Source organism: Sorangium sp. So ce385 (genome assembly GCF_051474135.1).
Taxonomy (GTDB): domain Bacteria; phylum Myxococcota_A; class Polyangia; order Polyangiales; family Polyangiaceae; genus Sorangium; species Sorangium cellulosum_D.
Window position 1 is genome coordinate 9,863,138 of record NZ_CP150337.1, and the last position, 115,343, is coordinate 9,978,480.

Annotated in this window: 94 protein-coding genes (2 of these 94 running past the window's edge); 42 read left to right on the forward strand and 52 right to left on the reverse strand. The window is 73.0% G+C overall.

Annotation, left to right across the window (positions count from 1 at the left end; genetic code table 11):
- From WME83_RS35920 to WME83_RS35940, 5 genes are all read left to right on the forward strand, one after another.
- On the forward strand, positions 1-811 hold the end of the coding sequence (locus WME83_RS35920; RefSeq protein WP_437314218.1) for a hypothetical protein. The gene continues 1,670 nt to the left of window position 1, outside the view; 811 of the gene's 2,481 nt are visible here — the last part of the coding sequence; its start codon lies beyond the left edge, outside the window; it ends in the stop codon at positions 809-811.
- Between the two features lie 33 nt (positions 812-844).
- Entirely contained in the window at positions 845-1,228 is a 384-nt protein-coding gene (locus WME83_RS35925; RefSeq protein ID WP_437314219.1) for a TerB family tellurite resistance protein, read from the forward strand.
- Positions 1,229-1,580: 352 nt separating this feature from the next.
- Positions 1,581-3,224 carry a delta-60 repeat domain-containing protein gene (locus WME83_RS35930; protein WP_437314220.1) on the forward strand — a complete coding sequence of 548 codons (1,644 nt, stop codon included), beginning with the start codon at positions 1,581-1,583 and terminating at the stop codon, positions 3,222-3,224.
- Positions 3,225-3,400: 176 nt separating this feature from the next.
- Positions 3,401-4,828, forward strand: coding sequence for an imelysin family protein (locus WME83_RS35935; protein ID WP_437314221.1), 1,428 nt, complete (start codon positions 3,401-3,403; stop codon positions 4,826-4,828).
- A complete protein-coding gene (locus WME83_RS35940; protein WP_437314222.1) occupies positions 4,815-6,296 on the forward strand; it encodes an HTTM domain-containing protein in 1,482 nt (493 codons plus the stop codon). Before WME83_RS35935 ends, WME83_RS35940 begins: the two co-directional genes overlap by 14 nt.
- 54 nt (positions 6,297-6,350) lie before the next feature.
- On the opposite strand, the gene WME83_RS35945 is transcribed toward WME83_RS35940, so the two are convergent.
- Positions 6,351-8,810: a TonB-dependent receptor domain-containing protein gene (locus WME83_RS35945; RefSeq protein ID WP_437314223.1), complete on the reverse strand. Its 2,460-nt coding sequence runs from the start codon at positions 8,808-8,810 to the stop codon at positions 6,351-6,353.
- Between the two features lie 257 nt (positions 8,811-9,067).
- Here WME83_RS35945 and WME83_RS35950 point away from each other — a divergent pair, with 257 nt between their 5' ends.
- On the forward strand, positions 9,068-9,271 hold the full coding sequence (locus WME83_RS35950) for a hypothetical protein (protein ID WP_437314224.1): 204 nt from the start codon (positions 9,068-9,070) through the stop codon (positions 9,269-9,271).
- On the opposite strand, the gene WME83_RS35955 is transcribed toward WME83_RS35950, so the two are convergent.
- The 5 genes from WME83_RS35955 to WME83_RS35975 form a co-directional block, all read right to left on the reverse strand.
- Complete coding sequence (locus WME83_RS35955) at positions 9,272-10,201, reverse strand: FAD binding domain-containing protein (RefSeq protein WP_437314225.1); 930 nt, start codon at positions 10,199-10,201, stop codon at positions 9,272-9,274. It lies immediately after the preceding gene.
- On the reverse strand, positions 10,198-10,680 hold the full coding sequence (locus WME83_RS35960; RefSeq protein ID WP_044989132.1) for a (2Fe-2S)-binding protein: 483 nt from the start codon (positions 10,678-10,680) through the stop codon (positions 10,198-10,200). The genes WME83_RS35955 and WME83_RS35960 overlap by 4 nt, the downstream gene beginning before the upstream one ends.
- Entirely contained in the window at positions 10,677-13,010 is a 2,334-nt protein-coding gene (locus WME83_RS35965; protein WP_437314226.1) for a xanthine dehydrogenase family protein molybdopterin-binding subunit, read from the reverse strand. The genes WME83_RS35960 and WME83_RS35965 overlap by 4 nt, the downstream gene beginning before the upstream one ends.
- Before the next feature lie 114 nt (positions 13,011-13,124).
- Positions 13,125-13,763, reverse strand: coding sequence for a nucleotidyltransferase family protein (locus WME83_RS35970; protein ID WP_437314227.1), 639 nt, complete (start codon positions 13,761-13,763; stop codon positions 13,125-13,127).
- Positions 13,760-14,731: an XdhC family protein gene (locus tag WME83_RS35975; RefSeq protein WP_437314228.1), complete on the reverse strand. Its 972-nt coding sequence runs from the start codon at positions 14,729-14,731 to the stop codon at positions 13,760-13,762. Before WME83_RS35975 ends, WME83_RS35970 begins: the two co-directional genes overlap by 4 nt.
- Positions 14,732-14,919: 188 nt before the next feature.
- Here WME83_RS35975 and WME83_RS35980 point away from each other — a divergent pair, with 188 nt between their 5' ends.
- Positions 14,920-16,821, forward strand: a complete 1,902-nt coding sequence (locus tag WME83_RS35980) for a HEAT repeat domain-containing protein (protein ID WP_437314229.1) — start codon at positions 14,920-14,922, stop codon at positions 16,819-16,821.
- A 1,745-nt stretch (positions 16,822-18,566) separates the two neighbouring features.
- On the opposite strand, the gene WME83_RS35985 is transcribed toward WME83_RS35980, so the two are convergent.
- From WME83_RS35985 to WME83_RS36035, 11 genes are all read right to left on the reverse strand, one after another.
- Positions 18,567-19,880 (reverse strand): hemolysin family protein, encoded by a 1,314-nt coding sequence (locus WME83_RS35985; protein ID WP_437314230.1) that lies wholly within the window; start codon positions 19,878-19,880, stop codon positions 18,567-18,569.
- A 63-nt stretch (positions 19,881-19,943) separates the two neighbouring features.
- Positions 19,944-21,275, reverse strand: coding sequence for a glutamate--cysteine ligase (locus WME83_RS35990; RefSeq protein ID WP_437314231.1), 1,332 nt, complete (start codon positions 21,273-21,275; stop codon positions 19,944-19,946).
- 71 nt (positions 21,276-21,346) lie between these two features.
- Positions 21,347-22,288: a homocysteine S-methyltransferase family protein gene (locus WME83_RS35995; RefSeq protein ID WP_437314232.1), complete on the reverse strand. Its 942-nt coding sequence runs from the start codon at positions 22,286-22,288 to the stop codon at positions 21,347-21,349.
- A 225-nt stretch (positions 22,289-22,513) separates the two neighbouring features.
- Entirely contained in the window at positions 22,514-25,336 is a 2,823-nt protein-coding gene (locus WME83_RS36000; RefSeq protein ID WP_437314233.1) for a VWA domain-containing protein, read from the reverse strand.
- Complete coding sequence (locus WME83_RS36005; protein WP_437314234.1) at positions 25,333-27,240, reverse strand: vWA domain-containing protein; 1,908 nt, start codon at positions 27,238-27,240, stop codon at positions 25,333-25,335. The genes WME83_RS36000 and WME83_RS36005 overlap by 4 nt, the downstream gene beginning before the upstream one ends.
- A 2-nt stretch (positions 27,241-27,242) precedes the next feature.
- On the reverse strand, positions 27,243-28,196 hold the full coding sequence (locus WME83_RS36010; protein ID WP_437314235.1) for a DUF58 domain-containing protein: 954 nt from the start codon (positions 28,194-28,196) through the stop codon (positions 27,243-27,245).
- Between the two features lie 18 nt (positions 28,197-28,214).
- A complete protein-coding gene (locus tag WME83_RS36015; RefSeq protein WP_437314236.1) occupies positions 28,215-29,219 on the reverse strand; it encodes an AAA family ATPase in 1,005 nt (334 codons plus the stop codon).
- Positions 29,220-29,291: 72 nt separating this feature from the next.
- Positions 29,292-31,226, reverse strand: a complete 1,935-nt coding sequence (locus tag WME83_RS36020) for a hypothetical protein (protein WP_437314237.1) — start codon at positions 31,224-31,226, stop codon at positions 29,292-29,294.
- Positions 31,227-31,569: 343 nt separating this feature from the next.
- Entirely contained in the window at positions 31,570-32,406 is an 837-nt protein-coding gene (locus WME83_RS36025) for a response regulator transcription factor (RefSeq protein ID WP_437314238.1), read from the reverse strand.
- A gap of 119 nt (positions 32,407-32,525) precedes the next feature.
- Positions 32,526-33,191 carry a hypothetical protein gene (locus WME83_RS36030; RefSeq protein ID WP_437314239.1) on the reverse strand — a complete coding sequence of 222 codons (666 nt, stop codon included), beginning with the start codon at positions 33,189-33,191 and terminating at the stop codon, positions 32,526-32,528.
- Positions 33,191-33,796: a hypothetical protein gene (locus WME83_RS36035; protein ID WP_437314240.1), complete on the reverse strand. Its 606-nt coding sequence runs from the start codon at positions 33,794-33,796 to the stop codon at positions 33,191-33,193. The genes WME83_RS36030 and WME83_RS36035 overlap by 1 nt, the downstream gene beginning before the upstream one ends.
- 453 nt (positions 33,797-34,249) lie before the next feature.
- Between WME83_RS36035 and groES the strand changes: the two genes are divergently transcribed.
- From groES to WME83_RS36050, 3 genes are all read left to right on the forward strand, one after another.
- Positions 34,250-34,540: a co-chaperone GroES gene (groES, locus tag WME83_RS36040; RefSeq protein WP_061609505.1), complete on the forward strand. Its 291-nt coding sequence runs from the start codon at positions 34,250-34,252 to the stop codon at positions 34,538-34,540.
- A gap of 33 nt (positions 34,541-34,573) precedes the next feature.
- Positions 34,574-36,202 (forward strand): chaperonin GroEL, encoded by a 1,629-nt coding sequence (gene groL / locus WME83_RS36045; protein ID WP_020738935.1) that lies wholly within the window; start codon positions 34,574-34,576, stop codon positions 36,200-36,202.
- Positions 36,203-36,322: 120 nt separating this feature from the next.
- Positions 36,323-36,856: a GNAT family N-acetyltransferase gene (locus WME83_RS36050; protein ID WP_437314241.1), complete on the forward strand. Its 534-nt coding sequence runs from the start codon at positions 36,323-36,325 to the stop codon at positions 36,854-36,856.
- Positions 36,857-36,952: 96 nt separating this feature from the next.
- Here WME83_RS36050 and WME83_RS36055 read toward each other — a convergent pair whose 3' ends face one another.
- Entirely contained in the window at positions 36,953-37,480 is a 528-nt protein-coding gene (locus WME83_RS36055) for a TrmH family RNA methyltransferase (RefSeq protein WP_437314242.1), read from the reverse strand.
- 15 nt (positions 37,481-37,495) lie between these two features.
- Complete coding sequence (locus WME83_RS36060) at positions 37,496-38,323, reverse strand: PDZ domain-containing protein (RefSeq protein ID WP_437314243.1); 828 nt, start codon at positions 38,321-38,323, stop codon at positions 37,496-37,498.
- 94 nt (positions 38,324-38,417) lie between these two features.
- Between WME83_RS36060 and asnS the strand changes: the two genes are divergently transcribed.
- The 4 genes from asnS to WME83_RS36080 all read left to right on the forward strand — a co-directional run bounded on the left by asnS (position 38,418) and on the right by WME83_RS36080 (position 42,908).
- Entirely contained in the window at positions 38,418-39,758 is a 1,341-nt protein-coding gene (gene asnS / locus WME83_RS36065; RefSeq protein ID WP_437314244.1) for an asparagine--tRNA ligase, read from the forward strand.
- Between the two features lie 729 nt (positions 39,759-40,487).
- The gene (locus WME83_RS36070) at positions 40,488-41,225 is read left to right on the forward strand and encodes a class II glutamine amidotransferase (protein ID WP_437314245.1); all 738 of its coding nucleotides are present in this window, start codon (positions 40,488-40,490) and stop codon (positions 41,223-41,225) included.
- Positions 41,200-41,952: a hypothetical protein gene (locus tag WME83_RS36075; RefSeq protein ID WP_437314246.1), complete on the forward strand. Its 753-nt coding sequence runs from the start codon at positions 41,200-41,202 to the stop codon at positions 41,950-41,952. Before WME83_RS36070 ends, WME83_RS36075 begins: the two co-directional genes overlap by 26 nt.
- A 41-nt stretch (positions 41,953-41,993) precedes the next feature.
- Positions 41,994-42,908, forward strand: a complete 915-nt coding sequence (locus WME83_RS36080) for a patatin-like phospholipase family protein (RefSeq protein WP_061627614.1) — start codon at positions 41,994-41,996, stop codon at positions 42,906-42,908.
- 36 nt (positions 42,909-42,944) lie between these two features.
- On the opposite strand, the gene WME83_RS36085 is transcribed toward WME83_RS36080, so the two are convergent.
- From WME83_RS36085 to WME83_RS36105, 5 genes are all read right to left on the reverse strand, one after another.
- Positions 42,945-43,388, reverse strand: a complete 444-nt coding sequence (locus tag WME83_RS36085) for a hypothetical protein (RefSeq protein WP_437314247.1) — start codon at positions 43,386-43,388, stop codon at positions 42,945-42,947.
- Positions 43,389-43,553: 165 nt separating this feature from the next.
- A complete protein-coding gene (locus WME83_RS36090; RefSeq protein WP_437314248.1) occupies positions 43,554-45,464 on the reverse strand; it encodes a beta-ketoacyl synthase N-terminal-like domain-containing protein in 1,911 nt (636 codons plus the stop codon).
- Positions 45,461-46,327 carry a hypothetical protein gene (locus WME83_RS36095; RefSeq protein WP_437314249.1) on the reverse strand — a complete coding sequence of 289 codons (867 nt, stop codon included), beginning with the start codon at positions 46,325-46,327 and terminating at the stop codon, positions 45,461-45,463. Before WME83_RS36095 ends, WME83_RS36090 begins: the two co-directional genes overlap by 4 nt.
- A 41-nt stretch (positions 46,328-46,368) precedes the next feature.
- The gene (locus WME83_RS36100; RefSeq protein WP_437314250.1) at positions 46,369-48,681 is read right to left on the reverse strand and encodes a beta-ketoacyl synthase N-terminal-like domain-containing protein; all 2,313 of its coding nucleotides are present in this window, start codon (positions 48,679-48,681) and stop codon (positions 46,369-46,371) included.
- Between the two features lie 25 nt (positions 48,682-48,706).
- Positions 48,707-48,973, reverse strand: coding sequence for a phosphopantetheine-binding protein (locus WME83_RS36105; protein ID WP_044989135.1), 267 nt, complete (start codon positions 48,971-48,973; stop codon positions 48,707-48,709).
- Between the two features lie 84 nt (positions 48,974-49,057).
- Between WME83_RS36105 and WME83_RS36110 the strand changes: the two genes are divergently transcribed.
- Positions 49,058-49,849, forward strand: a complete 792-nt coding sequence (locus WME83_RS36110; protein WP_437314251.1) for an enoyl-CoA hydratase/isomerase family protein — start codon at positions 49,058-49,060, stop codon at positions 49,847-49,849.
- The gene (locus WME83_RS36115; RefSeq protein ID WP_437314252.1) at positions 49,846-50,799 is read left to right on the forward strand and encodes an RNA polymerase sigma factor; all 954 of its coding nucleotides are present in this window, start codon (positions 49,846-49,848) and stop codon (positions 50,797-50,799) included. Before WME83_RS36110 ends, WME83_RS36115 begins: the two co-directional genes overlap by 4 nt.
- A gap of 58 nt (positions 50,800-50,857) precedes the next feature.
- Here WME83_RS36115 and WME83_RS36120 read toward each other — a convergent pair whose 3' ends face one another.
- A complete protein-coding gene (locus tag WME83_RS36120; protein ID WP_437314253.1) occupies positions 50,858-52,402 on the reverse strand; it encodes a flavohemoglobin expression-modulating QEGLA motif protein in 1,545 nt (514 codons plus the stop codon).
- A 128-nt stretch (positions 52,403-52,530) separates the two neighbouring features.
- Between WME83_RS36120 and WME83_RS36125 the strand changes: the two genes are divergently transcribed.
- Positions 52,531-53,565 (forward strand): AAA family ATPase, encoded by a 1,035-nt coding sequence (locus tag WME83_RS36125; RefSeq protein WP_437314254.1) that lies wholly within the window; start codon positions 52,531-52,533, stop codon positions 53,563-53,565.
- 24 nt (positions 53,566-53,589) lie between these two features.
- On the opposite strand, the gene sixA (WME83_RS36130) is transcribed toward WME83_RS36125, so the two are convergent.
- On the reverse strand, positions 53,590-54,111 hold the full coding sequence (gene sixA / locus WME83_RS36130) for a phosphohistidine phosphatase SixA (protein WP_437314255.1): 522 nt from the start codon (positions 54,109-54,111) through the stop codon (positions 53,590-53,592).
- Between the two features lie 80 nt (positions 54,112-54,191).
- On the reverse strand, positions 54,192-56,039 hold the full coding sequence (locus WME83_RS36135) for a MopE-related protein (protein WP_437314256.1): 1,848 nt from the start codon (positions 56,037-56,039) through the stop codon (positions 54,192-54,194).
- Between the two features lie 847 nt (positions 56,040-56,886).
- On the opposite strand from WME83_RS36135, the gene WME83_RS36140 reads away from it, so the two are divergent.
- On the forward strand, positions 56,887-57,447 hold the full coding sequence (locus tag WME83_RS36140; protein WP_129578364.1) for an SMI1/KNR4 family protein: 561 nt from the start codon (positions 56,887-56,889) through the stop codon (positions 57,445-57,447).
- A gap of 64 nt (positions 57,448-57,511) precedes the next feature.
- Positions 57,512-58,534 carry an RluA family pseudouridine synthase gene (locus tag WME83_RS36145; RefSeq protein ID WP_437314257.1) on the forward strand — a complete coding sequence of 341 codons (1,023 nt, stop codon included), beginning with the start codon at positions 57,512-57,514 and terminating at the stop codon, positions 58,532-58,534.
- Here the strand turns inward: WME83_RS36145 and WME83_RS36150 are convergent.
- The 3 genes from WME83_RS36150 to WME83_RS36160 form a co-directional block, all read right to left on the reverse strand.
- On the reverse strand, positions 58,515-58,778 hold the full coding sequence (locus tag WME83_RS36150; RefSeq protein WP_012238561.1) for a hypothetical protein: 264 nt from the start codon (positions 58,776-58,778) through the stop codon (positions 58,515-58,517). The genes WME83_RS36145 and WME83_RS36150 overlap by 20 nt on opposite strands.
- 84 nt (positions 58,779-58,862) lie before the next feature.
- Positions 58,863-60,395 carry a hypothetical protein gene (locus tag WME83_RS36155; protein ID WP_437314258.1) on the reverse strand — a complete coding sequence of 511 codons (1,533 nt, stop codon included), beginning with the start codon at positions 60,393-60,395 and terminating at the stop codon, positions 58,863-58,865.
- An 11-nt stretch (positions 60,396-60,406) separates the two neighbouring features.
- Positions 60,407-61,063: a Maf family protein gene (locus WME83_RS36160; RefSeq protein ID WP_437322084.1), complete on the reverse strand. Its 657-nt coding sequence runs from the start codon at positions 61,061-61,063 to the stop codon at positions 60,407-60,409.
- 167 nt (positions 61,064-61,230) lie between these two features.
- Between WME83_RS36160 and WME83_RS36165 the strand changes: the two genes are divergently transcribed.
- Positions 61,231-63,252 (forward strand): OmpA family protein, encoded by a 2,022-nt coding sequence (locus WME83_RS36165; RefSeq protein WP_437314259.1) that lies wholly within the window; start codon positions 61,231-61,233, stop codon positions 63,250-63,252.
- Complete coding sequence (locus WME83_RS36170) at positions 63,249-64,172, forward strand: PPC domain-containing DNA-binding protein (RefSeq protein WP_437314260.1); 924 nt, start codon at positions 63,249-63,251, stop codon at positions 64,170-64,172. The genes WME83_RS36165 and WME83_RS36170 overlap by 4 nt, the downstream gene beginning before the upstream one ends.
- Before the next feature lie 60 nt (positions 64,173-64,232).
- On the opposite strand, the gene WME83_RS36175 is transcribed toward WME83_RS36170, so the two are convergent.
- The 10 genes from WME83_RS36175 to WME83_RS36220 all read right to left on the reverse strand — a co-directional run bounded on the left by WME83_RS36175 (position 64,233) and on the right by WME83_RS36220 (position 78,707).
- On the reverse strand, positions 64,233-64,826 hold the full coding sequence (locus tag WME83_RS36175; RefSeq protein ID WP_061621867.1) for a polysaccharide biosynthesis/export family protein: 594 nt from the start codon (positions 64,824-64,826) through the stop codon (positions 64,233-64,235).
- Positions 64,826-66,220, reverse strand: a complete 1,395-nt coding sequence (locus WME83_RS36180; protein ID WP_437314261.1) for a hypothetical protein — start codon at positions 66,218-66,220, stop codon at positions 64,826-64,828. The genes WME83_RS36175 and WME83_RS36180 overlap by 1 nt, the downstream gene beginning before the upstream one ends.
- Positions 66,221-66,258: 38 nt before the next feature.
- The gene (locus WME83_RS36185) at positions 66,259-66,834 is read right to left on the reverse strand and encodes a hypothetical protein (protein WP_020738962.1); all 576 of its coding nucleotides are present in this window, start codon (positions 66,832-66,834) and stop codon (positions 66,259-66,261) included.
- Between the two features lie 211 nt (positions 66,835-67,045).
- Entirely contained in the window at positions 67,046-68,494 is a 1,449-nt protein-coding gene (locus WME83_RS36190; protein ID WP_437314262.1) for an AgmX/PglI C-terminal domain-containing protein, read from the reverse strand.
- Positions 68,495-68,684: 190 nt separating this feature from the next.
- On the reverse strand, positions 68,685-69,275 hold the full coding sequence (locus WME83_RS36195) for a hypothetical protein (protein WP_437314263.1): 591 nt from the start codon (positions 69,273-69,275) through the stop codon (positions 68,685-68,687).
- 61 nt (positions 69,276-69,336) lie between these two features.
- Positions 69,337-69,585 carry a hypothetical protein gene (locus WME83_RS36200; protein WP_020738965.1) on the reverse strand — a complete coding sequence of 83 codons (249 nt, stop codon included), beginning with the start codon at positions 69,583-69,585 and terminating at the stop codon, positions 69,337-69,339.
- A gap of 14 nt (positions 69,586-69,599) precedes the next feature.
- Positions 69,600-70,955, reverse strand: a complete 1,356-nt coding sequence (locus tag WME83_RS36205) for a tetratricopeptide repeat protein (protein WP_437314264.1) — start codon at positions 70,953-70,955, stop codon at positions 69,600-69,602.
- Complete coding sequence (locus WME83_RS36210; protein WP_437314265.1) at positions 70,952-75,352, reverse strand: tetratricopeptide repeat protein; 4,401 nt, start codon at positions 75,350-75,352, stop codon at positions 70,952-70,954. Before WME83_RS36210 ends, WME83_RS36205 begins: the two co-directional genes overlap by 4 nt.
- On the reverse strand, positions 75,349-77,757 hold the full coding sequence (locus WME83_RS36215; RefSeq protein ID WP_437314266.1) for a tetratricopeptide repeat protein: 2,409 nt from the start codon (positions 77,755-77,757) through the stop codon (positions 75,349-75,351). Before WME83_RS36215 ends, WME83_RS36210 begins: the two co-directional genes overlap by 4 nt.
- A 26-nt stretch (positions 77,758-77,783) precedes the next feature.
- Positions 77,784-78,707 carry a hypothetical protein gene (locus WME83_RS36220; protein WP_437314267.1) on the reverse strand — a complete coding sequence of 308 codons (924 nt, stop codon included), beginning with the start codon at positions 78,705-78,707 and terminating at the stop codon, positions 77,784-77,786.
- A 502-nt stretch (positions 78,708-79,209) separates the two neighbouring features.
- Between WME83_RS36220 and WME83_RS36225 the strand changes: the two genes are divergently transcribed.
- Both WME83_RS36225 and WME83_RS36230 read left to right on the forward strand, forming a co-directional pair.
- Positions 79,210-79,827 (forward strand): RNA polymerase sigma factor, encoded by a 618-nt coding sequence (locus WME83_RS36225; protein WP_129578376.1) that lies wholly within the window; start codon positions 79,210-79,212, stop codon positions 79,825-79,827.
- Between the two features lie 19 nt (positions 79,828-79,846).
- Positions 79,847-80,866 (forward strand): zf-HC2 domain-containing protein, encoded by a 1,020-nt coding sequence (locus tag WME83_RS36230; RefSeq protein WP_437314268.1) that lies wholly within the window; start codon positions 79,847-79,849, stop codon positions 80,864-80,866.
- A gap of 28 nt (positions 80,867-80,894) precedes the next feature.
- On the opposite strand, the gene WME83_RS36235 is transcribed toward WME83_RS36230, so the two are convergent.
- Together WME83_RS36235 and WME83_RS36240 are read right to left on the reverse strand one after the other, a co-directional pair.
- Entirely contained in the window at positions 80,895-81,392 is a 498-nt protein-coding gene (locus WME83_RS36235) for a TIGR02266 family protein (RefSeq protein ID WP_437314269.1), read from the reverse strand.
- A gap of 129 nt (positions 81,393-81,521) precedes the next feature.
- Positions 81,522-84,242, reverse strand: a complete 2,721-nt coding sequence (locus WME83_RS36240; protein ID WP_437314270.1) for an ArnT family glycosyltransferase — start codon at positions 84,240-84,242, stop codon at positions 81,522-81,524.
- 807 nt (positions 84,243-85,049) lie between these two features.
- On the opposite strand from WME83_RS36240, the gene era reads away from it, so the two are divergent.
- Together era and der are read left to right on the forward strand one after the other, a co-directional pair.
- A complete protein-coding gene (gene era, locus WME83_RS36245) occupies positions 85,050-85,982 on the forward strand; it encodes a GTPase Era (protein WP_437314271.1) in 933 nt (310 codons plus the stop codon).
- On the forward strand, positions 85,979-87,748 hold the full coding sequence (der, locus tag WME83_RS36250) for a ribosome biogenesis GTPase Der (protein WP_437314272.1): 1,770 nt from the start codon (positions 85,979-85,981) through the stop codon (positions 87,746-87,748). Before era ends, der begins: the two co-directional genes overlap by 4 nt.
- Before the next feature lie 488 nt (positions 87,749-88,236).
- On the opposite strand, the gene WME83_RS36255 is transcribed toward der, so the two are convergent.
- A complete protein-coding gene (locus WME83_RS36255; RefSeq protein ID WP_437314273.1) occupies positions 88,237-89,463 on the reverse strand; it encodes an ArsA family ATPase in 1,227 nt (408 codons plus the stop codon).
- Between the two features lie 166 nt (positions 89,464-89,629).
- Entirely contained in the window at positions 89,630-90,172 is a 543-nt protein-coding gene (locus WME83_RS36260) for a hypothetical protein (protein ID WP_437314274.1), read from the reverse strand.
- Between the two features lie 71 nt (positions 90,173-90,243).
- On the opposite strand from WME83_RS36260, the gene WME83_RS36265 reads away from it, so the two are divergent.
- Entirely contained in the window at positions 90,244-90,978 is a 735-nt protein-coding gene (locus WME83_RS36265) for a tyrosine-protein phosphatase (protein WP_437314275.1), read from the forward strand.
- 51 nt (positions 90,979-91,029) lie between these two features.
- Here WME83_RS36265 and WME83_RS36270 read toward each other — a convergent pair whose 3' ends face one another.
- Positions 91,030-92,313 carry a serine/threonine-protein kinase gene (locus tag WME83_RS36270; RefSeq protein ID WP_437314276.1) on the reverse strand — a complete coding sequence of 428 codons (1,284 nt, stop codon included), beginning with the start codon at positions 92,311-92,313 and terminating at the stop codon, positions 91,030-91,032.
- Positions 92,314-92,758: 445 nt separating this feature from the next.
- Here WME83_RS36270 and recA point away from each other — a divergent pair, with 445 nt between their 5' ends.
- From recA to WME83_RS36290, 4 genes are all read left to right on the forward strand, one after another.
- Positions 92,759-93,937 carry a recombinase RecA gene (gene recA, locus WME83_RS36275; protein WP_437314277.1) on the forward strand — a complete coding sequence of 393 codons (1,179 nt, stop codon included), beginning with the start codon at positions 92,759-92,761 and terminating at the stop codon, positions 93,935-93,937.
- A gap of 17 nt (positions 93,938-93,954) precedes the next feature.
- Positions 93,955-94,458 (forward strand): phosphohistidine phosphatase SixA, encoded by a 504-nt coding sequence (gene sixA / locus WME83_RS36280; RefSeq protein WP_437314278.1) that lies wholly within the window; start codon positions 93,955-93,957, stop codon positions 94,456-94,458.
- A gap of 317 nt (positions 94,459-94,775) precedes the next feature.
- A complete protein-coding gene (locus tag WME83_RS36285) occupies positions 94,776-95,636 on the forward strand; it encodes a hypothetical protein (protein ID WP_437314279.1) in 861 nt (286 codons plus the stop codon).
- Between the two features lie 193 nt (positions 95,637-95,829).
- Positions 95,830-96,801 carry an HDIG domain-containing metalloprotein gene (locus tag WME83_RS36290; protein WP_437314280.1) on the forward strand — a complete coding sequence of 324 codons (972 nt, stop codon included), beginning with the start codon at positions 95,830-95,832 and terminating at the stop codon, positions 96,799-96,801.
- Positions 96,802-96,856: 55 nt separating this feature from the next.
- Here the strand turns inward: WME83_RS36290 and WME83_RS36295 are convergent, their stop codons facing one another.
- The gene (locus tag WME83_RS36295) at positions 96,857-97,591 is read right to left on the reverse strand and encodes a hypothetical protein (protein ID WP_437314281.1); all 735 of its coding nucleotides are present in this window, start codon (positions 97,589-97,591) and stop codon (positions 96,857-96,859) included.
- Positions 97,592-97,723: 132 nt separating this feature from the next.
- On the opposite strand from WME83_RS36295, the gene WME83_RS36300 reads away from it, so the two are divergent.
- The 6 genes from WME83_RS36300 to WME83_RS36325 all read left to right on the forward strand — a co-directional run bounded on the left by WME83_RS36300 (position 97,724) and on the right by WME83_RS36325 (position 103,522).
- Positions 97,724-99,157: a hypothetical protein gene (locus WME83_RS36300; RefSeq protein WP_437314282.1), complete on the forward strand. Its 1,434-nt coding sequence runs from the start codon at positions 97,724-97,726 to the stop codon at positions 99,155-99,157.
- A 105-nt stretch (positions 99,158-99,262) separates the two neighbouring features.
- Positions 99,263-100,471, forward strand: a complete 1,209-nt coding sequence (locus WME83_RS36305; protein ID WP_437314283.1) for a serine/threonine protein kinase — start codon at positions 99,263-99,265, stop codon at positions 100,469-100,471.
- Between the two features lie 110 nt (positions 100,472-100,581).
- Positions 100,582-101,049: a peroxiredoxin gene (locus tag WME83_RS36310; RefSeq protein WP_437314284.1), complete on the forward strand. Its 468-nt coding sequence runs from the start codon at positions 100,582-100,584 to the stop codon at positions 101,047-101,049.
- Positions 101,050-101,155: 106 nt separating this feature from the next.
- Complete coding sequence (locus WME83_RS36315) at positions 101,156-101,701, forward strand: hypothetical protein (protein WP_437314285.1); 546 nt, start codon at positions 101,156-101,158, stop codon at positions 101,699-101,701.
- A 40-nt stretch (positions 101,702-101,741) separates the two neighbouring features.
- A complete protein-coding gene (locus WME83_RS36320) occupies positions 101,742-102,557 on the forward strand; it encodes a metallophosphoesterase family protein (RefSeq protein ID WP_437314286.1) in 816 nt (271 codons plus the stop codon).
- 128 nt (positions 102,558-102,685) lie between these two features.
- Positions 102,686-103,522: an alpha/beta hydrolase gene (locus WME83_RS36325; RefSeq protein WP_437314287.1), complete on the forward strand. Its 837-nt coding sequence runs from the start codon at positions 102,686-102,688 to the stop codon at positions 103,520-103,522.
- Here WME83_RS36325 and WME83_RS36330 read toward each other — a convergent pair.
- From WME83_RS36330 to WME83_RS36340, 3 genes are read right to left on the reverse strand one after another with little or no spacing between them, the layout of a single operon-like run.
- Complete coding sequence (locus tag WME83_RS36330) at positions 103,519-104,013, reverse strand: metallophosphoesterase family protein (protein ID WP_437314288.1); 495 nt, start codon at positions 104,011-104,013, stop codon at positions 103,519-103,521. The genes WME83_RS36325 and WME83_RS36330 overlap by 4 nt on opposite strands.
- Positions 104,014-104,049: 36 nt before the next feature.
- Positions 104,050-104,796 (reverse strand): metallophosphoesterase family protein, encoded by a 747-nt coding sequence (locus WME83_RS36335; protein ID WP_437314289.1) that lies wholly within the window; start codon positions 104,794-104,796, stop codon positions 104,050-104,052.
- A complete protein-coding gene (locus tag WME83_RS36340; protein WP_437314290.1) occupies positions 104,793-105,806 on the reverse strand; it encodes a hypothetical protein in 1,014 nt (337 codons plus the stop codon). Before WME83_RS36340 ends, WME83_RS36335 begins: the two co-directional genes overlap by 4 nt.
- 239 nt (positions 105,807-106,045) lie before the next feature.
- Here WME83_RS36340 and WME83_RS36345 point away from each other — a divergent pair, with 239 nt between their 5' ends.
- A complete protein-coding gene (locus tag WME83_RS36345; RefSeq protein ID WP_437314291.1) occupies positions 106,046-107,452 on the forward strand; it encodes an NAD-dependent succinate-semialdehyde dehydrogenase in 1,407 nt (468 codons plus the stop codon).
- Between the two features lie 21 nt (positions 107,453-107,473).
- Positions 107,474-107,845, forward strand: a complete 372-nt coding sequence (locus WME83_RS36350; RefSeq protein ID WP_437314292.1) for a DUF1801 domain-containing protein — start codon at positions 107,474-107,476, stop codon at positions 107,843-107,845.
- A 31-nt stretch (positions 107,846-107,876) separates the two neighbouring features.
- On the opposite strand, the gene WME83_RS36355 is transcribed toward WME83_RS36350, so the two are convergent.
- Positions 107,877-110,303: a substrate-binding domain-containing protein gene (locus tag WME83_RS36355; RefSeq protein WP_437314293.1), complete on the reverse strand. Its 2,427-nt coding sequence runs from the start codon at positions 110,301-110,303 to the stop codon at positions 107,877-107,879.
- Positions 110,304-110,440: 137 nt separating this feature from the next.
- Between WME83_RS36355 and WME83_RS36360 the strand changes: the two genes are divergently transcribed.
- From WME83_RS36360 to WME83_RS36375, 4 genes are read left to right on the forward strand one after another with little or no spacing between them, the layout of a single operon-like run.
- On the forward strand, positions 110,441-111,418 hold the full coding sequence (locus tag WME83_RS36360) for a fumarylacetoacetate hydrolase family protein (RefSeq protein ID WP_437314294.1): 978 nt from the start codon (positions 110,441-110,443) through the stop codon (positions 111,416-111,418).
- Positions 111,415-112,086: a maleylacetoacetate isomerase gene (gene maiA / locus WME83_RS36365; RefSeq protein WP_437314295.1), complete on the forward strand. Its 672-nt coding sequence runs from the start codon at positions 111,415-111,417 to the stop codon at positions 112,084-112,086. Before WME83_RS36360 ends, maiA begins: the two co-directional genes overlap by 4 nt.
- 39 nt (positions 112,087-112,125) lie before the next feature.
- Positions 112,126-113,277, forward strand: a complete 1,152-nt coding sequence (locus WME83_RS36370) for a 4-hydroxyphenylpyruvate dioxygenase family protein (protein ID WP_437314296.1) — start codon at positions 112,126-112,128, stop codon at positions 113,275-113,277.
- Positions 113,277-114,437 (forward strand): homogentisate 1,2-dioxygenase, encoded by a 1,161-nt coding sequence (locus WME83_RS36375; RefSeq protein ID WP_437314297.1) that lies wholly within the window; start codon positions 113,277-113,279, stop codon positions 114,435-114,437. Before WME83_RS36370 ends, WME83_RS36375 begins: the two co-directional genes overlap by 1 nt.
- A 12-nt stretch (positions 114,438-114,449) precedes the next feature.
- Here the strand turns inward: WME83_RS36375 and WME83_RS36380 are convergent, their stop codons facing one another.
- Together WME83_RS36380 and WME83_RS36385 are read right to left on the reverse strand one after the other, a co-directional pair.
- On the reverse strand, positions 114,450-114,995 hold the full coding sequence (locus WME83_RS36380) for a hypothetical protein (RefSeq protein ID WP_437314298.1): 546 nt from the start codon (positions 114,993-114,995) through the stop codon (positions 114,450-114,452).
- A gap of 14 nt (positions 114,996-115,009) precedes the next feature.
- A protein-coding gene (locus WME83_RS36385) for a deoxyhypusine synthase family protein (RefSeq protein ID WP_437314299.1) crosses the window boundary here: on the reverse strand, positions 115,010-115,343 show its final stretch. Its footprint extends 770 nt past the window's final position; 334 of the gene's 1,104 nt are visible here — the last part of the coding sequence; its start codon lies beyond the right edge, outside the window; it ends in the stop codon at positions 115,010-115,012.

Here is a 115,343-nt window from a genome sequence, read left to right on the forward strand (position 1 = left end):
GGCTCCTCCGGGGCCGGCCGAGGCCTCGCCTGCGGAGGAGGAGGTGGTCCCGGAGTCGGCGCTGGACGCCGTGCGGTCCGGGGATGCGGCAGCGGCCGAGCCGCCCGCGGACGCGGCTTCCTCCGACCCGCCCGCGGACGCGGCTTCCTCCGACCCGCCCGCGGACGCGGCTTCCTCCGACCCGCCCGCGGACGCGGCTCCCTCCGACCCGCCCGCGGACTCCGACCCGCCCGCGGACGCGGCACCGGCGGAGGAGCCGTGTCCGGCGGGCCTCGGTCCCATCGACGCCATCGTGTGGAGCGCCTCGCGGCGGTCCCCGAGCGCGCGCCCCCCGGCGGACGGCGCCGGCGCCGGCGCTTCCCGGGTCGACGAGCTCGTCGCGCGCTTCGTGGCGCAGTCGGAGCACAGCGCGCAGCGCCGCGCCGCGCGCAGCATGAAGGCGCTCGCGGGACTCGACCTCTCCCTCACGCCGCCGCCGGTCGCATCCCTCTCCGCGCGCTCCACGCTCGCCCTCCAGGGCGTGCGCCCGCCGCTCTCCGGGGCGAGCCGTCCCGTTCCGTCCGAGCGCGCCGCGCCCGAAGCCGAGCCGCTCGCGCTGGACGAGGACAGCAGGCCGCCTTCGCCCGTGGTGACCCCGCGCCGGCGAGGCCTGTCCTTGTGGCTCGCGCTCGTCGCGCTGGCCCTGCTCTTCGCCGGGCTCGCTGGGACGCTGCGGCCGGAGCTCTTCGCCTCGATCGCCGAGCCGCTCGCGCGCGGCGCCCTCCACGTCGTGCCGCACGCCGAGGCGAGGACGCCGCCCCCTCGCGATTGACGTTGCCCCGGAGGAGCGACGACACTCGTCGCCATGCAAGAGAAGAGCATGGCGATCGTGAAGTCGCTCGTGAGCGTGGCGTGGGCGGACGGCGAGTTCCACGACGCCGAGCGCGAGATGGTGGAGGGGCTGATCGCGGCCTTCGAGGCGAACGAGGATCAGGCCAAGGAGATCCGCGCCTACGCCGCCCAGCGAAGGACCCTGGACGACGTGCCCCTCGGCGAGCTCGGCGACGACGACCGCCGCGCGCTGCTCCAGCACGCGGTGCTGCTCACCTTCGTCGACGGCGAGCAGCACGAGGCGGAGAAGCAGTACATCGCCGCCCTGTGCAAGAAGCTCGAGATCCCCGAGCTCGAGTCCGAGCAGATCATCAAGTCGGCCGAGGCCCGCGCCCAGCGCCTCCTCACCTTGCTCTGACGCGCGCTTACGCGGCGGCGGCGCCCGCCGCCGCAGGCCACGCCGCTGCCCGCGCTCCTGCGCGCTCGCTCCGCCGCCCCCCGCTGCGGGGCTGGCCAGGCGATTCGCACCTCGAGAACGAGCGAGGCGACGCCGCTCTCCACGCGCCCGGTGAGCTCTCCGCGATCACAGTCCTCGACCGGATAGCGCCAGCGGAATCTGTTGACAGGACGGTCCCCCCGCACATACATAGCCGCCCCGGCTAGCGAATTTCATTATCATCTTCATGAAGGGACCGTCGATCATGCCTGCGAGGAGAACTTGGCCGTCCGCACCGCGGACAGTGTTCGCAACACTCGGACTTTCCTGGTGCATGCTGCTCGGCGGGGTGGCTGCCTGCGGTGACGACACCGACGCCCCTGCGAATGCTGGCGGCGGCGGAGCAGGCGGCGCGACGTCGACGAGCAGCAGCGGCGGCGGCGGCGCGGGCGAAGGCGGCGGCACCGGCGGCGCGGGCGAAGGCGGCGGCACCGGCGGCGCCGGCGAGGGCGGCGGCACCGGCGGCGCCGGCGAGGGCGGCGGCACCGGCGGCGCGGGCGAAGGCGGCGGCACCGGCGGCGCCGGCGAGGGCGGCGGCACCGGCGGCGCGGGTGAGGGCGGCGGCACCGGCGGCGCGGGTGAGGGCGGCGGCACCGGCGGCGCGGGCGAAGGCGGCGGCGCGGGCGAAGGCGGCGGCACCGGCGAGGAGCCCTGGGCGGGCGGCTTCGCGGGGGTCGTGGCGCTCGATGAGGCCGCCGACGACCGCTTCTGGGCGGTGGCGTTCGACGCCGAGTCGCGGGCCTACGCCGCAGGGCACGTGGCCGTGGCGGGCGACACCCACATGGCGGTGGCGCGCTTCAACACCGACGGCTCGTTCGATACGACCTTCGGCACGAACGGCATCGCGAAGATCAACGTGGTCGCGGGCGGGACCGCAGAGACCGCGCGCGGCATCGTCCTGCGGTCCGACGGGAAGGTCGTGCTCGCGGGCAACGTCGAGCACGACCCGAGCGCCACGCCGCCCGACGCGGATCTCGCGGTCGTGCGGTTCAACGCCGACGGCACGCTCGACACGACCTTCGGCACGAACGGCATCGCCATCCACGATCTCGGCGCCGGCGAGGGCAACACGGGCGACATGCTCTGGGGCGTCGACCGCGACATCGACGATCAGCTGGTCCTCTTCGCCAGCAAGAAGGCCGAAGGCCGCGCCGATCGGGACCGCGCGATCGTACGGCTCACCGTGGACGGGGATCTGGACACCACCTTCGCGACCGAGGGTGTTCACACGCTCGACGTCGACGGGCTGAACCTGGGCGACAACCCGCGCAACGGCGTCGTGCAGGCCGACGGCAAGATCTTCTCCTCCGGGTACACGAGCGTGGGCGGCAGGAATCAGATCGTGCTGCTGCGGCTGAACGAGGACGGGACGCCCGACACGACCTTCTCCTCGGACGGCGTCGTGAGGCTCTCGCCGTTCGCCCTCGGCATGGCCGAGGCCTACGCCGCAGCCCCCCAGTCGGACGGCAAGTACGTGACCACCGGCTACGGGCGCGCCGAGGAGAGCGGCGCTGTGGATCTCGTGTCCTTCCGCGTCACGGCCACCGGCGGATTCGACGTCTCCTGGGGCGTGAGCGGCGGTGTCCTGGTCGACGTGGCCGGCGACAACGACCGCGGGCGCAACCTCCTCGTCCTGCCCGACGATCGCGTCGTGATGGTCGGGAGCGCCACCCCCGCGACGGGGAACGTCGACGCGCTGATCGCCCTCTTCGATCGGAACGGCGCCCCGGACACCCGCTTCGATCCGAACGGACATCGGCTCTACAGCTTCGACCGCTCCGACGACTCGCTCTACGGCGTCGCGGTGTCGCCGAACGGCGCCTGGGTCGCGGCCGCCGGATACCGGTCCGACGGCAATGGGCCCGAGGACGACGACGCGACGCTGGTCCTGCTGCCCGTCCCGGGCCAGCGGGACTGACGCGACCGAGCCGACAGGCAGCGCCCCCCGCTCCGTGTTGACGGGCGGGGGGCGACCGACGATCTTCGCCCGAGCCGCCCCCGAGGCCGCCGCGGCGCCGCGGGTCCGGGCGAGCGCACGAATCCCAGAAAGGCTGCATGAACAGCGTGAGGCCGAGAATGAACCGCGCCCGGAACGTGAGGGCGGCCCGTCGCCTCCCGACAGCGCTCCTGCTCTCGCTCGCGGGCGTCGCCACGGTCGTCGCGTGCCGCAAGCCGCCGCCGAACGAGGTGGTCTACACCGGCCAGAGCGCGGGGCCCGGCGGCGCGCAGGCGGCCGGCAGCGGCGGGGCCGCGCCCACGCCTTCGACCGGGAGCGGCGCCGTGAGCGCCACGACGGGGAGCGCCGCGGCGGGGAGCGCCGCGGCGGGGAGCGCCACGGCGGGCGCCTCCACGAGCGCCGCGACCAGCGGCGCGGGGGGCGGCGAGCCGGGCGGCGGCGACGTGTGCGCCCCGGTCCCCGTCGCGGAAGGCCCCTTCAGCAAAGCCAAGCTGCTCTCGGCGGCCGCCGACTGCGCGCTGAACCGCGCCTGCGAGTTCGAGGCGCTGGCGCGCGCGCTGAGCGAGAGCGCGTCGGCCCTCGCCGGCGGCCCGGGCGAGCCGACCGCCTCCGCCGCGCGCGGCGCCTGGCTCGCCGCCATGACGGTCTGGCAGGAAGCAGAGATCTTCCGCTTCGGCCCCGCGGCGAGCTCCACGCAGCCCGGGGGGGAGAACCTCCGGGACCAGATCTACTCCTGGCCCCTCGTGAGCCGGTGCAAGATCGAGGAGCAGATCGTGAGCCGGGCCTACGCCCAGCCGAGCTTCTCCTCGTCGCTCATCAACGCCCGCGGCCTCGCGGCGTTCGAGTACCTCGTCTTTTACGGCGGGAGCGACAACGCCTGCTCGCAGTTCTCGACCATCAACGCGAGCGGCGCCTGGGCGGCGCTCGGCGCCGGGGAGCTCGCGCAGCGCAAGGCCGATTATGCCGCCGCGGTGGCCGCGGACGTGCTCGCCCGCGCGGGCGCGCTCGCCCGCGCCTGGGCGCCCGAGGCGGGGAGCTTCCGGGACAAGCTCGTCCAGGCCGGCCGCGGGAGCCCCGTCTTCGCGACCGAGCAGGACGCGCTCAACGCGGTGAGCGACGCGATGTTCTACATCGAGAAGGAGCTCAAGGACTGGAAGCTCGGGCGGCCGCTCGGCTTCACCGAGGACTGCACGACGCCCACCTGCCCGGAAGCGCTGGAGTCCCGCTTTGCGCTGGTCTCGACGGCGCACCTCCGGGCGAACCTGAGGGGCTTCCGGCGCCTGTTCCAGGGCTGCGGCGAGGGCGGCGAGGGCGTCGGGTTCGACGACTGGCTGCGCGAGGTCGGCTCAGGCGAGCTCGCCGATCGCATGCTGGCGGCGCTCTCCGGCGCCGAGGCGGCCGTGGACGCGCTCTCCCCGCCGGTGGAGCAGGCGCTCTCGACCGACCGGGCCAAGGTCGAGGCGGTCTACTACGCCGTCAAGGCCCTGACGGACCTGCTCAAGACGGAGCTCGTCAGCGCGCTCAACCTCGAGCTGCCCCAGTCGTCCGAAGGTGACAACGACTGAGCTCCCCGCCCCCCCGCGCGCCCGCGGGCTCGCGGCGGCGTGGTCGCGCGCGGCCGAGGCCCTGCTCCGTCCGATCGACATCGCCTGGCTCGCGGCGTTCCGCGCCCTGTTCGGCCTCACGATGTGCGTGAGCATGGCGCGCTTCATCGCGTACGGCTGGATCGACGAATTCTTCGTCAAGCCGAGCTTTCATTTCAAGTACTGGGGCCTCGCCTGGGTCGAGCCGCTGCCGCCCGCCGGCATGCACGCCCTGTTCTGGGCGCTCGCGGCGCTCGCCCTGGCGATCGCCCTCGGCCTCGCGTTCCGCGTCGCGGCGCCGCTCTTCGTCGTCGGCTTCACCTACCTGCAGGTCATCGATGTCACGACGTACCTCAACCACTACTACCTCGCGAGCCTGCTGGGCCTCCTGCTCGCGGCGTCGCCCGCGCACCGCGCCTTCTCCGTCGACGCGCTGATCGCGCGGCGAGACGAGCGCTCCGTCCCGGCCGCGTGGCTCTACCTCCTCCGCTTCCAGGTCGGCGTCGTCTACACGTTCGCGGGGCTCGCCAAGGCCCACGCCGACTGGCTCCTGCACGCGCAGCCGCTCAGGATCTGGCTCGGCTCGCGCACCGACATGCCGGTCCTCGGCCCGCTCTTCACGCACCCGTGGGCCGCGCCGCTCATGAGCTGGGCGGGGTTCCTGTTCGACACCAGCATCGTCTGGCTGCTCCTCGTCCGCAGGCTCCGCCCCTTCGCCTACGTCGCCGTGATCCTGTTCCACGCCGTCACGCGCGCGCTGTTCCCGATCGGGATGTTCCCGGTGATCATGGTCCTGTCCGCGCTCGTGTTCTTCTCCCCGTCCTGGCCCAGGCGGCTCCTCGCCCCGGCGCGCGCGCTGCTCGGCCGCGGCGGCGCCGGCGCGCGGCCCCCGGCCGCGGACGATCCCGCCGCGCGGCCCCCGGCGGCCGACGATCCCGCCGCCTCGCCGGCGGCGCCCCCCTCGCGGCGGACGCGCGCGCTCGGGCTCGCGCTCGGCGCCGCGTATTGCGCGGTTCAGCTCGCGCTGCCGCTCCGCTTCCTGGCGTACGGTGGCGACGTGCGCTGGCACGAGCAGGGGATGCGCTTCTCCTGGCGCGTGATGGTCCGCGAGAAGAACGGGAGCATCACCTTCATCGTCCGGAGCAGGCAGACCGGCCGCACGTGGCACGTGAGCCCGCGGGAGTACCTGACGCGCCTGCAGGAGCGCGAGATGGCAGGCCAGCCCGATCTCATCCTGCAGCTCTCTCGCCACATCCGCGAGGACTTCGAGCGCCGCGGCCGCGGGCCCGTGGAGGTGCGCGCCGACGCCCTCGTCTCGCTCAACGGCCGCCGCATCGCGCGCCTCATCGATCCCGACGTCGATCTCGCCTCGGTCCGCGACGGCATCGGCCCGGCGTCGTACATCCTCCCGGGCCCGAAGGAGCCTCCGCCCCACCTCCGGCCGCTCTGATCGACGCCCGCTCCCGCGTCGGATCCCGCGCCTGATCCGGCGCCGGGCGCTGCGTCAGAACGACGCCTTGGCCCCGACCTGGATCCAGCGCGGCGCGTTCGGCCGGGCGCCGAACGGTCGTCGCGACACGATGTACTGGGAGCCGAGGACGTTCCGCGCGTTCGCGTAGAGCACGAGCGGCCCGACGATCCGCACCTTGGCGCTCACGTCGAACACGAGCTGCTCGTCGGTGGCGAGCGCCTGGGACATCGGCTCGCCGCCGGCCTTCTCGCGCATCGCCGACACGTAGCTTCCGCCCACGACGACGCCGGCGCGCTCGTGCTCGACGCCGACCGACAGGCTCGCCTGGTGCCGCGGGACATAGGGCATCTCGTCCCCCTTCGCCACCCGGCCGAAGATGGGGTCGTCCGAGGTGAAGCTCGTGAGGAACTCGGTCTGGGTGAGCGTGTAGGCCGCGGTGATCGGCAGCTTCAGCTGGCCGAGCGGCACCTCGTGCTCGACGTAGGCCTCGACGCCGTAGATCCGGGCCTCGCCCGCGTCGTACTGGCGGTCGAGATCCGCGTCGAGGCAGCCGCTCGAGAGCGTGCAGACGTCCGTGATGTTCGAGTAATCGTTGTAGTAGCCGATGATCTCCGCGCGCAGCGGCCCGTCGGCGAAGCGCGCGCCGCCCTCGTAGTTCACGCTGAGCTCGGGCTCGACGTGCTCGTCGCTGCCCGGCGCCGGCGGGCTGAAGCCGCGGTAGACGCCGGCCAGGAGCCCGAGCTCCTCGGTGAGCGCAACGTAGGCGCCGGCGCCGGGCAGGAGCGCCTGCGCGAGCCGCGTCCGCTCGGTCCCGGCGGCGCGATCCACGAACGCGGAGCGCGTCAGCTCGACCCGGACGCCCGGCGTCACCGTGAGCGATCTCCAGGTGATCGCGTCGCTCGCGTGGAGCGCGACCGCCTCGGTCCACGCCTCGTTGAACTGGGTCACGAGGGTCGGGCCGCCGTCCGGCACGAGCGAGCCCCCGAGCAGGTGAAACCCGTTCTCGCTGTGGCGGCGCTCGACCCGATCGTAGTGCAGGCGCAGGCCGTACTCGACGCGGTGCGAGACCGGCCCCGTGGTCGCGTCCCAGCGGACGCGCGTCTCGACGCCGTGGGCGGTGAAGTCGCGCTCGTTGGGGCCGATGAGCAGCGTCTCGCCCGGCGTCGAGCTGTCGAGCTGCCCGGTGAGCACGGCGTAGTACACCGCGTGCTGCGGCGTGTCGGGGTCGGCGAGGACGTCGAACAGGTTCGCCCCGCGGAAGCCGTTCACCTTGCGCCACACGCGCGAGAAGTCGTTCCGGTAGACGGTCGTCGTCACCGACACGCCGCGGGACGGCGTGAGCACGTGGGTCAGGGCGACCGCGGTGCGGTGGTTGCGCATGCGGTCGAGCGCGGTCGCGCCGTAGCGGCGGAGCGGGTTCTGCTCGAAGTCCGCGTCCGTGATGCCGAGGTACGTCTCGTTGGAGAGCTCGTCCGAGTACGTGAGCTTGAGGCGGAGTTCGTTCCTGATGCGGGCGGCCGGGTCGACGACGTAGCTGCCCTTGAGCATCACCTCGTTGCGGTAGAACCCGGTGTCCGCGCCGCCCGGGAGCTCCTTGAACCCGTCGCTCCGGAGGTGCACGCCCTCGACGAGCACGTCCATCTGACCGTCGCTCGTCCCGAGGTAGCCGTGCGCCTTGCCGTAGCCGTACTCGCCGAGGGCGAGGTCGATCGCGCCGGAGGCGAGCGACGGGGCGGGGCGGGTGATGAGATCCACCGTGCCGCCCACGGTCTGCGGGCCGTAGGCGATGGCCCCTGGCCCCTTGATCACCCGCACGCTCGACATGCGCGTGATCAGGGGAAAGTAATAGGCCGCGGGCGCGGAGTACGGCGCGGGCGAGATGGGGACGCCGTCCTCCATGAGCGTCACCTTCTTGCTGCGATCGGGGTTGACGCCGCGCACGCCGATGTTCGGCCGCAGGCCCAGCCCATCTTCGCCCCTCACGTACACGCCTGGGACGCTGCTCAGCACCGCGTGCGGGTCGTCGTGCTCGAAGCGCTCGAGCTGGCGGCTCTTGATCACGTGGGCCGAGCCCGCGGTCCTCGTCACGCGCGTGCCCGCGACCGTGACCTCCACCGGCGCCTCGCGGCCGGGCGCCGCCTGCTCCGGCGCACCCGCGCCCTGGCCCGCCGGCGCTTCGCGGCCGGCTGCCGCCTGCTCCGGCGCGCCCACGCCCAGGCCCTCCGCCGGCGCCCCGCGGCCGGCAGCCGCCTGCTCCGGCGCGCCCGCGCCCTGGCCCTCCGCCGGCGCCCCGCGGCCGGCAGCCGCCCGCTCCGGCGCGCCCGCGCCCTGGCCCTCCGCCGGGGCTGAGACGTCAGGAGAGCTCTCCGGCGCCGGCGGCTCCGCCACGACCGGCGGGCTCGGTTCGGGGGACTGTGCATGGGCCCGGCCCAGCGTGAGCAACAACGCAGGCGCGGCGAGGCCGAGCCGGCGCAGGGAGATGCAGAGCGGCATTGAAATGTAAAATTCTCAGCTGACTGGAATCGCCGCGCCGCGCGATCGACAAGACACGCAACGCGCCGGCGCGCCTATCACGGAACTGCAAGTACTGAAAGTCAAAATCAATTAACCCCGGACGGTGCAGCGGCCCTGCGCACCGTGGGCGCGAGGTTTCCGCGCGATGTTGCAGCGCCGTCGCGCGCGCGTCGCCCCTCCAGCGCATCCTCCCGCCGCTCGGGCCGCCCCGGAGCGTTCGTCGTCGAGGAGTGCTCATGAATTACGACATCGGCATGATCTGTCAGGCCTGCGGCTGCGTCACCATCTTCCAGGCCGGCACCGACACCCCGCGGCGGTGCGCTCGCTGCGACGACGTGGACATGGATCCTCCGCCCGCGCCGCCGTCGCGCGAGCGGCCGGCACGCTGTGGCGGGCGCAGCCGCCGGCCCGAGGCCGCGCAGCTCGACTGGATGGAGTGATCAGACCGGCGCGCCGAGCTGCCGGAGGAGCTCTCGCACCACCCCGCGAGCGCAGTGCTCCCGGTAGGCCCGCGTCGAGCGCACGTCGTCGATGGGCGAGATGTCCTGCGCCACCGCGGCGTCGACCTCCGCCGCGGTGAGCTCGCCGAGCGGGCGCGCGAGGCACAGCGCGCGCACGGTCGGCAGGAGCGCCGTCGTGGGCGCGACCGACGCCATCCCCAGCCCGAGCCGCGCGAGCCGCCCGGAGCGCACCTCGGCCACCCCCGCGAGCGCGACCTTCGAGATCGCCTGCGCCCGGCGCGCGCCGACCTTCCGCCAGTACCAGGGCGATCCGCGCTCCGGCAGCGCGATCTCCACGGCCACGATCACCTCGTCCGGCGCGCGCGACGTGCGCTTGTAGCCCGTCTGAAGGGCGCTCATCGGGATGCGCCGCTCGCCCCGGACGCTCTGCACCACGACGGTCGCGTCGTAGGCGGCGAGCGCGGCGACGCCGTCGGCCGCGGGCGACGCCGTGGCCAGGTTGCCGCCGAGCGTGCCGCGCGCCTGGATCTGCACCGCGCCGACGTCGCGGCTCATCCGCGCGAGGAGCGGCGCCCGCTCCACGATCGCGTCGCTCCGGCGCATCTCGAGGTAGGTCGTCGCGGCGCCCACCCGGAGCGTGTCGCCGTGCGTGCCGCCGTCGATCGAGATGCCGCGCAGGTCCGAGAGCCGGGACACGTCGACGACGAGCGGCGGCGCCGCCGGGCCGGCGCCCCCCGGGGCGGGCGCGCCGAGCGGCGGCCGGAGCTCCTGCTCGACGACCCAGTCGGTGCCACCGGCCAGGAGCGCGACCGCCGCGCCGCGCGCGGCCTGCTCCGCCACGAGCTCGCACAGGGCGCCCAGCCCCGACACGCGCCGCATCTCGAACAGCCCGAGATCCGCGATGCTCACGGCGCCTCCCCTCCCCCGCCGCGGCGGAGCGCCGCCGCGGCGCGGACGCTCTCGACGATCCGCTGGTAGCCGGTGCAGCGGCAGAGGTTGCCCGCGAGCGCCTCGCGCACCTCGAGCTCCGACGGATCCGCGTTCCGCGCGAGCAGCGCCTCGGCGGAGATGAGCATGCCGGGCGTGCAGATCCCGCACTGCGCGCCGCCCTCCTCGATGAAGCAGCGCTGCAGCGGCGACAGGTGCCCGGCGGCCCCGAGGCCCTCGACCGTGGTCACGCGCCGCCCCTCGCACTGCCCGATCGCGACGAGGCACGCGTTCACGGGATCGCCGTCGATCAGCACCGTGCACGCGCCGCACTCGCCCTCCGCGCACCCCTCCTTCGTGCCCGTGAGCCCGAGCGGCCCCCGGAGCGCGTCGAGCAGCCGCGAGAGCGGCGGCAGGTCGACCTCGCGCGGCGAGCCGTTGACAACGAGCGATACCTTCATGCGCGCTCCCCTCCCCCCGCGGCCGGCCGCGGCGCCGCGGCGCCGCGCGCCGCCTCGAACAGGCGCTCCGGCGTGAGCGGCAGCGCCCACGCCGCGATCCCCGTCGCGTGCTCAACCGCCGCGGCGATCGCGGGCGCGCCGCCGTCCATCGGCATCTCGCCGATGCCCTTGGCCCCGCCGCCCGGACCGAACGGGAACGGCGCCTCGACGAGGTCGACATGGAACGGCGGCGCGTCGAGCGACGTCGGGATGATGTAGTTGGTCATCCGCGGGTTCCTGATCTTGCCGCCCTGCCAGACGATCTCCTCGGAGAGCGCCCAGCCGATCGCCTGGAGGCTGCCGCCCTCGATCTGCCCCTTGCACATCACCGGGTGGATCGCCTTGCCCACGTCGGTGGCCGACCAGAAGTCGACGACCGTCACCTCGAAGGTGTCGAGGTCCACCTCGACCTCGGCCACGTCGCACGCCCAGCCGAAGCACGGGTACGCGTCGCCCTTGTAGGCCTCGTCGTCCCAGCGCACGTAGCCCGGCGGCTCGTACTGCTTCAGCGACGTCACCGGCCCCTCGCGCGCGAGCAGCAGGTCGGCCGCCTCCTCGAAGCTCGGCGCCGCCGCGCCCGCGCGCCCCTCCTCCGCGGCGCGCTGCCGCGCCGCCTCCTGCTCCGCCCGCACGCGGCCCGAGAGCTCGCGCGCCGCGGCCTCGAGGATCGACCCGACCACCATGACGGTGCGCGACGCCACCGTGGGGCCCGAGTCGGGCACCGTCGTCGTGCACGGCACCGCGAACTCGACCCGGTCGAGCGGAAGCCCCGCCGCGTCCGCGGCGATCTGCCGGAACACGGTCTCCGTCCCCTGGCCGATGTCCGTCGACGCCGTGCGGATGCGGAGGCGCCCGCCGGGCGCGAGATCCAGCGCGACCTTGCCCTTGTAGTAGCGCTCGCCCGACCCGGTGAACCCCGCGCCGTGCATGAACACGGAGAGCCCGACCCCCCGCGCCACGCGCCCGCGCACGACCGGGCCGGCCGCGCGCTTCTGCCGGTAGCCGCTCGCCTCGATCGCCTTCGCGATGCACTCCTCGCCCGCCACGCTCGCGTGGAGCACCTGCCCCGTCGCGGTCGAGTCGCCGGGGCGCAGCACGTTCTTCGCCTTCAGGTCGAGCGGATCGCGGCCGAGCTCCCGCGCGACGCGGTCGAGGTGCCGCTCGATCGCCCAGATCGTCTGCGGCGCGCCGAAGCCGCGGAAGGCGCCGTTCGGCGGCGTGTTCGTCGCGACCGCGGTCGCCTCGATCCACACGTCGTCCCAGCGGTACGCGCCCGAGGCGTGGAGGGCGCCGCGCGACAGGACCACCTGCGACAGCGTCGCGTACGCGCCGCCATCCATGAGGATCCGGATCTTCAGCGCGCGGAGCGTGCCGTCCCGATCGCAGCCGCTCGTGATCTCGCACGACGCCGGGTGCCGCTTCGTCGTCGCCTCGATGTCCTCGGTCCGGTCGTAGATCATCCGCACCGGCCGGCCGCTCTTCTTCGCGAGGAGCGCCGCGTGGAGCGCGATGATCGACGGGTACTCCTCCTTGCCCCCGAAGCCGCCCCCGGTCACCGACTGGGTGATGTGGATCCGGTCGGGCGGGAGCCCGAACGCCTTCAGAAACGCCTTGTGCACGTAGAACGGGCACTGGATCGAGCCGGTCGCGTGCGCGCCCGCCTCGTCCCACCAGGCGATGACCCCCTGCGGCTCGATGTAGAGCTGCTCCTGGTGGTGCGAGGCGTACGTCCCGGTGACGACCACCTCGCAGCGCGCGAGCGCCGCGTCGATGGCGGCCTCGCCGCGCTCGCGCTCGGCGTCGGGGCGCCCCTTCGTGATGAGGTACCGCTTGATGACGTTGTCGGCGCCCCAGATGATCTCCTCGCCCTGGAGCGACGCGCGCATGTCGAGCACCGGCGGCAGCGGATCGATGTCGAGCGTGACGGCCTGGACCGCCCGCGCGAGCTTCAGCCGGTCCGCGCAGCCGAGCAGGACGATCGGCTCGTAGGCGTGGTTCACCTTCCCCGTCCCGAGGATCGGCTGATCGTCCAGGATCAACGCGACCACGTTGACCGGGACGTCCTCGGCGAGCACCACCGTGACGTCGCTCCAGTCGAACGCGGGGTCGAACCGCACCCCGCGGAGGATCCCGCGCGGCACCGGGCTCCGCACGGTGCGCCCGAAGATCTCGCCCGGCATCGCCGGGATGTCGTCGACGTAGCGCGACGCCCCCGTGACCTTGGGGGGGCCGTCGGCGCGGGGCACGCTGATCCCCACGGCGCTTGCTGAGGCTGGAGGGCTCGTCGCCATTCTTCTGCTCCTCCTCACCGACGATAGCCCGGTCGCCCGGGCGACGTCGACCCGGCGCCGCGCGCCCCCACGCCCGGCGCGCGACGTCGGCGAACGCCCCAGCGCCGCCGTCCGTCAGGCCAAGAAGCGCGGCGGCCCGCCGAGCACGCGGAGCACGTCGACCGGGACGTTCAGGTCGTGCAGCACCCCCGGATCGTCCACCTCCTCGTCCACGCAGAGGTCGCCGAGCGCCCTCAGGTGATCCCGGAGCGGCGGTGGATCCGCCTCGAGGTAGCGCTGCAGCGCCTCGGCGCGCAGCACCACCGGGTGGCCGCCGCGGCCGAGGTGCCTCGGCCGCACCGCGAGCGGCGGCGCCGCGGACGGCGCGCCCGCGTCGAGCCGGGCGAGCAGCCGCGCCACCGTCGCGGCGCTCGCCGGGGGTACGTCGACCGGCGTCACGACGACGGCGTCCGCGTCGCCGATGCGCGGCGCGGCGACGGCCAGCGAGCCCGCCGGGCCGAGGTCGTCCGGGGCGGTCCACGAGACAAGGTCGATGCCCGGGCGCACGTGGGCGAGCAGCGCGTGGAAGACGGAGGTGCGCACCACCACGAGCACCCGCGCGCTCTCGGCCGCGAGGCGCGCCTCCGCGTGCGCGATCGCCAGCGGCCGCTCGGCCCCGCCCTTCTCCGCCGCGGGCCAGGCGAGGAGCGCCTTCGGCCCCCCGAGCCGCTTGCCCGCGCCCGCGGCGAGCACGATCGTGATCACGTTCTTCATCGAGCCTGCTCCTCCCCCGCCGACGCGGCCACGGCGGGCGACGCGGACGACGTGGACGACGCGGACGACCACCGCGCGCGCTGCCGTCCGGAGCGCCAGGCGATGAGCTCCGCGGCGAGCGCGACGCTGATCTCCGCCGGCGAGCGCGCCCCGATGTCGATCCCGACCGGCATCCTGACCCGCGCGACGTCGCTCTCCGGCACCCCCTTCGCCTCGAGCCGCGCGCGCGTGCGCGCCGCCTTCGCCCGGCTGCCGACCCCGCCGACGTAGCCGAAGCCGCGCGCGAGCGCCCACGCGATCGCCTCCTGATCGAGGCCGTGGTCGTGCGTCATCACGAGCGCCGCCGCCTCGCCGAGATCCCTCGGCAGGCCCGCCGTCACCTCGGGGTCGTCGTGATCGGCGAGCACGAGCCGCACCTGCTCCGCGAGCGCCGGCATGGGCCCCTGCTGCGCGCCGTCGTGCGGCGGCGACACGCCGGCGAGCGGCGCGGACGGCGGCACGCGGGCGGGGTCGGCGGCGGCGGCGCGCGCGTCGCAGAGGGTGACGCGGAAGCCCAGCGACGCGAGGAGCGGCGCCGCGAACGCGCCCACGTGCCCGGCGCCGATCACGAGGACGTGCACCGCGGGCAGCATCGGCTCGATGAGGACCTCGACCGAGCCGCCGCAGCACATGCCGAGGCTCGGGCCCAGGCGGAAGGTCTCGAGCTTCGGGGTGGTGGCGAGCTCGTCGAGCGCGCGCCCCATGATCCCGAGCGCCGCCCGCTCGATGGCGCCGCCCCCGATGGTGCCGATCGCGGTGAGATCCTCGAACAGGCAGAGCTTCTGCCCCGGCGTCGACGGCGCCGACCCGTGCCGCGCCACCACCGAGGCGAGCACCACCCGCCGCCCCGCCTCGAGCGCGCCGAGCGCCGCGCGCAGCACGTCGTGCGGCAGCGCCGTCCGCGGGATGACCTGGCTCAGATCCGGCATGGTGGAACTCTAGCGACCCGGGGACCGAAAACGAGAGCGCCGAGAGCGCCCGCGCCGAAAGAGCTTGCCGGAACGCCGCGCTTGTCGCGAAAGTCGGGCCCGCGCGGCGAGCGGCGCAGGCGCCCCCCGGAGCCCGGCCGGCGATGGCCGGCGGGATCCTCAATGAAAACGTGGAGATCCGAGACCCCATGAGCTCCCCCGCCACGCCCGACCCCGACCTCCAGCGCGCCCTGTCGGACCCCGGCTTCACGCCGGGGCGCCGCCACTTCGCCGCCCTCATCGCAATGCTCGAGGCGGCCGGCGAGCCCGCCGAGCTGGCCGAGCGGGCGCTGCGGCGCGCCGGCGCGGCCGCGCTGCCGGCCGCGCTCGATCGCGCCGCCGCCGCGCCACCGTCGCTGCGCGCGCCGCTCACCCGGCTCGTCGGCAAGCTGATGGCCGCCGCGCCGCTCGATCCCGAGATCGCCGGGCGGGCGCGCGACTACCTGGTCGCGCGCCTCCGCGACGACGACCGCCGCACGCGCCGGATGGCGGCGGTGGCGCTCGGCAAGCCGCTCGCGGCGGACGTCGATCGGCCGCTCGTCGAGCGAGCGCTCGCCGAGGCGGCGCGCGGCGAGCGATCGCCCGACGTCCGCCGCGCGCTGATCGACGCGCTCGGCAAGGTCGGCGGCGGCGCCGCGCTCGACGTGCTGGCCGAGCTCGGCGGCGACGACGACACCGCCGGCGTGCGCGCGCGCGCCGAGCTCCTGGCCAGGAGGACGCTCACGCGCGGCGAGCCGTCGGAGATCGCCGGCGATCGCGCGCCGGAGCGCCCGACGCGCGTGGCGGTGCGCTGCCGGCGCGGGCTCGAGGCGATCCTCGCCGAGGAGCTCGCGGCGCTCGACCGGGGCGCTCCGGGCGGGGCGCTCGTCCCCGAGCTCCGGAGCGATCCGTGCGGCGGCACGCGCGTCGAGGTGATGCTGAGCGGCCGCCTCGACGCGCTGTTCGGGGCCCGCACGATGCTGTCGTTCGCGCTGCCTCTCCCGCTGCGGAAGCTCGAGTCGGGCGCCGATCTCGCCGCCGCCGTCGCCGAGCGGCTGCTCTCGCGGGAGTCGCGCGAGATCCTGGGCCGCTTCACGAACGGCGCGGTCCGCTACCGCATCGACTGGGCCGGCGGCGGCAAGCGCCGGGCCGCGGTGTTCCGCGCCGCGGCGGCCGTCGAGGCCGAGGCCCCGGAGCTCGTGAACGATCCGACCCAGAGCACCTGGGACGTGGTCGTCTACGAGGGCGCCGGCCGTGTCCGGGTCGAGCTCGCCCCGCGCCTGCCCGACCCGCGGTTCGCGTACCGCCGGGGCGACGTGCCCGCGGCGTCGCACCCGACGATCGCGGCGGCGCTCGCGCGCATCGCGGGGGCGCGCGCCGACGACGTCGTGTGGGATCCGTTCGTCGGCTCGGGCCTGGAGCTGTGCGAGCGCGCGCTGCTCGGGCCGTACCGGCGGCTCGTGGGCTCGGATCGCGATCCTCGGGCGCTCACGGTCGCGCGGGAGAACCTCGACGCCGCGGGCGCGCGCGGCGCGGAGCTCCTCCAGCGCGACGCGCACGGCGCGCCGCCCCCGGGCGACGCCCCCACGCTGATCCTGACGAACCCGCCCCTCGGGCGGCGCGTCGAGCGCACGGGCGATCTCGAGGCCCAGCTCGAGCGCTTCGTCGAGGGCGCCGCGCGCGCGCTCGCGCCCGGCGGGAGGCTCGTGTGGATCTCGCCGTTCCCCGAGCGGACCGAGGCGACCGCGCGCCGCTCAGGCCTCCGGCCGGAGGCGCTGCAGCGCGTGGACATGGGCGGCTTCGACGCGCAGATCCAGAGCTTCCACAAGGCGGAGGCCCGGCCGCAGGCGAGCCGAGGCGACGGCCGGCGCGGGGACCGCCTGGACCCCCCGCGGCCCGGGCGCGGCCCCGAGCAGGCCGAGCTGCGCGGCGAACAGCATCGCCCCCGCCGCCAGGAGCAGCGCCACGATCACCGCGATGATCATCCCGAGCCGCCCCGAGCGGTCGGGCGGCGCGTCGGTGAGCATGGCGTCGTCGAGCTTGCCGAAGGGCGCCGGCGCCGGCGCGGCTGAGCCCTGCTGCGACGGCGCGCCCGAGCCCTGCTGCGACGGCGCGGCGCTCGGCTGCGCGGGGACGGCTCTCTGCGGCGGCGGCGACGCTGGCTGCGGCGGGCCCGCCGCACGGGCGGCAGCGGCGCTCGGCCCGGGGGCGTCGGCGCTCGCGGGCGCAGGGGCGAGCGGCGACCCCGGCGCGCGCTCGAGCGCTGCTCCAGCGGGGCGGGCCTTCGCCGCCGCATCGGCGAGCGCCGCTCCGGGCGCCGCCGCGCCGACAGGCGCCGCCGCGATCTGGAGCGGCACGTCGGACGTGCCCTGGGGTGCCTCCCGCGTGCGCGTGGGGACGTCGTCCTCGTCGTCGTCGTCATCGACGACCGTGGGCGCATCCAGCGTGGGCTCGTCGTGGATGTCGTCGTCGAGATCGCCGAGGAAGGGCATGTCGTCGCCCCGAAGCTGCGGCCTGGCCGGCGCGCCGAGCTCCGCGCCCCGACGCTCGCGCCCGGACAGCGCCGCGGCCGGCACCCCGAGCGCCGACGCCTCGCGAGGGCCTCCGGCCGGCGACCCCGCGCCCGCTCCGGGCCGCCCGACGCCGCCCACGCGGTGCGCGACGGACGCCGTCCCTCCGAGGCGCGGGGGCGTCGCCGCGGCCGGCCCAGCCGCTCCGCGGGCGTCGAGCGACCCCTCCCGCATGAGCGTCATGTGCTCCTCGCCCTCGCCGTCGTCGCCGAACGACTGGGTCAGCGGGACCGCCCCCATGCCCGGGGGCCGCCCCCGCGCGATCGACGCGGGGCCCCGCGCTGCGGCGGCCGGCGCGGCCGGCGCGGCTGCGGGCGCCCTGGGGACTGGGGCGGCGCCCGGCCTCGGCGCCGGCGCGGCGTGGTACGCCGCGGGCGGCTGCGGGCGCTCGGGCGGGAGGGGCGGCGGCGGCTGCCCAGCCGCCGCTGCCGCCGCGCGCTGCGCGATGATCGCGTCGAGCTGGCTCGAGCTCAGCGGCGCGACGCGCATCAGCGTCCGCACCTCGTCGTCGTCCTCGTCGCTCGTCGAGTCCTCGTCGTCGAGCGGGAGCAGCGTGCGCACCGCGGGGTCGGGGTGCCATTCCTCGAGGGCGCGCCGGAAGGCGGCGGCGTTCGTCGTGCGGAGGGAGCGATCGCGCTGGAACGCGTCGTCGAGGACCCGCTGGAGATCGTCGTCGCCGACGTCGAAGACCGCGAGCGGCGCCGGCGAGGAGCTCGCGATCCGCTGCCGCGTCTCGGCGTCGCTCCCGCCGCCGAAGGCGCTCGTCCCGGTCAGCACCTCGTAGAGCGTCGCCGCGATCGCCCACACGTCGTCGCCGGGCGAGAGCGTCCCGCCCGCGACGCGCTCGGGCGACTGGTAGGCGATTCGGCTCGGCGTCTGCCGCAGATCGGCCAGGATGGCCTTCGAGGTGCGGTCGACCGCGGTCGTGAGCACGCACTCGGGCGAGATAGCGCCGTGCGCGACGCCGAGGGCGTGCAGCGCCTCGATCCTCTTCGCGAGACGGATGGCCCAGCCGACGGCATCGAGCTCGTTCAGCGGGCCATCGCGCAAGATCCGAGTTGCAAGCGTTTCCACTTACGGAGCCAGCGTAGTACCGGTCTGCCGAAGTTTGTACCTGGATCCGCGTGCAGCTCGCCCCCGAACCACCCGGCTCCGGGATGCGCGCCCGGGCGTGCACCGCCCTCCCGGGCGGTGCCCCCGACGGACGGCGCCGGCGCGCGGATCCGCGGCGCAGGGGGCGGCGATCGTCACGACCGCTCGCCCCCGGCCGCGTCGGTCGGCACGATGCGGACGCGGCGCACCCGCCGGCCGGCGACGTCCATGGCCACGAGCGTGTATCCCTCGCACTCGACGCGCTCGCCGGCCTCCGGCGGGTGCTCGAGCCGGCCGAGCATATACCCGCCCACGGTCTCGACGGTCTTCACCTCGGGGAGCAGCACGATATGGGCGTCGCGCTCCAGGTCCGCGAGCAGCACGCGGCCGTCGACGTCGACGATGCCGCCGCCGCGGCGGTGGATGGGCGGCACCTCCTCGTCGTTCTCGTCGCGGATCTCGCCGACGATCTCCTCGATGAGGTCCTCCATCGTGACGAGCCCGATGAACTCGCCCGACGCCGAGGTGATGATCGCCACCGGCACCTGGCGCGCCTGCATCTCGAGGCGGAGGCGCTCGACCGAGGTGTTCTCGCGCGCGAAGATCGGCTTGCGGAGCAGCTCGGCCACGCGCGTCGCGCGGCGGCGGTGGCTCAGGACGTCGAACAGGTCGCGCAGGTGCAGGTAGCCGAGCACGTTCTTGCCCTGCTCGTCGAGCACCGGATACCGGGAGTACCCGGCGTCCGCCACGGTCCGCACCGCCTCCTCGATCGTCATGTTCGCGCGCAGCGTCGCCGCGTCGGAGCGGAGCGACATCACGTGCCTCGCCGTGCGCCGGCGCAGGTCGAAGATGCGCACGAGCATGCTGCGCAGCGCCGGGTCGAGCCCCGCGGGGCTCTTGGTCAAGAGCAGCCGGAGCTCCTCCGAGGTGTGCGCGATCTCCTCCTCGCCCGCCGGCCGGAGCCCGAAGAGCCGGACGAACCCGTTCGCCATCGAGTTGAGCGCCCAGATCACCGGCCACATCAGGACGAAGAACCCGTGCAGCGGCCGCGCCGCCCAGAGCGTGACCTTCTCCGTCCGCTGGATCGCGAGCGACTTCGGCGCGAGCTCGCCGATCACGGTGTGGAGCGCCGTGATGATGATGAACGAGATGCCCACGGCGATGGCGTGCGCGCCGACGCCCGACCACGCGTCGAGCGGCGCGAGCAGCGGCTCGATGAGGTGGGCGATGGCCGGCTCGCCGATCCAGCCGAGCCCGAGGGACGCGAGCGTGATGCCCAGCTGGTTGGCCGAGAGGTACGCGTCGAGCCGCTGCGACATCTGGAGCGCGAGCTGGGCCCGCGCGTCCCCCTCGCGCACGAGCTGCTCCAGCCGCGTCGGTCGCATCTTGACGATGGCGAACTCGGAGGCGACGAAGAACGCGTTGAGGAGCACGAGGAGCGCGGTCCCCAGGAGATAGACGAACGTCATTCCGGCCTTCGTCCTCCCCCGGGTGCGCCTCTCGCCCCGCGCCTCCTCGGCGGCGAGCCGCGCTCAGATCCTCGCACGATGGAGGATCTTGCTGCGCAGGTCCGGGTCGTCGTTGCTGAGTCCATCGACGAGAGCATCGGCTGGGGAGTGCCCCTTGGCGATGAGCGCGCCGAGCCGTTCGAGGTGGACGCGCTCGTCCTTGCCGTTCTTGTTCAGGCGCGCGCGCCGCTCGAGGCCGCCCGACGCGATCGACAGGAGCCGCTCGGCCATCGCCGCGAGCGGCTTGCCGCGGAATGTAGCGCGGAGCGCGCGCTCGGCGATCATCGGGCGCGCGGCCTCGAGCTCGTCGAACCTGAAGCTCTCCGAGAGGGCGTCGGCCTCGTCGAGCGCGCGCGCGTCGTACAGGATCCCGGTCCACAGCGCCGGGAGCGCGCAGACCAGGTTGGCCGGCAGCGAGTCGGCGCCGCGGACCTCGATCGTCCGCTTGAGCCGGACCTCCGGGAACAGCGTGTTGAGGTGCATCTCCCAGTCGGCGCGGGTGGCCCGGTGCCCCTGGAAGCCGTTCTCCAGGAAGTCGCGGAACGTCTGCCCCGTGTTCTCGATCACCTCGCCGTCGCGCTTGATGAGGAACATCGGCGCGTCCACCGCCCACGCGACGTAGTCCGAGAAGCGGCGGCCGCGCTCGAGCACGTTGCGGAGCAGCCCCTGCCGCGCGGGGTCGACGTCGAGCCAGACCTTGGCGCGGTAGCTCCGCCCGCCGAACAGCGCGCCCTCGTAGAACGGGGAGTTCGCGAAGATCGCCGTCACCAGCGGGGAGAGCCGGAGCGACACGCGGAGCGCGCGCATCGCCGCCTCCTCGCTGGCGTAGTCGAAGTTCGCCTGCACCGTGGCGGTGCGGCGCATCATGTCGAGGCCGTGCGCGCCGCGCGTCGGCAGGTAGCGCCGCATGATCGCGTAGCGCGCCTTGGGCACCCAGGAGAGCTCGGCCTGCGACGCGAACGGGTGGAACCCGATGCCGAGCCAGGCGAAATTCAGCTCGGCGGAGATGTCGCGCAGCTCCGCGAGGTGCCCGCTCATCTCCAGACAGATCTGGTGGATGCTCTCGAGGGGCGCCCCGGACAGCTCGAGCTGCCCGCCCGGCTCGAGGGTCACCGAGGCGCCGTTCCGGGCGAGCGCGATCAGCGGACCGCCGAGGGTCTCGTGCTCGGGCGTCCAGCCGTGCCGCTCGACCAGCGCCTGGAGCACGGACAGGACGCTCCGCTCGCCCTCGTACGGGATGGCGGCGCCCGTCCTGGCGTCGACCCCGAACTTCTCCGCCTCGGCGCCGATCCGGTGGAGCGACTCGGGCTTCACGGCCTCGTGGAAGGGAAACAGCAGGTCGTCGAACGTCTTCAACGGTTGAGACTTCGACTCACTCGCGTGGCTTGCGTCGGCCATCATCACGTTCCGGTTGGTTTCGTCCTCGCCTAGAGCGCGCGCCTGAGCAGGGGCGCGCGCTGCGTCGTACGGAGCATCTTCGCGAGCGCGCCGAGGTGCGCCAGCGTTGTCCCCGTCCCTCCCCCCAGCATTCGCGCGCCCGCCTCGATGAGGCGCACCGCGGACGCGGCCCAGGCGTCGCAGGCCTCGGCGGGCGCCGGGCGTTCGGCCGCGTCGGCCGGCGCGGGCTCGACGCCGAGCAGCACGCCCACCTGGACCTCGTGGGCGACGCCCTCGAGGCGCCGGAGAATGCTCAGCCCGAGGTCGACCGACGGGACCTCGAAGAGCAGCGCGTCCGCGCCGCTGTCGAGCGCTCCCCGGGCGACCTCGTCGAACCCCTCTCCGTCGGCGGTGCGCCCGGCCCCATCGAGCTCCACGAGCGCCCACGTCGCCAGCTGCGTCGTGCTGGCGCTGACCACCGCCGCGCGGCGCGCGAGCCGCGCGACCGCGGGGGAGACGCACGCCGCCTGCACGGGATCGAAGCCGCACGCGACGAGGATCTCGCAGCCGGCGGCCGCCAGCCTGGCCGCATGGACCGCGTAATCTTCCGCAATCCGATCGGCCATGGGCGCGGCGGCAGTGTGGCCCAGGATACCGGCCACCGCCACGCGACGCGCGGCCGCGCCCGCCGCCTCCGTGGCGAGCTCGACCGCGGTCCCGGTGAGCGCGGCGGCGCGGAACGCCATGCCGATGGGCGCCAGCGCGCGCGTCGTCGTCGCGGACGTGAGGGCCCGGACCACGTCGATCCCCAGCGCGATCTCCTGCTCGTGCAGCTCCGCGATCGTCCGAGGCGACTCGCGGAGCAGCCGGCCGAGGGCGGTGTTGGTCGAGACCGACGCCCCACGGCCGCGGAGCGAGGCGAGCGGATCTCCGCTGATGATGAGCGGACGACCTACCGGAGGCCGAGAGGTGGAGGCCTCGAGCGCGTTCACGTCCTTCGCTGCTTTCCAGGGCTCCTCTACCACCGGTCTATAAGGGGAAACTAGCCCAAGACAGCCCCTCCGCGTCGCGAAATGGTGCGGACCAGCGGTCTGGGGCACAGCGATTCATGCAGCGGAGTCGGGGACAACCTGACGCTCGCTCGCCGGCGCTGGGCGCGACGCCTGGGCGGAACGCGGGATCGGCGCTCATGCGGGGCTCGGCTGTGCCGCGGGCCGTCATAGGGCGGGGAGGCTCCGGCCTCCTACCCCGCGCCCGCGGCGCGCGACGAACTTCCGGTCGAACAGCCGCACCCGCCGGACGAACAGGTCGAGCAGGAAGACGACCATCGCGGCGTAGATGAACCGTTGCCAGAGCTCCTCGTGGAAGGTCACCTTCTCCCCGGCCGGGTCGAAGATGGCCGCCACGCCGGTCGGATCGACCGCGCCGCCGGTCGACGTCGCGGCCTTCTCGAGGGTCGCGAGCTCGGGCTCGAAGCTTGCGTACTCGCGAGGGTACGGGTTCGAGACGTGGCCGTAGCTGACCGCGACGGGCCGGAGCGAGCCGTCCTCGGCCTCGCGCAGGTGCTCCGCCCGCAGCAGGAACGAGCCGTACCGATCCAGCGCGAGCGCCGTCTCGTACCGGCCCGGCGCGGTCTGACGCATGTCGACCACCCGCGTCGCCCCGCCCGGCTCGGGCCCGATGATGCTGAGGCGGGAGGTCAGGTTGTTCTCGAACCGGTCGTCTGCCCCGAACGCGTCCACGGACGCGCGCAGCTCTCCGTCCACGATCTCGGCCTTCATGTCGAGCTCGCGCCGGTGCTTCTGGCGCATGTGCTCGTGGATGAGCTGCCCCCAGAACTTCTCGAAGCCCGGCCACCGGAGCCACTCCACGGCCCAGCGCGCCTTGACGTCGCTCGTCCAGGCCAGCGTCCACCCGAGCCCGACCCGCCAACGCGCGAGGATCGGCTCCTCGGAGTCGCTCGTGAGCAGCTCCTGGGCGGGCGGCGGCTTCAGCTTGGTCGAGACGTAGCCGTGCAGGTTCGGCGCGGTGCGGACGTCGATGCCGCGGAGGAACGCCGCGTCGCCGACCTGCGTGACCGGGAACCACTCCTCCACGGCGGCGGCGCGCGCCACCATCTCGGTCTCCTTGGTGAAGATCCGCGGCAGGTTGTTCGGGTCCGGGACCGCGTGGAAGCGCCCGCCGCCCACGTCGGCGATCATCTTGAGCAGCTGCTCGTCGAGATCGTTCCCCAGCCCCACCGTGGTCACGGTGATCGACTCGGCGATCATCGCCGACACGAGGTCCCGGATGCCGCCCGTGGACGCCTTGCCGTCGGTGAGGAGGATGACGTGCTTCTTGCGCGCCTGCGTCACGGTCATGTCCTGGTAGGCGGCGTCGAGCGCGGCGAAGATCTCGGTCCCGCCGCCCGGCTGGATGCGCGCGATCTCGCCGGCGATGCGCGAGCGGTTGCGCGCGGGCTGCATCTTCACGTACCGGGTCGGCGCCGAGTCGAACGCGATGACCTCGATCAGGTCGTCCGACGACAGGACCCCCGCGGTCGCCTTCGCGGCGGCCTTGGCCATCTCGAGGGGCAGCCCGGTCATCGACCCCGATCGATCCATGACGAGCGCCATCGCGACGCTCGGCATGTCCTTCTTCCGCTCGTTGTCCATCCGCACCGGCAGGATCCGCTCGATGGTGGTGCGGTACCAGCCGCCGAGGCCGTAGCCCGACTCGCCGCCGGCGAAGAGGAACCCCCCGCCGAGATCGCGCACGTAGCTCTCGATGATCTCCTGCCCCTGCAGGCCGAGCGCTTCCTTCGGGGTGTCGGACACGATCAGGAAGTCGTAGCGCTCCATCTCCTTGAGCGAGCCGGGGAAGCCGGCCGGCGGCCTGACGTCGACGTCGAGCTGCTGCGCGGTGAGCGCGCTCGAGAGCGGGCCGGCGTGCTGCGGCGTCCCCTCGATGTAGAGCACCGACGGGCGCCCGGGCACGTCGATGGTGGTCGCGTACCGGTTGTTCTCCTTGAACTTGTCGTCCGCGATCTGATCGAGCTCGAGCGCGTAGGTCACCTGCCCCGCGATGCGCACGACGCTCTTGAACATGACGTCGTTCGGCCCCGCCTTGAGCTCGAGATCCCGGATGCCCTCGAGGCCGTTCAGCGCCTCCCCCTGGAACAGCCGCGCGCGGGCCTTGGTGGCGCGGCTCGCGTAGATGTCGGCGTGGATCTCGAACGTCTCGCCGACCTTGACCCGGTCCGGCATCCTGAGCTCGCGCACCGCGACCTCGGGCGGCGCGGGTCGACGGTACGGGATGGAGAACAGCCGCACCCCGAAGTCGCGCGCTCGGTTGGCCTCGGCGAGGAGGTCGCCGTCGGTCTGGACGCCGTCCGACATCAGCACGGCGCGCTTCAGGTAGCCGGGCGGGTACAGCCCGTAGGCGAGCTGGAGCGCGGCCTGGAGGTTCGAGCCCGCGCCGAGGTCGCCGCGCTGCCCCTTCTCGTCGAGGTGGCGGCCGATGGCCGGCGCGCGCCGCTCCGCGTCGCCGCCGGCCGCCTCGCCGGCGGCGCGCTCGACGAGCCGCGGCCGCCGCGCGAAGGTGATCACCTTGATGACGCCGTCCTCCGGCTTCTCGGCGAACGCCTTGTCGAGCGCCGCGCGCGCGTCGTCGAGCGACTCGTCGGTGACGGACTCCGAGACGTCGATGAGGTAGATGGTGGCGACCTTCTCCGTGGTCGCGGTCCTCGCGAGCCGCGACAGCCCGAGCGCGATCAGCGCGACGAAGGCGATCCGCAGCAGCACCGAGAGCACGCGCTGCGGGAGGGGGAGGTCGGCGAGCGAGCCCGCGAGGACACCGACGAACCAGGGCGCGAGCAGCAGCGCGCCGAGCATCTTCGGGTTGAGGAGCTCGTACTTCACCCCCTCGCGCACCCAGGTGAGCGTCGGATCCGGATGCAGCAGGACGTACTTCCGGTACGCCCAGAACAGGATCCCAGCGAGGGCGGCGCAGGTGATGGCCCACGCGACGACGCGGAACTTGCGGCCAGCGAACGCGCTCACACCGTCACCCTCCTGTGGTACGTGAACCACTCGATCGCGGTCACGAGGAGCACCGCCGCGAGCAGGTAGACCCAGAGCTCGCGGCGAACGCCGATCTTGAACTCGCCCACGGCGCCCGCGCCGCGCCCGTCGACCTTGAGCTCGGCGGCGGGGGCGATCGCGCTCTCCTCGGGCGCGGAGAGGTTCGCGGCGAACATGCTCACCTCCTCCGCGCCGGGGGCGCCGACGCGCAGCGTGTAAAAGCCGGCGTGCTGCCCGAGGAACACGGCGCGCCCGTCCTGGATCGGGACCGCCCGCTTCGTCCCGTCGGGCAGCTCCAGGCTGGCCGACTCCGCGGACGAGGACGCCGGGATGTGCCAGACGGCGCCCGTGCGGAACGAGGAGATGTAGCTCGTGTCCTCCTCGACGAAGTTGTTGATCGCGTTGAGCAGGAAGAGCGGCCAGGCGATGCGGAGGGGGAGATCGCTCTCGCGGACGTCGAAGCCGAGCGCGACGAACTTCACGCCGGCGCGCCGCCCCTCGATGAGCAGCGGGCCCCTGTGGCTCCGGCCGACGACCCTGTCCTCCTTGTTGCCCTTGAGCACGTGGGCGCGCGCGATGTTCACGTCGCTGAGCGCCGTGTAGCGCAGGAGCGGGTGCTTCGCGTCGAGCTCGTCGAAGCCGAGGCCGTAGTTCGGATCGTCGTCGAAGATCTCCTTGCCCACCTCGAACGGGAGGTTGGTCCCGGTCGGGTTCAGGTAGAGCAGGCTCCCGCTGCCCGGCGCGACGGTCGGCGCCACGCCGTCGAAGATGGTCACGTCGAACGAGGACGCCGCCGGGTAGCGCTGCGGCTCGATGAACGTCACGTCGAGGTACTCGTCGAGCAGCAGCGCCGCCTCGAGGAACATGTTCCCCGCGGAGACGACCTGGACGCGGGCGCGGCGCCGCTCGGGGAGCAGCGCGTAGGCGCGGTTGTCCGCCGGGAGATCGTCCGAGCCGCCGTCGGCGAGCGCGAGCTTCGCCTCGAGCGTCTTCGACGCGCCGGAGAGGTTCGGGTAGAAGCGGGGCAGCTTCTCCTTGGGCTTGAGCCGGAGGCGCGTCAGGTCCGTGAGCTGGCCGTCGCCGAGCAGCGACAGCTCGAGGTCGAGCGGCTCGTCGCTCGTGTTCGTGACCTCGAGCATCACCTCGTAGCGGCTCTTGTCGAGCGGGTAGCGCCGCACCGAGAACTCGGTGATGGCGGCGTTCCGCGCCCCCTTGCCGACGGGCAAGAACGAGAGCTTGACGTCGCCGAGGCGCACCGGCCCGCCGGCGTCGGCCGGCTCGCCCAGCGCGCCGTCGCTCACGACGATGACCTCCGGCGACGGGAGCCCGCTCAGGGTGTCGCCGGCGAAGCGGAGCGCGCGCGCGAAGTCGGCCGTGGCGTCGGTCGGCTTCACCGCCGCGAGGGCGGCCTCGAGGTCGGAGATCTCGCCGGTGAGCGTGGACAGCGGCGTGACCGCCGCGTCCATCTGGGCCAGCAGCATGCGGTCGCTGCCGGACAGGCCGCGGACCATCTTCCTGACCTCTTCCTTCGCGAGCTCGAGGCGCGACGGCGCGACGTCGACGGCCTGCATGCTCGCGCTCGCGTCGATGAGGACGACGATGTTGCGCCCCTCGACGAGGTTCGCTTGCGGGCGGGGATCCCCGAGCGCGAGCAGGAGCAGCGCGAGGAGCGCGAGCTGCAAGAGCAGCGAGAGCAGCCGCTTCAGCTGCGAGAACAGGCTCGTCGCCTCTTTGTCCCGGAGGACGCGCTCCCAGATCTTCGAGAAGGGGACCGCGACCGGCCGCCGGCGCAGCTTGAGGATGTAGAAGACGACGACCACCGCCCCGGCGAGGGCGCCTATCTGGAGCAGGGTCGCGAGCGGGACGCCGGTGAAGTGCAGCATCGCTACCGGAGGAAGCCGCCTCTGCGGAACACGCGCAGGATCAGCTCGTCGAAGGGGACGGACACGTCGGCGCGGAAATAGCTCACCTGCCGCGACGTGCAGAAGCGGCGGATCTCGTCGAGGTACTGCTCGTACGCCTCGGCGTAGCGGTCGAGCACCTTGGCGGTCACCGTGACCTCGCGCTCGTCGCCGGTCTCGCAGTCGTAGACGCGCACGTCGCCGCGCAGCGCGGGCCGCGCCTCGCTCGGGTCGACGACGTGGAGCACGAACGGCTCGAACCGGTTGTACCGGAGCACGTTGATGCCGCGCTCGAAGCCCACAGGATCGTAGAGATCGCTGAGGATCACCGCGAGCCCGCGCCGCTTGTGCTGCGCCACGAACGTCTTCATCGCCTCGCCGAGGTCGGTCGCGCCGTCGGCCCGCGCCTGCCCGAGGAAGCGGAAGATCCTGAAGATGCGCGCCTTGCCGCGGGTCGACTGCATGCGCCCGCTGATCTCGTCGGTCGCGGTGACGATCGCGATCCGATCGAGGTTGGCGAGCCCGACGTACGCGAGGGCCGCGCAGAGGCGCTTCGCGTACCTGAGCTTCGCGCCGTCGCCGAACGCCATCGACGCCGAGGTGTCGAGGATGAAGTAGATCGAGAGGTCTTCCTCCTCCTCGTAGAGCCGGATGAGGAGCCGGTCGAAGCGCTGGTACGCGGCCCAGTCGAGGTACCGGAAGTCGTCGCCCGGGGCGTAGTCGCGGTGATCGGCGAACTCGACGCCGGAGCCGGTCTTCTTGGTCCGCCGCTCCGCGCGCATCGCGCCCGAGAACACGCGGCGGCTCACCATCGCGAGGTAGTCGAGCTTGCGCTGGAACTCGTCGTCGAAGAGCTCCTCGTCGGAGGCGCCGGCGGAGACCGCGGAGAGCCGCCGCAGCGGCGCGGCGGCCCGCTTGAACGCGTCGAAGAGCCCCATGCTACCTTCGGCGGCGCCTCACTTGCTCTCCGGCAGGCGCTTCAGGATCGCCTGCAGCACCTCGTCGGTCTTCACGCCCTCGGCCTCCCCCTCGAAGTTGAGGAGCACGCGGTGCCGCAGCGCGGGCAGCGCGCACGCGCGCACGTCGTCGACCGACGCCGCGAACCGCCCCTCGAACAGCGCCCTGATCTTCGCGGCGAGCAGGAGCGCCTGCGCCCCTCGGGGCGACGCGCCGAACTTCACGAACCGCTTCACCTCGTCGAGGCTGTCGCCCTCGGTGGGGTGGGTGGCTTGGAGGAGCCGCACCGCGTAGTCCTGCACGTGCTTGGCCACGGGCACCTCGCGGACGAGCCGCTGCATGGCGATGATCCGCGCCTTGTTGAGGACGGGCCGCGCCGCGACCGCTTCGATCCCGGTGGTCCGCTCCAGGATCGCGTTCAGCTCGTCGCGGCTCGGGAACGGCACGTGCAGCTTGAAGAAGAACCGATCGAGCTGCGCCTCGGGCAGCGGGTACGTCCCCTCGCTCTCGAGGGGGTTCTGCGTCGCCAGGACGAAGAACGGCTCCTCCAGCGTGTAGCTCTGCCGCGAGACCGTGACCCGGTGCTCCTGCATGGCCTCGAGGAGCGCGCTCTGCGTCTTCGGCGTCGCCCGGTTGATCTCGTCGGCGAGGATGATGTTGGCGAAGATCGGCCCCTTGCGGAACGAGAACGACCGCTGCCCGCCCGCGCTCTCGTCGATGACCGTGGTGCCGATGATGTCGGCGGGCATCATGTCGGGCGTGAACTGGATGCGCGAGAACTGGAGGTCGAGCGCCTCGGCCATGGTGCGGACGAGCATCGTCTTGCCGAGCCCCGGCACGCCCTCGAGCAGCGCGTGCGAGCCCGCGAGCATGCACGTGAGCACGCCGTCGATCACGTCGCGGTTGCCGACGATAACCTTCCCCACCTCCTCGCGCAGCTCTCCGATGCTCGCGCGGAACTCGTCCACCTCGGCCCGCGCTGCTTCCTTCGTCTTCTCGGCCATAGCTTCCTGCTTCGCGCCCGCTGCCGCGGAGCGCCTGTAGAGGCGCGGTCGCGCTCGAGCCGATGGCTCGACTCACTCGCGCGGCCTGATGAGCTGGAAATACCGGTTCACGTAGAACCGGTATCCATCAGGGATCTGATCCTTGTTGATCTGCTGCTCTGCGACCGTGTGGTAGTCCGTGAAGACCTTCTTGTAGCCGGTCCCCTTGAAGCCCCGCTCGGCAGCGCTGAGGATCACCTCGCTGTTCGAGGGCCCCTGCTGGGTGTCGAGCCCCTGCGCCTGGACGTCCTGGGTCCCCATCTTCGGGTCGGTGCGCTTGCCCGCGACCTCGCCGCCGCGGCCGGAGCCGGCGCCATCGCCTCCGGGCTGGTTGCCGCCGCCCTGGTTGCCCTGGCCGCTCCCCTGCCCCTCCTGCCCCTGACCTTGCCCGCCGGGCATCAGGATCTTCTTCCCGCCGGGCCCGATCACCAGCTCCTGACCCTGACCCTGCCCGCCCTTGCCCTGGCCCTGGCCTTGCTGGCCGTCCTGCCCTTCCCGCTCGCCGTCGCCCTGCCCCTGCTGGCCCTGCCCCTGCTGCTCCTCGCCGCTGCCCTGGTTGCCGCGCGCGCGCTTGCCGAAGCGGAGCATCCTCGCCATCCGCTGCTTGCCCCCCTGCCCTTGCTGGCGCACGAGCTCCCGGAGCTCCTCGAGCCGCTGGCGCAGCTCTTCCTTCTCCTGCTCGGACATCTCCTCCTGCTGCATCCGGTTGATGTCCTCGGCGGCCTGCTCGAGATCGTCCGCTGACATCCCGAGATCGCGCATCAGATCCTCGGCCGCCTTGGCGAGCTCGCGGTCGAGCCGGTCGAGCTGGCGCCCGGTCCGCTCCTTCTGCTCGGCCTCGCGGTCGAGGCGCTCCAGCTCGCGCTCCTTCTTCTTGAGGAGCCGCTCCTCTTCGGCCTTCTGCTGCTCGTTCGCCGAGGCCTTCTGCTTCTGCTTGAGCAGCTGCTCGCGCGCCTCGGCCCGCTTCTCGTTGATCGCGGCGAGGGCCTCCTTGCGGCGCGAGGCCGCGTCGGCGAGCGCCTTGCGCAGCCGCTCGATCTCGGCCTTGTCGAACTTCTGCTTCTTGTCGCGGAGCTTCTCGGCGAGCTGCTTCAGCTCCTTCTTCGCCTGCTCGAGGTCCTTCTTCTCGAGCGACTCCCCCACACCCTTCGCCAGGTCGCTCCTCTTGAGGTCGAGCCCGGTCTCTTTCAGCGCCTCCTCGAGCGCCTTCAGGTCGGCCTCGGCGCCCTTGAGGAGCTCGCGCTCGAGCGCCTCCATGCGGCGGAACGCCTCGGTCCGATCGAGGCGCTTGTTGGCGATGTCCTCGATGAGCTGGTTGAACCGCTCGACGGCGGACTTCATCTCCGGGCTCTGATCCTGTCGGTCGAGCGCCTTGGCCGCGTCCTTGAAGAGCTCGATGTCGTCGGGCGACATCGTGAGCGCGTCGATCGTCTGCGCGACGGGCGCCTGCTTCCGCGGGGTGCGCACCTCGAGCAGCGCCACCGCGATCACGCCGAGGCCCACCGCGGCCGAGGCCCAGAGCTCGCGCGGGAACGCGAGCGGCGCGGCGCCGGCGGGGCGCAGCCTGGCCGCGTGCTCGCAGGCGTCGTCGATCGCCGCCTCCATCAGGGGGGTCCGCTGCGCCGCGGGCAGCGCGTCGAAGGCGAGGGCGTTCGTCAGCCGGTCGTGGAGGCCGTGGTGCCGGTCGAGGGCGATCGTACCGGCGCGGGGGGGCAGGCGGCGCAGCATCGCCAGCGCGACGGTGGCCAGCACGAGCAGCCCCGCGCCGAGCAGGATCTGCCGGGCGCGCGGCTCGCTCAGGTGCGCCGGGAGCGCCTTGTGGACGGCGAGCGTCCCGGCCGCGATCGCCAGCGCGAGGGTCAGCGCGGTCGGCAGCGCGCGCAGCGCGCGCGCGACCCGGAGCCGCAGCTCGACCGCGCGCGCGGCGCTGCGGATACGGTCCAGATGCTTCGTGCGAGAGTCGCTCACGGTGCCCAGCGCTCCGGGCGCCCCCCGCGGGGCCCCTCGAAGAGGAAACGTCGCAGCATTGTACCTGCTGACGGGTCGGGCGCCCGAAAGTTCCTGGGAGGCTGCGCGCGACGCGTGAGGGCATGACGCGCGGCGAACCCCGATCATTCCCGCGCGGGGCAGCCTCGGCGCTCAGCGACCGCCGGCATCGATCGCGCTGCCGGGAGCGCGTGAGGGCCGTCCCTCCGGGTTACGACCGCATGGATCCCTGGCGCCGCTGCGCCAGCAGACGAGCACGAGCGTTCGACGGGTTCGGTGGAAACGACCTGACCGGGCCCGCGCACCGCGCGGGCGTACGGCTAGGTTACCTCGCCGCCTTCTTCTTGGGTGCCGCCTTGCTGGCGGCCGCCTTCTTCGTCGCGGCCGGCTTCTTCGCCGCGGCTTTCTTGGGCGCCGCTTGCTTCGCGGCCGGCTTCGCGGCGGTCTTCTTCGCGGCCGGCCTCTTCGCCGCGGCGGTCTTCTTCGCGGCCGGCTTCGCGGCCGTCTTCTTCGCAGCCGGCTTCTTCGCAGCCGGCTTCTTCGTCGCGGCGGTCTTCTTCGCGGCCGCCTTCTTCGCAGCCGGTTTCGCCGCGGTCTTCTTCGCGGCGGATGTCTTCGGGGTCGCCCTGCCCGTCGCAGCGCCGTTCGCCGCGGACCTCTTCGCCCCCGTCACGCGCGCTCCGGACGGCTGCTCCGCCTCGCGCTCTTCACCTGCTGCGCTCGGCTGGCCCTTGCTGCCGTTCGCGTCGGGCAACGGCTTCGCGTAGCGCGCGAGCGTCTCGCGCACCCGCGCGTCGAGGTCGGCGAAATCGAACGGCTTGTTCAGCCAGGCGTCGGCGGCGAAGAGCGGCGACGTCATCTCGTTCAGGTTCTCGCCGATCCCGGTGAGCATGATGACGCCGGTGCTCGCGAACGGCCGGCCGTCGGACGTGTCGCTCTTCAGCCGCTTGCAGATCTCCCAGCCGCTCATGCCGGGCATCATCACGTCGAGGATCACGAGGTCCGGCTGGTGCTCGCGCGCGAGATCCCAGGCGGCATCGCCCTCGGAGGCCTCGATCACGGAGAAGCCAAGGTTCCTCAGGTGGCGCGCAACGAGGCTCAACATCGCCGGTTCGTCTTCGGCCACCAGCACACGGGGCGGCGTCATGCTCGCGGAAGGCATCGTGGTGCGGATGAGAGTACGTGCGCGCGAACCGGTCAAGAGAGAACGAGCCCGCGGGGACGCGACGCGCGCTCGGAGCCGCCCTCCCGCGGCGACCCCGAGCGCCGGCGAGACCTCGATCACGCCGCTCGCGCGAGGGCGATCTTTTCCGTCTGTCCCGCCGCGTAGAAGCGCCGCAGCGCGGCGAGCAGCTCGGCGTGCCGTCCCCGGCGAGCAAACTCGGCCTCCAGCCGGCCCACGAACCGCGCCGCCAGGTCGTTCGCGATCCGGTAGCGATCCCCGGTCTCGGTGCCCGGCGGATCCATGAAGGTGACGCGCTCGAAGAGGTGAGCGCGGATCCGCGCGGCGCGCTCGGGCTCGAAGCGCGCTGGCCCCGGCGGCGCGGCCTCGGGGCGGCGCCGGAGCGGCGGACCCGGGAGCTCGACCTCCTCGGCGAGGCCGCCGTGGACGAGCAGCACGTACTTGTCCACCTCGGCCTGGAGCTCGAGCTCGAGCTGGGTCGCCGGGAGCTCCCTGCGCGCCCGCTCGGCCACATAGAGGAAGTGGCTCACCCCCTCGACGATCTGGCAGATCTCGTCGAACGTCCCCTCCCGCCCGCGCGAGATCGCGCGGGCGGGCAGGTGCAGGGCCACCTCGATGTCCCCGTCCGCGTGCCGGATCAGCAGCGCCTCGCGCGCGCCGCCGTCCGTCGGCCGGATGAAATCGTCGACGGCGGGGGCGTCGTCGAGCGCGTAGGTGCGCGCGAGGTGCTGCTGGATCCGGGCGGGGAAGGTCGCGCCCCGCATCAGTTGAGCCCGCCCGTGCCGCGGCTCGGCACGAGCCCGCGCGCCCCGAGCTCCTCGGCGAGCCGGCTGGAGCCGGTGCGGACCCAGCGCTCGTAGAGCCGGAGCACCGCGCGTTCATCGCGAGCGCCGGACGCGAGCGTGCCGTCGGCCACATCGTTCAAGACGCTCACGAAGCGCTCGAACTTCTCGGCCATCTCCGCGAGGACGTCGGGGCCCTGGCCGCCGCGCGCGTTGAGGCGCAGCATCGCGGCGGCGTGGTGGTAGGCTGTCGACCCGACCCCGACCACGTAGCCTCGATCGACGCCCTTGAGCTCGATGTGGCCGCCGAAGAAGCCGACCACGTAGAGGACGCCGTCGCCGAGGTTGCGCAGCCGCCGGAAGCGCTCGGCGCCGGAGGCCTCCAGGGCGTCGCGCAGGAGAAAGGTCAGGGGCTGGTTGAAGGTGGACTCGGCGTGCTCGTCCGGGTGAGCGAAGGCACAAAGCAGACCGACCAGGTAACTCGACGCCGCCTCGGTCGCGGCGACGTTCCGAACTCGGAGCGCCTCGTCCACAACCTCCTGGAAGTAGCGGGTCATGCTCGGGGACACAGAGATCGCTTGGCTCACGGGGGCACCTCACTTGCGCGGGCACCCTGGATACCGACGTAACCCGGGCCACCACGCGCTCAGGTCAACCAGACACGTCCTGTCGGCCTCCCTCGGGCAGGAGACCGTGAGGGCGTCGCGTCACGGTGCAGCCGCATTTCCGCCCTCATACGCTCACTTTAGCCGAGGGACCTGGGCAAGCCCAGCCGCACGCTCCGCACCTTCTCCTGCAATCTCCAGGACTTACAGCCACCCGGGCGCCTGGCTGCCAGCGCGCAAAGTGCTGGATTGACCTACGCTTGACACCCTGGAGGGGGTGGCTATCTTCGGCGCGCCCGCTAGCACTCCCCTGAGGTGAGTGCTAGCAAAGTGCCCAGACTGCAATCGTATGGGACCTTGCGGCTGCTCAGGCAGGCCGTCTGGGTCCTGCCGTCTCGTGGGACGCGGCCGCTCGTCCCCGGAGGATTCGCAAAGATGAAGATTCGACCGCTCCAGGACCGCGTGATCGTTCAGCGCGTGAAGGAAGAAGAGAAGACCAAGGGGGGTCTCTACATCCCGGACACCGCGAAGGAGAAGCCGATCGAGGGCACGGTCGTCGCCGTCGGCAACGGCAAGGTCGGCGAGGACGGTACCGTGCGGAAGCTCGACGTCAAGGAGGGCGATCGCGTCCTCTTCGGCAAGTACTCGGGCACCGAGGTGAAGATCGACGGCGAGGAGCACCTCATCCTCCGCGAGGACGACATCCTCGGCGTGATCGAGAAGTGACGCGGGCGATAGCAGGAACTTAGGAGAGACACCATGGCAGCCAAAGAAATCATCTACAACGAGTCCGCCCGCAGCATGATCCTCGCGGGCGTCAACGCCCTCGCCGACGCGGTCAAGGTCACGCTCGGCCCGAAGGGGCGCAACGTCGTCATCGAGAAGAGCTTCGGCTCGCCGACGGTCACCAAGGACGGCGTCACGGTCGCCAAGGAGATCGAGCTCGAGAACCGCTTCGAGAACATGGGCGCCCAGATGGTCCGCGAGGTCGCCTCGAAGACGAGCGACATCGCCGGCGACGGGACGACCACGGCCACGGTGCTCGCCCAGGCGATCTACCGCGAGGGCTCCAAGCTCGTCGCGGCCGGCCACAACCCGATGGAGATCAAGCGCGGCATCGACAAGGCGGTCGAGGCGATCGTCGGGCACCTCCACAGCTCGGCCAAGCAGACCAAGGACGCGAAGGAGATCGCGCAGGTCGGCACGATCAGCGCGAACGGCGACGAGACGATCGGCAAGCTCCTCGCCGACGCCATGGAGAAGGTCGGCAAGGAGGGCGTGATCACGGTCGAGGAGGCCAAGAGCGCCGACACGACGCTCGACGTGGTCGAGGGCATGCAGTTCGACCGCGGCTACCTCTCGCCGTACTTCGTCACCGACCCCGAGGCGATGAAGGCGAACCTCGAGGACTGCTACATCCTCATCTCGGAGAAGAAGATCTCCAACATGAAGGACCTGCTCCCCGTGCTCGAGGCGATCGCCAAGAGCCAGAAGCAGCTCCTCATCATCGCCGAGGACGTCGAGGGCGAGGCGCTCGCGACCCTCGTCGTGAACAAGCTCCGCGGCACGCTGCACTGCGCGGCCGTGAAGGCGCCTGGCTTCGGCGATCGCCGCAAGGAGATGCTGAAGGACATCGCCGTCCTGACGGACGGCCAGGTGATCGCGGAGGAGCTCGGCCTCAAGCTCGAGAACGTCACGATCAGCGATCTCGGCCGTGCCAAGACGGTCATCATCGACAAGGACAACACCACGATCGTCGGCGGCCAGGGCAAGAAGGACAAGATCAAGGCCCGGCAGCAGGAGATCCGCGCCCAGATCGAGAACACGACGAGCGACTACGACCGCGAGAAGCTCCAGGAGCGCCTCGCGAAGCTCGTGGGTGGCGTCGCGGTGGTCAAGGTCGGCGCTGCGACCGAGACCGAGATGAAGGAGAAGAAGGCCCGCGTCGAGGACGCGCTCCACGCGACCCGCGCGGCCGTCGAGGAGGGCATCGTCCCGGGCGGCGGCGTGGCGCTCATCCGCGCGCAGAGCTCGCTCGAGAAGATCCAGGTCAACGACGAGCAGCGGTTCGGCGTGAACATTATCCGCCGCGCCATCGAGGAGCCCCTCCGCCAGATCTCCGCCAACGCCGGCGAGGAGGGCTCGATCGTCGTGCAGAAGGTGCGCGAGGGCAAGGACTCGTTCGGCTACAACGCGGCGTCGGGCGACTACGGCAACCTGCTCGAGATGGGCGTCATCGATCCGGTCAAGGTCGTCCGGTCGGCGCTCCAGAACGCGGCCAGCGTCGCCAGCCTGATGCTCACCACCGAGGCGCTCATCGCCGAGCGGCCGAAGGAGGAGAAGGCGGCGGCCGGCGGCGCCCACGCGGGCCACGGCCACGACTTCTGATCGCGGCGCGGGCAGCTAAGCCCGTCGGGTGAGGGCCGGCTTCCTCCTGGGGAAGTCGGCCCTTCTCCATTTCGACTTCCGGCAGGCCGCGACGCGTGATCTGATCCGCGCAGGTTCGCGATGAGCACCCTGACTACCGAGCGCCTTGAGCTGACCCCGGTCTCGCTGCCCCTGCTCGAGGCGGTCATCCGCGGAGATCGCCTCGAGGCCGAGGCGCTGTCCGGCGCGCGCTTCCCCGACGCCTGGCCCGGGCGCGCGCTCGTCGAGCGCGCCTTCAGCTCGCCGCTCGACCGGCTGCGCGACGACCCGGAGGCCTTCCTGTGGGGCACGCGGCTGATGGTGACGCGCGGCCAGGAGGCGCGCGTCGTCGTGGGCAGCGTGGTGCTGAACGGCCGGCCCGACGAGACCGGCACCGTGGAGATCGGCTACGGCGTCGAGGGGAAGTCCCAGGGCCAGGGCTACGCGACCGAGGGGTCGCGCGCCGTCCTGCACTGGACGCTGCAGCAGGCGAGCGTGCGGCGCGTGATCGCCACCACGCCGGCCTGGCACCGCGCGTCGCTCCGGGTGATCGAGAAGCTCGGGATGCGCGCTGCCGGGACGCTCGACCACGCCCTCCTCGGCGAGCTGCTCGTCTTCGAGCGCTCCCGCGAGTAGCGGCCCCTCGCGCCCGCCAGCGGCCCCCACGCAGGCCGCGAGCCGGAGGGCGCGCTGCGAGCGGCCGTCCGCGCGGCGGCCCGCGCAAGCGCGCCCTCAACCCCCGGCGCGGCTGGCGCCGCCGCGCGGGTCGCGGCGCCGAGCCCACTCGCACATCGTCATGCCCGCGGCGATCGCCACCGGGTACGAGTGGTTGATCCCGTACATGGGGATCGCGATCACGTCCTCGCACGCGTCGAGCAGCGCCGGCGGCAGCCCGTCGTCCTCGCTGCCGAACAGGAAGACGAGCCCGCGGGGGAACGGCGCCTCCCAGAGGGTCCGCCGCGCGTGGTCGCGCTCGACGCCGATGAGGGGACGGCCGCGCGCCGCCTCGAGGAAGGTCGCCTCGTCGGGGCACTCGACGATGGTCTCGTACTTCTGCATGCCCATCGAGGCGCGCTCGTAATAGGGCTCGGTCCCGATCAGGAAAATCTCGCGCACCAGGAAGGAGTGCGCGACGCGGATGATGGCGCCGATGTTGAACGGGTTCTTCGCGCGGCAGACGGCGATCGAGAAGTCGTTCCGCAGGGGGGCGAGCTCCTCGCGGATCTCCTGGGTGGTGAGCCCGAACGGCGGGATCTTCACGGCGCGCTGGCTTCCTTACTCGGCGGCAGCGAAGCGATCGTACAGCGGATAGATGGGCCCCTCGTGGAGCCTGAGCTGCTCGGTGGCGCCCGTCGCGTGCTTGACCAGGAGCACGAGCCCGGCGCGCGGCGCGGCGTCGAACGCGCCCCGGATCGCGGCGACGGACAGGCGTCGCACGGGCCGCCCCGCGATCTCGAGCACCTCGTCGCCCTTGCGGAGCCCGGCGCGCTCGGCGGGCCCGCCCTCCACGGTCCGCGAGATGAACGCGGAGCCCGAGTGCAGCTCGTACCAGAAGCCGAGGCCGACCTTGGCGTGGGCCGGCTCGAACGCCAGCGTGAGCCAGCCGCCCCCGTCGAGCTCGACCTCGATCTCCCCGGCGGCGCGCTGCGTGTCGGTCGGGCGGCCGATGTCGCGCACCCCGATCGGCTTGTCGACGAGCGCGTCCGACTCCCAGACCTCCACCCGGAGCCGATCCTCGGGCGAGACGTGGAAGTTTCCGCTCGGGCCGTCGGGCCACGTCGGGTCGACGGTGTCCTCCTGCACCTTGGTCCGGAAGATCTCCTCGCCGTTGACCAGGACGCGGGCGTACGGGTCGGGGAGGCCTCCCGCCTCGGGGTCCCAGGCTCGGCCGTCCCGCGTGCGCTCCGGGATCCTCGCCCGGACGACCCGGAGCCACCGGACGTCCTCAGGCGGGGGCGGGTGAAGCTCCTGCTCTGGAGGGGGCTCGCGGAGCCGGGTCGCGAGCTCCGGATAGAGGAACGAGCAGCCCCCCGCGGCGAGCAGGACGCCCCCTGCGGCGAGCAGCTTGCCCCCTGCGGCGAGCAGCTTGGACAACGCAGGCATGCAGAGCGCGCGAGGCTTTCGGAGGGCCACGATGGCGCCATTTTTGGCCGGAGCCGGCGTCAGCCGCAACTAAACCGTGCTATTTCCGGCACCCATGCAGGACTCGCCCGTGATCGCTACCAGCGACCTCAGCGCGCATGTCGACGGCAAGGTCGTGCTCCGCGGATGGCTCTACAACAAGCGCTCGAGCGGCAAGCTCCACTTCCTCGAGCTGCGCGACGGCTTCGGCACCGTCCAGTGCGTGATGGCCAAGAGCGACGTCGGCGACGAGGTCTTCGCCGCCGCCGACAAGGTCACCCAGGAGAGCGTGATCGAGGTCACCGGCCAGGTGAAGGCGCACCCGAAGCGCGCCGGGGTGTTCGAGGTCGTCGCGTCCGGCTTCCGCCTGCTCGGCCCCACCACGGGCGAGTACCCCATCTCGCCCAAGGAGCACGGGACCGATTTCCTCATGGATCACCGCCACCTCTGGCTGCGCTCGAGGCGGCAGCACGCGATCTTGCGCGTGCGTCACACCATCATCCAGGCCATCCGCGACTTCTTCGACGGGCGGGGGTTCACGCTCGTCGACGCGCCCATCTTCACGCCGAACGCGTGCGAGGGGACGAGCACGCTGTTCCAGACCGACTACCACGGCGACCCGGCGTACCTCACCCAGTCCGGGCAGCTCTACATGGAGGCAGCGGCCGCCGCGTTCGGGAAGGCGTACTGCTTCGGGCCCACGTTCCGCGCCGAGAAGTCGAAGACCCGCCGCCACCTGGCCGAGTTCTGGATGGTCGAGCCCGAGGTCGCGTTCATGGACCTCGAGGGCGACATGGACCTCGCGGAGGACTTCCTCTGCTTCATCGTCGAGCGCGTCCTCGAGCGGCGCCGGCCCGAGCTCGCCGTGCTCGAGCGCGACGTCACGAAGCTGGAGTCCGTCAAGAAGCCGTTCCCGCGCATTCGTTATGACGAGGCCGTCGCCATCCTGAACGAGGCGCGCGCGGAGAAACGCAAAACAGCCGGAGAGGCTGGAGTTCCCGATTTTCCCTGGGGCGAGGATCTCGGCGGTGAGGACGAGACGATCATCTCCAGCCGGTACGATCGCCCCGTCATGATCCACCGCTATCCGGCCGAGGTGAAAGCCTTCTACATGAAGCGCGATCCGACGGACGACCGGCTCGCCCTCTGCGTCGATGTCCTGGCGCCGGAGGGCTACGGTGAGGTGATCGGGGGCGGGCAGCGCGAGGACGATCTCGCCACCCTCGAGCGGGCAATCGAGGCGCACAAGCTGCCCCCCGAGGCGTTCAGCTGGTACCTGGATCTGCGTCGGTATGGCACCTTCCCGCATGCGGGCTTCGGGCTGGGTGTCGAGCGGAGCGTCGCCTGGATCTGCGGTCTGCCCCACGTGCGCGAGACCATCCCGTTCCCGCGGATGCTGAATCGGCTCTCGCCGTAGTGCCGCGCGTCAGAGATCCTGCCGGGTTTTCTGGCCGCCGCTGTCTCACCTTCACCTCGCGCGCCGCGCGGGGCCGACCTCGCCTCGCCGCGCTCTGCCCCGCAAACGTTGCGCGACTGCCGCTGCGCCGCTGCCCGCTGCGCAGCAACCGCGTGTGCCGGCCGCACGTCGCGAGGCCGGCGCGAGCTACCGGCGGGGCGGCCGAGCGCTGGAGGGCGCGCGCCACGGCGCGATGCGCCACGGCGCCGACGCGACGAGCCGACGCGCAGAAGCGGATGAGGCTCGCCGCCGCGCGGGTAGGACGACGCGGGGAGGAGGAGCGGGTGGGAGCGCCCCGTGCGTCGAGGAGCGGCGAGGAGCATGAGTGAGAGGTAACGCGACCAGCGACCGCCGCGACGAGCGGCGGGCAGTGTGGTCAGGCCGTGCCCGCGACGAGCGTCGCCGCTGGGGATCCGTTTTTGCTCCGCTTGCAGGGCGACTCTGTCGTATCAAGAAAGCATAGGGCGCAACGCGCGACCCACGCTCACTCGGCCGACCGACGGAGCCACCCCTGCTTGCAGATGAGGGAGCGCTCTACCGGCGAGCCGGACCCTGCCCCCGCCCCCCGGCCCAACTCGCGAGGACAAAGCTATGGCTCGTCTCGTCGGCTTCATCGGTAACCGTCCGGATCTCGGCGCGCGTGCGATCGAGCTTGAAGACCGTGCCCTCACCGTTCGCCGAAAGGAGGGCGTGATCCCTGGCTGGGGCGTCGGCTTCTACCAGGGAGGAGAGATTCTCCTCAAGCGCCGGCCGATCGACGATCGGCCCGAGATCAGCCTGGTCGACATGACCAAGGACGTGCGCGCCGACATCCTCGTGGCGCATGTCCGGGCTGCGACGGTCGGCAGCCTGCGCACCGAGAACACGCACCCGTTCCGCTACCGGCAGTGGCTGTTCGCCCACACCGGCACGGTCGAAGGGTTCGCCCGACTGCGGAGCCAGCTCAGCGACTCGCTGCCGCAGTTCCTCCAGCGCGACGTCCGCGGCGAGACGGACAGCGAGATCCTCTTCCACCTGTTCCTCTCGTTCCTCCACGACAGCGGCCAGCTCGATCGGCCCAACGTGGACGCGGCGAGCGCGCGGGCGGCCCTCCGGTCCTCCATCGCGCTCGTCGATCGGCTCTGCGCGGAGGAAGGAGCGGGGCCGAGCGCGATGAACATCGTGGTCACGAACCCGGAGTACCTGCTCGCGGCCCACGGCGGCACCCCGATGGCGTACCGCATCTACCAGGGCAGCGACGACATGGAGCGGCTCCTGAGCGACGGCGGCCTCGGCCGCATGCGCATGCCGGACTACGCCGCGAGCCGGCTCACGCTCGTCGCGTCGGACTTCGACGACGACCAGTCCCCCGCGGGGTGGACCCACGTCGGCGAGCGTGCGATCGTGACGTTCACGCGCGCCGATGCTCCAGCGATCGAGCCGATCTGAACGCCCCCGCGGCCCGCAGCGGGCCGCGGCGTACGCTGCGCCGGCCGGCGTCCCCGACACCTCGCGATCCCCGCCGGCGCTCCCCTCGCTGATCGTCGCCGCGCTCATCGGCTCGTCCCTCCTCGGGTGCGGGCTGGGGGGCCCGGCCTCGTTCCCCGCCGCTTCCGAGCTCCCCGACGATCGTCGCCGTCCGGACGGCGTGGCGATCGATCTGGCGAGCGTCCCGCCGCGACCCGCGAACCAGGCAGACGTGAGGGACAGCGTCGTGACCCTCCGGACGCCGCTCGGCGTCGGCCTGGCGCTGGACGTCGTGGCGGAGCTCTTCAAGCGGATCATCGCCGAGGACAGCGAGGCGCTGAGCGAGCTGCTGACGCGCGACGCCCTCGCGATCCACACCGGCTCCGGCGGATCGGGGCAGCCGCCGAGCGCCGGGCTCTTTTGGGAGCAGCGGTTCCGGCGGCTCGAGTACGGAAAGCTCGCCGGAGAGCCGGTCTACCGCGAATCGGAGCTCCAGATCTTCCGGGCGGAGGACGTGCTCGCGACGCCGCAACACCCCGCCATCCAGCCGGAGACGCTCGACGACCAGGACATCGTGATCCGCGTGCCGATCATGACCGCGCGGATCGCGGCGGATCGGCTGCTCGGCGACGAGATCGTGGTCTGGCTGCGGCGAGACGGCCCGCGATTCAAGATCTATCGGCTGCTCGAGGACTTCCAGCTACAGTAGGCTTTGCGCTCGTGCCGCATCTCCGACAAGATCAGGGCTCGATGAGCCGCCTCAAGATCGCGTTCGTTGGCTCCGGGGGGGCGGCGCGAGGCCTGGCGCACCTCGGCGTGCTGAAGGCCTGCGAGGAGCTCGGGATCCATCCGGAGATCTACGTGGGCGCGGGGGCCGGCGCGCTCGTCAGCGCGACGTACGGGCAGGACATCCCGCTCGACGTGCTGCTCGACGCGTACCGCCTGCCGTGGAGGCGACGCCACCGCGGGCCTCGCCTCCACGTGTCGAGCTTCTTCGGAGCGCCCGCCCTGCGCGATCTGCTCGACCCGGGGTACCTCTGCTCGGGGGTGTTCTCGATCGACCGGCTCGAACGCTACGTGCGCCGGACGCTGCCGATCAACGACTTCCGGCAGCTGCCGCACGCGGTCTATGTCACCGCGGTCGACGTGGACAGCGCCAAGCGCGTCGTGTTCGGCCCGGGATACGACGAGGCAACGCCGATCAGCCAGGCGGTGGCCGCGAGCTGCTGCGTGCCCGGCCTGTTCCGGCCCTACCGCATCAACGGCCGCTATCACCTGAGCGGTGAGGTGATCCGGACGCTCTCCGCCGACGTGGCCGTGAACGCCGGCGCGAACATCGTGATCATCTCGAACATCTACCGCCCCGAGGAGCGCGACGAGTCGCAGCGCTCGATCGCGAGGAGCGGCGCGCCCGGCGTCGTCCGGCAGTCGCTCAGCATCCTCCTGGCCGAGAAGGAGCGCCGCGGCGTCGAGCTGCTCTCCAAGCTCTACCCGAGCGTCACCTTCCTCGACGTGGCGCCCGCGATCGGCCGTTACAGCTACATGAACCGGTTCGCCGCGAAGCCGCTCGTCTTGCGCGGCTACCGCACGGCGCTCCGCGTGCTCGCCGCCGCGAAGGAGAAGGGCGTCTTCGACGCGCCCTCCTCCAAGAGCGCGCTGAACTAGCGCCGCCCCCTCCTGTCGCAGGCGGCGCGGCCGCCGCTACATCCCCGCGACGATGCGGTACTCGTCCTGGTGCTCCACCAGCTCGAGGCGGTTGTCGTCGACCTTGCGGCGCCACTCTTCGCCCTTGCGCCCCGGGATGCGGTAGCTGGCGCTGAAGGTGTAGTCGACGTAGATGACGTCATCCTCCCGGAGCACGCGCCGGTAACGGATCTCGTACCGGATGGCGCGCGCGTCTTGGAATTTGCCGTTCAGGTACTCGCGCAGGCCGGCATAATCGAGGTCGTCCGACGCGTCGATGTTGCCGCCGTCCTCGTAGTACTTGGGCGAGGCGAGCTGGAGCAGCGCGCCGACGTTCTTGCTCTCCACCGCGTTGCGGTACTTCTCGCAGAACGAGATGATCTTGCGGTTGTCGTCATTGTCCTCGACGTCCGTGTTCGGGATGTAGTGGGTCGCGCAGCCGGCGAGGACGGTCGAAGCCACGACGAGGAACGAAGCGACAGCTTTTGTTTGGCGGCAGAGCATACGCGGGCAGGACAACGCTCAGGGGAAGCAGCTGATTCCAGCCGGGGACCTTGCCAGATCGGGGTGCGGATCGGCAAGCGAAGCGATCAAGACCGCCGCGGATGACACGGACGGGCGCCCCCGCTAGCCGTGCTCGTCGAGCCAGCGGAGGAGGGCGAGATGGCCGACCGGACCGTCGTGGTCGACGGGGAGGTCGAGATCGACCTCGCGCAGGCGCCCGGCGTCGCCAGGATCCGCCTGGAGGAGGAGCGCGACGGCGCCGCAGGCGACCGCGCGGTGCTGCGCGACCGTCAGGCCGAGGAGCTCGCGCGCGACCGGCCCGGCGTCGTCGGCCGTTACGACGACCATGCGATCGGCGTCGGAGGACGCGACGAGCTCTGCCGCGGCGCGGAGCGCCTCGAGCGCGCCGCCCAGCCCGGCGCCGACCGCGAAGCTCGGCCCGGTGAGCTGGTACGCGATGGCGCACTCCCCCGCGATCGCGTTCGGCGACGTGGCGGGAAAGAGGCGCGGCTCGACGAAGCGGGCGCCGCGCGCGCGACGGCGGGCGTCGTAGACGTCGTTGGTGTCGATCGTCGCGAGCGCGTGGCCCGCGACGATGCCGGCGCCCCGCAAGGCGCCTTCGCCGACGATGTCGGCGAGGGCCGCCACGGCGGTCAGCCCGAGACGGCAGAGCGCGTCGAGGCGCGCGAGGCGGTCGCGCGGGATGCCCGTGGTCTCGGCGAGGCGCCCGAGGTCGAAGCCCGTCACGCGCGCCGCCGCGCGGAGGTGCACCGGGCGAGCGCGCCGCGGCTTCCGCCCGCTCGCGCAGGACGTGAGCAGGAGCGCGGCGTTCGCGCCGCCGAAGGCCGCCGAGAGCTTGAGCGCTGCTTCGAGCGGCCGAGGCTCGGCGCGCTCGAGCAGGAGGGCCGGAGCGTCGGGGTCGAGCTCGCCCTCGGACGCCGCCGGCGGGGCGATGGAAGACGCGAGGGCGGCCGCGGCCGCGAGCGACTCGAGCGCGCCCGCGGCCCCGAGCGTGTGTCCGATCTGGGCCTTGAACGGGTGGACCACGGGCGGAGGGGGCGCGGCGACCGGCGGCGCGCCCGGGCCCGCCGCGGGGCGGGGCGCCGCGAACAGCGCGGCGATCGCGCGCGACTCCATCGCGTCGTTGTACGGCGTCGCCGTGGCGTGGGCGCTGACGAGCCCGACGCGCGAGGCAGGCCACCCGGCGTCGGCGAGCGCCGCAGCGCCGGCGCGCATCAGCCCCGAGCCCGTCCGATCCGGGGCGGTGATGTGCACCGCGTCGGTGGAGGCGCCGAAGCCGGCGACCCGGACCATCACCGGGGCGCCGCGGCGGCGATCCTCGCGCACGAGGGCGACGACGGCCGCGCCCTCGCCGAGCGCCATGCCGTCGCGGCCGAGGCGGAACGGGCGCGATCTCGACGCCGTGGTCGCGCGGAGCGCCTCGAAGCCGGCGGCGACGAAGGTGCTGAGGGCGTCGTAGCCGCCGGCGAGCACGAGATCGCAGGCGTCGCGATCGAGCCAGCGGAGGCCGAGGCCGATGGCCAGGGTGCTCGCGGCGCACGCCGCGAGCAGGTGCGTGCGCAGCGGGGTCCGCTCCAGCCCGAAGGCGGCGAGCGCGTCGTTGAACGGCGCGAAGTAGGTCGCGCCGGAGGCCAGCGCGGCGAGCGCGCCGGCGTCGGCGCCCTCGGCCCTCGCCGCGAAGAACCGCTCCGCGGTGAGCATGCCGCCGCTGGACGTGCCGAGGGCGATGCCGATGCGCTCGCCGCGCCAGCCCGGGCGCACGCGCTCCAGCGCCCCGAGCGTCTGCGAGAGCGCCGCCTTCAGGAGATCCGTGGCGCGATCGGCCCCCGGAGCGACGCCGAGCGCCGCGGGCGCGCGGGCGGCGAAGGGCCGCAGGAGACCGGCGCGCGCGAGCTCTTCGTCGCGCGCGATCGCGACCGGCGCGGGCTCGCCAGCGCCGGGGACGCGGTAGGCGAGGGGGCCGAGGCCGAGCGCAGAGACGGCGCCCGAGGCGATGACGCAGGCGTCGCTCATGAGCCGTCCTCCGACCCAATCGCGTCGGGATCGACGAAGGCGCGCGGGTCCGGCGCGCGATCCCGCTCCTCGGCCTCGCAGGTCACCGTGACGAGCAGCCCGGTCGAGGCCTGCGCGTAGCGGACATGGCCGCAGCCCACGCCCTCCGCGATCACGACCTCCTCGTCGAGCTTTCGCCGGCGCGCGCCCTCCGCCGCCCACGTCGTGCGGCGCGCGCCGATCAGGCCGCGGTCGTTGATCCGCAGGTCGATCACGGCGTCGCCGTCTCGCAGGACGAACGAGGCCGTGCTCGCGGCGCGCTCGTACCAGAGCAGCGTCCCCGCCGCCGGGTGGAGCATCCACCAGCGCAGGAAATCTACCGGCAGGCCGCGGAGCGACGCTCGCGGCGTCGAGGCGTCGCCGCGCTTCAGCAGATCGAGCGCGGGCACCGCGAAGCGGAAGCGGTCGCCGCGCGCCCACAGGTCGAGCGCGGTGGTGCCGCCTGGACCGAGGAGGATCATCCGGAGCGCGCCCTCCGGCGCGAGGATCGCGCCGTCCGCCGCGGGCGCGCGCCCGTCGATCGCCGGCGGGGCAATCGCGATCGCCCCGCGCGCCTCGAGCACGTGGCCGGTGCGCGGCTCCCGCAGCGCCAGGCGGACGCGGAGCGTGCGCGGGCCGGCCCCCTCGACCTCGCGGCGGAGCGCCGAGAGGCGCTCCCGCCCCTCGCGCCACGCCGACGGATCGGGCCGCGCGGCGGGCGTGCCCGGCGACGGCCGAGGCAGCATCCGCGCGAACTCGGCGTCGAGCGGGCTGCCGCGCCGCGCGACGTTGGCGGCGCAGGCGGGGGCGCACGCGAGCGAGAGCAGGAGGCACGCGGCGCTCACGAGGCGGCGCTCACGATGGCCGGGCGCAGGCAGCGATGTCGTCACGCGTCGCCGGGAGCGACCAGCAGGATGGCGTATCCGCGGTCGGGTGCGCCGCCCAGGACGAGCACGCTCGCGAGGGCGCCGCTCGCGAGCGCCGCGACCGCCGCGGCGGCGGCGAACCCGCCAGCGCCCTCGTGATCGCCCGCGCGCGGCGCCAGCGTGGAGCACGGCACCTCGGCCCACGGCGAGCCGCGCAGGCAGGCGATGAGGCGCTCCTCGTTCCGCCCGACGAACACGGCGGCGGGCGACGGAACGCTGGGCTGCGCGCGCTGCGCGACCTCCCCGGGAGCGCCGAGGGGCGCCGGCGCCGGCGCTCCCGCGAGCATCTCCACGCCGTCGCCGCGCCAGGAGTTCCACCAGGCCACCGCCGCCACCGGGCGCGCGCCCCGCTCGCGCACCCGCGCGGCGCTCTCGAAGAGCAGCACGGCGGCGCCCTCGCTGCGCACGCCGGAGCTGACGACCTGCGAGCAGATCGGACCGAGGCACCGCTCGATCATGGGGCTCGCCTCCTCGACGCTGCCGGCGGCGAGCGCCTCCCCTTCCCCGGCGGTGATGAGCTCGATGGCCGTGACCATGGCCGACTCCGCGGTCGCGCCGAGGTCGGCCATGGCGAACACCGGCCCGCGGAGGCCCAGGTAGATGGAGGCGTGCCCGACCGGCGACGAGGGGACCAGGTTCGGGAAATCGGCGGGGCTCGCGTACTTCGCCCCCTTGTCGTAGATGCGCCGCATGTAGGCGGTCGAGGCGTCGACGCTGCCGAACGAGGCGCCGACGATGGCGCCGGGCAGGGTGCGGCTCGGCGCGACGTCGGCCGCCGGGTCGCCCGCGCCCGCGTCGGCCGGAGCCGCGCCGCCGAGGCCGGCGTCGGAGAGCGCGGTGAGGATCGCGGCCGTCGTCAGGCGGCCGGCGCGATCGAGCCGCCTCGCGCGCGCGAGATCGAGGTGCGCGCCCGTGTTGAACGCGATGGAGCCCTCGGCTGGCGGAGGGCCGGGCTCGAGGTACGCGGCGCCGCCGCGGGTCGCGAGGACGCCGAGCGGGCCGATCGTCGCGGCCGCCGTCACGACCACCGAGCGCCGCACGGGCGCGCCGCCGGCGCCGAGCGGCGGCGGAAACCGATCGGGCTGCGCGAACACGAGCACGCTGTCCGTGCCGCCGAAGCCGAAGGAGTTCGACATCGCGGCGCGGATGGGCGCCTCGCGCGCCTCCTTGAGGTGCAAGAGCTGGCACTCCGGATCGACCTCCTCGAGGCCGCCGGTCGGCGGCATCACGCCGCGCGCGACGGCGAGCGCGGTGATCGCCGCCTCGACCGCGCCCGCAGCGCCGAGGGTGTGCCCGATCTGCCCCTTGGACGACGAGACGGCGATGCGGCTCACCTCGGCGCCGAGGCAGGCGCGCAGGGCGGCGCTCTCCATGACGTCGTTCAGCGGCGTCGCGGTGCCGTGCGCGTTGACGTAGTCGAGATCCGACGGCGTGAGCGCCGCGCACCGGAGCGCGTCGCGCATGACGCGCGCCGCGGTGCGCCCCTCGCGCTCGGGGTTCGTGATGTGATGCGCCTCGGCGCCGGTCGCCCACCCGCGGAGCTCGACGATCGGCTCCGCTCCCCGCGCGCGCGCGGCGTCCTCCGACTCGAGCAGCAGGAACGCCGCAGCCTCGCCCAGGTTCAGCCCGGCGCGCCGCCGATCGAACGGGCGGCACGGATCCGGATCGACGGCCGCGAGGGCGCCGAAGCCGGTGTACGTCAGCCGGCACAGGCCGTCGGCGCCCCCCGCGAGCACGCGGGTGGACAGGCCGGCGCGGAGCCAGGCCGCGCCCAGCAAGAGGGCGTTCGCGCCGCTCGAGCAGGCGCTGCAGACGCTCCTCACCCGGCGGAACGGGCCGACGGCGGCGCGGACGTGGTCGGCCGTCGACGAGAGCGGGTGCGAGAGCATCCGCTTCAAGGGAGCGATCGCGCTGGGATCGTGCGAGAGCCAGGCGAGCAGCTCCTCGGTCTCGAACATCCCGGCGGTCGTTCCGCCGACCACCAGGTCGACCGGCATCGCCCCGGGGTCGACGCCCGCGTGCGCGAGCGCCTCGCGGGCCGAGATCACCGCCATCGCGTCGGTCCGGGACCACCCTTCCGCCTCGCCGGGCGGGGCGACGTCCTCCGGGGAGAGGTCGCGGACCTCCGCGGCGATGCGCGCGCGCGTCCCGGGGATCTCGAACAGGGAGAGCGGCGCGAAGGCCCGCTCGCCTGCGATGAGCCGGTCCATCGTCGCCCTCGCCCCGCGCGCCAGGGGCGAGACGACCCCGATGCCCGTCACCCAGATTCGCACGCTCGAACGGCTCTCTGCGGCGTGATCACGCGGCCGCGGTCGACTTGATGATGTGGGCCACGAGCGCGTCCACCGACGCGAAGATCGGCCTCGCCTCGTCTCCCTCCGGGATGCGGACGCCGAAGCGCTCCTCCACGCTCATGGCGAGCTGGAGCGCGTCCAGCGAATCGAGGCCCAGCCCCTCGCCGAACAGCGGCGCGGCGTCGTCGATGTCCGCCGGCGTCTTCCCCTCGAGGTTCAGCTCCTCGACCATGAGTTCTTTTAACTTCTGCCGCACGTCCTGCGCGTTCATGAGCACGTCCCTGCGGGGTAGCACAATTCCGCGCCTTTCTACCAGGGGGCAGCGCTTTTTCTGACGGTTTGGTAAAGAGCGCCCATGGCTCTCGTCGACTACGCCACCTCTGCAGGCGTCGCGCTGCTTACCCTCAATGATCCGCCCGTCAACGGGTACACCCACGAGATGATGAAGGACCTCGACGCGGCCATCCTCGAGGCCCGCTTCGACAACGATGTGCATGTCATCGTCATCACCGGGCACGGCGAAAAGTTCTTCTGCGCCGGAGCGAACATCAACATGCTCCGCGAGTCGGATCCGACGTTCAAATATTACTTCTGTCTCCACGCGAACGAGACGCTGAGCCGGCTCGAGCACACGCCAAAGCTCTGCATCGCGGCGCTGAACGGCCACACTGTAGGCGGCGGCCTCGAGATCGCGATGGCCTGTGACCTCCGCATCGCGCGCAAGAACGCCGGCAAGATCGGCCTCCCGGAGGTCGCGCTCGGCGTCCTTCCCGGCACGGGCGGCACCCAGCGTCTCGCCAGGCTCATCGGCAAATCTCGGGCGATCCAGCTGATGTGCGAGGGCCAGACGTTCGATTTCGAGACGGCCCTGGCGGTCGGCCTGGTCAACGACGTCTGGGAGACCGCCTCCCACGACGAGTTCATGGACCGGATCCTCGCGTACGGTCACACGTTCACGCTGCCGGGTCGCGCGGCCTTGGCGGTCGGACGCATCAAGCGCGCGGTGCAGACAGGCTTCGAGGTGGGGCTCGAACAGGGGCTCGCCCTCGAGCGAGAGCTCCAAGCCGAGCTGTTTGCGTCGGAGGACGCGCGCGAGGGGCTCGCCGCCTACATGGAGAAACGGAAACCGGTGTTCCAGGGCAAGTGAACGAGCGCAGCACGGCGCACGTAAGATATATTACAATAAACAGCTTCCTTGAGACGGTCAGCCGATTTTCAAATCAGCGCGGGCTGCTGCACGTAAGTTCAGGCATGCAACAGCCTCTTGAGCACGTGCCGCTCCTGGAGCGGCCCAGCTTCGAGACCGTGTACAGGGTTGGCCTGTCGTTTCTCCGGCAAGCGCTCCGATGGCTCGGCGTGGCAGAGCGCGACATCGACGACGTCCTGCAAGACGTCATGATCGCTGCGTACCACGCGATGGAGAGCTTCGATCCGAGGCGCGGCACGGACGGGGAGCGCGCCCATCCCCCTTCCGGCCGCGAGCCGGGCGCGGGCCGCAGGGCTCCGCAGCCCTCGAGCCCGCTCGGCGAGCCCCTCAGGCGCTGGCTGTTCGGCATCGCCTGGCGGCAGGTCGGCCATTACCGCGGGCGCGCCCATCGCCGCCGAGAGATCGCGGTCGGCGCGGGGGCGAGCTGGCCGTTCGATCTCGCCGACCCGGGCTTGAGCTCGGAACAGCTGCTTGCGCGCGAGCAGAGCGGCCAGCTCGTCGGCCGGCTGCTCGGAGCGATCGACCTCGAACGGCGGGTCGTCCTGATCATGCACGACCTGCTCGAGATGACGAGCGCCGACATCGCGCGCGATCTGGACGTGAACGAGAACACGGTGCGCAACCGCCTCCGGCTCGCCCGCGAGGACTTCCGCGTGGCGGTGAAGCGCATGAACGCCGAGGATCGGCGCGCGCTCCGCGATCCCTTGAGCCTCCCGGTCGCGGAGCGGTCCCGCGCGGCCGACGAAGAGTCGCTCCTCGACGCGGCCAGGATCGTCCCCGAGGTGCCGGACGAGGTCCGGCGCAGGCTCTGGATCGCGGTGGCGCATGCGATCGCCCACGCGCGCGCGGCCGGCCCGAGCGCGCAGGCCTCCGCCCCGCCGCCCGCGTGAGCGAGCGCCGAGCGGTCGACCGGCGCGCCGCTGCGCGCGGGGCGCCGGACGATCGCGATCAGCGCTCCAGCATCCTGCCGTAGTGCTCGGCGAGCGCCGTCCCGCCGAGGCGCGAGAAGAAGGACGAGTAGCAGATCCAGATCGCCAGCCCGCTCATGTCGTCGAACATCGGCGGGAGATACGGGGGCGGGCGGATGATCCCGTCGGTCACGTGCGCGTGGAGGACGGGGACGTCCTCGTGCGCGACCTTCCCCACGAACAGGAAGGGAATGAGCATCGCCCGATCGTGCTGAATGGCGGCGCGCATGAAGGCATAGTTGAGGACGATCCCCTTGCAGTAGCAGGCGTCCTTCGTGAACGGCGCCCCTCCCGCGAGCACGCCGCCGCGGAAGACGCGCCGGGCGTTCTGGAAGCACTCCTCTTCCTCGTACCCTTCGGTGCGGTACCACTCGAACACGTCGAGGAAGGACGCCCCGTCCTCCGCCTTGTCCACCGCGAGGATGCGGTCGTTCAGCTTCTTCGCGCGACGCGGCGTGCTCCTGAAGGTGAGGATCTCGACCAGAACGGCGAGCCCTTCCTGAACCGCCGTGGTGCGCGGAGGCCCCTTCGCCAGCCAGCGCGCCACGGGCTGAGCCTGCCCGTTCAGGCTCGTCGCGACGTGCACCCACCCCTCGTGCGCCTCGAGGATGTCGACGTCGCTCCTGGAGAACATCGCGCCGCTCCGGATCTTCACGTAGTCGCTGCCGGCGGCGGCATCCGCGAGGAGCGAATCGTCCACCTGCACGCGGATCGAGGCGCCGCCGAAGAAGCGGTCGAAGCGGGCGTTCAGCTCGAGCGCCGCCATCTCCGCCGTGATCTCGCGCTGCTGCGACGGGCCGAGCCGCTCGCCGCCGATCGCCGTCAGGAGGTCGTAGAGCACGAACCCCATGTCCCGCACGCTCGTCTTTCCGTCGGGCAGCTTGTCCTTCGGGGAGCCGTAGAGCTCGCGGGACAGGTCGTAGAACGCCTTGGTTCCCCGCCCCATGAGCATGCTCACGACCTTCCTGTACTCGTCCGCGGTCGCGCGGAGGATCTGGCCGAGCCGATCGCGCTTGCCGAGGTCCCGCTCGGCGTCGCGGAGGATCTCCTCGAGCTCGCGCTGCTTCGCCGCCGGATCGAACCCGAGGTCGTCCGCGTAGGTCACCCGGGGCAGCTCGCGCTGCTTCGCGCGGAGAAACTGCTCCTCGACGTCCGCTTCCCACCGGAGCGCCTGGAGGATGCGGATCGGGCGCTGCGCCTCGAGCACGCGCTGGGCCAGGTTCGCGAGGATCTCTTTGTAGGAACGCCACGGCCCGGCGACCGGCGACAGGGGCGCGTGCGGGATCGGCCCGTCGTGCAGGCTCAGCGACTCCAGCGGCGCCGAGGGCGCCTCCCCGTTCGACCCGCCGCCCTCGTCAGGGACGCCCTGCCCACCCGCCCCGGGGGCCTCCGCGCCGTCCTCCGCCGCGCCGGCGCCGCCGCTGTACGGCTCGTCCGCTGGCTCGCTCACCTTGACCTCGCGCTGCGCCTCCCCGTCCGCCGCGCGCGGCCCCCTCCTCTCCCGGGCCTCAGAGCTCTGCGCCATTGCGATCGATTGCTAACACCTGCTCACCTGTCGGAGCAAACCTCCACGGAGCAGGATCCGCCGCGGTGAGCGCCAGCTCCGCCGGGTCCTTGTCGGCATCGCGGCCTCGGGGTACGAGCCCTGCCCCTATGAGCGATCCCGAGCACAGGAACGACGCCGAGACGACCGCCGACGAGGAGTCGCGCTCCCTCTCGGATGCCGCGCTCCTCGAGCGCACAGCGGAAGGCGCCAAGCGGCTCCGCTCGGCGATCGCGGCGGCGGTGGTCGGGCAGGACGACGTGGTCGAGGCCATGCTGATCACGCTCGCCGCGCGCGGGCACGCGCTGCTCGTCGGCGTCCCGGGGCTGGCCAAGACGCTGCTCGTGTCGTCGCTCGCCAAGGCGCTCGACCTCAGCTTCGGGCGCGTCCAGTTCACGCCGGACCTGCTGCCCGCCGACATCACGGGGACCGACGTGCTGCACGAGCAGCACGGCTCCCGGAGCCTGCGCTTCCAGCCCGGACCCATCTTCCACAACCTCGTCCTCGCGGACGAGGTGAACCGGACGCCGCCGAAGACGCAGGCGGCGCTGCTGGAGGCGATGCAGGAGCGCAAGGTGACCGTCGGGACCACCACGCACGCCCTCCCCGACCCCTTCCAGGTGTTCGCGACGCGAAACCCGATCGAGCAGGAGGGGACGTACCCGCTGCCCGAGGCGCAGCTCGACCGCTTCTTGCTCGAGATCCACGTCACCTACCCGAGCGAGGCCGAGGAGCGCGAGGTGGCGCGGAGGACGACCTCGGGGAAGCCGCCCGCGATCGAGGCGGTGCTCAGGGCGGCCGAGGTGCGGGCGATCGGCCGCCTCATCCCGCGCATCCCGGTGACCGACGAGGCCGTGGACCTCGCGGTGCGCCTCGCGAGGGCGACGCGGCCGGGGACCGACCGCGCCGCGCAGGAGGTCCGGGACTACGTGCGCTACGGCGCGGGGCCGCGCGGGAGCCAGGCGCTCGTGATCGCGGCCAAGGCGCGCGCGGCGCTCCGCGGCGAAGCAGCGGCCGACGTGGACGACGTGAGGGCCCTGCTGATCCCGGCGCTGCGGCACCGGATCGTGCTGTCGTACCGCGCCGAAGCGGACGGCGTGCGCGACGTCGACGTGCTGAGCGCCGTGGAGCGGTCGGTGCGCTGAGCGGCGCCGCGGCGCGGGCGGCGCTCAGCGGGGGCGAGGCGCCTGCGGCTGCGCTTCCTTCACCGGGTCGACCGCCTTCATCGCCTTCAGATCCAGCGCGAAGCGCAGCGTACCCGGCCCACGCCCGTCCCAGCTCACGGCGACGACGCCGCTCTTCTTCAGGCCCGTCCAGCCGACGTCGCCGAGCAGCGATGTCACCAGCGCCGACAGCGAGGGCTCGTGCCCCACGAGCGCCAGCGGCTGAGCCCCCTGATACTGCGAGAGCAGGCGGAGTATTTCGGCGGTGTCCCGCGAGGGAGAGAGCTCGGCGATGACGGAGACGTCGTCGGTCAGCTCGGCGGCCTCGGCGACGATCTCCGCCGTCTGCACCGAGCGCACGAGGGGGCTCGTCCAGATCGCCGCAGGGCGTCGGCCCTTCTGCTTCGCGAGCCACTTGGCGACGCGCCGGGTCACCTTGCGACCCTTGCCCGTGAGCCAGCGACCGGCGTCGCCGAGGTCAGGCGCGTCATCCACGGCCTGGCCGTGGCGGATGATGAGGATCTCCATGGAGTGACCTTAGCCCGGGCGACCGCCAGCAGGGGAGCGCCGTGCGCGCGGAGCCGGCGAGGGCGCCGGCCCGCGGGCCCTCAGAACTCGCACTGGCTGGTCGCGTCGTTGCAGTGCGAGCCCGGCGCCACGAAGGGACAGATGCTCCCGAAGAAGCTGTTGCAGGGCAAACCGCACGTGTACGCCGTGTGCGTGTAGCAGATCTGCCCCGCGTCGCAATCCGCGTCCGAGGCGCATCGGCAGCTGAAATCGTCGGGGATCCCGTTGCCGTTGTCGTCGACGCCGTCGCAGCACTCCGTCACGTAAAAGTCGCTTGCGCTGCAGTCCTCGTCGGCGCAGTCGAGCGTGCCGTCGCAGTCGTTGTCGATCCCGTCGGTGCACGCGGCGGTCCCGAACTCGGGGCCGGGCGCGGCGCCGCTCGCGCAGCCCCGGCAGGGAGCGAAGGCGCCGCAGTCCGGATCGGCGCAGTCGACGTAGTGATCGCCGTCGTTGTCGAGATCGTCGTCGCAGATCTCGCTCGGGTTCGGGACGATCTCGACGTTGAGCGCGAAGGGGCCCTCGTTCGCGCCGCCGAAGGGATCGACCGTGAAGCCGTCGAGGAAGACGAAGTACGTGCCCGGGTAGAGGATGCTGAAGTCGAGCCGGGAGGCCCACGACCCGCCGCCGCTGTCGTCGTCGCAGCCGATCTCCCGCCCGGCGTTGCAGATGCCGGTGCGGACGTAGAGCGTCGTGTCGAAGCTCGACCCGCGCGTGTCGAGGTGCACGCGCGACGGCGCGGTGAGCACGAAGTAGAAGACCGCCTCGCCGGCGTCGCCGCCGCACGCGCCCCGGGTCTCGCTCACGTGGCCGGCGGTGTCCCCCGTGTAGGTGCCGGTCCCGGGGATGCGCTTCGGCGAGAGGCAGTTCGCCTGCTCGAGCACGCACACCGGGCTGTTCGCGCAGTCCGGATCCTGGCAGTCGATCAGGGCGTCGCGATCGTCGTCGAGCTCGTTGTTGCACTGCTCCGGCGTCGGCTCGCAGCCCGGCGCGAACACGCAGGCGGTGTCGGCGCAGTCGATGTGCTCATCGCAGTCGTTGTCGACGCCGTCGTCGCAGACCTCCGGCACGCAGACCTCGCAGGCCGGCGCGGTGATGCACTGCGGGTCCGCGCAGTCGACCCGCCCGTCGCAGTCGTTGTCCTGGCCGTCGTCGCAGCGCTCCAGCGAGCCGGGCGGCTGGCACACGCACGGAAAGCTGCTGCGGCAGTCCGGATCGGCGCAGTCGACCAGGAGGTCGCAGTCGTCGTCCGTGCGGTTGTCGCAGCGCTCACCGATCGCGCTGCAGGCGCACCGCGGGTCGGAGCCGCAGTCGCCGTCGTCGCAGTCGAAGGCGCCGTCGCAGTCGTCGTCGACGCCGTTGCCGCACGCCCCGGTCTCCGAGGCGGAGCAGGCGCAGGCGCGGGTCCCCGAGCAGTCCGCGTCGAAGCAGTCGACGAGGGTGTCGCAGTCGTCGTCGACGCCGTTGTCGCAGCGCTCACCGCCGGGGCGCGGGGTGCAGCCGCAGTCCTGTCCTGCGGCGCACGCGGGATCGAAGCAGTCGCTCACGCCGTTGCAGTCGTTGTCCGCCGCGTCCGTGCAGACCTCCGGAGCGCCCGGGAAGACGGACGGGTTGAAGTCGTTGCAGTCGCTCCCGCCGCAGATCGTCGGCCCCACGCCGTCGTCGTCGTCGTCGCGGGGCTCGTGGTCGCAGCGCTCGTCCACGCAGGTGTCGCGGGTGCAGGCGTCGCCGTCGTCGCAGTCCGCGTCGCCGCCGCACGCCGCGAAGCCTCCGAAGCCGCCGCCGTTCGACGACGTCGACGCGCTGGTCGGGCCGCCCCCGCCGCCTCCGAGCCCACCGACGCCGGCACCCGGCAGCTCGAGGAGGCTCGTCCGGCCGCACGCCCCCGCCATCGCCCCGAGGGCCGCCCACGCCCCGATCGCGAAGAGGAATCGTCGAATCCCAGGGGACCGCCGACGCGCCTCCCCGACCCATGCTGAACAGCCCGGCTTCATCTCTCACCCTCACGCACCGGCCGCAGGGCGCCCACGCGTCGCTTCACTGTACACACCCGAGTTTCCATGAAGGCAAGTTTTGATCCCCTGACGCTGGCCGGCCGCCTGCATGTCCCGTGCGGCCTGCCGCTCGCTCTTGCGTGGCTGGGCGCCGGGAGGCGTCGGGCGGCCGGCGGGTAGGGTGGCGCGCCGAATCCGGGCGGCTCACGCCGCGGATCGGTTGCGGGTCGACGCGTCCGCGTGTAACGAGGCCCCGTGGGCGCGCAGCTCCAGATCGAGGTCGAGCGGCCGCCCCCTGGCCTGCAACGCGGCCGTTACCCTGCGCCACAATGGGTCATCCTGGCGGTCGGCGCGATCGTGGTGCTCGGCGCGATCGCCTTCTTGGTGTGGCGGGCGCGGCGTGTCCTCCGTTCACGGGAGAGAGGCGGCCCTCGTTCATCGAGGCGTGGGTGACGGGCACGCGCGGACCGAGGGAGGCGCCGCCCGGCCGCTTCCTGCGGATGAATGATCGACAGCAGGTGCGATCGCGGGTTGACACCGAGCGGACCGGACCGGTAGGCACCATAGAGGGACGCGCTCCCGGTCGGCTGATGTAGAGTGCCGCCCGAGCGCGCGACGAGCCCGCAACAGCCGGGGCCGAGAACGCGGCCCCCAGTGAGGCCCTTTGGGTCCTGAAGAACGCCGCGCAACCGCGGCCCGTGGAACCATGGCACCGATCGAACGTGGCGTTGAGCTTGTGCATCGGGTGATCGCGCAACTGAAGAAGCGCCCTTCCAGCCATGCCGCCGTGGGAGCGAGCCAGGCGGCGCTCGATGCGCTCGAGTCGAAGTTGATGGTCGAGCTGCCGCCCACGCTGCGGGCGTTCCTGGAGTTCGATTTCACCCTCGATAGCCTGGGCCCGCGGTTCAAGGGGCGGCATCGCTTCGGCCAGGATCCGTCGGCGCCTCGGCCGAAGCTCACCTCGGTCCGCAAGCTGGCGGAGGCGAAGACCGACCTCGGCTGGACCGAGTCGCGCCTCCGGGGCAAGGTCGTGCGGCTGCCCAACCTCCCCGGTCACCCGTGGAACGCGCTCTACCTCGGCGAGGCCAGGCGGGACGGCGAGCTCGTCATCCTCGGCCTCGACAACGAGGACACGAACGTCCGCGTCTTCCCGCGCTACACCGCGTTCGACCTGTACCTCGTCGAGCAGTGCGGCCTCGCCAGGCTGTCCGAAGCGCAGCGGCTCGAGGACCTCGAGTCGCACGTCGCGCTCAACCCCGAGCTCGGGACCGCCGAAGAGGACGACGAGGGCGATACGGAGTATTGATCGCGCGGCAGCGACGCCGCTCGGCTGGCGCCGCTCGGCCGAGAACGACGCCGTGACGAACGCGATGGCTGCCGGTGCGGAAGCGCTCCACGTTCGGGTGGAGGACGGCGACCCGCACGACCGGCTCGACAAGCTCGTCGTCCACCTGCTGGAGCGCGCCGGCCGCGCGACCTCGCGCGCGGCGGTGCAGCGGTGGATCGCCGCCGGTCGGGTCCTCGTCGACGGGGAGCCCGCGCGCGCGTCGGTGGCGGTGCGCTCGGGCGCCCTGGTCGAGATCCGGCCGGAAGAGCCGCCTCCCCCCGCAGCGATGGCCGATCCCGGCGTGGCCATCCCGGTGGTGTACGAGGACGAGCACCTGCTCGTGATCGACAAGCCGGCGGGGCTCGTCGTGCATCCGGCGCGCGGGCACGCGTCGGGCACGCTGGTCAACGGACTGCTCGCCCTGCCCGGGTTCGCCCTGGCGCCCGCCGATCCGCGCGATCCCATGGGCCATGTCCGCCCGGGGATCGTGCACAGGCTCGACCGAGGCACGAGCGGCCTGCTCGTCGTGGCCAAGGACGAGCCCACCCGCGAGGCGCTGAAGGCGCGGTTCGCGCGGCACGAGATCGAGCGCGAGTACGCGGCGATCGTGGCGGGCGAGGCGCGAGACGCCACCTACGACACGCTCCACGGCCGCCACCCGACCGACAGGCTCCGCTTCACGTCGTGGATCCGCGGCGACCCCGGCGCGGGCGGCGCCGCGCCGCGCCGCGCGGTGACCCACGTCCGCGTGCTCGAGCGGCTCGGCGACGCGGCGACGGTCGTGGCCTGCTCGCTCGAGACGGGTCGCACCCATCAGATCCGGGTGCACCTCGCCGAGCGCGGCAGGACGCCCGTCCTCGGCGACCCCCTCTACGGCAAGCCACCGAAGAAGCCGGCGGTGCGAGCGATCGCCGAGGAGCTCGGGCGGCAGGCCCTGCACGCGCGCGTGCTCGGGTTCATCCACCCCGCCACGCAACGGCCGGTGCGCTGGGAGAGCGCGCTGCCCACGGACATGCGCAGGGCGCTCGACCAGCTGCGGAGGCTCGCTACCAGATCTTCGATTTGATGTGGCCCTTGGACTTGATCAGGATGTCCACGAGGGCGCGGTCGTAAAAATTCTTCTGGTAGAGATCCGGCGAGACGCGGCTCTTGTAGAGGGCGCGGCCCTCCTCGATCTCCTCGGAGAGGACCGTGAAGAGGTCATCCTGCTGGATGCCCTGCACGATCTTTTCCTCGTTGTAGAGCGAGAGATCGCTTGCGATGGCGCGCGCGAGGCGGCGCGCCGCCTCTTCCGTTTCAATCAAGGGCATCCGTCTCTCCTCCAGGTTCGCCGGCCGGGGGCACGCGCTCCCGAGCCGGCGGGCGCCTAGGATGCAGCAGCCCGGGCGGCGCTGTCAAAGTAGCTCGTCGTTCGACCCGCGCCCGAGCGGCGGCGCGGAGGGCGCGCCGCTCGCGGGGAGCGGCGCGCCGGCGCGCGGCGGCTCCGGGCTCTGGCGCGCCGCGGCGAGGGCGGCGAGCCCCGAGAGGAGCGGGAAAGCGACCAGCGCGTAGCGCCCGGCCCCGAAGAACACGGCGTGCGTGGCCGCGGTTGCGGCGAGGACGGCGAGCGCCGAGAGCGCGAGCATCGGCGCCCGGAGCAGCGCGCGACCCTGGAGCAGCGCCAGGCCGAGGAGCGCGAGGTAGCCCACCCATGCGTGGACGTGCAGCGCGGCGACGACCCCCAGCGCGAACAGCGCGAGCCGGGCAGGCACGAGCGCCCGCTGCGCGAGCGAGGGACCGCGAGCGCGGTCGTCGGGGTGAGGGGGAGGAACAGCGTCGGGCATCGGCGCGGGCTTGCGCGCTGCCCACACGAGCGCGCAGAGCAGGACGAGGCGCTCGAAGACCGTCTCGACGGCGCCGAGCGCGACCTTGTCGTCCTCGGTGAAGGCCGCCGGGTTCGCGGCGTGCAGGTACCACCCGGCCGCGCCGCAATAGTCGAACGTCGCCGCGAGCTTCCGGGGCACGAGGCCGAGCCATGCGCCCGGGTGCTCCGCGATGTAGCGGCGCGCCTCTCGGCCGAAGCACGCGTCCTTGCCGGCCTCGTCGAAGACCTCACGGCACGCCTCGGGCACCTGGATGGGCGCCCAGGCGCCGGTGGAGGCCGGGTCCGCGCCGATGAGGAGGTTCCAGCCGCCGTTCACGCTGACCAGCGCGCACTGGTTCATCCGCGCGCAGTTGCGCGCGGTCCAGGGCGCGCACACGAGGAGCGCCGCGAGGACGGTGACAAGGACGGGCGCCGCGCGCGCGGCGAAGGACCCGCGGAGGCGGGCGCCGTCGCCGCGCGGGGCGCCGAGGAGGGCGAGGCCGGCGAAGAGGGGCGCGAGCAGGAGCGCCTGCGGGCGGACGAGGGTCGCGGCGCCGACGAGCAGCCCGAGGACGGCGAACGGGGCCAGCGCCGGGCGGCGCTCGCGCGCCCGCGCGGACGCCCACGCCGCGCAGGCGACGAGCGAGCCGGTGACGCCCTCGGTCATGACGGCCGGGGTGTACGCGACGAGCCCGGGGTGGAGCGCGACGAGCGCGCCCGAGAGCGCCGGGATGGCGCGCGAGCGCGGCGCGGCGCGGATCGCCAGGCGGTGAACGGCGAGCGCCGCGAGCGCGCCGACGACGGCGTTGAGCAGCATGGCGACCGCAGGGCGCGCGCCGAACGCCGCGTACAGCGCGCCGACGGCGCCAGGATAGCCGACCGGATAGTGCGCGGCGTACGTGACGACGCCGTCCGGCCAGAGCCACGTGTAGCCGAGCCCCGCCGCGATCCGCTCGGCGATGCGGTGGTAGTAGGTGCCGTCGGCGGTGGGCGGGAAGCGCCCGGCCGCCCAGGCGACGACGGCGATCCGCGCGGCGAGGGCGAGGGCGAAGATCGCGCCCGCGTCGCGCCGGCGCGTGGCCATCGCGGCGTGGCTCATGACGCGCGCGCGGGCGACAGCGGGAAGCGCGCGAGCAAGCCGACGGCGCGCAGCGCCGCGACGACCTCGCACGCCGGCAGGCCGACCACGTTGGAGTACGAGCCCTCGATGCCCGCGACGGCGAACGCGCCGATCCCCTGGATCGCGTACGCGCCGGCCTTGTCGAGCCCCTCGCCGGTCGCCGCGTACGACGCGACCTCGTCGTCGTCGAGCTTCCGGAAGCGCACCCGCGTCACGACCGTCTCGGCGTGGAGGGCCTCGGCGCGGCCCGGGGTGGCCGCAGGCGCGAGCTCGGCCTCGGCGCCGGCGATGGCGAACCGGGTCCAGACCTGGTGCTCGCGGCCCGAGAGGGCGCGGAGCATGGCGCGCGCGTCGCCCTCGTCCCGGGGCTTGCCGAGGATGGAGTCGCCGAGGATGACCGAGGTGTCGGCCACGAGGATCGCGCCGGCCCCGACCGCCTGCTGCAGGCGCCGCGCGGCCGCGAGCTTCGCCAGGGTGACCCGCTCCAGGTAAGCCGCAGCCCCCTCCCCGGGGCGACCCGCCTCGTCGACCTCGGCCGCCGCCACGCGGAGAGGCAGGCCGAGCGTGGTCAGGATCTCTCGCCGGCGCGGCGAGCCGGAGCCGAGCAGGAGCGGGTGCGCGTCGTCGATCATGGTCGTGGGGGCGCCGGCGGCGCCGGCCCCGGCCGGGCGTGGTCGTAGCACGGCGCGGGACCGACCGCGGAGCGCAGCGCGCCGCCGGAGCGTCGGGTGCCCCCGGATCGCGCTGAGACGATTGCTGTTTTGACTCTCACCCCGGCAGTAGTAGAGGGTCGGGCGCGATGCGCGCCAACTGGAGGGTGCCGGCACGATCAAGCCTCCCGCTGCTGGTGGCCTCCGGCTTTTTCATGGCGGCGCTCCTTCCGGGGCCGGCGCGCGCGGACGAGTGCGCGCCGGCGCACGGGCTGTCGACCTGCATCGACGCCGACAACCTCTGGCCCCACGCGGGCGGCGGCCCCTTCTTCGCCGTGGGGAGCACGGGGACGGCGCCGAGCGCGAAGGCCTCGTTCGGCCTCGTGGCGAGCTACCTGTCGCGGCCGGCGGGCCTGCGCGTCGCCTCGCCCGACCCCGGCGGGACGGTCGTCCACGTGCTCGACAACATCATCGACGCGACCTTCGTGTGGTCGCTCGGGCTCACCGATCGCCTCGAGGTCACGGCCGCCGCGCCCGTCACGCTGTACCAGGACGGCGCGGGCTTCGCCGACGTCCTCGGCACCGACGCGGTGCTGCACCGCAGCGTGATGCGCGACGCGCGCCTCGGCGCGGCGTTCGCGATCGTGCCGCCGCCCCGGAGCGGCCCGCTCGACGGCTTCTCGCTCGCAGCGCGCCTCGAGCTCGGCCTGCCCACCGGCGACAAGGCCGCGTTCGCCAGCGCCGGGACGGTCACGCTCGCGCCGACCGCCGCCGCGGCGTACCAGCTCGGCGACCTCCGCGTCGCGGCCGAGGTCGGGGCCCGGATCCGCGGCTCGAGCGCGGTGTACGACGTCGAGATCGGCTCGCAGCTCCTCGGCGCCCTCGGCGCTGCGGTCGACGTGCTCCCGGGCCGCTGGCTCACGGCGTCGGCAGAGGCGTTCGCCCTCTACACGCTCGCCGAGCAGCCCGCCCGCGACGCGGCGCTGGTGCCGGCGGAGTGGATCCTCTCGGCGACGAGCGCTCCGTTCCTCGCCGGCGACGTCTCGCTGTCCGCCGGCGGCGGGGGCGCCATCCCGCTCTCCGCCGAGGGCACGCTCACCGCGCCCCGCTTCCGGTTCAACCTGGGGCTGCGCTATGCGCCGATGGGGCGCGACGCGGACGCCGACGGCGTCCTGGATCGCGACGACGCGTGCCCGGCCGTCGCGGAGGATCGCGACGGCTTCCAGGACGCCGACGGCTGCCCCGACCCGGACAACGACGGCGATCGGATCCCCGACGGCCGCGATCGGTGCCGGGACGAGGCCGAGACGATCGACGGCTTCCAGGACGGCGACGGCTGCCCCGACGCCGACGACGACGGCGACGGCGTCCCGGACGACGCCGACGCCTGCCGGAACGCCGCCGAGGACCGCGACGGCTTCCAGGACAGCGACGGCTGCCCCGATCCCGACAACGACGGCGACGGGAACCCGGACCCGCGCGACACGTGCCCGAACGGCGCAGAGGACGTCGACGGCTTCAAGGACGACGACGGCTGCCCCGACCCGGACAACGACATCGATCAGGTCCCTGACGCCGACGACCGGTGCCCGGACGCGCCCGAGGATCGCGACGGTTTCCAGGACGACGACGGCTGCCCCGAACCCGACAACGACGAGGACGGCGTGGCCGACGCGGCCGACGCGTGCCCCGTGACGGCCGAGACGATCGACGGCGCGAACGACGCCGACGGCTGCCCCGAGCCGGCGGGTAGGTCGCTGCCGCGGTGGTCGGGCGATCGGATCCACCTCGACGGCCTGGCCCGCTTCCCGGCGGGCAGCGCGCGGGTACCGCCGGCCCTGGCGGCGCAGCTCGGCATGATCGCCCAGCTCATGCGCGGGCGCCTGCCCCTCGACGTCGTCATCGTGGAGGCCTACCCCGATCGCCAGGGCGATTCGTCGGCGCGCGCGATCGAGCTCGCCGGCGCGCGCGCGAGCGCCGTCAAGGAGCTCCTCGCCAGCGCAGGGATCCCGGCGGACCGGATCACGGCCGCCGCTGGCGACACATCAGCCATGCGCGCGAAAGACGCGCCGCAGATCGAGGTGACGGCGACCCGCGCCCGGCGCTCGGAAGAAGCCCGCCGTGCTCCGGGTGCAGCCTCCTCGACGACCGGAGAGAAGAAACTGAGATGAATGTCCTCGAGGCACGCCGTGCCCGTCATTTGATCATCCGCCTCGATCGGGGCGAGGAGCTCCCAGCGGCGCTCGTGCGCGCCCTTGACGAGGCCGAGGCGCGCGCCGGCTGGATCGAGGGGATCGGCTCGCTCGAGAAGGCGGAGATCGCGCTGTTCGATCAAGCTTCCCGCGCCTACGGGAAGACGCGCGTCCTCGAGGGGCCCTGCGACGTGGTGGCGCTCTCCGGGAGCGTCGCGCTCCAGCAGGGCGAGACCTCGCTGCGCCTGTCGGCCACGCTCGCCCGCGAGTCTGGCGTCGGTCTCCAGCTCGCCGCCGGCGAGCTCGTCTGGGCTCGGGTTTACGGGCTCGAGCTCCGCGTCACGGCGTTCGACGATCTGCCCCTCGCGCGGGCGTTCGACGATCGAACGGGCCTCATGCAGCTCGTGGCCCAGTCGACCGCCATCCCGGCGATCTCGAGCGAGACGCCCCGGCTGGCGCCTCCGGCGCAGCCCGCCGAGCCGGCGCGCGCGGCGCCTCCGGCGCAGGCCGCCGAGCCGGCGCGCGCGGCGCCTCCGGCGCAGGCCGCCGAGCCGCCCCGCGCGCCGGCCGCCGAGCCGCCCCGCGGGGCGCCGCCGGTCACCGCTCCAGAGCCCGCCCGCCCGGCGGCCTCGGTCGTGGAGCCCGCGGCCGTGCCGCTGCCGCAGCGCCCGGTCCGGCCTCGCCAGGAGGAGGAGATCTATCCGGAAGTGGGCGACAGCGTGACCCACTTCCACTTCGGCGAGTGCACCGTGATCAGCTCCGACGGCGAGCGGATCCGCCTCCGCCAGGAGCGCGACGGCCGCGTGCGCGAGGTCTCGCTGACGATGCTCCGCATCGAGCCTCCCACCGTGGATCCCGCGACGGGCAGGAAGCACTTCCGCCTCGCGCGAAAGAACTGAGCGCGCCGCGCGCTACGTCGCGCTGCGTCGATCGAGCGGCGGCGGACGGCGCGCCGTCGCTCAGAAGACGCGCTGGGCGACGTTGATCGAGTCCCCTGCCTGGAGGGGCACGTCGGGGATCTTGTTGTCGATGATGTCCTCGACCGAGACGGTGGCGAACACGGTCTTGCCCTGGGACTTCCTGCGGATCGTGACCCGATCCTTGTCCGCGATGCTGTTGAACCCGCCCGCCATCGAGATGGCGCGGAGCAGCGTCATGCCAGGCTGGAGCGGCAGGGATCCGGGCTTCTGCACCTCGCCGAGCACCTCGACCCGCTTCGAGTTGTACTCCTTGATGCTCACGCTCACGCTGGGGTCGGTGAGGACCTGCCCCTCCATGAGCTTCGCGCGGACGAGCTCTGCCACCTCCTGAGGCTCGAGGCCCGCCACCTTGAGCCGCTTCACGTAGGGGAAGTCGACGGTGCCGTCCGGCGCGACGGTGAACGTCGTGGGCAGCTTGTCTTCCCCGACGACGCGGAGCTCGAACACGTCCCCGACACCGATCGTCGTCGCCTCCACCGGAGGCGGCAGGTTCACCGGCCCGGGCTGGCGCGACGAGCAGGCGGCGATCACCAGCGCGAGGAAGGCGGCGGCCCACCGACCCGAGCGTCGCATCACATGAACCAGCGCACGCCCAGATAGGCTTCGAACTGCTGCCATCCGAGATGGTTCTGAATGTTGGACTCGTCGAGGATCGTCAGCGCGGTGCTGCTGATGTTGTTGCCATACCGCAGCGTGGTGTTGATCCCCAGAGAGTCCGCGAACCGGTACTCGCCAAACAGAGAGGCATCGATGCGGACGTCCGTCCACGGCTCCTCGGCTGCGACGAGGCGCCTGTCATCCGCCGGGATCCCGGGGAACACGTGGGCAGCCACGCCGCCGTCGAGGATGAGCAGGAACCGTCCGCCGAAGAAATAGGTCAGCTTGAGGTATCCGCGGTCGCGCTCGAAATAGCTCGCGAGGAAGCTGTCGTGGAAGTCGCGCGTGAAGCCGGCCGAGAGCGACGAGAGCGCGAGCGTCGCCGCCGCAGGGTCGGCCGACGGATTCGGGGTCAGGAACCACTTCAGCTCGAGCTGGCCGATGACGCTGTCGAAGTCGTGCACGACGTCGCCGTCGTTGGTCGGCGTGTAGAAGCTCGCGCCCCAGCCGGCCATCGCGAGGAGGCCGAACGACGATGTCACGAGGCCGTTGATCCCGAGCTGCGCGCGCAGCGGGTGAGAGGAGAGCTGGGCGCCCGGATTCGGGTAATCGACGAACCCGAGCGACGCGTCGTAGATGAGCGCGGTGCGCGGCAAGAAGCGCCAGCGCCCCCGCGTCCGGACGATGTGCTGCATGTTCGTCAGGCTGTTGTACTCGTCGAGCTCGAAGAACGTGCCCGCGAAGCGATAGCCAAGCCGCCAATCGAGCAGCCCGCCGCCCGGCGTCCACACGAGCTCGGCTCCCGCGCCCGCGTGGACGCGCCGGAAGCTCTGGTTGGAGATCCCGATGTCCGAGGGAGCGATGGTCCGGCCGAGCGACGCGTCGAGGACCGCGGACCACGGGCGCTGGGGCAGGATCGTCAGGTTGGCGTCGAGCGAGCCGCCGATGTTCCGCTGCTGGCCGAGCCGCTCCTGCCCGCGCTCCGGCCCGGAGACCGGGAAGAAGTCATCGTAGGTGGCGGCGAGGCCGGCGCGGAACTCGACGTCCGGCGGCGGCGCGTCGGGCGTCACCTCGTGGCGCTGCTGGCTGAGCGTCGAGAGCGAGAAGGAAGGCGTGATCCGGAGCCGCATCGAGCCGACAGGCCCGATGTCGTCCACGCTGGCCACGTCTTCTTCGTCCCTGCGAAAGAAGTTGGAGTCGTACCCGAACTCCGCGGCGATCCCCGGGTGCAGCTCGAGATCGCCGGCGCGAATCCCGATGCCCTCGGTGTAGCGACGATCCTTGAGCCAGGGCTGATCCTGCGCAAGGGCGAACGCCGGGGACAGAGTTAGTGTGAATACGGCAGCGACTATGGTGTCACGAGGTTTCATCGCCTATTGGGCAGTGGCAATCCGAGAGAGGCGGTCGCCTACCGAAAACAGCTACTGCACGCAGGCGGCTCGATGATGATCTGGCTGACGGGATACTCGGAAGGATCCTCCTTGGGGAGGTTCTCATCGATATCAACCTTGACGGCGCTCTCGCCGATATAGCCCGCTTCCTGGCCGATGCATTGGTTGGCCTCGGCCGTCAGCTGCTCGGAGCGCTGGCGCAGGACCGTCAGGATCGTGAACTCGTGATTGGAGAGATCGGCGTCTCGCCGATTCACGGCGAGCTCCAGGCCCTGCCGCCGCTCGCGGGCGGAGCGGATGGCGACGTCGATCTGATTCAGCTTGTCGTTCAAGCAGAGCGTCTTCACGACGTCTCGCTGCGAACGGGCCGTCTCGAGCTGGCGACGAACGGACGTCCGGGCCCCGTCCATCCGAGCGAGGAAGGTCTCGCTCTGCGCGAGCTGCTCGGCCGGCGAGAGCGTCACCTGCCGCGCGAGGCCCGCGGACGCATCCGGCGGAGGCGCCGTCTGCGCCTGCGCAGCAGCGATGCCGTGGCCGATGACGACCGAGATCAGCGCAACTGCTGCGAAGCCGGGGATCTGTTCACGTTTCATCGAAGCCTCCGGAAGTCAGGCCCGCGGAGTATAAGTGCGGGCAGACGTGGTTGTCAAAACGCAATGAACATGCCGAACGGCCAGCAGCGCGACCTGTCGGGAGGACCCGTACCAGGTTTTTCCCCATTGGATGCGCGACGGTATCGCGCCATTCACCTTCAGGCGAAGGGAGAGGATTGCGTCTTGTCCACGGCCCTGGGTGGCGTCGGGCCTATTGGCTCACGAAGGTGACAGGAATCACAACGGTCGCGCCGCCGCCCTCGGGCGGAGCGAACTGCGCGCTCTGGACGCGCGCGACCACGCAGGAGACCACGGTCCCGGACAGGCCGGAGCCGCCGGAGGGGCTCGCCGAGAGCACCTCGCCGTTCGGTCCGATCTTCGCGGTGATCCGGACCGACCCCTTCATGCTCGGGTCCTCCTGCAGCCCTTTATTGTAACAACGACGGAATCCTGCGGTCATCCCGGCCACGACGGAGGGCGCATTCGAGACGCTCCCGCCGGAGACCGCGGCGCCGCCCACCGTGGCGTTGCCGACCGGTCCCTTGACCTGCTGCGCCGAACCGGCGGTCGCCGGCCCGCTGGTCCCGGTGTTGCCGATGGTCGCGAGGCCGCCGCCGCCGGCGGCGCCAGGTCGCACGGTGCCCCCACCGGCGCCCCCCATGTTCAATCCCGCCACACCCCCCTTGCCGACGCCCGACCCGGAGGCGGCCGCGTTCTCGAGGAGGCCCGTCGGCACGTCGCCGGAGCTCAGGACGCTGGCTGTCGCGTTCCCGCTCGAATTGAGCGCGCCCAGCATCTGCATGTCGAGCTGCGCGAGCTCGTTGGTGAGCGCCGAGGCGCGGGCGTCGCTCATCCCGCCGGAGCCCTTCCCCGCGCTGGCAGCCGCGCCCTTGTTCCCGCCGCCGCTCGCGGCCTTGGGCGCCTCGGCGGTGGGCGCCGCCGTCGCGGCCGGCGCCTCGGCGTTCTCCTTCGGCTGCTCCACCACCGGCGGCGGGGGCAGCTGCTTCACGGACTCGAGCAGCGCCGCGACGTCGACCTCATCGTCGACGACCGGATCCATCCAGTCGGAATAGATCGACCCGACGGCGCCGAAATGGAACAGGAACGAGAACGCCGCGATGATCGTGGTCGTCCAGTCGATGTCGTTCGCGATCCCCGACTTCACCGAGACGGGCAGCTGCGGCTTGGGCTGCACCGGCGGCGGCGCGACGAACTGGAACAGGAACGTCGTCTCCCCCACGACGATCTTGCCGCGCGCCTCCTCGCTCAGCTGGACCTGATAGGCCTGGGCATTGCCCACGGCCACGCGCTTGGCCGACGACTTGAGCGCGGAGAGCTCCGAGACGCCGGCCTTGAAGGCGACCCGGCCGGTCATCCCGTCCAGGAAATTGAGGAAGTACTCGCCGCCCACGAGCTCGAACAGCCGAAAGCTCGGCGGGATGCTCTTGCTCGGGATGACGAACATGCTCTTTTCGCTGGGCCCGATGGTGACGTGGGTGCGCTGCTTGATGACACGCTCCTCGATCACCTTCCCCCCCTGGACCAGGCCGATCCTGAGGACCTTCGGGCCGGTCACCGGTGCGACCGCCCGCATGACCGCGGTCATCTGCCCGGGCTGGCCGGGGCGCGACGGGGTGGGGTGCGGGTGCTGCTGGGTCATTCCAAAGGACTCCGGGAGAGAGGGGACGACGCAGGGGCCGACGCCGGTCGCGCGCGGCAGGCGGAGCCGCGCCCCAGGGCCCGGCGGGCCCCGGGCCTGGATCCGCGGAAGGAGCGCTGCGCAGCGGAGGGCACCACAGCCCGCGAGGGTACACGGACAGCTGGGGGCGGTCCAGGAGAGCGCGCCGCGCTCAGGGGGACGCGCGGCGCGATCGTCGCGGTGATGCGCTCGGCGCGCGCGCAGCTCCGGCACCGCCGTCGAGCGGGCCCAGTGCGACGCCGACGAGCGCGTCGACGGCCTCGCGCGTCCGCGAGGCGGCGGCGCGGCCGGCGCGCCCGGCCGCCGCGGACGCGAGCGCGCCGGCCGCACCCGCGACCAGGACGAGCGCGATGGCCGAAGGCCCGGCCTGCGCGAGGAACGAGAGCGTGGCGAGGAGCAGCGCGGCGAGCGCCGAGAGGCGCGCCGCCGCGCGCGGCCACCCCGCGCGCGCGTCGAGCCGCTGCTCGAGCTCGGCGAGGAGGTCGTTCGCCGCCGCGACCTTCGCGCGCGGGTCCGCGGCGGACATGACCTCGAGCGCGAGCCGGCGCTCCCAGCTCTCCGGCGGCGACCGCCTCGCCAGCTCGGAGAGCCGCGCCTCGGCGGGCAGCGCGCGGAGCGAGCGCGCGAGCGCCGTCAGGTCGCCGCCCGTCGCGCGCGCGACCTGCGTCGGGTGCTTCCACGAGATCGCGGCGCAGGCGCCGCTCGCCGCGATCGACAGCGCGATGAAGAGCGCGGCGGACACGCCGCCGCCTAGCGCCCGCGGCGCGCGCCCGGAAATCCGGCGAGATCTCCGGTCCGAGGCACTAGAACGGCTCCTTGAAGATCGCCTGCTCGATGCGATCCAGGAAGGGCTGGCGCAGCTCGGCGAGCGTGAGCTTCGGCTGGATCCGGCTGACGTCGACGGCCGCGATGGGCTTCTGGATGCGGCCGGTGATCGTCACCTCGGCGAGCGTGATGACCCCGCGCTGCTTGCCCTTCTCCTGCGCGCTCGCGCGCTCGCCGTGGCAGAGGATCGCGAGCAGGACCGAACCCAGCGCAAGTGCCTTGTACATGCTCATGGTCTCCCTCACGTGTCGGTCGCGGCGTCGGCGACGCCCCCGTCCGCCTGGGCCGCAGGCGGCGCCGCGGGCTGCGCCGCGGCTGCAGCCGCGTTGAGCTCGCCTTCCTTGAGCTTGGCGCGGTTCAGGAGCTCCTCCGAGTCGTCGCGCTGGCCCTTGTTGCGCAGCTCCTGGAACCGCGTGAGCGATTTGATCGCCTCCGCCACCTGCTGCTTGGGCGTCATGCCGGGGACGCTCGGGGCGAACAGGTACAGCAGGCCGAGGTCGTAGTGGACCTGGGGCAGGTTCGGGTTCCGGGCGAGCACCCAGTCGAACTCGCGCTTCGCGTCGGCGTAGCGCTCGAGCAGGCGGTAGGCATCCCCGAGGTTCAGGTGCGCGGCCACGTGCTCGGCGTCGAAGCGGACGGCGCCCTCGAGGAGGGGCAGCGCCTCCTGGGCGTTGCCCGCCTCGAGCAGGTAGGTCGCGAGCTGCACCCGCGCCTCGACGAGATCGGGGCGGCGCGTCACCGCCTTGCGGAACTCCTCCAGCGCCGCGGCGCGCTGCCCCTGCTCCCGGTAGATCAGGCCGCGGAGCAGTAGCGCCTCGGCGTTGTCCCTGTCGCGCGGCGGGTTCTCGCTGACCGGCTCGAACCCGTCGAGGATCGCCTGGAGCGCGTACAGCGCGAGGTCGAGGCGCCGGTTCCTGTAGTGATCGCGGGCGATGATGACCATCGCCGGCCGGTAGTCCGGGTTGATCTTCAGCGCCTCCTGCGCGAGCCGCTGGGCCGAGCCGGTGTCCTTCTGGAGCGACTTGATCTCCGCGAGCGTCGCCGCGACGGCCGCCGACTTCGGCATCTGGCCGCGCCTCTCGTTGAGGAGCCGCTCCGCCTCGCCGAGCTGGCCCTTCCGCGCGAGGAGCATCGCGTACGCGACGATCGCCGGCTCGTAGTCGGGCACGAGCGTGAACGCCTGGCGGTAGCTCGCGCCGGCGCCCTCGTCGCGGAGCCGCTCCTGCACCACGCCGAGCGAGTAGAAGGCCTGGTGGGCGCGCGGATCGGCCTGCGTCGCCTGCGTGAACTGCGCCTTCGCGCTCGCGAGGTCGCCGCTCGCGAACGCCTGCAGGCCGCCCTGGTAGATGGCCGCCGCGCGGGCGTTCATGGCCGCCGGCGCCCCCGGGGCAGGCTGGTCGTACGGCCGCATCGAGCTCGGCGCGTCGTTCATGCCGTACGGCGCCTGGACGGGCGGGGCCGCGCCAGCGGGGCCGGTCACGGGGCGGGTGGGCGCCTTGGGCGGCGGCGTCGCCTCCTCGCCGCAGGACGCGAGGGCGAACGGCGACACGACCGCGAGCAGGCTGACGAAGAGGGTGACGGAGAGGCGGCGCTTCATGGCACGACCGGCAGGGGCAGGGGGAGGCCGTCGGGGGCGAGCGGCGGGGTCATGCCGGGCCGCGTCCGGAGGAAGATGCCATCCTTGTACTCGAACGGACGCTTCGTCTCGGGATCGATGATCCCCTGGCTCCACTCGCGGAGCTTGGCGTCGCCGAGGATGTCGGTGAAGAACGCGAGCCGCTGGATCGCGTAGTCCACCGCCGGGTTCCGCACCTTCCACGCCTTCGCCCAGACGACGGACTCGACGTAGAACTTCACCATCGCCTTGTCGGCGTCGTTGAGGAGCCGCTCGCGCGCCGCGCGCCACTGCTCGCGCCGGTTCTGCCGGAGCGCGTCGGCCGTCTCCTGGAGATCCTCGCGATCGCTCGTCTCGGCGAGCTTGAGCAGCTTCTCTTCCTTGTCCGTGTAGAGCCGGAGGCCCGGCGGGCGGGCGTTGTACAGGCCCGTGCGGCAGGAGTCGTAGAGCGAGCCCTGGCGCGCGCGCGCGGCGACCGACCACGGCCGCGACTCGTACGCGGTGATGACCTCCTGGAGCTCCTTCCAGTACCGATCGTTGGCCTTGGCGATGTCGGCCTCGAAGGCCCGCTTCACCTGATCGATGACCCCCTCGTAGCGGTGGTGCCCCGTGTCGTAGTCGAACTCGGCCTTGATGCGGTCGTCGATGGCCTTGTAGGCGCACTCCGCCGCCATGTCGGCCTGCACCGACCCGAGGGCCTTCTTGTCGCCGGTCGCCGAGCTCCGGAACGACGTGAACGCCGTCATGGTGTTCTTGCACCACTCCCGCGCCTTCGGATCGCCGGCGGCGCCGCGCATCTTGGACGCGTGGTAGGCCGCCTGGACGACATACCCCCTCGCGGCCGGGTTGTTCTTGTTGGCCGTATAATAGGCCTCCATCGACTGCGTGGCCTTGGTGCGCGCGGCGCGGTTCGGGCCCTCGTCGGGCCCCTGCTCGTCCCACGCCTTCAGGTCCGCCGACGCGACGAGGAAGTCGATGTCGGCCTTCTGCTCGGGGGGCGGGTTCAGGCTCATGAAGGTGGCGCGCGAGGCCGCCATCTTGTCGCGCTCACCGATGTTCGCGTAGAGCAGCACCGAGTTCCGGGCCGCGTCCCGGCGCGCCGCCTGCTCGAACCGCGCGTTGCGAGCGATGGTGTCGTAGGTCTCGGCCGCGCTGCGGTAGTTGAAGAAGAGGACGTACGCGGCGGAGAGCGCGTCGTAGGCCTGCTTCAGGTACTTCACCCGCTCGGCGTAGCGCTTCGGATCGGGGTTCTTCGGCGGGTTCGCCTCCGGATCGCCCTTCTCGAGCTTCGCCAGGTTCTCCTCGTTCCCGTACTCCTTGATGAACAGGGAGTACATCGCGATGGCCTGGTCGTAGTCGCCCACCTGCTTGTAGCAGTAAGCGCCGTTCATGGCGGCCTCCGGCGCCTCGTCGCGGGCCGGCGCCTTCTCGAGCGCGACCTTGTAGAGCGCCGCGGCCTCGCGCCAGGCGGCGACGCGCGCCGGGCCGTCCGGCATCTTCTCGGCCTTCTCGAAGGCCCGCGCCGCGTCGAGGTAGTAGCCGCGGGAGATCGTCGGCCGGGCGATGTCGCCCTCCTTCAGCTTCTGCTCCTCGCTGACGGCGCAGCTCCGCGTGAGCGCCGCCTCGGCCAGCTTGCGGCTCTGCTCGACGTTGTTCTCGAGGTTCGACATCGTCGTGAGCCGCTCCCACGCCTTGTAGCCGAACTCCGTCTTGCCGCACTGCGCGTCGTAGATGGGCTCGAGCCGCCGGCGCGCCTCGGCGAACTGGCCGTAGAGGAAGTAGTAGTCCGCCGCCTGGAACGCGTAGAGATCGATGTTCTTCGGGGCGTCGAGCGCGGGAGGCACGCGCTGGATGTACTCGTCCCGCGCGGTGACGGCCGCCTGCACCTCCGGGGGCAGCGGCTCGGCGACGACGCGTTGCTCGTCGCCCTCACCGACGATCTTGACCTTCTCCCGCGGCTCGAGCCCCTCGGCGCCGTTCGTCCGCTGGAAGAGCTTGTGCCGATCCAGGAGCGCCTGGTGGGCGGTGTCGACCACCATGTACGCCGCGGGCTGCAGGTACTTGTCGTCCTCGTTGGAGTCCCGCACGCTGACCGCAGAGCTCCTCGCCAGCTCGACCTCCTGCCGCGTGGGCGAGCGATCCATGGCCACCGTGATCACGACGACCATGTGGTGCGCGTCGGCCAGCCAGTACCGGCTCTCGTACGCGTCCGGGGCGTTCTCGTCCTGGGCCAGGTAGCCGGCCCACCCCTGCGCGGCGAGGCGATACTCGCCGAGCGCCCGCTCGAAGATCGGGTCGCGCGTCTCCTTCTCGTTGATCGTCAGCGCCTGCTGCACGAGGGCGCTGCCCGCGTTCGTGTGATCGGCCGCGGCCCGGCGGAGCCCGCCGCGCACGAGCCGCTCGGCGGTCTGGATCGCCTCGGGGTCGTCCTTGTTGGCCTCGACCCACGGCGTCATCCCGACGTACTGGGCGAGCTTCGTCCGCGCCTCGAGCGCCTTGGCCGAGTTCATCGCCCGCTCGGCCGTCCCCTCGCGCGACTGCGACGTGAGCGTGTCGTAGATGTCCGCGATCTGGTTCTGGATCACGGGCGCGTCGCGGTGCATCGGCCACTTCTGGAGGATGATCTCGCTCACCTCGATCGTGTTCCGATACTGGTTGAGCTCCTTGAACTCCAGCGCGAGCGCCTTGTAGATCTCGACCGTCCACTTCTGATCCTGCGGGATCAGCTTGGGATCCTGGACGCGCTCGATGGCGATCCGCATCTTCTGCTCGGCCATGCGCGGGTCGGTCTCGACGTCGAGGACGTCGTTCCGCGGGATGTACGGCTCCTCCGGCCCCGGGCCGACGAAGTCGAGGTACGTGAGCGAGCCGGCGATGTAGGTGTACGCCTCCGCCCGGAAATCCGCGCCAGGATCGCCCGTGAGCTTCTCCTGCTCGTCGGTGTAGCGGAGCAGCTCGATGAACTGGCGCACCGAGGTCTCGTAGCGCTGCTGCTTGAAGTACGTCCAGGCGAGCTTGTACATCGCGACGCCGTGGACGGGCGGCTTCTTGTACTTGATCGACTGCCGGTACGCCGACTCCGCCCTGTTGTAGTTGAACGGGCCGCCGGCGCGGTCGATCTCGTTGAAGTGGTAGTCGCCGATCTGCCACCAGACCTCGGCGACGTACCGGGGCTCGGCGCCGAGCGCCGTCTTCTGCGGGATCGGCTGGCACTCGTCGGGGTAGGGATCGAGGTAGGCCGTCTCGTCCTCGACGACGGGGGCCTTGCCCCTCGCGGGCCTGCGGGCGGGCTGGGCCCGGCCGCCCGAGCCGATGGGCGTCGGATGACGCGCTTCCCACCCGGTCCAGTAGTCGGCGTCGTGGTCCTGCGGGAGCTTGCCGACGGTGTCGCGCGTCGGGTCCTTCGGATCGGGCGCGACGGGGTACGGGTACTTGTTGTGGCAGACGAGCGAGCGCCACACCTGCTGCGCCTCGGGGAAACGGACCGAGTCGTTCAGCGCGTGGCCGAGGTAGTAATAGATCCCGGCGAGCTCGCGGTACTGCGGGAACTCGTGGATGACGCGCTTGTAGAGCGCGATGGCCGGGAGCAGCGCGACGCTGAGATCCTCGCTCGCGTCGGAGTCGGTGCGCGCGCGCTCTTCATAGAGCGCGGCCAGGCGGAACATCGCGTCGGGCGTGTTCTCGGGGTGAGCGTTCGGGCCGCTGTAGCGCTGGACGAACACCTCGAGCCGGCGGATCGCCTCTTCCCGGGCGTCGCGGAGGCCCTTCCTCTCCGTCTCGATCTCTCGGTCGAGCGACGAGAGGATGCGCCGGCGCCTGTCCTCGTAGTGGTGCTGCACGATGCGGGTGATGGCGCTCCGGTAGTCGCGGGCCGCCTTCTCGTAGGCGGCCGCTTCCTTCTCGAGCGCCGCGAGCGCGGCGAGCTGGGCGGGCGTCGGAGGAGGAGGCGGCGGCGCCTGCTTGCGCCCGACGGACATCGGCGGCGCGAACGGTTGCACCGGCGGCAGGCCCGGCGGCGCAGGGGCGGCTCCGGTCTGCGGAGCCGGCGCCGCGGCTCCAGTCTGCGGAGCCGGCGCCGCGGCTCCCGGCGCGGCCGGCGCCGCGGCCCCCGGCGCGGCCGCGGTCGGCGCGGGCGCAGGCGCGGCGGAGGCCGCCGGCGCGGGCGCGGGCTGGGCGCCCGGCTGGGAGAGCGCGAGGGGCGCGACCGCCAGCACCAGGGCGAGGCTGGCCACGCCGAGCGCGCCGCGCGGGCGACGGCGCCTCGTCCGCACGGCGTCGCCGAGCGGGCCGCGCGCACCCGCCGGTCCGAGGATCTGCGCCCCTCTGCGCGACGCGTCAGAGATCTGCGGCGCGCTCGCGCCGCCCTGCTCCTTGCTCACTTCTCATCCTCCGGATCGCCGCTGTCGTCGAGGACCTCGTTGAGCTCCTCCTTGAGGAGCCGATCCTCACGGGCGCGCTCGACCTGCAGGCTGCGAACACGCGTCATCTGCTCCTCGCGGACCTCCCACGCTTCCTCGGTGATGCCGACGTCGGCGCGCAGGATGATGTTCTTCAGCCGGTCGCGGACGAGGCCGAAGTTCCGCATCGCGACCTCGCCGACGACGAGCCGCGCCTCCCGGTCGAGCGCGTCGAGCTGCACCGAGTAATGCACGACGCTCGCCGTCTCCCGGCTGACGATCTGCCGGAGGCCCGAGGACTTCTGCGCGACCTCACCCTCGATCTCGCGGAGCGCCGCCTCGACCCTCGCGTCCGCCGCGTCGCCGGAGCGGAGCAACGGCGTGATCCGCTGCGCGTACGCCGCGAGATCCGCGCCGCCGGCGCCCGCCGCGGCCAGCTCGACCTCCCGCACCAGGGCGTCGCGGTGGGCCTTGCGCGTCTGCGCGTCCTCGATGAAGCGCTGATCGCCGAAGCCGACCTGGACCCGGCCCGCGCTCACCTGCTTCCGGAGCACGTCCGCCTGCTGGCGGTAGAGCGCGAGGTCGCGCTCGTTCTGCGCGAGCTCGTGCTCGAAGCGGGCGATGCTCGCGGGATCCCGGACCACGCCGGCGTGCGGCCCCTCGCGGAGCAGCCGCCGGAGCCCGTTGATCGTCGCCTGCAGCGAGTCCATCTGCAGCGTCAGCTGCTGGAGGCGCTGCGACTGGGTGTTCCACTGCTTGAGCGCCTGCGCCTCCCGGTCCTGGAAGTCGGCGTCGGTGACGGGCACCCTCGAGAGGCGCTTCTCGAGCGCGCGGCGCCGCGCGCGCGCGCTGCCGATCTCGCCCGAGAGCGGATCGTCCTCCACGTCGTCCATGCCCTGGCCGAGCGCGAGGCGCGCCAGCGCGACCCGGTTGAGCAGCGCGAGCGCCTTCTCCTCGCCGGCCTTGAGCTCCGGGAACGCGCGCACCCGGTTGGGCGAGCTGAGCACGGCGTTCAGCTTCTCGATGAGCTCGTTCGACTGCTTGATCAGCTCGCGGCAGTAGTGGATGTCGTCGATGACCGCGAACGCGGCCGGGCCGTCCTCGGCCTCGCGCGCCCACTGGACCGCGAGCGGCGGGAGCGCGGCGTTCGTGTCGAGCGCCTCGAGCTGCTCCTGGCTCAGCTTGTCGTAGTAGACCGCGGGATCGCTCGTCGAGCCGAGGAAGGCGTCCACGCGCGCGCGCATCGGGTCGTAGGTGGCGCGCACCCCCTCGTACACCTTCAGCGCCTTCTCGAACCGGCCGGCGCGCAGCATCAGGTCGCCGCGGAGCAGCGAGCCGTCGGCGATGTTCTGGCTGTCCGGCTCGGCGATGGCGAGGATCTCGAGCGAGCGCTGGGCGCGATCCACGTCGCCCAGGCGGACGTACACCCAGGCGAGCTCGTAGAGCATGGCCCCGAACTCGGGCGAGACGCGATCGATGTGGCCGTACGCTTGCACGGCCTGCGCCCACTGGTCGGCCTCGTAGAAGAGCCGCCCGATCGCGAGCCACGCGAGGTCGATGACGCGCTGGTGCTCAGGGGTGTCGGCCGGCAGCTGCGTCACCTTCTGGAACAGGTCGATCGCGGCGACGTAGCGGGTCTTGGGCACCGCCGGGGGCGCGTCGCCCTCCTTGAGCGGCTCCGGCGGGGGCGTCGCCTCCTTCACCGCGATCAGGCCGAGCAGGTACCTCGCCTGGTGGAGGTACTCGCTCCGCGGGTCGACCGCGCCGAGCGCCGCCTTCGCGCCGGCGAAGTCCCTCTTCACGTAGAGGCCCTTGCCGCGCGCGTACGAGAGGGCGCTCCCCGCCGCGGAGGACGGGACGTTGTTCATCGAGGCGAAGACGGCGTCGAGGGCGTCGTAGTCCTTGATCCGGAGGCAGATGTCCACGAGCCGGCCGAGCGCCTTCTCCTGGTAGGCGGCGAAGCGCGGCTCGGCGCCGCTCGCGACGATCCGCTGGAACACCCGGCGGGCCGAGAGGTACTGCTTCGACCGGAAGTACGTCTCGCCGAGCAGGTTGAGCGCGTCCGGGAAGGCCGTCGGGTGGTCCGGGTACTTCTCGATCACCTGGTTCAGCACGTTGGCCGCGCGCTCGTAGTCCTTGGACCCCATCAGCAGGACGGCGTCCGCGATGCGCTGCTCCGGGGTGCGCTGCTCGCCGCGGGACTTCTGGATCGCCGCCTGGATGGCGCCCAGCCCGGACGAGACGCTGCTGATCTGCTGCGAGGCGCTCGTGTAGGCGCGCTCGGAGTCCAGGGCCCACGCGTCGGCAGGGGCCGCGGTCGTGGCCGCGCCGAGCAGGAGCAGGCCGAGCAAGGCAGGGGTAACCCGCGATCCGGAGTCCCAGGTCATGGCGACTTGTCCTAACGAGCTCGAACCTATTTGCCACCCGCGGCGGCGGCCGGCTGCCCGGAGGCATCCGAGAGGCCGCTCACGATCTTCTCGACGAAACGGACCGCCGGGCGCTCTTCGAGCGGGGTCGTGACCCCGCCCTTCTCGAACGCGACCGCCTGGAGGTTCATCGTCTTGCCCTCGACCGCCGTGAAGGAATGGCTGGAGCGCACCTCGAAGCGGTAGCCGCGCAGGTACGAGAACACCCCGTAGCCGTTGCCCTGCAGGTTCACGAGCACCTGGAGGGTGTGATCCCCCGGCGGGACCGAGCCGTTGAAGATCGGGATCTCGGTCTGCTCCGCCAGGGCGCCCGACTGATCGGTCTTGTTGTACTGGACGGCGCCATCCAGGACGATCAGCACGCGGGTCACGCGGAACGCGCTCGACAGCTCGTTGTTGAACCGGATCGAGGCGCGCGAGCCGGCGCCGCCGCCGGAGAGGATCGTGTCGCTGAGGAGCGAGAGCCGCGTATGGCTGCGGCGGATCTGCTCCTTGAGCTCATCGATGCGCTGCTCCAGGTCGCGCAGCCGCACCGCGTACGTCGGGCCATCCATCGCCGGGGCGGCGGCGCCCGCGGCCGGCGCGGCCGTCGCGCCGGGCGATGCAGCCGGCGCGGCCGTCGCGCCGGGCGACGCAGCCGCGCCCGCGGCCGGCGCGGCCGTCGCGCCGGGCGACGCAGCCGGCGCGGCCGTCGTGCCGGGCGACGCAGCCGGCGCGGCCGTCGTGCCGGGCGACGCAGCCGGCGCGGGGGCGGCCTGCGCTGCGTTCGCAGGCGCCGAGGCGGCCGGCGCCACCGAGGCGGCAGGAGCAGCGGCCTTGCCCGACGCGCCGCCCGGGCTCTGCGCGAAGGCGGGCACGGCCATCAAGAACGAGGCCCCCACCCCCACAGCCAGCATCCTGATAAGTCGCATCGAAAGGTAACCTCGTGGTTTTACCCTCGTCAGCAGAGGGGGGCGACCTCACGCCCGGTGCCGGGGAGTCTAGTGGCGGCGGGCTTCGGAGCGCAACGACCTGGACAGCTTCCGCTCTCCCGGCGCAGGGCCCCGCCGCCGGCGGCGCGGACCAGGCAAAAAAAGTGCAGAAACGCGCAGAGGAAAACGTGCTGCCGCCTTCACCCGGCGCGCGCCCGCGGCGTCCTCGGCCGGTCGACGATGCGCTGCCACGAGAGCGCCACGGGGCCGAGCGCGGGCGCGCCTCCGGACGCCAGCCGTCCTCCCATCGACGCGGGCGAAGGGGGCTCGCTCGCTCGGGGGCGGATCCGCTAAGGTGCGCTTGTGTCAGGGGAAGGAGAGCGCCTCAGATCTTCGAGCCGCGCTGCGCGTCCGATCCGACGCCGCGGTCGTCGCCACGAACACCCCGCCGATCGGGCCGCCGAAGGAGCGCCGCAGAGGCTCGGCCGCTCCGGGAGCTAGGATGGTCCCGATTTCTCGAGAGGAGGTCACCGACGAAGCCCTGATGATGCGTTTTCAGGGCGGCGACCGCGCCGCGTTTGCCGGGCTCGTCCGGCGGCACAAGACGCCCATCTACAACTTCATCCTGCGGCAGGTGCGCGGGCCTGCGGTCGCCGAGGATCTGGTGCAGGATGTGTTCGTGAAGATCGTGCAGAGCGCCTCCGACTTCAAGCACGAGGCGAGGTTCACCACGTGGGCCTACGCCATCGCGCGCAACGTCTGCATCGATCACCTGCGCAAGATGTCGCTCCGGCGCCACCCGTCGCTCGACCAGGGCTCCGGCGACGGCGACGGCCCCACGCTCGGCGAGCGGACCGCGGACCCGGCGCCCCAGGCCGCGGTGGACCGCGTCGCGATCGGGGCCGAGATGGGGCAGCTCATCGTCCGCGCCGTGGAGGGCCTCCCGCACGAGCAGCGGGAGGTCTTCCTGCTCCGGGAGATCGGGCACGTGCCCTTCAAGGACATCGCCCAGATCGTGGGGGTGCCCGAGAACACGGTGAAGAGCCGGATGCGCTACGCCCTGGAGCGGCTCCAGGAGGCCCTCTCGGAGTACGAGGATTACGCGAGGGCGCTGCGCTAGCGCGCCGGAAGAGCTGTCTATGGACTGCGAGAAGTTCGACCAGCACGTGATGGACGCGCTCTACGACGAGCTCGACGAGCTGACCCACGCGGCCATGAAGCGCCACATGGACAGCTGCGCCCGTTGCGCCTCGGCGTTCGCGGGGCTGCGCGCGGCCCGCGACGCCGGTCCATTGCCGCTCGAGGAGCCGAGCGAGGAGCTCGAGGCGCGGATCCTCGAGGCGGTCGAGGTCGCGCAGAAGAAGACGCCGTTCCGGCGCAAGGCGCTCCGCGCGCTGGCCTGGGCCGGCAGCCACGCGATGCGTCCGCAGCTGGCGATGGCGGCGCTCTTCGTGCTCGTCATCGGCTCGAGCCTGCTGCTGCTGCGGCCGAAGACGGGCGTGGCCCCCGTGCGGGTCACCGAGTGGGGCCAGCCTGCGTCGGATCAGCTGGAGCCGCCCAGCGTCCCGGCGCCGATCGCCCTGGCCGCGCCGGCGGACGAGGGCGACGGCCGGCGCATGGCCGAGGCCAAGGCGGGCGAGCCGCCCAGGCCGACGGCGGAGGCGGCGAAGGAGAAGAGCGCGCGCGCGGCGGCGGCCCCCGAGGACGGCGCGAGGCAGGCGCTGCGGGACGCGCAGGCGCTGCAACGGACGTCGGGCTGCGCGGCCGCCGTCGGCAAGCTCGACGAGGTCGGCGCGCAGTACCCGGGCACGCCGGCCGCGCACGCGGCGATGTGGGAGGCCGCGCGGTGTCATCACGCGGCCGGGGAGACGGAGAAGGCGCGGGAGCTGCTGCTCGCGCTCCGCTCTGCGAAGGGGTACGGCGACCGCGCCGAGCAGATGCTCGCGGGCCTCGAGGCGAACGCCGTGCGCTCGCAGGCGCACAACGCGGCCCCGATGCCCTCCTCCCCCGCCGCGGCGTCGCCGGCGCGCCCCGCCGCGGCTTCGCGGCCCGCCGCGCCGGCCGCGAAGCCCGCGGCCCCGTCGCGCGCCGACGAGCAGGGGCCCGCGCAGGCGGCGCCTCCCGACGCCGTGCCTCCCGACGCCGTGATGGGGCGCTGACGGCCGCGGACGCGCGCCGGCGCCCGCGTCAGTTCGATCTCACCGGCGCGTCGCGGATGTAGGCGATCGTCCTGATCGTATCGACGATGCGCTCGCGATCGTCGGGCGTGAGATCGACGAAGCGGATCCCCATGCCCGGGTTCGGGTTGTCGTGGAGGGGGCGCACCTCGTTGACCCACTGCACCGTCCCCTCGAGCACGTACGAGCCCTCGGCCCCCGGGGGCGAGAAGCGGAGCGTGAGCCGCGTGCCGATCGAGAGCGGCTGCGTCGTGCGGACGAAGATGCCCATCTCCGAAATGTTGGTGATGGAAGCGTAGAGGAACGTGTCATCCGTCTCGCAGTCCACGAGCCAGGTGACGTCGAGCCGCTCGGACGAGCGTCGGTTGAGCGAATCCGGGGGGATCTCGCACTCGGCATCCTCGCCGGTGTGGCCGGCTTCCCCGTAAGCGCCGTTCTGCGCGGGGGTGGCCGACGAACCGCCAGGCGTGTCGGGCGGATGGTTGGAGTCACCACGGCCCCCGGTCATGTTTCTGCGACTAGCCGCTTTCCGCACGCGCGTCGAGGGCGCTCGACGACGAGGACCGCGCGTGGGTCGCCGGGCGCACAGGAGGACGCGCGCGCCGCGGCATGCGTCGGGAATCGTACAACGGGCGGCTCACCGCACGCGGATGACGCCGCCGCGGATGCGGTTCTCGTGTTCAGGTCCGCGGCTCACCTCGAAGCGCGCATCCCCGGCGAAGAAGCCGAAGTAGAGCGCGTAATCGCCCGGGGTGAAGTTGGGCTCGAGCTGGAGCTCGTGGTCGTCGACGATGACGTCGCCCGGTTGCCACAGGCTCATCGGGTAGCGCCCGTCGACCACGGCGTGGTCGCCGTTGTAACGGCGCTGAAACCCATCGATGTGAACGAACATCTTCCAGTTGCCGGTGATCGGCCGGTGCACCCGGAAGAAGGTCCGCAGGTGGTAGTTCTTCTGCGGGACCACGCTCGAGGCCTGCTGGCCCTCGTCGTCGGTCAGCTCCCAGCCGAGCACCTCCAGCTGATCGTCGAACATCGCGTCGAGCGGGTTCGCGGGAGCGACGGGCTCATCGAGCACGACACGGCTGAGCCAGCTCTCGTTCGGACGGCCGCCGAGCTCGTTCGACGCGAGGACGATCTGGCTCGATCGGCCGTCGAGCACGGGCAGGTTGCGCCCGTGGTGCTTGCGGAAGAGGCTGTTCAACCTGGGCAGCTCGTCCGATTTGACGACGAGCCAGCGGCGAGCGCCGGGAGCGGCGGCGCCGTCCGCGGAGCCCTCCGCGGCGGGGGCGGTGAGCCAGGCGAACGCCTGCGGGGCGTCGTTGAACGACGCGACCTCGCCGCCCTGGTAGTAAGCCGCCGCGCGGCTCCGGACGCCGAGCGTCGCGAGCGGCTCGCCGGGCTTGCGCAGCGACTCGTACGACTCGAAGACCTCCTTCGGGGAGAGCTGGGCCGCGAGCGCGGGGTAGTACCAGAAGCTCAGCGCGAAGCCGGCGACGAGGCCGGCGAGCGGCGTGCCGAGGGCGCGGGGCACGGCGGCGCGCGCGACGACGAAGCGGAACGCGTCGCGCACCGCGATGAGCACCACGGGCCCGACCGCGAGCAGCAAGGGCAGCGCCCACCACGCGTTCATCCCGTAGGCGGCGAGGTGGTTCGGCATCCGCGCCACGGTCCCCCATCCGATGCGCTTGCCGACGAAGATCATCGCGCCGACGCCGACGAGCGCCGCCTCGAGGACGATCAGCAGGAAGAGCAGGTTGCCGCCCCAGATGCGCGCGAGCTCCCCGGCGCCGGCGCGGGCGTCGGCGTCGAGGCGACGCGCCCACGCTTTGAGGCCGCGGTCGATCTCGCGGGGCTGCTCCTCGAACCAGGTCAGCGCCACGAGGCCCGCGAACGCGATCAGGACGAAGCGCATCGCCGAGGCCGCCTCTTCCTCGAAGCTCTTCGGGAACACAGGCTTGTCGACGGAGAAGACGCCGAGGGCCCGGTCCGGCGAAATGACAAGGTCGCGGTACAGGACGAAGGCGAGCACGGAACAGCCGACGGCGAGCGCCCGCGAGGCGGGAGCGCCGCGCTCGAGATCGCGGACAGCGAGCGCCGCGATCGCGGCGAGGAGCGCGGGGCCGCTGAACGGGAGCGCCCCGGCGTGCGGCGCGAGCAGCGCGAAGGCGCCGTAGGCGAGCGCCGACGTGACGACGAGGGCGATCCGGACGCCGGCCTCGCGATCGAGGCCCGCCGCGGCCCCCTGCGCCGCGGCCGGGGCGCGGAAGAGCCGGCCGACGGCGAACGGCAGGAAGGCGCTCCATGGAAAGAGGGCGTGCCCGAGCTGGCGCAGCGTGAGATCGAACGTGGACTCGACCGGCGGCTTCTTGAGGAGCGCGACGCCGAGGGCGCGCGGGAGCGGCGCGTCGGCGCTCGAGCTCGCGAGGACGAGGAGGCCCTTCGCCGCCGCGACGACGCCGAGCAGGAGCGCGGCGCCGCCCACGAGATCGCCGAGCGTGGGCCGCGGGCGCTCGAGCGCGGGCCAGGCGCCGGACGTGCGGAGCACGATCCACGTCAGGCCGGCGCCGAGCGCGGGGACGGCGACCCCGATCAGCAAGCCGCGGCTGAGGTATCCGGCGGCGAGGCCGAGGAGCCCCACCGCGATCCACGCGGCCGACGCGAGCAGGGCGCCGCGCTGCGCCCTCCGCCCGCCCTCGATCAGGGCGCCGGTCAGCCCGCAGAACGCCATCGTGAGCGCGGCCATGGTGACGATGTCGCCGAGCATGGTGCGGGCCTGCATCACGTAGAGCGGCATCGTGACGAGCACGGCGACGCCGTACAGGCCGGCCTTGCGGTCGACGAGGCGGGCGAGGAACTCGTAGAGCACGAGCGCGCCGGCGAGCCCCCACAGCGCGAGCGGCAGGCGCCCGGCCCAGTCGTGCAGCCCGAGCAGCCGGAAGCCGAGCGCCATCGAGGTGAACCCGAGCTCGCCCATGCCGAGGTCGGTCAAGGTCGGCAGCTGCCCGGCGGGCTCGGCGAGATCCGCGCCTTCCACGCCGCGCCCGGCGTGGAAGACGTGGAGGGCGATGCGGCGGGCGAGGTCGGCCCGGTCGAGCTCGTAGGGGTCCCAGATCCCGCTCTTGCCGAGGAGGGGCAGCAGCGCGAGGGCCGCGAGCGCGAGGGCCGCGAGCCGCGCGGGGCCGCCGCGCGAGGCGCCGTCCACCGCGCCCGCGCGGCCCGCGGCCGGCGCGCCGCCGGTCTCGGCCGAGCGGTCCTCGCGCGGTCTCGCCTCGTCGTGGGACGGGGCACCGGTCGCGGGCGGGTCGGGGGCGGCGGGCGGGGCTCCGCTTCGTGGGTCCCCTCGGTGGACGCTCGACATGCGAGGCATCCCCTTACCCCCTTCGCGCGCGCTTGACCACGGATCGTAGGGAAGCGTTTGTAGCCCCCCTGGGCGTCTGCTATCGCGCGCGGCGTGGTGAAAGGCCGTCCCCCGAGCGCGCCCCAGGGCGCGAGAACGCGCCCGCAGGCGCCGAAGCCCTCCCCAGCCGCCGCTGGCCCCCGTCCCGCCAGGAACGGTGGCCGCGTCGGCCGCCCGGGAGCGTCCTCCGCCGAGGAACCCCGGACGGGCGACGCGGCGATCCCGCGGGCGCGCCCGCCCCGACGCGACGACGAGGCGCGCCCGGACGACAGGTCGCGCGGCGCGAGCAAGCGGGGCGGCGTCGAGCGCGCTGCAAAGCGAGGCGAGGCGGACCGGGGCGGCGCCGAGCGCGCGGCCGGGCGAGGCGAGGCGGACCGGGGCGGCGTCGAGCGCGCTGCCAGGCGAGGCGAGTCGAACCGCGGCGGTGCCGAGCGCGCCGCCAGGCGAGGCGAGTCGAACCGCGGCGGCGTCGAGCGCGCCGCCAAGCGAGGCGATGCGGACCGGGGCGGCGCCGAGCGCGCTGCCACGTCAGGGGATGCGGAGCGGGGCGCCAGGAAGAACCGCGGCGCCGCGGCGCGCTCCTCCAGCGCGGCCCGCGGCCCGGCGGGGCGCGCGCCCCGCCCGGGGGGCGCAGCGAAGGGGCGACCGCTCCCGGAGCGCGCGGCGGGCGCGCTCGGCGGCGGGCAGCAAGCGCGAAGGAAGCGCGCCGAGCCGAGGCCGGTCGAGGAGGCCGACGCGTCGCTCGATCTGCCGCGGCGATCCGGGCGCGTGGCCCTGGTGGGGCGGCCGAACGTGGGCAAGTCGACGCTGCTCAACGCGGCGCTCGGCCACCCGCTCGCGATCGTCTCGCCGACGCCGCAGACGACGCGCGACGCGATCCTCGGGGTCGTGCACCACGGCCCGGCGGAGATCGCGCTGCTCGACACGCCCGGGCTGCACCGGCCGCGCACCGAGCTCGGGCGCGTGATGAACCAGGCGGCGCGCGAGGCGGCGCGGAGCGCCGACGTCATCGTCTTCGTGACGGAAGCCCCGGATCCCGCGCGCCTCCCGCGCCGCGCCAAGGAAGGCGAGGACGGCCCGCCGTTCGCGCCGCACCCGGGCGACCTCGCGCTGCTCGCGGACCTCGGGAGCGAGGCGCCGGTGGTGTTCGTGCTCAACAAGGTCGACCGGGTGCGGGACAAGGCGCGGCTCTTGCCGCTCCTCGACGCGTTCGGGAAGATCCGGGAGTTCGCGGCGATCGTCCCCATCTCGGCGCTGCGCGAGGACGGCGTCCAGCGCGTGCTGGACGAGGTGGCGAAGCTGTGCCCCGAGCGGGCCTGGGGCTTCGCGCCCGACGAGCTCACCGACAGGCCCACGCGCTTCTTCGCCGCCGAGTACGTGCGCGAGCAGATCCTCCGCGCGACGAAGGCCGAGGTGCCGCACGCCAGCGCCGTGCAGATCGAGCGCTACGTCGAGCCGACGGGCGACGGCGCGCTGCACATCGACGCGACGATCCACGTGGAGCGGCCCGGGCAGAAGAAGATCTTGATCGGCGCCGGCGCGGAGCAGCTCAAGCGGATCGGCACGGAGGCCCGGCTCCGGATCGAGGAGCTCGTCGGGCGGCAGGTGAACCTCAAGCTCTGGGTGCGGGTGACGCCGGAGTGGCGCGAGTCGCTCCAGACGCTGGAAGAGCTCGGTTACAACAAGGGAGAGACCTCGTGAGCGCGGCGAAACCAGCTCCTTCCAGGGGAACCAGGCGCGGTCAGGGCGCCGCCGGCGGCGGCCGGGCGACGAAGACGGGCGACGGCCCCGAGAAGAAGAGGGGCGGCGTCGCTCCCAGAAAGGGCGCGGCCGCCTCCGGCAAGAGCGCGGTCGCTCCCAGAAAGAGCGCGGACGCCTCCGGCAAGAGCGCGGTCGCTCCCAGAAAGAGCGCGCCCGGCAAGGTCGCTGCGGCGTCCGGCAAGAACGCGGCCGCGCCCGGCAAGGCCGCTGCGGGCGCGAGGAAGGGCAGCGGCTCAGGCCTGAGCCAGGGGCGCGCTGCCGTCGAGCCGAGCGGCCACGATCCGGCGGAGGACAGGGACGAGCTCGCGGCGGAGCTCGCCGACGAGGCCCTCGAGGCCGCCGAGGACGCCGCGGCCGACGCGCCTGCCCCGCCGCCCTCGGCCGGGATCGTGGCGCTGGTCGGGCGGCCCAACACCGGCAAGAGCACGCTGTTCAACCGGCTCGTCGGCAAGCGCGTCGCGATCGTGCACGACGAGCCCGGGGTGACCCGCGATCGCCACTACGGCGACGTCACCTCGCGGGGACGGCGCTTCACGCTCGTCGACACGGGCGGGTTCGACCCCGAGAGCGACGACCCCATGCGGCAGGGGATCAAGCGGCAGATCGACCTCGCCATCGCCGAGGCCGACGTGATCGTGTGCGTGCTCGACGCCGTGACGCCGGTCACGCCGTCCGAGCACGCCGAGCTCGGCCTCCTGCGCCGCGCGGGCAAGCCCGTGATCTACGTCGCCAACAAGGCGGACTCGCCGCGCGCCGAGGCCGAGGCGGCGGAGCTGTACCGCCTCGGGATGGATCGGCTCATCCCGATCAGCGCCCTCCACGGCCGCGGCATCTCGGATCTGGAGATGGCCATCGAGGCCGCGCTGCCCAAGGAGCCCGCGGCGCCCGAGGCGTCGGCCGAGGGGGCGCTCCGCATCGCCATCATCGGGCGCCCGAACGCGGGGAAGTCGTCGCTCGTCAACCGCATCGCGGGCGAGGAGCGGATGCTCGTCGACGCGCAGCCGGGCACGACGCGCGATCCGATCGACACCCTGGCCGAGCGCGACGGCAAGCGGTTCTTGCTCATCGACACGGCCGGCATCCGGCGCAAGGCGAAGGTGGCGAAGGAGGACAGCGCCGTCGAGGCGGTCAGCGTGATGCACGCGATCCGCGCGATGGAGCGGGCCGAGGTCGTGCTCCTGCTCTGCGACGCGGCCGAGGGCGTGGCCGAGCAGGACGCGAAGATCCTCGGCCTCGCGGTCGACCGGGGGTGCGGCGTCGTGATCGGCCTGAACAAGATCGATCTCCTCGACCGGAAGGCGCTCGCGAAGGCGGAGCAGGACGCCCGCGACAAGCTCGCGTTCGTGCCGTGGGCGCCGATCGTGCAGGTGAGCGCGCGCAGCGGGCGCGGCGTGGCGAAGCTCCTCGAGACGGTGGGCCAGGTGGCCGACGCGTACCGGAAGCGCGTGCCCACCGGGGAGCTCAACCGCTTCTTCGAGCAGATCCTCCTCACGCACCCGCCGCCCACGCACGGCGGGCGCGCGCCCCGGCTGTTCTTCGTCACGCAGGCCGAGACGTCGCCGCCGCTGTTCGTCGTCGTCGCGAGCGATCCCGAGAAGCTCCACTTCAGCTACCGGCGCTACGTGTCGAACCAGCTCCGGCAAGCGTTCGGTCTCGAGGGCGTGCCGGTCCGGGTGAAGTACAAGGAGCGGCGGCGGCGGGGGTAGGCGGCCGCCCCGCGCGTCCGGGCGGCCGGACAGCGGTCCCGCACCGCGCCGCCGCGGGAGCGGTGCCCCGCCGGCAGATCCGGGACGTCAACCAGCAGACCTGGGATGCGCACCAGCAGATCCGGGGCGCTTGCCAGCAGACCCGGCTCGCGTGCCGGCGGTCTCAGGACGCTTGCCAGCACCTGCTGGTACGGCTCCTCGAGCCTGCTGGTACGGCTCCCCGAACCTGCTGGTACGGCTCCCCGGACCTGCTGGTACGGCTCCCCGGACCTGCTGGTACGGCTCCCCGGAGCTGCTGGTACGGCTCCCCGGAGCTGCTGGTACGGCTCCCCGGACCTGCTGGTACGGCTCCTCGGACCTGCTGGTACGGCTCCCCGGACCTGCTGGTACGGCTCCTCGAGCCTGCTGACCCGATTCCTCGCCGCACGACCCGCCGCTGGCCGCGCCCCGCTCCGGCCGACCGCGGCCCGCGCGCGCTGGTGCAGCCGTCAGCCCGCCGCCCCGGGCAGCGGCGCCAGCACGTCGGCGATCCTCGCGAGGCCGGCCACGTCGTAGATGTCGTACGGGAACGCCGGCACGTCGACGCGCACGCTGCCGCCGGTCTGCTCGTCCTCCAGCGCCGTCTCGAGGGCGATCAGGTTCAGGTGATCGAGCTTGCCCATGCGGGTCTCGTCCTCGGCGGCCCGGAGCAGGCGCGCCGCCGCGCCGGGGCCGAGCGCGAGGCCGCTCCCGTCGAGCGCGGCGGCGATCTCGGCGGCGCCGGGGAGCGCGCCGTACACCGGGTGGACGCGGTTCACGACGAACGCGTCGCGCCGCATGTCCTGCTCGCGCAGGCGATCGGCGAAGAACAGCACCTCGCGCACGCAGAGCGGATCGGGCGTCGTGACGAGCACGTAGGCCACGTCGGGGCCGCGCAGCGCCGACGCCACCGCGTCCGCCCGCTGCTTCCAGCCGCCGAAGACCGCGTTCATCTCGCTGATGAACGCCGCGATCTGCTCGAGGAAGCCGCTGCCGGTCAGCTTGCCGATGCCCCGCAGCACCGCCGCGGTCGACCGAGCCAGCAGGTTGAGCGACAGCTTGCCGGAGCTCTGGAAGGCCTGCACGAACCAGCGCGTCGCCGCGCTGTCGATGGCGCCCACGAGCCGCTCCGGCGCGTCGAGGAAATCCAGCGCGTTCGCCGTGGGCGGCGTGTCGAGCAGGACGAGGTCGTAGCTCGGGTCGCTCCTCACGGCGTAGAGCTTCTCCATCGCCATGTACTCCTGCGTGCCCGCGAGCGAGGTGGAGATGTACTTGTAGAGGACGTTGCCGAGGATCCGGTCGCGCTGCTCGGGCGACGGGGCGAGCGACGCGACGAGGCTGTCGAACGTCGACTTGGTGTCGAGCATCATCACCGTCATCGAGCCGGGCACGTCGATCCCCGCGCGGGCGAACCGGGCCGGCTCGATCGTCTGCGCCTCGGTCTTCATCTCCTCGAGCCCGAGGCTCTGGGAGAGGCGGCGCGCCGGGTCGATCGTCAGGCACAGCACGCGCTTGCCCCGGCGGGCCGCGGCGAGGCCGAGCGCCGCGGTGGTGGTCGTCTTGCCGACGCCGCCGCAGCCGACGCAGAGGATCACCCTGCGGGAGGCGAGCAGCGGGGCCAGGCCGGCGTCGTCCGCCCGGAGGGGTGCGTGGGCGGCGGGCGGGGTGTTTCGAGGGGGTGCGAGCGGGCCGGGCATGGCGCGCGACCTGAGGTCGCGGCCCCTTGTAGCACGAACCGGGAGCGCGAGCGCTCGTCCGGCTGCGCGGCGAGCGCCCCGGCTGCGGCCGGACGACCGCTCAGCCCGCGGTGGGTGGACGATGCGCCCGGCCCGCGGGGGTGCACGCGGTGGGTGGACGATCCGCTCAGGCCGCGGCGCGGAGGATGCGCAGGCACCCGGCGGCGGCCCGGGCGATGGAGGCGCCGCGCTCCGCCGTGCCGCCGCGGCCGCAGAGCAGCACCTCCCCGCCCGCCACGGCGAGGCTCTGGACCTCGACCTCCGCGGTGAGCGCGGCGATGCGCGAGCCGACCGCGGCGTTCTGCACGGCGTCCGGGTTGGCGAGGAGCGGGGCATAGGCGGCGAGCTCCTCGCACGCGGGCCACGCGCCCGCCCCGGCGACCAGGCAGCCGCTGTCGTCCACGAGGACCACGACGTCCAGGTTCGCCTCGGAGCGCGTCGTCGAGAGCTGATAGTGCAGCGCGGTGATCGGGTCGTCGCTGCGGCGGCGCCGACGCTCGGAGGCGGGAGCCGCCTCCCCGACGGCCGCCGCGCCCCCCTCGGCCGGGAGCGCGCCTCGGCCTTCGGGCCGCTCCGCGCGGCCTCCCTGCTGGTCGCCGCGCTGGCCCCCTGCGCCGCCATTCGACCCGGGCTCCGGCACAAGCTGCTGGTTCGATAACGAGAGCGACACGAACACCTCCTCCACGCGAAGGATGGTCGCAGCGCACGGAGGCGGCCAACTTTGCTAAGTTCGAGCGCACGATGCGCGGCTTCATCGATCTCCACTGCCACTGGGTCGCCGGCATCGACGACGGCGCCCGCACCGTCGAGGAGAGCTTCGCCCTCCTCACCGCGCTCCGCGGCGCCGGGTTCGACACCGTCGTGGCCACGCCGCACATGCGCCCCGGGATGTTCGACAACACCCGGCAGAGCCTCCGCGCCGCCTACGACGCGACGTGCGCCGCGCTGCGCCGCGCCGACGACGCGCGCGGCTTGCCCGCGCTCGACCTCTCGTCGGAGCACTTCTTCGATGACGTCGTCTTCCAGCGCCTCCTCGACGGCAGCGCCCTCCCCTACCCCGGCGGCCGCGCGGCGCTCGTCGAGTTCCCGACCCGGAGCTTCCCCGTGCGCGTCGCCGAGCGCATCTTCGACCTCAGCCGCCGCAAGCTCCGCCCCGTCATCGCCCACCCGGAGCGCTACGAGCCGGTCTTCGACGACTGCTCCTCGCTGGATCCGCTCCTCGACGCCGGCGCCGTCCTCCTCCTCGACGTCGCCGCCCTCACCGGCAAGTACGGGCGCACCCCCCGCCGCGCCGCGGAGCAGCTGCTCGACGAGGGCTACTACTACGCCGCGTGCAGCGACGCCCACGCCGCGAGGGACGTCGCCGACGTCCGCGGGGGCATCGACGCCCTCTTCGCCAGGGTCGGCGAGGAGGAAGCGACCTTCATGCTCATCGACGGCCCGCGCGCGATCCTCGAAGGCACCGTCGACGCCTGACACGCGCGGCCCCGCTCCCTCGACGGCGCGGGACCTCGCCCCGGCGCTGGCTCACCTCCGGTGCGGCGTGATCGCCGCGCCTCGGCGGCGCGGGGCCGCGCCGAGGCTGCTCGCGGCGGTGTCCGCGCGCGGCCCGGCGGGCGCGGTGAACGCGGCCGGCGGGAGCGGGCTGTCCTTCACCGCCATGGTCCCGGCGAGCGCGACCCCGAGGACGGCGGCCCCGAACGCCCACGCCGCCTGCGCCCACCGCCGCCAGGCGGGCAGCGGCTCCGCCTCGTCGGCCGCGCCGCCCCCGGGATCGAGCGACTCGAGCGCGGCGCGCAGCTGCTGCGTGCGGAGGTGGGACGCGTTCCCGAGGACCTGCCCGATCCAGGCGGCGACCAGCGCGTCGTTGCCCGGGTGCGCGGCGCCCGGGACCGCCTCCTCGAGCGCGCGCATCAGCTGCGCGGCCGTCGCCGTGCGCGCGGTGGGCGACTTGGCGAGCGCCTCGGAGACGAGGCGATCGAGCGCGGGCGGGATCGGCTCGGGCGGCGGCGCCGCGCTCAGCCGCTCGGCGAACCCGCGGCGGGACGGGACGGCGCGCGACGACAGCGGCGCGGCGGGCCGCTCGCTCGCGATGTGGGTCATCGTGCTCTCGCTGTCGTCGGCCTGGAAGGGGTGCGCGCCCGAGAGCAGCTCGTAGAGCAGCACCCCCACCCCGAAGAGGTCGGCCCGCCGGTCGCACGGCTGCCCGCGGATGTGCTCCGGCGCCATGTACGGCGCGCTGCTCCGGAACAGGAGCGCGCCCCCCTCGCCGCCCGCCGCCGCGGCGAAGGCGCGCCCGCCGTCCCCCCGGAGCGAAGGCCGGCGCTCCGACAGCCGCTCCTCCTCGAACTTCGCGATGCCGAAATCGACGAGGCGGACGAGCCCCTCGGACGTGATGAGGACGTTGTCGGGCGAGACGTCGTAGTGAAGGAGCTCCCGGGGGTTGCCGACCTCGTCCCGGAGCTCGTGCGCCGCGTCGAGCGCCGCGCAGATCTGGTACGCGAGCCGGGCCGCGGCGAGCACCGGCGCCGGGCGCCCGCGCGCGGCGCGCAGCACCGCCGAGAGGGGCTCGCCGCTGACCCACTCCATGACATAGAAGAGGGTGCCGCCCTCCTCGCCGAGATCCACGACGGGCACCACGTTCGGGTGCCGGATGCGCGCCGCGAGCGCGGCCTCCTCGAGGAACATCCGCACGGCGTCGGGGTCGGGCGAGAGCTCGGGGTGAAGCACCTTGATGGCAAAGAGCTTCTGAAACCCGTGCTCGCGCCTGAGCCGACCCGCCCAGACCTCCCCCGTCTCGCCTGCGGCCACCCGCAGGACGAACTCGTACCGGCCCAGGGAAAACCCCGGGAAAAAGCGGCCCCCGCCCCCCACTCGGAAGGTGTGGCCCACACATGAAGAGTCCGCCAGGGTTCCGGGTGTGCGACGATCACGATTGTTGCCCGGATTGTGAGACTCCACAGCAGCCGGGAAACAGCGCTTCCGACCGCGACGTCCTCGCCTTCTCCGGAGGCGGTCCGCGCGAGCCCGATCATCGCGCGGCGCCGCGTGCGGCGGCCGCGCGCGCCGGCCATCCGGCCGGGCCGGCCGGGCCGTCGCGCGGACGTTTTCGGTCCTATCCGGGAGGCGGGGGTCTTGCTTCCTGAACAACCGGACAGTAAAGCTGCCGGAAACTGTTGCCCCGCACGTCGGGGATCCGGCAGCGTGATCCCCTTCGGTCTCCCCCTCCCTTCGGCCCCCCGCCCCGAGGTTACGCATGAGCGACGAGAAGAACACCAAGCAGAAGTCTGCCGCCCTGGAGCTCGCGATCGCGAGCGTCGAGAAGGAGTACGGCAAAGGGGCGATCATGCGCCTCAAGGACGGGCAGACGCTGCACGACGAGGTCGCGGCCGTGCCGAGCGGGTCGCTCGGCCTGGACATCGCCCTCGGCATCGGCGGCTACCCGCGCGGCCGCATCGTCGAGATCTACGGGCCGGAGTCGAGCGGCAAGACGACCCTCACCCTCCACGCCATCGCGGCCATCCAGCGGGCGGGCGGGACGGCGGCGTTCATCGACGCCGAGCACGCCCTCGACGTGAACTACGCCAAGAAGCTCGGCGTGAAGACCGACGAGCTGCTCATCTCGCAGCCCGACTACGGCGAGCAGGCGCTCGAGATCGCCGACATGCTGGTCCGCTCGAACGCCGTCGACATCATCGTCGTCGACTCCGTCGCCGCGCTCGTCCCCAAGGCGGAGATCGAGGGCGACATGGGCGACAGCCACGTCGGCCTCCAGGCCCGGCTGATGAGCCAGGCGCTCCGCAAGCTGACCGGGACGACCTCCCGCTCGCAGTGCCTGCTGATGTTCATCAACCAGATCCGCATGAAGATCGGCGTCATGTTCGGCAGCCCCGAGACGACGAGCGGCGGCAACGCCCTCAAGTTCTACGCCTCGGTCCGGCTCGACATCCGCCGCATCGGCGCGATCAAGGAGGCGGCCGCGGGCGGCAAGGAGCCGGCGGTCGTCGGCAACCGGACCCGCGTCAAGGTCGTGAAGAACAAGATGGCCCCCCCGTTCCGCGAGGTGGAGTTCGACATCCTCTACGGCCACGGCATCAGCCACAGCGGCGACGTCATCGACCTCGCGACCGAGGCGAGCATCATCGAGAAGAGCGGCTCCTGGTTCTCGTTCCAGGGCGAGCGCATCGGCCAGGGCCGGGAGAACGCCCGCTCCTACCTCGAGCAGCACCCGGCGGTGCTCGAGAAGATCGAGGCGATGGTCCTCGCGAAGCACGGCATCTCCCGCGCCGGCGGGGGCGCCGCGGCGAACGGCGCCGCGGCCGCCGGCCCGAAGGGCGGAGCGGCCGCGGCCGAGCCCCCCGCGCAGGCGAAGGGTCGCGGCGAGGCGGCCCCGTCCGGCCAGGACGCCCGGCGCGCCCCGGGCAAGACGAACTGACGCGGGCCGCCACCGCCATGCACCTCTACGTGATGCGGCACGGCCCGGCGGAGGACCGGGCGGCGAGCGGACGGGACGCGGACCGGAGGCTCACCCCCGAGGGCCGCGACCGCGTCGAGCGGGTCGCGATCGAGCTGCACCGCATCCGGGGCGGCGCCCCGCTCTCGCGGGTGCTCTCGAGCCCCCTGGCGCGCGCCCGCGAGACCGCCGAGATCGCGGCGCCCCGCTGCGGCGCGCCGGAGGTCGAGGTCCGGGACGAGCTCTCGGTCGACGCCGACCTCCCGCTCGCGCTCGTCGCCGCGCTCGCCCGGGGCGGGGCCGACGCGCTCCTGGTCGGGCACCAGCCGAACGTGGAGCACCTCGTCCGGACGCTCGTCGACGCGTCAGGCCGGGGCGCGCCCGGCCTGGTCCTCCGCGGCTTCACCACGGCCCTGATCGTCGCCCTCGAGCCCGACCCGGCGCCGCGCGCGCAGGACCGCTGGCGCGCGACGCGGATCCTCGACCCGCGCGAGCTCGCCTAGCGTGGACGCGCCGTGCGCGCGCCGTCGCATCGGGAGGCAGCGGGAGCAGACGCACGCGTCCGAGGCGGAAGGCTGCGCGACCCGAGCCGGCTCGACCGGAGCGGCTCGTCGCCGCGCCGTCGGGGCCCAGGCAAGTCCATGAATTTGCGGTGGAAATCCAGATCGCGGGCGGGCCGCGGCCAGGGGGCCCGCCGCACCCCCGCAGGCGGGGCCGGCCCCCTGCTTACGTAATCACAAATCCGAATGATTTCGATGATTTCGGCCGCTCGCTTGACAAGGATCCCACCCGAGAATACGCCCAAATAAGGAGGATTGAGATGGCGGGACAGATGGTCTTCCCCTTCGCTCAACCCCCTCCAGGCCGTCTGTCGCGCAGCGGTGGGAAGGGCGCAGCACCCTCTTCCTTGTGGCCGCGCGTCTCGCGGGCCGTCGTCCGGGTGCCCGACCCCCGCCACCACCCGCTCGACATCGCCCTGCCGCCGGGCCAGCCGCAGATCTACGTGCACGAGGGGGCGCGCCAGGCGCTCGTCCGGCGCCTGGAGCTGGCCCAGAAGCGGCCGGTGCTCCTCTCGGTGACCGACAACTACCGGCAGATGATCTCCTCCTCGCTGCGGGAGGGGATCCTGCAGGCGCGCGTCCACCACATGTTCCTGGATGCGCCCGCGGTCGTTCAGGATGCGCTCGTCCGGTACGTGGTGAACCAGGACCGGGCCGCGTCGCTCCTGGTCGGCCAGTACATCGACGAGAACGGCCATCGCATCCGGGCGAGCCGGCCGGTGAGCACGCCGCTCTCGACGCAGGGGCGGACGCACGATCTGCTGACCCTGTTCCAGAAGGTGAACCACACGTACTTCGGCGGCGTGGTCGACGCGCTGATCACCTGGGGCAAGCGGACCAAGGCGCGGAAGCCGCGGCGCACCATCAAGCTCGGGAGCTACTCGGCGGTGGAGCGGCTGATCCGCATCCACCCGGTGCTCGACCGGCCCTGGGTCCCCCGCTACTTCATCTCCTACGTCATCTACCACGAGATGCTCCACCACGTGATGCCCGCGAGCCACGGCAACGGGCGCCGGATGCTCCACCCGCCCCAGTTCCTCGCCCGCGAGCGGCTCTTCCGCGACTACGAGCGCGCCCTCGCGTGGGAGAGGGACCACGTGGGCAGGCTCCTCCGCACCTGACGCGCCGTCTCCGGCGGACCTGCGCGCCCCGACGCGGCGCGCTCCGACGCGGCGCGCGGCGCGACGAACCGGCGCCGAGCGACGAACCATTGCGCGGAGTACCGGCTGGCTCTAAACCGGCGGACCCCCGTGGGGGCCGCGCGACCGGCGCGCCGCGGGCGATCCCGTAACCTCGAAAGTGTGGAAGGACAGCGTGCAGGAGATTCTCACCCAGGAAGCGAGCCCGAAGCGGGCCATGGAGGCGCTCGAGTGGGCCGTTCAGCGAGCAGAGAGGGCCGAGCCCGCGCAGCCCGAGGCGGCCGCCGAGCCACGCCCCTCGACCAGGGTGATCTCGGGGCGCCCCGCCGACTTCAAGGCGGCGGCGGCGATCTACCTGCCCGACGTCCGCAAGCTGCTCGACCGGATCATGATGAGCGACGACGCCGAGGCCGGGCTCGACGCCCTGCTCGAGTCGGGCGCCCTGGCGGCGATGCTGCCCGAGGTCGAGGCGATGGTGGGGTTCGGCGACGGGGAGTGGCGCCACAAGGACGTCTGGAAGCACACGAAGCAGGTGGTGCGTCAGGCGGTGCCGAGGCTCGAGGTCCGCTGGGCGGCGCTGCTCCATGACATCGGCAAGACGAGGACGCGGACCATCTCGCCGTCGGGGGAGGTCCATTTCTTCGGCCACGCCGAGGTCGGCGCGCGCATGTTCGACAAGATCGACCGGCGGCTGCCGCTGTTCGCGAAGGAAGAGCCGCTGAAGGGCAGCATCCGCTTCCTGATCCTGCACCACCTGCGGGCGAGCCAGTACGACCCGTCGTGGACCGACAGCGCGGTGCGGCGCTTCGCGAAGGAGATGGGCAGCTGCCTGAACGACGTGCTCGACCTGTCGCGGGCGGACATCACGACGAAGCGGCCCGAGAAGAAGCGGAAGGGGCTGAAGCAGATCAACGACCTGGCCGAGCGGGTGCTGCATGTCCAGGCGGAGGACGCGGTGGTGCCGCCGCTGCCGAGCGGCATCGGCGACGCCATCATGCAGGCGTTCGGGCTGCCGCCGTCGCGGCGGGTGGGCGAGGTCAAGCGGGCGCTGGAGCAGGCGGTCGAGGCGGGCGAGGTGGCGTCGCACCAGGAGGCGGACGTGTACATCGCGTTCCTCCGGGAGAACGCGGCGCGCTTCGGGCTCTGAGGGGCCGCGGCGCGCGGGGCACGGCGCTCGGGGCGGAGCGCCGTGCGGCGGTCGCTCAGCGGAGCGGGGCCTCGCAGGTGCTGCAGCGGGGGGGAACGCCGTCCTTGTGGTAGAGCTCGCCGCAGCGGCCGCAGAGGCGGGCGTCGGCCTCGAAGGCGATGAGCTTGTCCGTGGCCTTGCAGTGAAGGCCGGCCACCTGGGGCGGCTCCAGCGGGCGCACCTCGCCGGCAGCGTCGTCGGGCGCAGGCAGGGCGTCCTCCTTGATGTCGGCGACGCGGCCGGGGATGCGCTTCCTCGCCTCCGCAAGGACGCGGGAAGCCGCCGCGAGATGCGCGCGCAGCGGGATGGCGATCACCGTGCCGCCGCCCTGGACCGTGAGCGCCGACTCCGACAGCAGCAGGCCGGTGACCTCGCTCCAGCCGATGCGCTCGATCTCGCCAGGCCCGTTCTCGAGCGCCACGCCGGCGTCGCCGACGCGGACGGGCTTCATCGACCACTGGCCGAACAGGCCCGCCGCGGCGCCGAGGAGGAGCGCACCGACGAGCAGGTACGGGGCAGCAGGGTGCGCGCCCGCCTCCTCGCCCCGGAACCACTGGCCGTAAACCCCCGCACCGGCAAGGAGCGCCGCGACGGACATGCCGAGCAAGGTGAGGGCTAGCTCGAGCGACGCCTTGGGCTCGAAACGACGCTCGCTCCGCGGATCGGTCCGCTGCCGGAGGAGCACCTCGCCCCCCTGCCCCGTGGACCCCGAGCCCTTGCGCTTGCGCTTCACCGGTCTGTCGGCTGCCATCGGCGGCTTCCTATCGGAGGAGACGCCCGGACGCAAAGGGGCTCGGCACGACCGCCAGCGCTCCGGACGAGCAGCCAGCCCGACCCGAGGCTCGCCCGCGCCGCAGGGACGGAGAGGTATGCTGGGACGACCATGAGATCGATGCCCGACGCGGCGACCTACGTCCTGCCCGCGCTCAGCATCGGGCTCGCCGCGGTCGTGTTCCTGGGACCAGGAGCGCAGCGCATGGCCACCGGCGTGCGGGTGTGGGGCGCCCCCGTCGCCGGAAGCGAGGCGCTCGCGCTCCGCATCGAAGGGGTGCGCCGGCTCCACGGCGCCGACGATCCGGCGGCGCTGCCGGCGATCGAGGTGAGCGCGACGTCCGGGGGGGCGCCGCTCGCGGGGTGGAGCGGCTCGACCGGAAAGGACGGGATCGGCGAGGCGCTGCTGCGCGCAGGCGGCGGGCTGAAGGCGCCCGTCGTGGTGCGGATCCGGCGGGGCGGCGAGGCGCTCCTGGAGCAGGAGGTGCCGCTCTCACCCCCGCTCCCCGCGGCGGAGGCGAGCGCGTTGCCCGGCGCGGCGCACGCGAGCGCGCTGCCCGGCGCGGCGCACGGGGAGCTCCGCCTGCGGGTCACGGTCGCGCGCGGCGCCATGGCAGCGCCGTTCCCGGAGCCGGTGCGCGTCACGGTCGAGACGGAGGACGGAGCGCCCGTGCCAGGGGCGCGCGTGGAGGCGAGCGCCGTCGGGGCGGATCTCGCGGGGCAGGACGGCGGGCCGGCGCAGATCACCGCCGACGCGCGGGGCGCCGCGGAGCTCACGATCCGGCCGCTGGCGCACACCGTCGAGCTCACGCTGCGCGCGGCGCGCCCCGGGAGCGCGGCGCCGCCCGGGGCGCGGGGCGCGAGCGGCTCCTGGGAAGGGAGGCTGCCCGTGATCCCAGGCGCGATCTGGCTCGACCCGGGCGGCCTCGCGGGCGAGCGGCCAGAGCTCCGGCTGACCTCGCCGGCGCCGAAGCCGCACGCCTACGTCTCGATCGGCGGCGCGCACGGCCGTCTGCTCGGGGCGGTGGTCCCGCTCGCGGCCGATGGCGGGGGCTTCTTCTCGGGGACGCTGGCGCTCCCGGACCGGCAGCCGCCCGGCGCCGCGGCATGGGCGGTCGTGGCGAGCGACCCGTACGAGCAAGGCGCGGGCACGGTCGCCTGGCCGCTCTCGCCCGCCGCGAGCCCGGTCGCGCCGCGGCGCGTGACGCTGCTCGCGGACGGGGTGCCGGCGGCGGAGGCGCGCGAGCGGGCCCGCGCCTCGCGGGCGCGGCGCGCCGGCCTCGTGGTGCTCGGCGCCGCCGGGGTCGCCGAGATGCTCCTGCTCGCGCTTCGCGCCCGGACGGCGCGGCGGCGCCTCGCAGCGCACCTCGCCGCAGCGTCGGGCGGCGAGGGGGAGGACGGAGCCGACGGGGCGCCGCTGTCCAGGGAAGATCGCGGCCGGCTGCTCGCCACCGTACGGGCGGAGCCGATCCTGTCGGTGCTCGCGCTCGCCGCGCTCGTCGGGCTCTCCTTCGCGGCGGTCGCTGCGCTCGCCACGTTCCGGTGACCCGGGGCGCGCGAGCGGCGCCGCATGGATTTCATCCGCCGCCGGCCCCGAGCCGCTAGACTGGGCCCACGAGACGGGACGGGGCGGGAGGACGACAGACAGGGCATGTCCGAGCAGCAGCGGTACCGGGTCATCAAGCGCCTCGCCTCCGGCGGCATGGCGGAGGTCTTCGTCGCCGAGAGCGCGGGGATCGAGGGGTTCAAGAAGCAGGTCGCGATCAAGCGCGTCTTGCCGCAGCTCAGCAAGAAGGAGCAGTTCATCGCGATGTTCCTCGACGAGGCGCGCCTCTCGGCGCACCTCTCGCACTCGAACGTCGTGTCGGTGTTCGACATCGGCGTCGGCGACGGGACCTACTTCATCGTCATGGAGTACGTCGACGGCGCCGACCTCCGGGCCCTCCTCGAGCACCAGAAGAAGGTGGGCCGGCCGATGAGCGTCGAGGTCGCCGCGTTCATGGCCGCGAAGATGTGCCAGGGCCTCGCCTACGCGCACGAGCTCGCGACCGCGGACGGAAAGCCGCTCCAGATCGTGCACCGGGACATCACCCCGGCGAACGTGCTCATCACCCGCTACGGCGAGGTGAAGATCGTGGACTTCGGGCTCGCGAAGGCGTCGAGCCAGCTCGCCGAGAGCGACGCGGGCATCATCAAGGGGAAGTTCGGCTACCTGGCGCCGGAGACGGTGCTCGAGCAGGGCGTCGACCAGCGCGTCGACATCTTCGCGCTCGGGATCATCCTCTGGGAGATGCTCTCCGGGCGCCGGCTCTTCCTCGGCGACTCCGACTACATCACGGTGCGCCTCGTGCGCGACGCGGTGGTCCCCTCGCTCCAGCAGATCAACGGCGAGGTGCCGCGCGAGCTGGAGCAGATCATCCGCCGCGCGCTCGCCCGCGATCCGGCGGCCCGCTACCACACGGCGCGCGAGCTCGGGCGCGACCTCACCCGCTTCCTCTACCGCTTCGGCCGCCCGGTGAGCGAGGACGACGTGGCCGCGCTCGTGGAGCGCGCCAAGGGCGGGCCGGCGCGGGCGGTCGACGGGACGCAGAAGATCGCCGAGCTCATCGACATGATGCTCCTCGAGTTCAAGTCGCTCACGAAGGAGCCGACCTCGAGCGGCAGCGGCCTCAACCTGCTGCCCACCCTGGACGGGTCCACGAGCCTGCTCCACGGGCAGACCCACTCGAGCTCGCCGCCCCCGCGCAGCGAGGGGCCGCTCGGCGGGCTCGCCGACGAGCTGGAAGGGCCGGAGTCGCTCCACCAGGACGAGTCCTCCTCGTCGGTGGCGGCCTGGTTCCGCGGGCTCATCCCGCGCTGAGCCGGCGCGGGCGGCGGGAGGATTGCCCAGGCCGCGCCGCTCCACCACATCGGGACCGTCACCGGCCAGGAGGCGCCGACCTCCGGCCCACAGCCAAAGGCAAAGAGAAGATGAGCGTTGAGATTGGAAAGCCGTTCCCGCGCTTCGCCCTGCCGAACCAGGACGGCAAGACCGTGAAGCTCGAGGACTTCGCGGGCAAATGGCTCGTCGTCTATTTCTATCCGAAGGACGACACGCCGGGTTGCACCATCCAGGGCAAGTCGTTCACGGCCTCCAAGGAGGACTTCGACAAGGCCAACGTCGCCGTGGTCGGCGTGAGCGAGGACGACGTCGCGTCGCACAAGAGCTTCTGCGACAAGTTCTCGTTCACCATCGATCTGCTCGCCGACACGAAGCACGAGCTCCTCAAGGCCGCGGGCGTCGGGCAGAGCGAGTGGAAGGGCAACTTCTACTGGGACCGGACGACCTTCGTCGTCGATCCGCAGGGCGTGCTGCGGAAGACCTACCTGAAGGTGAAGCCTGACGGGCACGAGCAGGCGCTCCTCAAGGACATCGCGGAGCTCAAGGCCCAGGGCTGAGCTGGAGAGCGCCCGCGGCGCGGGGGCGCGGGACTCAGACGGACGTCCTGTACAAACCCTGCTCTCGCTGGATTTGCCAGCGTCGCCCCCCTACCCTCTCGCCTTCGTGCCTGCACGCCTTCCCCTCGCGCCAAGTCGAGCCCCATCGTTCACGGCCCTCGCGGCGCTCGCCGCGGCGGCGCTCGCGACCTTCGCCTCCGTCGGCGCCTGCAAGGCGCCGGGGGGCGGCGGGGCCGGCGGCTCGGGCATGGGCGGCGCCGACGGCTGCCCGATGGGGCCGCGACAGGCGATGTTCACCATCGCCGTGCGCGCGAGAGGCGCCCCCGTCCCGCAGGACACCGCCGTTCACGTGGCGTGGAGCGCGGCGGAGGAACCGACCTTCGTCCTGAACGACCCGAGCACCTGGAAGACGCTCGACGAGGCCAACGTGGTGTGCGCCGTCGATCGCGCGAAGCCTCCCCCCGATGCGCTGGAGGAGCTCGTCTGCGAGCTGTGGACCGCAGGGGTGACGCGGGTGGAGATCTCCGGGACAGGCTACCAGGAGTTCGCGCAGACGCTCACGCCCGTCATGAGCGAGGAATGCGAGGACTTCGTTCCTCAGGAGATCGACATCGAGCTCGTGCCGGCTGTGGAAGAGGACAGCGAAGAGTAGCTCTGCTTCCGCCCGCTCCCCGGCGGGGCTACCCTGCACCATGCCCGCGCCGACCCCGCTCCGCCTCGCCTGGGCGACCGACGTCCACCTCAACTTCCTCTCTCGCGAGGAACTCGCCGGCTTCTGCGCGACCCTCGCCGCCACGGCCTCCGACGCCGTCCTCTTCACCGGCGACATCGCCGAGGCCGCGAGCCTCCGCCCCCTCCTCGAGACCGTCGCCCGGGCCATCGAGCGCCCGCTCTACTTCGTCCTCGGCAACCACGACTTCTACCGCGGGAGCATCGCCGCCGTGCGCGCCTTGGCCGCCGAGCTCTCCGCCACGTCCCCGTGGCTCAGGTGGCTCCCGTCGATTCCACCGATCGAGCTCGGCCCGGACACCGCCCTCGTCGGCCACGACGGCTGGGCCGACGCCCGACTCGGCAACTACGAGAGATCGCCCGTGACGCTCAACGATTACGTGCTCATCAAGGAGCTCGCCTTCCTCGATCGGGACCGCCGGAGAGAAACCCTGCATCGCCTCGGCGACGAGGCCGCGGCGTACTTCCGCCGCGTCCTTCCCGAAGCCCTCGAGCGGTACGGGCGCGTGATCGTGGCCACGCACGTCCCGCCGTTCAAGGAGGCCTGCTGGCATGAAGGTCAGATCTCCAACGACGATTGGCTCCCGCACTTCACCTGCAAGGCGGCAGGCGAGGCGATCCGCGAGGCCGCCGAGCGGCACCCGGAGCGGCGGATCGAGGTGCTCTGCGGCCATACCCACGGCGCCGGCGTGGCGGAGATCCTCCCGAACCTCGTCGTACGCACCGGCGGCGCCGAGTACGGCGAGCCCGCGGTGCAGGGCGTGATCGTGGCCACCTAGGCCGCACTACAGCCGCGACGCGCGCCCTGCCGCCCTCGCGCACGTCCACCACGCATACCGCCCAGCCCCGCCGCGACGTATCCTCACACGCCCGCTGCCTCCGCCGACCTCCACGGAACCTGTCATCCATGCCGACGAACGATCCCGACAGCCAGCTCGACTCCCTCCTTCGCGCGCTCGAAGCGAGCCCTGACGCCGCCGGCGTCTTCTATCCCAGGCAGGTGAGGAAGATCCCGCGGGGCGGCGCGACGGACTACGACATTCCCGTCGCCCCCGGGGTCGCCGTCGGGGCGCGATGGCACCTCGCCGACCCGCAGCGCCCGACCGTGCTCGCCTTCCACGGCAACGGCGAGACCGTCCCCGACTACGACGACATCGCCGAGATGTGGCGGGACATCGGGCTCAACCTCTTCATCGTCGATTACCGCGGCTACGGCTGGAGCGGCGGCCGGCCGACGCTGCGCTCGCTCCACGACGACCCCGCGAAGGTCGCCGACTTCTTCGAGCGGGAGCTCGCCGAGAAGAGCCGCGCCGCCGGCCTCGACCGGCCGCCCGAGCCGCTGCTCTTCGGGCGCTCGCTCGGCAGCTCGCCCGCGTCGCGCATCGCCAGCGAACGCGGCCACGCCTACCGCGCGCTGATCCTCGAGAGCGGCTTCAGCGACGTCCGGCACCTCCTCGCCCTCTTCCAGATCGACCTCGGCGACCTGCGCGACGAGGCGCACCGCCGCTTCTCCAACCCGGAGCTCCTGAAGCGCGTCGAGATCCCCGTCCTCACCCTGCACGGCGCGCACGACAGCCTGCTCCCGCCGTTCCACGCCCGCGAGAACCACGCGGCCGTCCCCCACGAGGAGAAGGAGCTCTGCCTCATCAACGGCGCCGGCCACAACGACATCCTCCTCTTCGCGCCCGCCTATTTCGGCGCGATCCGGGACTTCCTGCAGGAGCACGGAGGCCGGCGCCCCTAGCAAGGCGCGATCTCGAGCGGCACGATCTCGGCCGTCACCGCGGCGCCCCGCACGATCAGCCGGGCGACCGACAGCGGCAGCTTGAAGCGGCGCGGCCCCGCGCTCCCGGGGTTCAGGAAGAGCACGCCGTCCCGCTCCAGGATCCCCGGGCGGTGCGAGTGCCCCGCCACCACCGCCGCGTACCCCGCCGCGCCGTCGCCCGGACCGAGCTCCTTGACGTCGTGCAGCACGAGCAGGGTCGCGCCCGAGACCCGCACCGTCGCCCGCTCCGGCAAGCCGTCCGCCCAGCGCCCGCGGTCGTTGTTGCCGCGCACCGCCGTCACGGGCGCGATCGACGCGAGCGCGGCGAGCACCTCGGGGCCGCCGACGTCGCCCGCGTGCACGATCAGCTCCGAGCCCTCGAGCGCGGCCAGCGCCTCCGGACGCACCAGGCCGTGCGTGTCGGAGATCACCCCGATCCGGTGCTCCCGCTGCGCTCGTGGCTTCGTCATGAGGACCCGAGAGGAGACTCCATCCGGCGCGCGCCCTCACACCTCGAGCACGAGGAACGACCGCCCGGTGAGCTTCCTGAGCAACGGCATGGCCACGTTGTAGACCGGCGTCCCCCTCGGCGTGCGCCCCTCGAGCGCGCCGTGGTGCGCGTGGCCGTGGAACACCACGTCGGCGCCGTACAGATCGATCGGCGCGACCAGCCGGCTCGTCCCAAGGAAAGGCCTTATCTCCACGTTCTCGCCGACCGTCGTCTCCGGGATGGGCGTGTAATGCATGATCACGATCCGCTTGTCGCTGTCGAGCTGCGACAGCGCCGCCTCGAGCTTGAGCGCCTCGGTCACGGCCTCCTGGACGAAGGCCTTGAGCGGGCCCTCGCCGAACGCCTGCAGCGTCGCGCTCCCGAACCCGCCCATGAACCCCTTGACGCCCGCAACCCCGATGTCGTCGCGCAGGATCAGGTGATCCCCGTCGAGCACCTCGACGCCCGCGTCGCCGAGGAGCCGCGTGACCTCGGCGCCCGCGCCGCGGTCGAGATCGTGGTTGCCGAGCACGGCGGCGCACGGCACCGACAGCCCGGAGAGCGCGTCGGCCAGCACCTTCGCCTCCTCGGGGTGGCCGCGATCGGTGAGATCGCCGCACAGGACGAGCAGCTCGGCCTCCGCGTTCACCGCCCTGACGAGCTCGCGCATCCTGCCGGCGTGCTCCGGCCGGCAATGCAGGTCCGAGGCCGCCGCGACGCGCCGCTTGCCGTGATCCCCGCTGCCCCCGGCGACGGCGCTCATGATCCCGGCTTGCGGAGCCGCGCCGCCTCGACCTCCGCCCCCAGACGATCCGCGCCGCCCGGCGCCGCCTCGCGGACCTGCGCCCCCGGGTCGCCGACGCGCCGCCGCGCCGCCCCGGACCGCCGGCGCCTCCGGCACGGCGACCCCAGCGCCACCTCGGGCTCGGGCGCGGGACCGGCGGGCGCAGCCACGAGCCCGAGCTCCTCGTAGTCGTGCGCGTACTGCTGCCGGCTGATCAGGTTCCCCCGGCAGACCCGGAGCGGCGCGTCGCCGGCCCGCGACTGCTCCAGCGTGCGCCGGCAGAGCTCGGCGACGAGCCACTCGGGCACCCGGCTCCGCGCGCCGGGATAGACGAAGCGGTACAGCGTGACGTGCGCGAACAGGACCTCCCAGTGCGGGCCGAACCGGTCGAGGAGCCGCTCCCAGTCCATCTCGTCGCCGCACGCGTAGATGAGGTGGTTCACGTCGGCCCCGTCGTACCGCTCCCGCTCGTCCACGAACGCCTTCGTGAAGATGATCTCCTCGACCGGCGCGATCAGACAGGAGTGCCCCAGGATCGTCGCCGGGCGCGCGTGCTCGAACCAGCCGCCGTCCACCACGGCCAGGCCGTTGCTCGAGGAGAAGATGAGATCGATGAAGCGATCGCCGGCATACGCCTTCCCGATCCACCGCGGGTCGATCAGCGACGTCTCGAAGCCGGCCCGCTCGAGCGCCCTGAACGCCGCCGGCACCTCCCGCTCGTCCAGCATCACGTCGAGATCCTTCGTGTCCCGGAAGATGCCGGTGTACGCAAAGAAGGCATACGCCCCCGCCACCATGAAGGGCACGCCGGCGCACAGGAGCGACTCCAGCGCCCTTACCCTTACCTCCAGCTCGCCCGCACGGGACAGCAGGCCGGCGGCATCGTCGGGGGCGGGCGGGGCGAGCGCCGCGCGCTCGCCGGCCCGCGTCGCCCGGGCTGAACCCGCGCGCTCCGCGTCGAAGACGGCAGGGGGTCCGCTGCGGGCCATCCCGCTCTGCGTAATGAACAGGACGTGCGATGGCGACCCCCCTCCGCCCCCACCCTGCGCTCGCAGGTGGCGCATCGACGCGGCAGCGGGAACAGAGGCGGGTTCGTCCTCGCTGACCATTGCAAGACGAGGCAGGTCTGGCTCAAGCTCGCCTGCCGGGATCGCTCGGCGCGCTCTCGGCTGGCAGGAGACGGGGCGCGGCCCCCCCGGCGCTCGAAGCTCGAAGAGGAGGCACATCCGTGAACACCGCGATCGCGACGATCAATCCAGCGACGGGAGAGACGCTCGAGACCTTCGAGCCCCTCTCGTCGGCGGCGCTGGAGCAGAAGGTGGCGCGCGCGCACGCCACGTTCCGCAGCTTCCGGCAGACCCCGGTCGCCGAGCGCGCCCAGAAGCTCCGCCGGGCGGCCGAGATCCTGGAAGCCGAGAAGGAGCAGCTCGGGCGGCTCATGACGCTCGAGATGGGCAAGACCATCGGCTCCGCCGTCGCCGAGGCCCAGAAGTGCGCGACCGTGTGCCGCTACTACGCCGACAACGCCGAGCGCCTGCTCGCCCCGGAGGAGGTCGCCACCGACGCCGGCAAGAGCTACGTGGCGTTCCACCCGCTCGGCCCGGTGCTCGCGATCATGCCGTGGAACTTCCCGTTCTGGCAGGTCTTCCGGTTCGCCGCGCCGGCGCTCGTCGCCGGCAACGTCGGCCTCCTCAAGCACGCGTCGAACGTGCCCCGCTGCGCGCTCGCCATCGAGGACATCCTCCGCCGGGCCGGCTTCCCGGAGGGCGCCTTCCAGGCGTTGCTCACCGGGACCGACGTGGTGCCGCGCCTGCTCGCCGACCCGCGCATCGCGGCCGCGACGCTCACCGGCAGCGAGAACGCGGGGCGCAGCGTCGGCGCCCACGCGGGCAAGCACCTCAAGAAGGTGGTGCTGGAGCTCGGCGGCAGCGATCCGTTCATCGTCCTGCCGAGCGCCGACCTCAACGCCGCCGTCGGGACCGCGATCAAGGCGCGCATCATCAACAACGGCCAGTCCTGCATCGCTGCGAAGCGCTTCATCGTGCACGAGTCGGTCGTGCCGGAGTTCGAGCAGCGCTTCGTCGCGGCCATGCGGCGCCTCCGGGTGGGCGATCCGATGGACCCGTCGGTCGACGTCGGTCCGCTCGCCACGGCGCAGATCGCCGCGGAGCTCGAGGAGCAGGTGCGGGCCTCGGTGGCCGCGGGCGCGCTCCTGCTCACCGGCGGCAAGCGGCTGAAAGGGCCGGGCAACTACTTCCCGCCGACCGTGCTCACCGACGTCCGGAGCCCCTCCCCCGCGGCCGACGACGAGCTCTTCGGCCCGGTCGCCGCCGTCTTCCGCGCCGCCGACCTCGACGAGGCCATCCACATGGCGAACTCCACCCGGTTCGGCCTCGGGGCGAGCGCCTGGACCCGCGACCCCCAGGAGCGCGAGCGCCTGATCGACGAGCTCGAGGCCGGCCAGGTGTTCATCAACGGGATGGTCGTGTCCGACCCGCGGCTGCCGTTCGGCGGGGTCAAGATGTCCGGCTACGGCCGCGAGCTCTCGTCGTACGGCCTGCGCGAGTTCGTGAACATCAAGACCGTCTGGATCGCGAAGGACGAACGGCCGAGGGGCCTGCCCGCAACCGAGTAGACCGAGTAGACGGAGAAGATCGTGTCGGACGACCCGGCCGTGGCCGCTCTGCTGAGCGAGTACCCTCCCGCAGCGCAGCAGCTGACCTTGCGCGTGCGCAAGCTGCTCCTCCGCATCATCCCCGACGTGCACGAGCACGTCTATCCAGGCTGGCGGATCATCAGCTTCCGCATGGGCGAGGCGCACAAGCACCAGATCTGCTGGCTCGCCCCGCAGCGCTTCGGCGTGAACCTCGGCTTCGAGCACGGCGCCGAGCTGCCCGATCCGAGCGGCCTGCTCACCGGCGACGCCAAGCAGGCCAGGAACGTCCATATCCGCTCGGCCAAGGACGTGGACGTCCCCAAGATCGCCGCGCTGGTCGCGGCCGCCGTCGAGCTCCGCCGGGACCGCTGACCGCGCGGCCCGAGGGCGCGGGCGCCGCGGCTCAGGAGCGCCGGTAGACCACCCGCCCGCCCGTCTTGCCCAGCGCGTACGAGAACCCGAGCTCCAGCGTGGAGCGGGTGACGATGCCCCCGAGATCGAGCCCCTGATCCACCATGAGCCGCGCCGCCTCCGGCGCGATCCCGACGAGCACGACCTCGGACCCGAGCATCGCGGCGGCGCGCGCCGCCTGCGCGATGTGGCTCGCCGCGCTCGCGTCGACGACCGCCATGCCGGTCACGTCGATGATCACGGCGCGCGCCTTGTGCTCGGAGATCTCCTGCAGCATCGCCTCGATGAAGCGGCCGGAGCGCTGCGCGTCCAGCGTGCCGACGATCGGCATGACGAGGACGCCGGGCGCGATCGGCACGGCCGGGCTCGACATCGCGGCGATCGTGTCGAGGAGCGCCTCCTGGCGGCGGCTCAGCGACTCGAGCTCCCGCGTCCGCTCCTTGATCCGCGAGAGGAGCCGCGCGTTCTCGAGCACGACGGCCGCGACGGAGGCCACGCGCTCGATCAGCGCCAGATCGTTCGCCGAGCACGCGTCGGGCCGCGGGCTGCTCAGCATGAGGACCCCGAGGACCGCCTCCCGGGAGAGCAGCGGCACGCCGACCAGCGTGCGCGCGCCGTTCCAGCGGGCCTCGGCGACGTCGCTGAAGTGCTGGTACTCGCTCGACGCGGTGTCGATGACGAGCGAGCTGCACGAGCTCATCACCCGGCCCACGAGGGAGTCCTCCACGATCGGCGCGCGCTCGTCGTCGACGAGGCTCTCGCGCTCGGCCATGCCGATCACCAGAAACTCGAGCGGCCGCCCGCGGCCCGACGCGCCCAGCCGGCGGTTCGTGATCCGGCGGGCGGAGCTCATGGCGAGGTGATCCGACAGCGCCACCGAGAACGGCGTGCGCTCGACCGTCACGACGTCGAGGCCCGTGTCGATGAAGCGCGACGCCGGCAAGGCCTCGAGCGCCGCCTCGACGCCGCGCGTGGCCATGTCGTAGAGCACCTGCACGCCGCGGTACCCCATGTCGTACTCGCGCTGCACGACCGCGGCGTGGACCACGCCGTCCTGGAGCATGGCGACCGTGGGCGTGATGAGGTCGAAGGCGACGAGCTTGAGATCCCCGGACCGGCCGAGCGTCACCGCGGCGGCGCCGAAGCTCGGGCCGTTCTCGCTGCACACCCCGAACGCGCCGGCGATCTCGGGACCCTCGCGCAGCGCGGAGGTGGCGAGCTCGACCCCGCGCGCGGGGTCGAAGTGGTTCTCGAGGGGCGCGCCGATGCGGATCGCCGAGCCGGCGACGGCCTCGCGGAAGCCCGCGAGGCGCTCGCCCGCGTTGGACACGGCGAAGGAGGCCGCCTGGGTCACGACCAGGCCGCCCTGCGGCAGGAGCCGCAGCATCACCTCGCCCGCGAGCCTGCCGGCGGCCCGGTTGTCGGTCCCGATGTAGACCGGGGCCGCGCTGCCCTCCACGGTCGGCGAGTCGATCGCGACCACGGCGACGCCCGCCGCGACCGCGCGGCGGATGAGCGGCTCGAGCGCCGCCGGATCGATCGGCGCGACGGCGATGCCCTTCACGCCCCGGCGGAGCCCTTCCTCGAACAGCGCCTCCTGCGACGCGGGGTCGGCGCCCACCCCGCTCCTGAACCCCACCGCCACCCGCAGATCCCGCCCCGCGGCCAGCGCGCCGTCGCGCACGTTGTTCCAGTACGCCGTCATCGGCCGGCGAGGGGCCCTGTAGAGGCGCAGCGTGCGCCGCGCGTCCGCCGCGGGCTCGCGCCCCGCGTCCTCTAAGATGGCGAGGTCGATGGTGCCCCAGCGCGGGCCCGTCTGCACGCTCCGGATCCCGTCCGCGAGCGTCTCGATGAGCTCCACGAGATCGACCGACTCGGCGACGGAGCTCAGCACCTCCTCGAGCAGGCGCAGCTCCTGGGCGACCTGCGCCTTCTCCTCGAACAGGCCGCGCCGCTCGAGCGCGGCGCCCGCGCTCTCCGCGACCGACTCCACGAGCGCGCGGTACGGGCCCGAGAGCGGCGCGTCGTCCGGCTGCTCCAGCGCGAGGTAGGCGCCCGGCCCTCCGAACAGGGGCACCGGCACGACCTGCACGTACGCGCCCTCGGGCGGCCAGCCGGGCCGCTCCGCGACCTCGGGCAGGTGCGCCCGGTACCACGCGGCCGCGGGGACGAGGCACGGGCCGCGCGCCGCCTCGGGCGCCGCAGCCGGACCGAACGGCGCCGACGCGCTCAGCAGCCCGCCGTCCGACGGCGTGCGCAGCTTGCCCGGCAGGATGCCGTCGAGCCCCACGGTCGCCGTGTACACGAGCCGCCGTCCCGCGCGCACCAGCAGGCCGCCGCGCTGCGCGCCGGGGAGGCTGGCCATGGCGCGCTGCACCAGGTGGTGGAGCGTCGAGAAAACGTCGAGTCCGGTATTCATGCAGATCCGTTCAGCCGGTCACCCGGTCGCTCGCTGCGCGCGACGCAAGGGGCACTGCACTAGCAGGCGCGAGCGGCCTCGTGCTTGTCAAGCGGAGACGATGAGAGCACCGTACCGCACCAGGAGCTCGCCCCCGCATGAAGCTCGCCTCTCTCCGCGGCCCCGGCCGCGACGGCACGCTCGTCGTCGTCCGCCGCGACGGCCTCGCCTACGCGCCGGCCGGCGCCGCCTTTCCCACGCTCCAGGCCGCGCTCGACGACTGGGAGCGCGCCGAGCCGGCGCTGCGCCGCCTCGCCGACGACATCGAGCGCGGCGGCGCGGCCGTGGCCCCGCTCGCCGTGGAAGAGCTCGCCGCGCCCTTGCCCCGCGCGTACGAGTGGATCGACGGGTCGGCGTACATCCATCACATCGAGCTCGTGCGCAGGGCGCGCGGCGCCGAGCCCCCCGAGACGCTCACGACCGATCCGCTCGTGTACCAGGGCGGCTCCGGCGTGCTCCTCGGGCCGACCGACGACATCGTCCTGCGCGACGAGGCCTGGGGCCTCGACTTCGAGGCCGAGGTCTGCGCCGTCCTCGGCGACACCCCGCAGGGCGCGCGCCGCGACGAGGCCCACCGGCACATCCGCCTGTTCCTGCTCGCCAACGACGTGACGCTGCGCAACCTCGTGCCCGCCGAGCTCGCGAAGGGCTTCGGGTTCTTCTGCTCGAAGCCGGCGACGGCGTTCTCCCCGTTCGCGATCACGCCCGACGAGCTCGGCGACGCGCTTCGCGACGGGCGCGTCCACCTGCGGCTCCGCTCCACGTACAACGGCGCGCTCGTCGGCGACCCCGAGGCCGGCCCGGAGATGCACTTCTCGTTCTTCGACCTCATCGAGCACATCGCCAGGACCCGCAGCTTCACGGCCGGGACCCTGCTCGGCAGCGGCACCGTCTCGAACCGGGATCCGGCGCGCGGGGTGTCGTGCCTGGCCGAGAAGCGCATGCTCGAGGTCCTCGCGCACGGGGCGGCGAGGACGCCCTTCATGAAGCCAGGAGACACGATCATGATCGAGATGCTGAATCGCTCGGGAGAGAGCCTGTTCGGGCGCATCGCGCAGCGGGTGGTGGCCGGATGAGCGCCGCGCTCACGGGGCTCACGCTCTACGGCTACTGGCGCAGCTCGTGCAGCTGGCGCGCGCGCATCGCCCTCGCCCACAAGGGCATCGAGCACACGTACCGGCCGGTGAACCTCGTCCGGGAAGGCGGCGAGCAGCTCCGCGACGACTACCGGGCCAAGAACCCGATGGCGCAGGTGCCGCTGCTCGAGTTCGAGCAGGGCGGCGCCGTCCGGCGCGTGTCGCAGTCGGTGGCGATCATCGAGCTGCTCGAGGAGCTGTTCCCCGCGCCGCCGCTCCTGCCCGCGGATCCGTACCTGCGCGCCAAGGCGCGCCAGCTCGCCGAGATGATCAACTCCGGCACGCAGCCGATGCAGAACACCGCCACGCTGAAGTACGTGCGGGACGAGCTCGGCGGCGACGAGCGGGCGTTCGGGCGGCGCTTCATCGCGTCGGGCCTCGCCGCGTTCCAGGCGGCGGCGAGCGAGCTCTGCGGGCGCTTCTGCGTCGGCGATCAAGTCACCGTGGCGGACGTGTTCCTCGTGCCCCAGCTTTACAATGCGCGACGTTACGACGTCGACCTCGCGCCGCTCTCGACCCTCACGCGGATCGAGGCGGCGTGCATGGCGCTGCCCGCCTTCCAGGCGGCCCACGCCGACCGCCAGGTCGACGCCGTCGCGGGCGCGTAGCTCGCCCGCTGCGTTCACCCCTCGCGACGGAGGACCCGGATGGCCAAGGTGGAGTCGATCGGCATCAAGCGGGTGGAGGCCCTGCACTACTACGTGCGCGACCTGGAGCGGAGCCGCAGGTTCTACACGGAGAAGCTCGACTTCCAGGAGACCGCCGCGAGCTCGCCGGAGCTGAGCGCGGCGGCGGCGCAGCGGTCGGTCGTCTTCCAGGCCGGCGAGTGCGCCATCGTCTGCTCGCAGCCGATCGGCGAGGGCGGGCGGGCGTGGCGCTACCTGCGCAAGCACCCCGACGGGGTGGGCACGATCATCTTCGAGGTCGAGGACGTGGACCGCGCCTTCCGGCTGCTCGACGGCCGCGGGGGCACCCCGATCGACGAGATCCACCGGGTGACCGAGGGCGGGGGCACCTTCGCCTCGTTCTCGATCACGACGCCGTTCGGGGACACCACCTTCCGCTTCGTGGAGCGGCGCGGCTACCCCGCGCTGTTCCCCGGCTGCGTGGCCTACGACGCGCCGCGCGGCGGCGAGAACCGCTTCGGGATCGCCCGGTTCGATCACATCACCTCGAACTTCCAGACAATGGCGCCCGCCCTGCTCTGGATGGAGCACGTGCTCGGGCTCGAGCCGTTCTGGAAGATCGCGTTCCACACGAACGACGTCACCAAGGACGCGGGCCACGGCTCGGGCCTGCGCTCGGCCGTGATGTGGGATCCGGGCTCGGGCGTGAAGTTCGCCAACAACGAGCCCTACCGGCCGCACTTCAAGAGCTCGCAGATCAACGTCTTCAACGAGGAGCACCGCGGCGACGGGGTGCAGCACGTGGCGCTCGCCGTGGACGACATCCTCACCGCCGTGCGGGCGATGCGCGCGCGCGGCGTGGAGTTCATGCCGACCCCGGCCGCCTACTACGACCTCCTGCCCGAGCGCCTGCAGCGGCTCGGCGTCGGGCAGCTCGACGAGGACGTGGCGGCGCTGCGCGAGCTCGAGGTGCTGGTCGACGGCGACGGCGCGCGGTCGTACCTGCTCCAGATCTTCCTCAAGGAGTCGTCGGGCACGCACCGCGATCCGGACGCCGGCCCGTTCTTCTTCGAGCTCATCCAGCGGAAGGGGGACCGCGGCTTCGGCGCCGGGAACTTCCGGGCGCTGTTCGAGAGCATCGAGCGTCAGCAGAAGGCCGAGGGGCGCGGCTGATGCTCGATCGCGTCGTCGCCGGGAGCGTCCCCCCGAAGCACCACGTCGCCCTCCGGAGCGAGGCGGGGGAGCTCCGCTACGAGGAGTGCCTGACGCGGGCGGGCTTCGACGGTCCCTACACGATCGCCTACCACGAGCGGCGGCCGCACGAGCACCGGCTCGCGCGGGCCGAGCACGGCTTCGCGCTGCCGGTCGCCGCGCCGCCGCGCCCGCTCGCGAAGCGGCACTACCGGTCGCAGGACCTGCCGCGGCGGGGCGGGCCCGCGATCGACTGCCGCGTGCCGCTGCTCTTCAACGACGACGTGGTGATCGGGCTCGCCCAGCCGGACGCCGCCGACCCGGTGTACTTCGCGAACGCGGACGCCGACGAGCTGCTCTTCATCGCTCAGGGCGGCGGCGTCCTGCGCACGATGCTCGGCGATCTCCGCTTCGAGCAGGACGACTACGTCGTCGTCCCGAAGGGGCTCTTCCACCGCTTCATCCCGGACGCCGCGCCCCAGCGCTGGCTCTCGATCCAGGCCGCGGACGTCCACCTCCCGCGGCAGTGGCGCAACGAGGTCGGCCAGCTGCGGATGGACGCGCCCTACTCCCACCGCGATTTCCGGCGGCCCACGTTCGTCGGCCCGCTCGACGAGGGCATCCGCGCGCTCGTCGTGAAGCGCGGCGGCGCGTTCCACGGCTTCGCCTGCGAGCGCTCGCCGCTCGACGTCGTCGGCTGGGACGGGACGGTGTACCCGTTCGCGTTCCCGATCGAGCGCTTCCAGGCGCGCGTCGGGCTCGTGCACCTGCCGCCGGACTGGCACGGGACGTTCGCGGCGCGGGGCGCCCTCGTCTGCAGCTTCGTGCCGCGCCCGGTCGACTTCCACCCGGAGGCGATCCCCTGCCCCTACCCGCACTCGTCCGTCGACTGCGACGAGTTCCTGTTCTACTGCCGCGGCAACTTCACCTCGCGCCGCGGCGTCGGCCCCGGCAGCATCTCGCACCACCCGGCCGGCGTCCCGCACGGGCCGCACCCCGGCGCGTACGAGGCGAGCCTCGGGAGCCGCGCGACGAGCGAGCTCGCGGTCATGCTCGACACGATCCGCCCGCTCGCGGCCACCCCGGCCGCGCTCGAGGTGGAGGACCCGGGCTACCAGGACAGCTTCATCGCAGGCCCCTGAAGGGCCCGGCGATCAAGGCTTCAGGAAGCAGCTGCTGTTGCAGTCGTTGAAGCGCTGGGCCTCGTCGAAATCGATCCCGTTCAGCCCGTCGCAGGACACGCTGACGATGCACTCGGCGTTGCACGCGACCTCCTCGGGGCACGCCTCGGGGCCGCTCCCGAAGGGGGCCCCCTGCCCGCACCCCATGAGGCGCTCGTTGGCCTGCTCGCAGACGGTGCGGAAGACGAAGACGCCGCACTGGCGGAGGTCCCTCTCCTGGGCCTCGCAGCCGTCGTAGGAGAGCACGTCGTTCTTGCACTCGGCCTCCGCGTCGACGCAGGCCAGGTACTCGTCGAGGAAGGCGGGGCAGCTCGCCTCCACCGCGGCCTGCCTCGCGGCGTCCGTCTTGTCGACGCACTCGCGGTACCGCGCCTCGCTGCAGCCGCTGCAGTCGCACATGAGATCGCAGACGCGCTCCTCCTGCGAGGGGCAGCCCGCGACGAGGAGCGCGCCGCCGGCGGCGGCCAGGGAGAGGAGCGCCTCGAGGAGGCGCGGCGGGCGGGGCATGGCGGCGCGCATGGTGGCTTGCTCCTTTATTTGGGCATCTTGCCGAGCCGCTCGAGGAGGGCGCGCACGAGGAGCGGCCAGGCGACGGTGGCGTCCGCGTACACCTCGGCGAACCGGCCGCCCTCCTGCGGCGCGGTGAACTTCCCCCAGCTCACGCCCTCGGAGTAGGTGCAGCCGGAGAGGCCGCCCCAGTGCACCGGCTCGGGGCAGATGCGGACGCCGTACTGGAACCGCGGGTGATCCACCTCGATGTCGAGGCGATCGCCCACGATGTCGTAGAACGGCGCGACCTGCTGGGCCCAGTTGCGCGGGACGCCGCCGCCGATGGTGAAGATGCCGAGGCGCTTCTTCGTGCGGACC

Bases quoted from the DNA above. Each gene is read 5' to 3' on its own strand.
- WME83_RS35925 (WP_437314219.1), top strand. From the start codon at position 845: ATGCAAGAGAAGAGCATGGCGATCGTGAAGTCGCTCGTGAGCGTGGCG.
- WME83_RS35930 (WP_437314220.1), top strand. From the start codon at position 1,581: ATGCTGCTCGGCGGGGTGGCTGCCTGCGGTGACGACACCGACGCCCCT.
- WME83_RS35945 (WP_437314223.1), bottom strand. From the start codon at position 8,810: ATGCCGCTCTGCATCTCCCTGCGCCGGCTCGGCCTCGCCGCGCCTGCG.
- WME83_RS35950 (WP_437314224.1), top strand. From the start codon at position 9,068: ATGAATTACGACATCGGCATGATCTGTCAGGCCTGCGGCTGCGTCACC.
- WME83_RS35960 (WP_044989132.1), bottom strand. From the start codon at position 10,680: ATGAAGGTATCGCTCGTTGTCAACGGCTCGCCGCGCGAGGTCGACCTG.
- WME83_RS35965 (WP_437314226.1), bottom strand. From the start codon at position 13,010: ATGGCGACGAGCCCTCCAGCCTCAGCAAGCGCCGTGGGGATCAGCGTG.
- WME83_RS35970 (WP_437314227.1), bottom strand. From the start codon at position 13,763: ATGAAGAACGTGATCACGATCGTGCTCGCCGCGGGCGCGGGCAAGCGG.
- WME83_RS35975 (WP_437314228.1), bottom strand. From the start codon at position 14,731: ATGCCGGATCTGAGCCAGGTCATCCCGCGGACGGCGCTGCCGCACGAC.
- WME83_RS35980 (WP_437314229.1), top strand. From the start codon at position 14,920: ATGAGCTCCCCCGCCACGCCCGACCCCGACCTCCAGCGCGCCCTGTCG.
- WME83_RS35985 (WP_437314230.1), bottom strand. From the start codon at position 19,880: ATGACGTTCGTCTATCTCCTGGGGACCGCGCTCCTCGTGCTCCTCAAC.
- WME83_RS36005 (WP_437314234.1), bottom strand. From the start codon at position 27,240: ATGCTGCACTTCACCGGCGTCCCGCTCGCGACCCTGCTCCAGATAGGC.
- WME83_RS36010 (WP_437314235.1), bottom strand. From the start codon at position 28,196: ATGGGGCTCTTCGACGCGTTCAAGCGGGCCGCCGCGCCGCTGCGGCGG.
- WME83_RS36015 (WP_437314236.1), bottom strand. From the start codon at position 29,219: ATGGCCGAGAAGACGAAGGAAGCAGCGCGGGCCGAGGTGGACGAGTTC.
- WME83_RS36025 (WP_437314238.1), bottom strand. From the start codon at position 32,406: ATGCCTTCCGCGAGCATGACGCCGCCCCGTGTGCTGGTGGCCGAAGAC.
- WME83_RS36030 (WP_437314239.1), bottom strand. From the start codon at position 33,191: ATGCGGGGCGCGACCTTCCCCGCCCGGATCCAGCAGCACCTCGCGCGC.
- groES (WP_061609505.1), top strand. From the start codon at position 34,250: ATGAAGATTCGACCGCTCCAGGACCGCGTGATCGTTCAGCGCGTGAAG.
- groL (WP_020738935.1), top strand. From the start codon at position 34,574: ATGGCAGCCAAAGAAATCATCTACAACGAGTCCGCCCGCAGCATGATC.
- WME83_RS36050 (WP_437314241.1), top strand. From the start codon at position 36,323: ATGAGCACCCTGACTACCGAGCGCCTTGAGCTGACCCCGGTCTCGCTG.
- WME83_RS36060 (WP_437314243.1), bottom strand. From the start codon at position 38,323: ATGCCTGCGTTGTCCAAGCTGCTCGCCGCAGGGGGCAAGCTGCTCGCC.
- asnS (WP_437314244.1), top strand. From the start codon at position 38,418: ATGCAGGACTCGCCCGTGATCGCTACCAGCGACCTCAGCGCGCATGTC.
- WME83_RS36075 (WP_437314246.1), top strand. From the start codon at position 41,200: ATGCTCCAGCGATCGAGCCGATCTGAACGCCCCCGCGGCCCGCAGCGG.
- WME83_RS36080 (WP_061627614.1), top strand. From the start codon at position 41,994: ATGAGCCGCCTCAAGATCGCGTTCGTTGGCTCCGGGGGGGCGGCGCGA.
- WME83_RS36090 (WP_437314248.1), bottom strand. From the start codon at position 45,464: ATGAGCGACGCCTGCGTCATCGCCTCGGGCGCCGTCTCTGCGCTCGGC.
- WME83_RS36105 (WP_044989135.1), bottom strand. From the start codon at position 48,973: ATGAACGCGCAGGACGTGCGGCAGAAGTTAAAAGAACTCATGGTCGAG.
- WME83_RS36110 (WP_437314251.1), top strand. From the start codon at position 49,058: ATGGCTCTCGTCGACTACGCCACCTCTGCAGGCGTCGCGCTGCTTACC.
- WME83_RS36120 (WP_437314253.1), bottom strand. From the start codon at position 52,402: ATGGCGCAGAGCTCTGAGGCCCGGGAGAGGAGGGGGCCGCGCGCGGCG.
- WME83_RS36125 (WP_437314254.1), top strand. From the start codon at position 52,531: ATGAGCGATCCCGAGCACAGGAACGACGCCGAGACGACCGCCGACGAG.
- sixA (WP_437314255.1), bottom strand. From the start codon at position 54,111: ATGGAGATCCTCATCATCCGCCACGGCCAGGCCGTGGATGACGCGCCT.
- WME83_RS36135 (WP_437314256.1), bottom strand. From the start codon at position 56,039: ATGGCGGGGGCGTGCGGCCGGACGAGCCTCCTCGAGCTGCCGGGTGCC.
- WME83_RS36145 (WP_437314257.1), top strand. From the start codon at position 57,512: ATGGCTGCCGGTGCGGAAGCGCTCCACGTTCGGGTGGAGGACGGCGAC.
- WME83_RS36150 (WP_012238561.1), bottom strand. From the start codon at position 58,778: ATGCCCTTGATTGAAACGGAAGAGGCGGCGCGCCGCCTCGCGCGCGCC.
- WME83_RS36155 (WP_437314258.1), bottom strand. From the start codon at position 60,395: ATGGCCACGCGCCGGCGCGACGCGGGCGCGATCTTCGCCCTCGCCCTC.
- WME83_RS36160 (WP_437322084.1), bottom strand. From the start codon at position 61,063: ATGATCGACGACGCGCACCCGCTCCTGCTCGGCTCCGGCTCGCCGCGC.
- WME83_RS36165 (WP_437314259.1), top strand. From the start codon at position 61,231: ATGCGCGCCAACTGGAGGGTGCCGGCACGATCAAGCCTCCCGCTGCTG.
- WME83_RS36170 (WP_437314260.1), top strand. From the start codon at position 63,249: ATGAATGTCCTCGAGGCACGCCGTGCCCGTCATTTGATCATCCGCCTC.
- WME83_RS36175 (WP_061621867.1), bottom strand. From the start codon at position 64,826: ATGCGACGCTCGGGTCGGTGGGCCGCCGCCTTCCTCGCGCTGGTGATC.
- WME83_RS36180 (WP_437314261.1), bottom strand. From the start codon at position 66,220: ATGAAACCTCGTGACACCATAGTCGCTGCCGTATTCACACTAACTCTG.
- WME83_RS36185 (WP_020738962.1), bottom strand. From the start codon at position 66,834: ATGAAACGTGAACAGATCCCCGGCTTCGCAGCAGTTGCGCTGATCTCG.
- WME83_RS36190 (WP_437314262.1), bottom strand. From the start codon at position 68,494: ATGACCCAGCAGCACCCGCACCCCACCCCGTCGCGCCCCGGCCAGCCC.
- WME83_RS36200 (WP_020738965.1), bottom strand. From the start codon at position 69,585: ATGTACAAGGCACTTGCGCTGGGTTCGGTCCTGCTCGCGATCCTCTGC.
- WME83_RS36205 (WP_437314264.1), bottom strand. From the start codon at position 70,955: ATGAAGCGCCGCCTCTCCGTCACCCTCTTCGTCAGCCTGCTCGCGGTC.
- WME83_RS36215 (WP_437314266.1), bottom strand. From the start codon at position 77,757: ATGACCTGGGACTCCGGATCGCGGGTTACCCCTGCCTTGCTCGGCCTG.
- WME83_RS36220 (WP_437314267.1), bottom strand. From the start codon at position 78,707: ATGCGACTTATCAGGATGCTGGCTGTGGGGGTGGGGGCCTCGTTCTTG.
- WME83_RS36225 (WP_129578376.1), top strand. From the start codon at position 79,210: ATGGTCCCGATTTCTCGAGAGGAGGTCACCGACGAAGCCCTGATGATG.
- WME83_RS36230 (WP_437314268.1), top strand. From the start codon at position 79,847: ATGGACTGCGAGAAGTTCGACCAGCACGTGATGGACGCGCTCTACGAC.
- WME83_RS36235 (WP_437314269.1), bottom strand. From the start codon at position 81,392: ATGACCGGGGGCCGTGGTGACTCCAACCATCCGCCCGACACGCCTGGC.
- WME83_RS36240 (WP_437314270.1), bottom strand. From the start codon at position 84,242: ATGTCGAGCGTCCACCGAGGGGACCCACGAAGCGGAGCCCCGCCCGCC.
- WME83_RS36255 (WP_437314273.1), bottom strand. From the start codon at position 89,463: ATGCCCGGCCCGCTCGCACCCCCTCGAAACACCCCGCCCGCCGCCCAC.
- WME83_RS36265 (WP_437314275.1), top strand. From the start codon at position 90,244: ATGCGCGGCTTCATCGATCTCCACTGCCACTGGGTCGCCGGCATCGAC.
- recA (WP_437314277.1), top strand. From the start codon at position 92,759: ATGAGCGACGAGAAGAACACCAAGCAGAAGTCTGCCGCCCTGGAGCTC.
- sixA (WP_437314278.1), top strand. From the start codon at position 93,955: ATGCACCTCTACGTGATGCGGCACGGCCCGGCGGAGGACCGGGCGGCG.
- WME83_RS36285 (WP_437314279.1), top strand. From the start codon at position 94,776: ATGGCGGGACAGATGGTCTTCCCCTTCGCTCAACCCCCTCCAGGCCGT.
- WME83_RS36295 (WP_437314281.1), bottom strand. From the start codon at position 97,591: ATGGCAGCCGACAGACCGGTGAAGCGCAAGCGCAAGGGCTCGGGGTCC.
- WME83_RS36300 (WP_437314282.1), top strand. From the start codon at position 97,724: ATGAGATCGATGCCCGACGCGGCGACCTACGTCCTGCCCGCGCTCAGC.
- WME83_RS36305 (WP_437314283.1), top strand. From the start codon at position 99,263: ATGTCCGAGCAGCAGCGGTACCGGGTCATCAAGCGCCTCGCCTCCGGC.
- WME83_RS36310 (WP_437314284.1), top strand. From the start codon at position 100,582: ATGAGCGTTGAGATTGGAAAGCCGTTCCCGCGCTTCGCCCTGCCGAAC.
- WME83_RS36320 (WP_437314286.1), top strand. From the start codon at position 101,742: ATGCCCGCGCCGACCCCGCTCCGCCTCGCCTGGGCGACCGACGTCCAC.
- WME83_RS36325 (WP_437314287.1), top strand. From the start codon at position 102,686: ATGCCGACGAACGATCCCGACAGCCAGCTCGACTCCCTCCTTCGCGCG.
- WME83_RS36330 (WP_437314288.1), bottom strand. From the start codon at position 104,013: ATGACGAAGCCACGAGCGCAGCGGGAGCACCGGATCGGGGTGATCTCC.
- WME83_RS36335 (WP_437314289.1), bottom strand. From the start codon at position 104,796: ATGAGCGCCGTCGCCGGGGGCAGCGGGGATCACGGCAAGCGGCGCGTC.
- WME83_RS36340 (WP_437314290.1), bottom strand. From the start codon at position 105,806: ATGGCCCGCAGCGGACCCCCTGCCGTCTTCGACGCGGAGCGCGCGGGT.
- WME83_RS36355 (WP_437314293.1), bottom strand. From the start codon at position 110,303: ATGAATACCGGACTCGACGTTTTCTCGACGCTCCACCACCTGGTGCAG.
- WME83_RS36360 (WP_437314294.1), top strand. From the start codon at position 110,441: ATGAAGCTCGCCTCTCTCCGCGGCCCCGGCCGCGACGGCACGCTCGTC.
- maiA (WP_437314295.1), top strand. From the start codon at position 111,415: ATGAGCGCCGCGCTCACGGGGCTCACGCTCTACGGCTACTGGCGCAGC.
- WME83_RS36370 (WP_437314296.1), top strand. From the start codon at position 112,126: ATGGCCAAGGTGGAGTCGATCGGCATCAAGCGGGTGGAGGCCCTGCAC.
- WME83_RS36375 (WP_437314297.1), top strand. From the start codon at position 113,277: ATGCTCGATCGCGTCGTCGCCGGGAGCGTCCCCCCGAAGCACCACGTC.
- WME83_RS36380 (WP_437314298.1), bottom strand. From the start codon at position 114,995: ATGCGCGCCGCCATGCCCCGCCCGCCGCGCCTCCTCGAGGCGCTCCTC.